Here is a 114,063-nt window from a genome sequence, read left to right as displayed (position 1 = left end):
TCAATCTCGTCATATTGCTGTTTGAGGACCGCTGCTTGATTGCCTGTTGTGTTGTTGATGATGTGGCCTGTAAAGTTGTCTGAACCTTCACCGGCCGTATCTCCACCAAGCACGTAAGGCAAGTTTGGCTTCGTATCCTCGTATATGGTAATAGCTCCGGCCGAATCGTCTACCCACTTGATTGATTCATCCAGCACCTTTGTATCATCGTGGTCATAATAAAAATAACCGCGTTTCAGCGGCTGTCGGTTTCGTAAGTATGCGATTCGTTCAGATACGATCTGTTTAGGGAATATCGTCTTGCCAAGTACGCCCCATTCTCCTAAACAGTAGACTTGATAGAAGTATGGGTCAGAGTGCTTAAACGCCTCTAGAACCGCTTTATCCTCGTCAGGCAGGAACGGGTTATCCAAGTACGTAGAATGCTTTGTGACCGCATTAGGCTTCTTCTGATCGAAGAATTCCTTCTTAAGCCAATGGTTTATGTCGATCGGGTTAAAGCTGATCATCATCTGTTTGTAATTCCTTGACTTACCACGCATCCGAATGTCGAGTTGCCGATAGTCTTCGGTGCTGATCTCGCTTGCTTCCTCGATCCAGACTGATGTAACGCCACTGATGGACTTTAGCTTTTCAACGTCATCCAATCCGGCGAACAGTATTTCATTCCCGTTTACACAGGTTATATGCAACTCCGATGTTGCTCCTTTAGGGATCGTGAATAGATCCTGGACACCCCAACGGTAGATTGTTTTCTTTATCTCAGCGAATACCGATTCACGCAACGTCTTAGCAACCTTACGGAGCACCAAGAAGCGATGACCAGTTTCGTTAAGCATCCGAGTGACGATCTTCTGAGTGATGAATACCGACTTACCCGATCCACCACCACCCATAAGTACCATGTACCGCGATTCATTCCAGTACAACGGGTAAAACTTTTGTGGTGTAAGGTTAGGCAGTTCGGTCAGATCCACATCAATCGTTGTCATCGACCGGTACCGGAGCTTGTGGCAATCCTACTTTGATAGCTATGCCACCAAGATGCTCGAGTTCTTGTTTGTCACGCCATTGCTTCGGCTTACGGTTCTTGAGCCAGAAGATGAGCGCTGTTGTATTTGGATGAGCGACCTTTCTTAGCTCGATTGGATCGCCTGTCATTTTGTTTAATTCTTCCTCGGTGTAATCATACCCAAGTGCCGCTTTAAGGAGAGCATTCTCGACCATTACGTCGATAACTTCCTTCCCGCGTTTTAAGGCCTCAGTTAACTCAGAGTGTTCCTTCTTGTACTTGTAAAACGAATCATGCGATATATCCAAGTTCTTATATATGTCCTCGTCAGTCAATCCATCCCTCGCCCATGCCTCAATTAGCAGTAGCTTGGGCTTAACATGCGTCTCGTATTTCCCTACTGCCATACTATCCCTCCTCTCATAACATATTTGCTATCAAACCAACAAGCATATTGCTTTAAGCAGAAGTTTGATCATCTGTTTATGATCGTCCAAGCTCTCTACACTGTTTCCGTTTAATAGCAACTCACCAGAATCACTAATGTTTAACTTATCAGTAGTTCCGTCCTCGTTCTTCCACTCAATGTAGTAATTTGGCGTCGGTAATTTAATTTCATACTGGTCCATTTGATCCCTCCTCTCACTTCGCTCCACGCATAAATCCGATTAAGACAACTCCTACTATCGCCCATACCGTAACAGTCAGCGCGATCATATCAGCTTACCTACGATCATGCCTGCCGTTATAGCGCCAATCATGAGTAGTATCTTTATGCGACGCTTTGCTTTGCGCTTCATGTGCATCACTCTATAAATCCAGTCATTTCCTTATATCCTTCAATGCCATGTTTCGTTACGCCTCTCATTGTTTCAAACGCCCTAGAAACAAAAGCGTGATCTTCTTCCGTCATTTGATCGTTCATGATCCGCTCTTGCAACTTTTCATTAACCGCAATACCACCATTTTCGATCATATCTTTCACTTGTTTAATGTCATACATCGCCAATCTCCTCCATCCATTCCTTTGTAACGATCATCTTCGTATATTCTAGCATTCCTAATGCTTCTGCATATGTCGGTTTCCCATCATGCTCATACTCGATTGATCCGTCTATCTGATTCATTGTGATTGTGATTCGCTTTTCCATTGGTTGCCTCCTAAGAACGACAAAAGGAGCCCATAAGGCCCCTCAGGTCACATAGAATATCTATTGCTGTGCTTACACCCTTATGGGTCAGCTTTAGATCAAAGTTGAATGCAACCCACCTGCTAGTGGACGGTTAGTGGTCGGGTTAGCTCCCATCGTTGAGAGGGGTTTTTCCCGTGCGTGTTATTAACCACTTTCATCGCAACCGGCATTCTTGCTAATTATACCAAGGAGGAAACGGCGTGAACAGCGGCTGCGCAAAAAGCTACCTGTTGCTCATTCGCCAGTTTCCTATAATACGATTATATACCGTCATACCTATCAAAAACCCATCAAGAAACACTCAATTCCTCGCATCTGTTGTGCATTTCGATGTATGGTACTTTCGCTTTCGTGAATCTTAGCGCATCCGTCAGCTTCGACAATGCCCTCTTATGCCGCCTCTCTACTGTTGCGATACTCAAGTTACGCTGGTTGGATATCTGCCGCAATGTAATATCGTGTACCCACTTCATCTTGATAACGATGCGTTCGTCGTCTGTGAGCACATCTAAAGCTCCCTCTAGATCCTCTACAATACGTTTATAGTTCTCATAATCGAGTAAGTCTCTATACGATGTCATGCCCATATCAGCGGCTTTCCCAACCATTGCGAAGAATCTCTCCGGCGCTCCCGATCCACCTTGCATTCCGCTGTAGTTCGCTATTCCTGCGCTTGGAACGGTTATATGACGCTCATAGCGAGATATTGCATATTTGTATGCCGGTAGCGATTTAAGCGCCTCTGTGATCTGTTCACGGTTCATTGTGCATCCTCCTCCGTTTTCTTCGTTTCCTTAGATCCTTGATAACCAATATTATGATTAGCGGTATGTCCCACACTTTCCATTTTAATCCGAACACTGGAACACCACCTTTTGTTTAATGACATTACTATATTTACATAAAAGGAACATCGCTTTTTAGGGCTAGTTCCTTTTGGTACGTTTATGTGGCTTTGCTATCCCATCAGTATTTCTTTAGCCTTAGAGTACCGTTTAGCCCTAGTCAAATCTTGTTGAGTAACTTCGCTCAATCTTGAAAGATCGGAATTATCCTCGATATCAAGTAGCTTAACGACTCTTGCGATTTCATTTTGTTTGGTTCTGGCTATGAACTCCATATACGTCTCGGATTCTCTTCTGGTTAAGTGGTCAATAGCCTCGACAATTTCATCACCGTAACCGAGTTGTCGTAAACCCTCTAGAGTGACTTCTGTATCTTCAACCACATCATGCAGCACTGCAACTATTCTGTTTACATCGCTGTCTGCCATTAACATTATCCTGAGAGGGTGAAGTATATATGGATGTCCACCCTTGTCATACTGCCCTTTGTGCATTGTTGTCGCCAATATTATTGCATCGTTCAACGTTGCCATTACGCTGCATTCACCGCCGACTGTTCAAGCTGTGCCAATCTCGATTCGATGTTGTTGAGTCGCTTTTCAAGTTCTGTCTCAACTGCTTTATCAGCCACTTCTCCGTTAGCGGAGTCGGTTGGTACTTCGGCATCCGATTGCGGGACGCTGGGAGGCAGTTCGTATGTTATCGCCGCTTCGGGAACCAAAACCCCACTGTCGCCAATGTCAACCGTAGGAGCTTCGACGTGAAACGTGTTGTTGTCGGTTTCGCCGCCTCCAAGTTTAGGTGGAGTGAGTTGCACCGTACCTCTGAATGTTTCTCCGCTTAACGCTAGTTCTGCTTGCGTCTTAATCGATTTATTCTTAGCCTGCTCCATCATCTGTTGCAATGTCGCATTAGGCTTTGTATGGCTTGGTATGATAATTGTGCTTTGTTTAGGCTTGTTGATCTCTTCCGTGAGTTTAGCGATCTGATCATCTTTCGCTTTTAACTGCTCAATCATCTGAACATTCTTTTCTTCTTCGGCAGCTAACGCATTTGCAAGTCTTATTCCTTCATCATCCAATCGTTCAATATGAGATTGAGCGCGTTCATAGTTCTCAGTTGCATATTGTTCCTTGCGGATCGATTCTCGCAGCCTTGTATCGATATCAATCAAGTTCGCGTTAAGTGCAGTAATCTCAGCATCCTTTGCCTCTAGCTGCTCATTTACCGATGTATGTAATGCTGTTAGGTTATCGTCTACTGCCATATCAACCATCTGCCGGAACATGGTCGCGAGTTCTTCATACTCGTTTATGCCGATCAATTTATGTCCCGTCTCTGCAGGTAACACCGCATCAAACACTTGATAAATCGTTTCTTTTATGCCGTTGTCGATTACTTGATTTCCGTCCATTTATATTCGCCTCCTGAGCAAAATAGTCTTACTCTATTTTATCATTTTTTAGCTGTAAATACCAGTGTTAAACCCTTATAAATCAAGGTTTTTACGTAATTTTACTTTTCTTTTGACGGGATCGTTTAGCAATTATAAAAGTCAAAATATTGCTAAGTAATTTAATATTCACTGAATTACTTCCACCATTTTTTTGGGTACACCCATACAAGAATTAACACAACCACTGCTATTCCAATAATTAAATATCCGTTCATATCCCCAACACCCTATCAACCATATCCCTCATAGCTCCAGCCCTTGGCTGCGTCTTACCTCTCAACCATCTTGTGATCGTGTGTTCATCCACACCGATATGATTAGCAAATTGACCTTGCGTCATGCCTCGTTTGCTCATATATTCCTTAATTCCTGAAATATAGTCCATGGCTTACCATCCTTCATACTTGATTTAATCAAAAAGTATATTCGGGATTATCTTTGAAGTAATCGTCTGAAGCTTTTTTGGCATCTTCAAAGTTATCAAATCTATCATATTCCTTGTTATACTTTCGGTTGATAATAAAGTTATATTTCCCAGTACTTTCGCAGAGGTATACTCCTCTTGTTCCACATGGCCCATTTGGTCCTGTATCAATTCTATTCCTTGCATTTCCCGAAGCAGTTACAATTCTTAAATTCTCGTTGGTATTATCAAAAGTATCGTGGTTTATATGATCTACAACCAATCCTTTGGGTGCATTTGTAAGAAGCCGATGCAAATAAGGATGTTCAATATCTTTATACTTAACAGATCCAATTCCATATATATGTTTTCCTTTTCCTGTTTTCACAAATTTTCCGGAGTAGTTATCAAGAATTTCTAACTTATTAGTACTTACAAGAAATTCAAGCACCCCTTTCTCAGTGTCAATGAATATTGTCGTTATACTTCCTTTTATTTCGTATCTGTTTCTAATGTCCATTACCTCCTTAAACACTTCTAAAATCGATTTTAAACCCATTCACAGTTAAAACCCTCTAGACTACCAATTCACTCTTACAACGTCTCTACTAGGCTCTCAGGAGGTCGTAGCACCCTTTCATGTTTGCGATGATCATTAAGTTTCTTTATCACAAACTCAGTAGAGATAACCGCGATCCCTTTTTTCTTGTTGTATTTCGCTTGTTCTAGCAATTCCTCTAAAGGAGTCATGCAATCACCATACCTTCTGATAGAATTTTGCGATCCCACTTCTCATATAATCCAGCTCTTTTTCCTTCCGACGTTTTTCCTTCTCCATCTTTCTCTTCCAAACTGTGAATTGATAGGCTGTCATGCACCGACCTCCTCCAACGTGATTATGATAAATGGGTGTTTGCTGTTCTCGCCCTTTGTAATCCGAAGCTCACGCACATATTCGAAATTGTCGTCTACTAGCACTCCAGCCTTTACTAATCCATCTTGAAGCATTTTAGCCGATGCAGCATAGTTGTCGGGATCTCGTCTTCTCTTGTCTGGGAAGTGAAACTCATACGTCATGTTTACACATTCGACGGGCCTTATACCTTGCTCTCTCACGATTATTGCTATGATATGCTCCCACTCTTTCTTTTCTGCTGCTATCTGCCTAAAGTGCATACGCCGTAGTTCATTTTGTGTTGGCGGGATATTGTTAATCTTGATTGTCTGCAATCTCTCACTCCCTCTCTGCGATAATAACAACGTCTCTAACATGCTTATCCAGCTTTTTCTTCATGTGCTCCGCTTCGATGAAGGGCATCCGGCGTTGACAAGTAAAGCTTCCTACTTTTAGTCGATAGGCTATCATTGTGATTCCTCCTTGATTAACAGATGATCGTAGTTGTACTTGTTCCCCACTACAACAAAAATATCAGGTTGGAAATTCGACCAAGCGCTTTTTGTTCCAGTTGCATGCCACCCAGTATGAGCCCACTCGATTACAAAGTTCACCCCATCTTTCTGCACGATGTCTCCCTCGTATATCTCCACTCCGTTAGAATCCTTTAGGCCGGTGTATTGCATGATTTCGCAGCGATCAGTTACATTCATTCCGTTCACATACATCTGCCCGTTTTCTCCTTCAAATCTCCATCCACGAGACCATGGACTAAAGAATCGCTTATCTTCTTTATGCCAATAACGAAACTTAATCTCTCTCATGATGCGTCGTCACCGCCCACGTAATAGCTTTTATACGATTGCTTCTGTCTCTTCTTCTCTTCTAGCGATATAACTGGCTTACCTGACCGTGTAGCCTTCATAATCGGGTTATGGCTAACTCTTTCACTTGGTCTGTTTGATTTCATTCGTATCATCTCCTCTATCTCATATTTCACCCTATTCGACCCTGTTCGGCCTACACTTCGTTAAGCGGATTCGGTCGCTTCGGTGGCGCTATTCGCAAGAGCTAAGATCCTAAACCCTACAGACCACGTTGCATCCTTTGCGAACACCGTTTCGACATCTTCGTTCATGTCTTTTTCGATAAAATCGCTCAACTCATTCCAAGCTTCAAAAAATTTGTGTGCTATGAAAGGAGTTCCTAAGACGAAATGGTATTTTTGGTACGTTAAAAATCGACCTTCCTTGTCAGTGATAAGAAGTTCCGCTGTATCACAATACCTGCGAAGGCTTACCAAGCTCTCTCTTTTGCCACTTTCATTCCTTCTCTGCCCATCCAGCACTAGATCATTACCTGAGTATCCCAATGGTGCTACGCTTGTTATCCGTCCTCCTGTGATTACCTCTACTCCGTTAACGAAATCTGTGATTGTTAACTGTTTCATCCCTATCACTCCTCATCTCATATTCCACCCTATTCGGCTGCCTTTTCCCGTTTTGAGTTGCGGTATTTGTTCATGATCTCGAAATGGAGCTCAACAACCTGTTCCGCATCTCTTAATGTGTCGTACTCCACTGCGATCTTTTCATCCACCCAAAGGAATGTTTCCCATGCTTTCGTTTCGAAGTCAGCATTTGCGTATGTCCTCCACGCACTCGATATCCTCGCTCTGTCATCAATACGAGTGTGAATCCCTGTGTTGATATCACTTTCTTTGTAGCTCATCCCTATCACTCCTCATCTCATATTCCACTTGCTCTGATTACCTGTTCCAACTCACCTGGATGCTCCTCTAAGCCAAATGCTTCTCTTCCTCGCTGCATCCATTCGTCAAAGTCTTTGTCGAATAATTCATAATCATCTGATTTTTTCATGCAGATACCTTCTTCCCGATCTTCTCAGCAAGGTATTTTTGTCCGTCTTCCGTTTCGTTAAGCCACGTCAGTAGCTTTTTAGTACTCCTGAGTGAAGTAGCTACGCCTAATCGTTTCATTCCCGTAACACTCACATCTATGCGGTGACTCCGATCACCATCAATGACCTTAACTTCCCAAAATCTAACTCCATACAGCGAAGATTGAAATAACACTTCAGCGACCATTAAGCTTCCTCCTCCGTCTTGTCATCCGATTCACGTTCATCTTCACAATGGCAATCATCTTCAAACACTCCGCATGCGTTGCAAAACTTTTTGATATTGAATTTTGTCACTATGCTTCCTCCCTCAACCTGTAATTCAATTCCCTGCCGCCCTCAATCACAACGCAAAAGTCGCGACACATTTCGTATATCCTCGATCCGATCGCCATATCGAAAGCGCACATTGCGTCAATGTCGAACTCGGACGATATGATTATTGGTAAGTTGTTCATATAGCGATAGTTGATAATGGCGAATGTCTGCTCAATTTGGAAGTCCGTCGGCTCTTTACGCCCCTTCCACATATCGTCGATGTACAGTATCGGAATCCGCTGAAGCAATCCCACTCGTTCCTCAAGCTCGTTAAGGTTGGCTTTAAGCTCGTTGAACCCTTCCACCCACGGGAAGTATATGAGACCTTCGCCGTTCCTTATCAAATGGTTACAGACCGCCATACAAAGGTGTGTCTTTCCGCTGCCTGGTATACCCAGCAACGCCATCCCGTTTTGGCGGTTGCTACGGATCTCTGCAAACTTCTTTGCATACGTTCCGGCTGACTTCCATGCGTTGTAAACCTGATCAGACATTCCCTCTTGCATGAAGTTTTTGAACAGCTTGGATTTGAATTCCTCCGTAATCTTACTTTGCTTCATAATGCGAGCTGCCTTATTCCTATCTTGGCAGTCCGAGCATATCCTCCAGCGTTCGCCATCCTCTGATTTAACGATATAGCCACCTTCATCATTGCAAATCCGACAAGTCGGTTGATGCGGACTTATGGGGGCTGTTGCCGATCCACCCTGTTCGGCCTTTAACAATCGATTCGCCTCCGCTCGCTTTCGGATAGCTTCCAAGTCGAATCCCTTGAGTGCCTGTCCTATGCTCTCCATTGTTGTTCCCCCCCACTGCGATAAATTTGTAATCCTTATATCTTTCCTCGTTTAAAAAGGTCTTTGGATGCTTAATGTATTGTTGCTCGGTTTTTTTCTTCTGGCATTCGGCTGAGTAATTCATAGCACATTGGATAATGAATGAAGACTGTTCACCTGCTTTAAGAACCTTTTGCCAAGTTTTAAAACAATCAGCCTTTTCGATTTTCCGAGGATACACATTCCAGAATTCATCGAATTCGGGTGTATATGTTTTCTTTGTTTTCTTTGTATCATCATTGTTACTACCTTGTTCTTGTGTGGTTGGATGCTGGTTAGCTGCTGGTTGGCTGCTGGTTGATTCTCCGTTGCTCTGCTGGTTACCAGTTCCTGACTCCCCTTGATCTGACTGGCTTTGTTGATGGTTGCTCTGCTGGTTGTACTTTTCGTAGTTTTTAACGCGATAAAGCGAAAACTTTGGAAACTTCTGAATCGGTTCTACCATTCCGTCAGAAACCAGCTTCTTGAATAAAGTCCTCAACCTTTGCTCGCTTATGCCTAACCTTTTGCTCCAGCTTATCCGGCCAAAGATGAATTGCCCTCGTTCTACCGTTACTAACTTGCCTTCTAGCATTGTCTTTTCAGGATCACTGGAGTACCTGGCTCGCAGAAGGATTTCAAACCACACCTTGAAATACTCTGCATCTTGGTATATCCAATGACTTTCAATTTCACGGTCTATACCAATGAACGCCAACTCCGTCACTCCCTCAGTTTATTGACTGTGACCCCGAATATTTTAAAAAGGTCCGTTCGGATAACAGTTGGATCATTTACGATTTCAGATCCTGTGTACCTCAAGATGATGTAACCTTCCTTTTGAAACTCTCGATCACGCTTTTTATCCCTAGCCGCTTGAGATTTTGTCTTCTCGTGAAACTCGTGACCATCGCACTCTATTGCTACTTTTTTATCTGGTCCAGTTACAACAACGTCTGCTTTATAAGGGCCAACAGGATATTGTGACATTATTTTGTATGTGATTTCTCCTGCGGTATCTCTAAATTTCAAAGCTTCTAGTGCAGCTATCCTTTCGATTGGCGACTCTATATTTCTCTCAATTGCATTTATCGTCTCGTATAAGTGATCTGTCACCCGAGTAATGAAAACTCGTCTCCAGTATTCGTAATCTTTAGTCACTCTTACACCACCATGCCTTCACGTTCTAATTTCTCAGCTATGGCCTTCTCAATCCATTCGTGTTTTGTCAGACCGGTATAAGCTGCACTAGCTTTAATCTCGCGGTTGATTTCTTCAACCAATCGAATTTGAAATGGAACAACTTTAGACATATCTATCAACCTCCTGTTTGTTATTTATATATCAAGTATATCACGTTACCGTTAGATTTGTAACGTTATCGATAGAATTAGTCTCATAACGTTTACTTTTCACTCGGTATGGTTATGATAAAAATGGGTGATGATTATGCCAATTAAAAGTAAATTACATATTCTAATGGGCGAACATAAGATTCGTAGCATTAATAAACTAGCAATTATGACTGAGGTGAGCGCTCCAGCGCTGCATCGTCTTTACGATGGATCGAACGTCCGTATCGACTATTCAACGCTGGAATCTCTATGCAAGCACTTCAACTGCTCTATTGGAGATATCATTGAATATGTGCCGGATGAGAAGGATTAGGCGTTCCTCTTAGGTGTATACTTCTTGCATGAGGTTACGCCGATCCCTTTCTTTGCTACGTAGTCATTAACAGTTGCTCCACAATCAGGGACAAACCATTCTCGTTTGCATGAATCGCATAAACTAATTAATTCCACCGTATGTCCTCCTCATATTTGAATCAGAATTTGTTATGCCTCACATACCACCATATTTGCGATACCATCGCTCAGCGTCCCAGTTTCTTATGCGTAGCTTGAGCGCTTTGATATGAGCGGTTACTTTGTCTCGTATAGTGAATTTGGCGTATCCCAGTTCGCCGGACTCGTTATGATGGCTCATGGTATATATCCTCCTGCTCTAGTGCGTAAGGGTCCAAGTACTTGCCGGTATACGTATAGGCCGCTTGCAATTTCATTTTCCGATGCTTGGCATCCGTCATAAGGCGAACAACTACCTCAGGCGACTCCATAACAGGGTAAGCCACCGCGCCGCACACTACATTTGTTTTACCTTTGTCTGTATAGACTGCTCTTATTTGATCTGCTTCAAGGTATACAGGGCCATCTGTGATAATGGCGGTCAGTTTAATCATTGGTATCCTCCTAGCGCTAATCTAGCTGTATCTTTTAACGTTTGTACGTGAACGAGTGCATTGCCTAATTTGAAGTCTCTAATTGCTTCTAGAGCATTTCGTAGGTCGTCACGTTCCTTCTCCACCTGATCAAGCTTGTTAAGTAGAAGCTGCACTCTTTTGATCCATACCCCACATTCATCAACCGAGAATGGTACAGGAATAATGCATCCGGGCTTAACTAACTCACGAATATCATCAATCTCAATCATTGGTATCCTCCTCACATAGGGCTAATAGGGTGGCTAGGCATGTAGCATGAGGGGCGCTACTTTCACCCATAGAACCAGCTGTCCCGAATTCAGCCACCCAAACATTAAGACCCATAGCTTCGAGTTTAAAATCCCATCCGCGCTGTTGCATCTCTTCTACCACTAGGCGCATACCTTCCCATGTGGTGGAGTATTGCGGCAATTCAAACCACACTCCTCGTTCGGAATTATCTTTAATCCAGTTATGGCCCCAACTTTCAAGCCACGTCCAATTCCCTGTTATATCTCCAAATAGTTTAATTCGAATGATCTTATCCAACTCTCTACCAGGCTGCATATTCTCAATCATTTGTTTGTTCCTCCTCGATCCATCTGACAACGCTACCTATCTTTTTAAGCTGTTCATTATCATAGGCATTAAGCCAAAACGATCCTTTGCCATCGGTCATTTCATAGTGTCCTTTAGAATTCTTTTTTACGAAAATACCTTTTCTACGCGGGTTATCAAGACTTGCATGTCCGTTTTCGATTACGTCACCGAATTTGAATTTATGCATCTGTATCCTCCTCAATCTCATGCCTGTGCTGTCGTATAGGATTATTCTGTAGGGCATTGGAGAGTGGAGAGGACTTGCCGCGCTCTCTTTCCAGCGTCTCCGTATACTTCAGGCGTTCTTGGATATGGGTAATCAGGATCATTAGGGTCAACCCAATCACATGAATAACGAATAGTCGGTGCATACCATTCCAATGCGGTCTTCATGGCGGCGTGTTCGGCGCGAAGTCTTTTTAATTCCTCGAATTGAGAATCTATAATATCGATGTATTCATCTTTTGTATGGGTTCCCCACGATTGCATGTATGGGATATTTTCAGATAGCAAAGAGTCTACTACTTCTTTGAATTGCGACGGCTGCATAGCATCGTACAATCCTACAGATAAGTACAATTCGTGATCCTTGATCAACGCCTCTTTGATCTCGGCTATCTTGTTATCCATTGGCATTGTCCTCCTTTTCTGTAGGGCATTGGAGGGACGATAAGACCTTTCGCGCATGGATTACTCCGCCAAGTAAAGTTAAATTTGATCTCCCATCATAAGCAATTTCCTCCAAGGCTTCCTTCATGGCGGTGTGTTCGGATAGGAGTCGCTCATTTTCTTTGGTCAGAGCTTCTTCAGCACATAACGGGCAAGTGTTTTCTCCTGTTTCGAGTCCGTTTGCATCCACATCAACATGGCAAGCGTCATAAGCGAAACCACAATCAGGACATTCCCACATGTTGTTGTTAGATTTTTTTGCTTTCTCAAGCTCGTCGAGTAGGTAGCTTATATAGGTTGGGGCGTTGCCTATGAGGTGGGCATCGGCTTCATGGTTGAAATTATTTAAGTTGTATGACCCAAATGTGGCTGCTATATTTTTTATAAATTTCCCTTCTGCATTATACGACTCAATAAGTACACCACCGTCACCATCCCATTTACCTTGTGTAGCCTTGCTCAACGCCTCTTTGATCTCGGCTATCTTGTTATTCATTGGCTTTTTCCTCCAAATGTCGTCTAAAGTCAGAGAGCCATGTGCGGCCCTCTGCTGTGGTATCGCATGCCGTGTGGCATTTATTGCAAAGGTGTGCGAGATCCGTCACCGTCGTGCATACCTCTATGCGCCATCTCCGTACCAAGTGTGCTGCTTCGGTTGCTAGGGCGTAGTGGCAACGTTCGCAGATGCCGTTAGATCGCTCTCTAAGATGTCTGCGTACTTTCGTGGATATTGAGCCGCGCTGTTTAGCTGTGGGCTTATTTCGACCGTATGAGGGCTTAGGACACGGGCTGAATGGTAGAGCCATGTATTAGCCTCCTATGCTGACTTCTTGTGTCCGTCCAAGAACTTAATCAAATCGTTGACCTTAATCGCTGGAAGATCATTCAGGCTAGTAAGTTCAAGACCGAGATAAGCATTAATTTCGCTCATTCCGTCAAATCCAGCATATTTCCGTTTCATTGCAAGGAGTTTAACTTGATTCTCGGATGCTAACTTCACACTCATATCTGTAGTAGTTTGAGATTGACCAGTAGGCTGTTGCGTTTGCTGTTTAGTAGTTTGGTTCGTTTGGTTGCTATGATTGTTCTGCGAGCCTTGTGGAGCTTGTGAAGACTTTTCTTCTTGCTGCGTATATTTGGTTCTGTCTTTTTCGAAGTAAACGTCTGCTGCAAAGCCGAGAGACTTACAAGCAACGCTGATAGCGTCTGTATATGCCATCTTGAAGCACTCGTCACTCGTATATAGTCCGCTTCTCTCTAGCGTTACAAATGAGCTTCCTCCCATGCCTGGGATTGGATAAGACCATTCACCGTCTACCTTCACGTACAGATTAATATCAACGAAGCACACAATTTCATCTCCACCACCATGTTCTAAGCGCTTTTCCGTGATCTCTGTACGCCATCCTATACCGCATGGACCGTAGACCTCAGTGAGCATCTTAATCCGCCACATTGGGTTGATGTCGCTCATGCCCTTGAGTCGTCCGCCCGTGATCGCCTTCAAAGCTTCAGGAGGTACGCTTCTAACCTGCTCGTACACCTTCATGTTTTCATTCATCTTCTGCCACCTCTTCGTATGTGGCTCTAACAAGCTTCACAACGTAATCTTCTGGATTCTTAGGCTTATAATGGCCGTTTATCCATGCATCAAAATGATCTTTATCGTTAAACCTTGCTGCTGATCGAATAGACTTTGCAGGCTCGTATCTATAGTTAACTGGTGTTCCATTCAAATGCTTCATAATGTAAAATTGGGCCGTTTCCATTGACGTTTCCCACCTTCGCTTTTAAAATGGGTACATAATCGTTTTTCTTTACCTGTCGGGCACTGTTAGCGCAGTGCCTTTTTCTTTTGTGCCGGCATCAGTCTATGTGAGTTAAGGAACAACACTCTCGCAATGTGCCGGCTATTTGGTCGGTTGCGCATCTGCTGCGCTAACCAACGATACTGTTCCGTTGTCACACTGTTCGTCACATCCGACGACTCCGCATATTCCGCACTCTTCGACATATTCCTCAACCTCGTTTCCGCAACATTCACAAGCATCATAGGTGTATGCCATACCCCACTGACTACCACCTAATGGGTAATCCATTCCTGCGCGCTTAATTATCGATCTATGACAGCATGGAGAAACTTTGTTCATGCAACTCTTTCCTTTCTTTGCTCGTATTTGAGCTTGTTCATCTCTCCAGCGTAGTAACAGTTGTCTTCGAATAGCGCTTTAGCTGTCTTGTTATCCAATGGTTCACCGTCTTGGAGGAGAAACCATATGTCGTCTAACTGCTTGTCCGATAGGGTTGGCTTGGTCATTTCTCTTCTCCTCTCAAATATCTCTGAATGGATGTAAAAATTCTTTTTCGTCGCTTTTGCCTTTATCATCTGGATGGCATAGTACATGCCGCCATCTGCTTCCAAACATGGGATCAACAGTACATACACGACCTACAACGGGCACAACGCCTAGCACGGTATGAAGCTCATCAGAGGTAGAATTTATAAATGATGCATACTGATAACCTGTCACGCTGCTTCATCCTCTCTCTTAACCAAGTCAATCACCGTATCAGGGTAAATGTCGTCGATGTACTCCACCATCGTGTCAGAGGCTTCTGTAAGCTGTGGGAGCTTGTACTTCAACCAGTTCATCACGCCTTCCATGTCCCATTTACCTTTAATGTTGCTGTTTAGTAGGACTTGGAGATGTTCGCGTATTTCTTGTGCCTCGCAAGGCTTGTCAGGGTGTGGGATGGATGTCATGCGTTAACCCCCTCAATTTTGATGTTGAGTGCTTCTAAGCATTCGTAAACTCCCAAGCGATACCCATAGTGCATATCTGTTTCATTTGCGTATTTTCTATACAGCGCTTTTACTTTTTCCTCCGGCGTTTCTTCAACCTCGTAGCCGTTGACAAGGGCTTTCATGATGTGGGTGTAGCCTTTTTCATGTTCTTCATCTAACCAATCAGTAGTGTTAGCAGTGATATAATTGATGATCACATTCATAGAAGGAGAATAAGTACCTTCTCTTTTGTACGCCTCACCAACGATGTAGAAATCAGTCAATCCAGCCATACGAACAATTCCAATTGCCTCTGCCACCTCACGCGGCAACTTCACTTTCTCACTCATTTCATCGCTCCTCTCAAATAAGAATCAAATCGCTTCTGCTGCTCCGTGTACCAGTACTCTGGGTGATTCGGATTGCGGACAATGGTGACGGGATGCGGTCGTTCAACGATCCTATGCAACATGCTTTTCATCCTCCTTCGTATGAATGGCTATGAGACTGTCTAGAAGGGCTAATAGGTCGTCTGCGTTGTCGTCGATGTATTCATGCAGTACATTGTCTTTGCGGCTTTCTGAGAGGGTGTATCGTTCGGATAAGAGGCGTTGTAGTAGGGTTTTCATGGCTATGCCTCCTCAAGCGGTTTGTAGTAAGATGAAACTTTATCCTTCATGACAACATGATTAGGTTCAAAATCTCCATCCAACACAAGATGATCGCTTCCAACACGGTTAATTGTGACTATAGAACCGTCATACACTTTTTTTAATCGTTGTCCTTGCTGGTACATCCCCGTTCCTCCTTCAGCTTCTTCTTCATTTCCTCTATCTGTGCTTCCAATTGCTCGATTAGCTTCTCGGTTAGCTTCATCTGCTCATTCACTAGCGGACCGTCATGCACGAAGTAATTGAGCGCAAGTTTCTTCTTGCCTTCCTCGCTCTGACAATGTTCTATTCGCATTAGGGTGAAGTTGTGGGATAAGTAGGCTACCTTCATGCGCCTTTCTTCCTGTGCTTATGTTTGTCTTTGTTGGCTTCTACCTCTTTTGCGTAACGTTCCAATACCTCGCGGGGGAAGATGGATAGGCTTATGATGACTTTTTCCATGGTTAGGGCCTCCTTATGCTATTTTTCCGTTTTCAGTAAGTAACTTATGGATGTATGCCATTCCTTTAGGTGTTACCAACGTTTGCGTTTTGTTCTCGATTCCGCTCGTTAAATGAGTTATGCTATATTGCCGAACATCGAAGTAACCGCGATCTAGGTATTCTTGATATGGCATGTTGTTGGTACGGAGAACTTTCATTTCCCTCAGGAAGTCGAATAGCTTGTTCCGGCCGTATCCGATCGTTTTCGAAACACGCTCCATCGTGAAATTGTTCTTTGCATTCATCGCGGTATCGTAAAGTGCAACTTTAGGTGCTTGGAGGTACAACTGCTCGTCACGTTCACGATTAAGCGCCATAAGAGCTTGCCGCTGACGTTCTTCATCAATCCACTTCTGAGCCCGATCAATCGGATCGTCGATCATATATGAAGGGCGGTCAATGCTGTATGAACCCGTTTTTCGTATGGATGGTATAACATCGCTTGTAATCCATTTGCGGAATGCCCTTGCCTCCGGTTTGCGGCTTTCTAGAATCACATCATATAGGCCATCTTCGCTGATAAGTGTCGTGTCCTGCATGCGTCCTAGGGTGTCAGGGATGGGGTGACTTGAAATCACGTCATCGGATAACCTTCTTTTTATGCCAGCCACTTGATCGATGTCCAAAACTTCGCAAACGTCTTTCAATATGAACCAAGGTTCGCCGTCCTTTTCGATGACGCGCAGTTCCTTTTCTCCAAAGTTGAACAGTTTCATTGATATTCCACCTTTCTGATTGGGATTTAGTGGTGTAAACTATCTATTAGCTAAGCAGTCTGTTTGTCCGGTCGCGTTTCGTGATCATTATGGGCAAAAAAAAGCTCATCGACTGTTACACCATAGAAATTAGATAGCTTCATTGCTAGTTCTTTCCGTGGGAATCTGTGACCAGTTTCAATCATGGCGTATGTGCTGTAAGGAATATCCAGTTCCTTAGCAACTTCTCGTAGGGAACGGGTTCCCCGCAGTTCTGCCATCTTCGTGTTCTTCATTGTCTCACTCCTTTCTTCACATATCGTGACCGCCTATTAACAATATACACTCACGATATGTGATCGTCAAGACTTATTTTCACAAATTGTGATCACAGATTCAATGTTCACGTAATGTGATATACTTTTAATTAGAAGGAGGTATTGTTACATGGCTTCTTTAGGTTCTAGAATTGCTTATTTAAGAAATAAAAAAGGAATATCTCAAGAGGAATTTTCGAAGGTATTAAAGATTGGTAAGAGTACTTTAGGTATGTATGAAACAGACAAGCGAGAACCTTCTCATGAAATGGCAGCTAAGATTGCAAAAGAATTTGATGTCACATTAGATTGGTTGTTGACTGGAAACGAAAAAGAGAGCGAATACACGCTCCCTGAAAGTGAATATGAACGTGTAATTAGAGAGGCAGAAGCACATTACGGGGTTAATCTGAGGGACAATACTGTTGTGAATGCGACTCTTCGGGAGTTGATTCTGGGGATCGCAAAATCAATGAAATCCGGCCAATAAGTTCGTTTGCATCAGAATCAATATTAGTAATACTTAATAACTTTGTAGCTATTTCCTGTAATTCCTGATCCATTCGCACAACCCCTTATCTTTTGTAACAGCCGCTTTATAGTAGATTAATGATAGCATATCGACTGAAAAATAGGAACGGCTGTTCGTATCTTTGTTCTCAAAACTGAAAAGGTGGCACGGATATGGAGCCTGTACCCGTCCGCTGCCGAATTCCCGAATTGCTTGACCGAATCGGTAAAGACCAGCAGTGGTTAGCTGATGTTACCGACAAGGGCCCGCAAAAGATATCCGATTATTGCAATTTGAGAACGGTTATGAACCTCCGCACTGCAAAGCTAATGGCTCATTACCTAAATTGCAAAATTGACAATATCTACGAATGGGAGTGGCAGCAGAAGTAGCTTAGCTACTTCATAAGACGGTTACACTTTTTCGTGTAAAACAGGTAAAAAATATCGACATTGGAAACGTTTACACCGACATTGTACGCCACATCACGTTAATAATCAATCGATTCCATGTCATATATTCATTGTAAACTCATAATTCTCATTTTGTCTGTCGAATTAAGTCGAAGGTAAATTACCGTTCGTGTTACGTCAACGGTCGATATTTAGTAATCATTTCCTTTAGAGTGATCAACTGCCTCCTAGAAACCTCATAAGTCGATCCATCAACGGATACTTCGTTCCCTTCTAGCGACTTTATTCGACAAACGTTTATAACGTTGTTCTTGTCGATCTGCAGAAAACCCATCGGATGCATGATATCTCCTATCTGCTCAATCGTTGATGGTACATAAAACTCCCCACTCTCAGCGGTAACAAGAATTTTGCGTGTCTTAACATTCTTGTGGATACAGAATATATTACCAACTTCTAGCATCAGCATATTATTGTCTTTATCAAACACCGGCATAGGCATAATAAGCCCTCCTTTTCTGCTCATTATTTCCATTTGTATGCCGATAAAATACATATAAATTACAGAGGATGGTGTTGGATGAAAGTTATCACTTTAGTAACATTAGCTGTTTTACTATCTTCCTGTAGTTCAAGCGTAGATAGTGACACAACAGGAAGCGCAAGTCCAATTGGAGATGGTTGCCCGTCAGGGTATCCAATCAAAGGAAATGCCACATCAAAAACGGGTGAATTAATCTACCATGTGCCTAGTGGCAATTATTATGATAGAACCGATCCTGAGGAATGCTTTTCTAATGAAACCGCTGCTGAGGATGCCGGTTATAGAAAGTCCAAACGATAAGGATGAGGTGTTATATATTGTATAAATTATATTTTCTATGCATCCTCAGTTTTATTTTAATGATTACAGGATGTTCAACGGAATCTCCTCCTCCAGAAGCTACCGAAGAACCAATAAAAATTGAACATAAATATTTTTCAATAGGGGAGCTTGTCGAAGGAATTGGTTTCAATTACATGATAAATAGTGTAAAGGTCAACAAAGACATACCTGCATTAGATGGTCATAATTGGGTTGTTATTGATGTCACGTTCGATGATACAACTGGACAAGAAGATGAATACACCGATTATGCGTCTATGTACGGAGATTTCGTTTTAATAGATGACGAACATAATATCTATGAACCGTACAATAGACAACAAAAGACAGAGTTTTACGGATCTACACGTGATTATGTATTATACTTGGTGCCACAGTCAAAAAGTGAGTTCATGCTTTTTGAGATAGGTTATTTTTTCGAAAGCTGGTCTAACTTTAATGACGAATCAAGAAATATAGTTAATATTAAATTTTAGATAATGGAGGGTAACATGAATAAATACTGGTCTGCAATAATTTGTGTTTTCCTAATATGTTCAACAGTACTAGTGTCGGTTTACTATATTGTAGATACCAACAAATATCAATTTGCTAACCATGGAGAAAATGATATCTTATTAAAATACAATAAAAAGACTGACGAAACGTGGTCTTATAGTTTATCTAAAGGTTGGATGAAGATTGAGTAGTAGAAAAACATAAGCCCCCTCTAGGGGCTTTTCTTATAAGGAGGAACATATGAACAGAGCAGCCATATATATTCGCGTATCGAGCCGTATGCAGGCCGATGAGGGCTTTTCGATGGAAGCCCAGCATGACATATTGATGGAGTTGGTGAACAAGAAAGGTTTGCAGCTCTACCGCGTATACTCCGATCCGGCAGTAAGCGGTAAGACTTTTAAGCGTCCAGGCGTTCAAGCGATGGTAGATGATATGAAGGCCGGTAGATTCGATACCGTTGTTATCCACAAATTAGACAGGTTATCCCGTAACCAAGGTGACTTATACAATTTCCTTCAGCTCATTAACAAACTTGACGTTCGATTAATAATCGCAGCTCAAGGTTCAGAGGAAATCGATACACGGTCCCCAATGGGCAAAGCATTCCTCATGTTCTCAGGGATATGGGCAGAGGTCTACCTCGACAACTTGCGTGAGGAGACGCTCAAGGGGCTCATTAAGAAGGCTCAGAAGGGCGGAAGGTATGGAAGCCGCCCCCTACTCGGCTACACGTTTAACGACGATATGGAGCTTGTTATAAAGGAAGATGAAGCTGAGTTGGTTCGTGAGGTATATAGGCTGTTCTTGGCTGGCTGGGGGAAAATGAAGATTGCCCGGCACATGAACGAAAAGTCGAAGGGAAAAGAAGGTGGCTTGTGGGATGCAGATAAGATCGATAAGGTCGTCACGAATCCACGGTATGCCGGATACAACCATTTCAAGCCCAAAACGTGGTCTGAGGATCGGCGCATCATAACCGAGGGAACACATCAGCCAATCGTATCTAAAGAAGATTTCGAAGCTGCTAAAAAGATTGTGAAGCGGCGCTTCAATTCCGAAATGAGTCGCAATTCTTATCTATACGCCTATAGCGGCATTATCAAATGTGGACTGTGCGGAGCGAATTTCAATGGAACAGCAACGACCGTCAACCGATCATATGGAATTGCGAAATATAAGAATTACGTTTGTCATAAGAATATTCATCACAAGCTATGTACGGCCCCTAAAATATCTGAAAAGAATCTCAACGAGTTGATCCTATCGCAAGTTATTTTTGAAGGTGGAGCGATCCAACCGAAAGTTTCTAAGAAGCGACCGAAAGTTGATATCCAGAAGGAAGTTGAAACGTCGAACCGGCGTAAAAAGAATTGGATGCTGGCGCTCGGTGACGGAAATTTAACATCGAAGGATTATGCAGCGTTAATTGAGGATGAAGAGGTGCGCATGGCGGGCGTGTTCGCTCTCATTGCACCGCTTGAGGTGGAAGAGAAAGAGTTCTCGCCTGAGGAGCTTCTACAACTTGTTACGGATCTTAAAAATAACTGGGAGCTTATATCGGAGGAAATGCAAAAAGAAATGGTTCAATCCATGTTCAAGAGTATTACGATTCACCATGATGGCCATCGATGGATAATCGATGAATTGAAGACGGTATAAACAAAAAAACACCCAAAAGTGGATGTTGTAGGTACTTTGGTGCTGGTGAAGGGAATTGAACCCCCGGCCTACGCATTACGAGTGCGTTGCTCTACCCCTGAGCTACACCAGCAAATCATCGATCGTCGTTCTCTCAAGAAAGACCTTTTTTAGAATAATAATTTTCGAGAAAAAAGTCAATACGTTTTGCGCTGGTTTTCGCTTCCTATATTGTGTCGATTTTTCGTCCAAGCATCCCCGTCCTTTCAGCATGACATGCCGCTATGCCGCATACTTATATGACAAATCCATTCGAATGGAGGTAGTATCTTGTCCGACAAAAAGAAGCAAGCGGCGGCAAGCCCTACACTCGTCTATCAAGCCGATTCGGTGCATTCCGCGACCGTTAACGACATTCGAGACAAGGTCATGCGCCTGTGCGGCAATCATATGAATAAATACGTTTGCGTCAAAATGTCCGATGGCCGCTGCTATGAAGGCGTCATTATGCACGTTGACCGAAGCTTCGTCTATTTGCAATGCACGATGCGCGACCCGCGATTGTTCAACAATCCGTATAATGCCGTCCTGCCGCTGATGCTCTTCGACCTGCTCGTGATTGCGCCCAGATAGCTAGACAAAACGCGCGTGCATCGGCAGCTTTTTCGACAACTGCGTGTCCTTTCTTGTCTCTTAAAGGTCTAAACCGACGATTGCCGTCATACAAATGACAAGGAAGGAATACGATTCGAGGCCTCCCGCTTCCATCTGCCGAAGCTGGGGGCTTTTCTTCCCCTCTAGTCCTATCGATGTTGTGCTATACTGGGAAAAAACCTCATCTCCGAAGGTGATTCCCATGCAATTTCTAGCCATGTTGTCGATGTTAGTGGACCATATCGGCATCGTCTGGTTTCCAGATGACGCCGGGTGGCGAATGATCGGCAGGCTTGCGCTGCCATTCTATGCTTACGCGCTTGTCCTCGGCTACTTCCGCACCCGTAGCGTGAACCTTTATTTGAAGCGAATCGGCCTTATCGCCATCATCTCACAGATTCCTTATATGCTGCTGTTCAAGCATACGGAGGTCAATACTGTAGGGACGTTATTCATCAGCCTGTTGCTGCTCATGCTTTTGGATCGCTGGAAAAGCAAGCCGGCTGTTCAGATAAGCGTTGCCGCTGCAGCCGTTCTGCTCGTCGAAGCGTTGCCGTTCAGCTATGGCGCTTATTGCGTCCTGCTGGTGCTTATATACCGCTACTCGTCTCCGTATTGGATGATCGGTTGGCATTTTGCGTTGAACGCGGTATTCGTATTTTATAAAGGCTGGTACATTCAATTGTTCAGTCTTGCTGCCACGCTGCTGCTCGTCTACTTGCCCGATTTCGTCCGAGCGGCCGATCGGATCAAGATTCCGCGTTGGGTCTGGCGTAGCTTTTATCCGCTTCACCTCGTGCTGCTTACCGTCGCCTGCTACTTGTTAACTTCCGAATGACGGTGCTTGGCCCTTCTAGCTCAGCAATCAGCCGCTCCAGCTCCTGCTCGCATTGCTCATCGGATAGATAACTTTCCTCTCCTGTCATGAGAAGCTTGCGTACGAAGCTGATGACTTGCTCGGGAAGTCCCAGCTCTTCCTCCCAGCCGCGATCCTCCAAATCCTCCGAGGCCTCGTAACCGGCGTACATCAAGAAGAGGAACAGATGGCCGAGTCCATACAGATCGCTCGTCGGGTGAGGCTCGCGCATGCGCCGCTTCACCGCCGCCCAGCTGTCCGATAACGCCTCCGAAGCCGCTGGCATCTCCTTAAGCTGCTCGCGCAGCTCCAGAGGAAGCTCCTCTCCGATCCGGCAGGCTAAGCCATAGTCGATCAAATACATGACCCCTTGCTTATGCAACACATTCGGTATGCGAACGTCTCGATGAACGAACCCCATCCGGTGCAGCTCCTTAAGCGGCTGCAACAGGTTCTGCAGCACATACAGCGCCTCGAGCACCGCGTAAGTGCGGCCATGCTCCTGCAACTCGTCCTCCATGCTGCTGCCGTCTATAAGTTCCATGATAAGGCCATCTTCATGGGCCATCCTCTCGTAGCCGTACCAACGCGGAATTTGAGGATGCAGCAGCTCCTGCAAAATAAAGCTTTCCCTCTCCAGCAGCCGCCTGCCCAACTCTCCCTTGCTCGGCTTGCTTCGCTTCAGCAATACGGATTGACCGCTCTGCAGATCATGGCAGGCGTATGCCTGGCCATAGCTGCCCATACCGAGAAACCGCTCGATCCGGTAGCGTCCTTGCCACTTCATCCCTTTCCGGAGCGGATAATCTTGCCAATGATTCAGCATCTCTGTCCATTTCCTTGCGATAAAATGAAGCATGGTGCCACCCTCCCAAAAAGTTTGCTTAGCAAACTTACTTCGTAAGCATATGCCAAGGTTTGCGAATGCAAACCTACTTCGAAAGCGTATGGTAAAGTTTGCTTAGCAAGCTTACTTCGTAAGCGTATACTAAAGTAAAGAACGCATGTATGCCTTAGTTTATGTATATATTGTATGCCCAGCTTACATCGCCTATTTTTTGTTGTCGAGCAGAAAACGGTCTCTCGCAGGAAACTTTGACGCAACCCCGCCGTACTACCTTACAAATGCAGGAACAGGAGGTCAGAGCGATGATTAGACATTTGCTAAAACGTTTGTTTTACTCCCTCATGGGCCGTAAAAACCATAGACGTAACCACTACAGCAGCAGTGACTATAGAAGAGGTCACAACCGTCCGCCGCATTATCCGCCACCGGGGCAACGAAATTACGGTCATGGCTATTACAAGAAAAAATATAGCAGCTTTTCCAGTTCATAAACCTGTTAGGAAAATGTGAGCAAAATAAACAAAATCCTTACGGTAGTTTCATAAGGCGCTAAGAATTGTACGTTAGAATAGGAAAAAATGATCGGAGGTGTTCGAGGTTATGATGCGAATCATTAACTTCAAAAAACGTTCTGTCCCCGTCTACTATCCTAACGAACAATCGGCATCGATAGAACTGCTCAACCATAAATTACATGAAATGGAACTGGATTTCGACTTCCGCAAAAAGTGGAGACGAATCAAATCCGTCGAAATGGTACGCGATGTCGCTATCTTCCAATATACGGACGGCACAAAACTTTATTTGGAAGTTTCCTAAATTTCTTAGTCAATAATTAATACACTTTATAATTAACTGCACTTCATATCATCATCTAACTCATAGATCGCCAAAGTCGTGAAAACCGCCAAATGCCAGGCGGTTTCTTTGCGTTATAAGAAGTGCGCCGGCAGTTTGTAAGCGTGTACATGCTCTTACGCAGCTTCACCGCACCCATGTTACTCCCCTTAAGCGCCTATACGCTCTTACAACGCTGCTTCGACGGTTGACGCCAGCTCGATGGAACGGGTAAGCAGCGTCACCCAACGCAAAGGGCTGTCCAAACAGACAATCAATCGTCTGCTTGGACAGCCCCAATCAAGCTACGCTTGGAATCGGTTAGTCTGAAGCTGCAAATCTTCGGCCATAGTCGCCTGCATTGCAAAGGCGGCCGCGATTTCTTACAATGAAGCCGGCGTTCCATTCGTTTTGATCATCGATAGATCGAGCTGGCCGGGATTCATTGGCTTGCCGAACAAGAAGCCTTGTACATAGTCGCAGCCCCAAGACTTGAGCAATTCGTATTGTTCTTTATACTCGACGCCCTCGGCTATAACCTCTAGGCCAAGCTTATGTACAAGATCGACTAGAGACTCGACGATCAACCTCTCCGCGCTTGGCAAATCGATTTCTCTAATAAAAGATTTATCGATTTTGAGACAATGAATAGGAAGCTGCTTGAGGTTGACGAGAGAGGAATAACCCGTTCCGAAATCGTCCAACGCGATACGCACGCCTGCGCACCGAAGCTTGCTTAAGGAGGACAGCACCTTTTCGGAATGTTTCAACGTCACGTTCTCCGTAATTTCCAGTTCAATAGAGCTGTAATCAATGTCGTGCTCATCCAAGATGTGAAGAACGGTCTGCGCGAAGGTCGGATCCTGAAGCTGTACAGGCGAAATATTAACGGAGATGATCAGGGGACCTAATCCGTAATTATTCATGCCGGCAAGCCTCTTGCATGCCTCGCGAAGCACCCATTCTCCGATTGGGACGATAAGTCCATTATGCTCGGCTATTGGGATGAACTCCGCCGGGCTAATGACGCCAAGCTCAGGATGCTTCCAACGAATGAGCGCTTCGAAACCTCTCATCTTGCCGTCGGATACCCGGAAGATCGGCTGATAGGCCAGATAAAATTGCCTCATGTACAAAGCCGGTCTTAGCGAAGCCTCGATATCGATTCTTCGATGCAATCGATAGGTATTGTCCAAGTTGTAAAATAGCGTCCGATTGCCGCCTTCGCTCTTCGACTGATGGAGTGCGGATTCCGCGCGGCATACAAGTTGCTCGCATGATTGCCCGTCCTCAGGAAATAGGGCAGCTCCAATGCTGGAGGTAAGATACAGCTCCGTTCCGTCCTCATCGATCGGGAGCTCGACCGCGTGCTTAATTGCTTCCACTGCGTGCAGGCATGAATCCGTTCCATGTTTGAGCTGCATCGATACCATGTACGTGTTGCCGCCGATTCTGCATACTGTTGCAGGCGAAGGTCCCGCTTGTTCCAGCCTTGACCCCACGATATTGAGCACTTCATCCCCGAATTCATGGCCTCTTGTTGCATTTAACCGATAGAACCGATCAAGGTCGACTAGGGCCACAATCAATCGATTATCGGCCGCACGCGCTAGATGGACAGCTGTTTCAAGTTGCGCGAATACTTCCTTACGCCCAGACAATCCGGTTAATGCCTCCATCCTATATCGCCGCCTTAACATTTTTTTCGTTAAGTCTATTCTGCCATACAACTATTAGGGAAATTTATGGGAAGGGTTTTAGTTTTGTTAGATATTTTAATAAACACATGGACAGGCCTAACGACTTATTCTAATAGGTCTTCCGTTCCTGTCGGAATGGTGTCCACGTCGACGCGGGTTAATTTGCTCAAAAAAAACCATCCGCTTCGTTGCGAAATGGTTTCTTTGTCATTTTAGAAAATGAAATGTTTCTTGGAAGATGATCCATTATTATCTGCCTATGGTCGAGTGATCTGCTGTGTATTTGTAGCCAAACCCCCACACGGTACGAATGAGACGCGGCTCCTTCGGGTTCTGCTCGATCTTCTTCCGAAGATTGACAATATGTACGTCTATAGCGCGATCGGTAACGAAGGAGTCGAAGCCGCGAATCGTGTTAATCAGTTCTTCCCTACTGAACACTTTGCCCGGATAAGCCAAAAACAGCTTCATCAGTTCATATTCGGAAAAAGTCGTCTCTACCAGTTGCCCTCGTACGAGCAGCAGCCTTCTCTCGAAATCCAATTGAATCGGATCCAGATCGTCTAAGGCCTCGTTCGTCGCGGCTGCCTGCAGTACGGCCTCGGATATCGTCGTCTGAGAGCGCCGGATTAATGCTTCCACCCTTGCCGTCATTTCGTGCATACTAAAGGGTTTGCACATGTAATCGTCCGCTCCTGCCTTAAGCGCTTGCACGCGCTCGGACACTTCGCTCTTCATCGAAAGAATCATAATGGGCACGTTGGACCTTTTTCGAATGACGGCGCACACCTCCATTCCATCCAGGTCGGGCAGCATGAGGTCCAACAGCACAAGATCGGGACCGAACTCCGCTGCGAGCTTAATGCCGTCATCCGCACGATACGCCTGTGCGACGGAATAACCTTCTTCCGACAAATACATAGACAGCATATCGCTCATCATGACATCATCTTCAATAACTAGAACTTTATACATGTCGTCACCCTTTTTCAGGATTGAAGATTTCTGTCGATTTTATAATGTATCTCTACTATACAATACCGCTTTTATCTGAACAATAAGTTGTTAGAAAATTGTTAGGATTTATTGTCGAACAGAGCCGGGACATCCTTAAGCCCTTCCAGAAGCGTCGTAAGCTCCTTATTTAATTTATGAATGGAAGCATGCAAAATAACCGTATCCGGTTCGCTTTCCTTCAAGATCCGGTCGACCTCGGCTGCGGAAGCCGACAGCTCCGCAGCGGACAAATAGCCTGCCGCTCCCTTCAGCGTATGAACCATCCGCTTCGCCATGGACAGCTCCTCCTGCAGCACCGTTAACCGCAATTGATCGCAAAATGACAAGTAATCGCGGCGGAACTGCTCCAGCATATGAATAAAGATCGGCAGCTTGCCATTCACCCGTGCCAGAGCCCCCGGCACATCCATCCCTTCGATCTGCGGCAGTACCAGTTCGGCCTTCTCCTGCCCCTGCTTGCCGCTCTCGGCCTCAATCGCGCCATCCTCCCATAAGGCAGGCGACAGCAGCTTGTCCTTGCCGCCTTGCGCCAGCCAATACGTGATGACGTTCTGCAGCCGCTCGGCATCGATCGGCTTCGTGACGACGCCGTTCATTCCCATCTTCAAGTACCGCTCATGATCTTGCGTGAGCGCATTGGCCGTTACCGCAATGATCGGAAGCTTGTCGAACCTCGGCTGCTCGCGTATAATCCGGACCGCCTCGGACCCGTCCATAACCGGCATATGAATATCGATCAGAACCAGGTCCCAATGCTCTTCCTCCAGCTTGTTCAGCGCCTCCTGCCCATTCTCGGCAAGTCCGGCCTCATAGCCGCTCGCTTTCAATATTTCGAGAGCGACGAGCTGATTGATCTTATTGTCCTCGGCCAGCAATATTCTTGCTTTGCCCACTCTTGCCGCAGAACTTGCAGCCGCGACTTCCTTGCCGCTTGCCATAAGTCGCAAATCGGCGTCCGCCTTCTCTTCCAGTCCGCTAAGCGCACGCTGCAAGCTTATTCGCGTTAACGGCTTAATGAGCAACGTAACCGGACGCTGCGAATCAGGCAATTGCAGCATTTCGTCCCGACCGTACGAGGTCGTCATCGCAATCGTTCTTACGCCCCTCGCCTCCGCTACCCGGTGGAACTCCAGCCATGTCTCTACCCCGTACATGTCCGGCATCTCCATATCGAGTATAATGAGCTTCGGAAGCGTGCCTGCCCCAGTCCTCATGAGCCGCTCCTTCGCATTTTTCCAGGAATCGAAGGAAACGGGCGCCATTCCGAAAGCCTCCATCATGCCGCTCCAATGAGACCGCATCTCCGCATCGTCCTCGACAATCCATACCGGCTGCTCGGCCATATCGGCGTCGAGCTGCCAAGCGTGCTGCGCATAGGAATGAATGATCGGGAACGATAAGGTGAAGTTGAAGCGGCTACCCACGGCCGGTACGCTCTCCACCTTCAGCTTGCCCCCCATCAGCTCGACGAAGCTCTTCGAAATTACGAGCCCAAGCCCCGTGCCTCCGAACTTGCGCGTCGTAGAACCGTCCGCTTGCGTGAAAGGCTTGAACAGCTTATCGAGCTGCTCCTTCGTCATCCCGATACCCGTATCCGAGATATCGAATCGAATCCGCGCCGTTTCCCCATTTGATTCCATCTGCTCAACCTGAAGCTTCACGCGACCTTTGCTCGTAAACTTAATGGCGTTAATACATAGATTAAGCAGCACTTGCTCCAGTCTCATCGCATCGCCGATCACCGTCTGAGGCATGCGCTCCGAGGATTCAATAATGAATTCGAACTGTTCCTTGCCGCCCATGAATACGCTAAGCTGATCCGTCAGGCGGCTAAGCAGCTCATCCGGCTGGAACGGCAGCCGTTCGACCTCGATTTTGCCGGCTTCGATTTTGGAGAAGTCCAAAATATCGTTAATAATACGCAGCAGCGTCTCGGACGAGGTCTGCATCTTGTCCATATAATCCTTCTGGGACGAGGACAAGCCCGTCTTCCTCATCAGATGGGTAAGGCCGACAATACCGTTAAGCGGCGTACGGATTTCATGGCTCATGAGCGCCAAGAATCGGCTCTTCGACTGATTCGCCTCTTCCGCCTCTTCCCGTGCGCGTATTAATTCGTCTTGCACATGTATTTGCTCCGAGATATCGCGGGCGATACAGGAGAAGAACTTCTCCCCCGTCCACATATCCTGATGCGCGACAACGACCATCGATACATGGAGCAGCTCGCCGTCCTTCCTGAGCAATTGCGCGCCGCTTTCCCAGAAGCCTCTCTTCTCGGCAAACTTAGCTCCGCGCACGAGTTCCCCATACATGCCCGGCTGTACATGCTGTTCGACCAATTCCGAATGGCCATGCTCGTTTTCAATGCCCAGCATTTCCTTCCCGGCGCCATTCAAGTAGATGACTTTGCCTTCCATATCGACCGATGCGATTAGGTCCTTCGCCGATTCGACGATTTCCAGTAAACGATTGCGGGATTTCTCCACCTGTTTCCGCTCCGTAATGTTGGATACCATGCCTACGACGCCGGAGAATCGTCCATTGCGGTCACGCAAGCCGTTCGAGCTATGAACCGTCGGGATACGCGTGCCATCCTTATGAATGAAGGTCCACTCTCTTTCGTAGGAGAACTTCTCGTTGCGCAGCTCCTTGAATACTTCCAGTCCCGGCTGCACCTCGCGTCCCAATCGCTCCGTCAGCCTCTCCGCTTCCCTGTCGATCTCTTCCATATCCATGAACAGAAGCGGCGTAGCCCATCCGGACAGCTCCTCCGTCGTGTACCCGAGCATCTCCTCGGCCTTCTTGTTGAGATACGAAACGCGGTATTGATCGTCAAGCACGATGAACGCATACTGATTCTGGTTAATAATCGCCTCTAGCCGGTCGAACATTTCCTGCAAGTGCTCCATCATGCCGTTAACCGAATGAGCCAGCTGGCCGATTTCGTCGTTCGGCGTCGTGGCCAAGTGATTGGATTCGAAATCGCCGCTCGCCGCTTGCTCCGTTACGGCAAGAATACGCTCCAGCCGCTTGATAATGCCCTCGAAGTACAAGTAGAACGTAAGCGCGATAATCGCTTCCGATATCGCGATCGTAATAAAGATCCGCCAGAAGATCGGATTCAACATCGCTTCCAGCTTGGATATCGGCTCCTTGAGGGCAAGCCGCCATGGCGTCCCGTCAACCTTGGTGTAGAACAAAGCGTGCCGCCCCGATTGCTCGCTTATTTTCACATAGCCTTGATCAATCGTGGTGAGCTTCTCTGCAAAGGGCTTCAGACTCATGCCGTCATCATATAAGGAAACATTCTCCATGACACCGGAGACAGAGTTAAATATCATGCTTCCATTGTCGGTATACAGGTAGAGAACGGATTGGTCGATGTTCTTCTCCAGAAACTTATCGATTGCCGAGAACAAAATGGAAGCATAGACGACACCCTGTACTTCGTTCTGCGGGCCATAGACCGGTACGACAATTAAAAATTGCTTCAGACTGGAGAAGGAAGGCGTATACGGGTCGGTTATGACCACTTGACCTCTAATGGCATCTTGAAAGAAAGGCTCCTTGTCAATATCGCGACGCTCGCCATCGGTACGCAGCACGTTGCCGTCCTTATCCGCATAGCCCATTGCGTAATAGACGAATCCGCTTCGAATGAGCTCGCGCTGAAAATAAGTCAGCCTTGTGTCGTCCTTGCCGAACCTAACGGCGTCGGTGCGGCTCATGACAAGCACTTCCGCCTTGCGTATCGCCATCCAAGAAGACAAGTCGTTCGCTTGGATGCTCTGCTGGCTGCTTGCCTGCTCGATGGCCGATTCAGTCATCGATTCCTTCACGGCAGAGTAGTTGCCGATCCCCGCAACCAGCAGCGGAAATAAGGAAATCAGAATGATTAAGATTAGCCCTTTAGTCCGCAAAGACATTTTTTTCAAGTGTTGTTCTCCTCTCAGCCCGTCCGCTTTTGTATAATGCCAACAATAATTGAAACTATTATACCTTCAATTAGGATGTTTAACGAGATAAAGAGTTATAGCATTCATCCAAAAACACGGCAGGCTGAAAGTCGTATGCTCGCAAAAAAACCGGAAAACTGCCCATCGGACAGACTTCCCGGTTTCTATGTTTCCTTTATTATTCAGCAGCCAGTATGGTCTCGATACGAGCCAGCTCCGCCTCGCTGAAATCAAGTCTATTAAGCGCTGCCGCACAATCGTCAATCTGATCGGTACGGCTTGCCCCGATCAAGGCTGTCGTTACTCTTCCGCCTCTAAGCACCCATGCAAGCGACATCTGGGCCAAAGTCTGGCCGCGCTCTCCGGCAAGCTCATGAAGCAGCTTCACCTTCTGCAGCTTGCTGTCCGTAATTTGATCGCTCTTCAGGAAGACGCTTGGTCCGGCAGCCCGCGAATCGGACGGCACGCCGTTCAGATAACGGTTCGTCAATAGACCGCCGGCAAGCGGCGAGAACACGATCGAGCCAATCCCTTCTTGGTCCAGCACATCCTGAAGTCCGTTCTCGATCCAGCGGTTGAACATGGAGTAGGACGGCTGATGAATCAGACAAGGCGTGCCCAGCTCCTTTAAAATTTCCGCTGCCCGGGCAGTCTGTTCCGCGCTGTAGTTCGAGATGCCGACATACAGCGCTTTGCCTTGGCGTACCGCATGATCGAGCGCACCCATCGTCTCTTCGAGCGGCGTTTCCGGGTCTGGACGGTGGGAGTAGAAAATGTCCACGTAATCCAGCTTCATCCGCTTAAGACTTTGGTCGAGACTCGACAGCATGTATTTGCGCGAGCCCCAATCGCCGTAAGGGCCTTCCCACATATGATAGCCGGCCTTCGTCGATATGATAAGTTCGTCGCGATGCGCAGCCAAGTCATGCTTCAAGATTTGACCGAAAGTTTCCTCCGCCGAGCCTGGAGGAGGTCCGTAATTGTTAGCCAAGTCGAAATGCGTAATGCCGAGGTCGAACGCGCGGCGAACCATGGCTCGTCCGTTCTCGTAACGGTCGCCTCCGCCGAAGTTATGCCATAGGCCTAGCGATATTGCCGGGAGCTTAAGGCCGCTCCGCCCAACGCGGTTATATTTCATGCTCTCATAACGGTTATTAGCCGGTTCATACGCCATTCTTGTCATTCCTCCACCCTATTATTGGTTAACATCAATGCTTCTCTAGCATAGCTTTCCCGTCCAAGCCGGTCAAATGATCGTGCACGGCCTAAGAGTTCGCCGATCTTCCATTATGCAGGCCTCTATCATTCTTCTTGCGTTCCAGCTTCAGAGAAGGCGTGTTGCGAAGCGTTTCTTTGAAAAATTCCGGCTGCTCGGCCGCGAGTCTGATCCAAGCGTCCACGCATTTCGGGTCAAAATGCTTGCCGCGCTCCGCTTGAATAATATCCATTGCCGCCTCATGCGACATCGCCTTCCGGTACGACCTGGAGGACGTGAGCGCATCATATACGTCCGCCACGGCCGTCACGCGAGCCAACAATGGAATCTGTTCGCCAGCCAATTGATCCGGATAACCGCTGCCGTCCCACTTCTCGTGATGCGATCTAATAATGCCAAGCTCCTCCGGCATGAAACCGAGACGCCTGCATAAGTCATAGCCGGACACAGGGTGCTGCTCGATTACGAGCCTCTCCTCCGGCGTCAGCTTGCCCGGCTTGTTCAATATTCGGTCGGAAATGCGAAGCTTGCCTATGTCATGGACAAGCCCGCCTTGCGCGATAGCGCGCAGCTCAATCGACGAGAGTCCCAGCTCTTCCGCAAGCTTAAGCGCATAAAGGGCGACGCGGTAATTATGCCCCGCCGTATAGGAATCCTTCGCCTCCGTCGTCATAATAAGCTCCTTGACGCTGGGCGACATATGCGTATTGATCCAATCTCTCGGATTCGCCCGGAAGAGCAGCTTCACCGAGGTTGTAACCGACTTGGAGCTCATATATTGCCTCACGATACCGCCAACCATGACGATGACGGAAGCTAGCAGCATGAAGTGATAGAGCCACCAGCTCGCTCTCCAGGCTTCTCCGGTCACGATAATGAATTGCGCGATAATCATCCACCCCGCGCTATATACAATCGCAAGCTGCAACGGAAAGCGTGAGGACAAGTAGATTTGCAGATAGCGGTACATGGTCCACAGATTCGATCCAACGATAAATGCGCTAACGACCCATTTGGTCGGATTTTCCTTCAAGTGCGCCGCTTGAAGAAGATCGGGATAATGCCATATGGCGAAGCAGATCATACCTAAGGCAACGACCCATACAGGGAGCAGCCAGCGCTGCCACTTCGCAATCCACCTCATAATAAACAAATCAGCGGACAGGGAGGATAGCCACAGCCAGATGGCGGCGATTAAAACGCTGAGCTGAGCGGCGTTGCCCGCAATGCTGGAATGATGCATAAGAAAGCCTGGAGTAGACATGCCATGCAGAACGAATAACGCGGCAAGCGAGACGTAGGATAGGGAAACGAAGCTTATTTTGATGTTTCTCTGCCGTATGGCGACGATGCCGACCGCAACCGCAAGTACGAGCGCGAATAAAGATATGACGCTAACCATATAAAAATGCTCATTCGGCGCTTGAATGAATTTGTCGAATGTCGTGGACCTCAGCAATATATAACCAAGCCACGGAACGAGCATCGACAAAAAGAGACCTACGAATACTCCCGCATTTTTGCGCAAGCCGATACCTCCTACTCATCATTCGTCGTATATTATGTTGAACAACCGCGAGGCCCTGGCATGTAACCGCGCTCACTTAAGGCATGAATCGATTTTTACCGCCATACAATGGATGAATTTGTCTGGATATGACTATCATACCATCCCTCTCGTTTCCTATAAACAACGAAGTTTAACCCGCCTCCCGGTTCAAATCCGACAGCCAACGATCAAGCTCCCCGCGCGGCATCGGCTTCTTGAAATAGTAGCCCTGCATGATCGTACATCCGGCCGCGCGCAAGAAGTCGAGCTGCCGCTCCGTTTCGACGCCTTCCGCAACCAGCTCCAGATTCAATTGGTTTGCGAGCGTAATAAAGGTGTTGATGATCGCCCGCTTGGACGGCGAGTCGCTCTCTTGCATATAATGCTTATCGATCTTAAGCGTATGGAACGGAATCTGGTCGATCGCTCCCAGAAACGAATAACCGGATCCGAAGTTGTCCATCGATATCGTCACGCCCATCTCCTGCAGGGGCAATAGCTGACGAATGACCTCCGGGGCATCCTTCATGACGATCGACTCCGTGATTTCCAGTTCAAGCATATCCGGGGGCAGCGAAGCGTGCTGCAAAGCAGCCATAATCATGTCCATTAAGTTCATGCTCTCGAATACATTGATAGACAGATTGACCGATACGCCAAGCTTGCCGCCCGCAGGCTTATTCCAGTCGGCACAATCGGAACAAGCCTGCTCCAGCACCCAGCGCGTCATCCCGACAATAAGGCCTGTCTCCTCTGCGATCGGGATGAACTCATTCGGCGCAACAAGGCCGTACTTCGGGTGATTCCATCGCAGCAGAGCTTCGAAGCCGACCGGGCAATTGCGTTCAGCGTTCCACTTCGGCTGGTAATGCAGGGTGAACTGCCCGGAAGCGAGTGCGATTCGCAGCCCCTTCTCGATCTCCATTCTGCGAATCAGCTTCTGCTCCAACTCGCTATTGAAGGAGCAGAATTGATTTTTGCCCAGCCGCTTCGCATGGTACATCGCCGAATCCGCTGCCTTAAGCAGGCCAGAACGGTCCGTGCCATGCTGCGGGGCATAGCTGATACCGATGCTGCCCGTAATGTAGAGCTCATTGCCGCCCAGTATGTATACTTTTCTAATATCCTCCAATATCTGCTGAGCCATCGTCTCAACCGCCTGCCTGCTCATCTCGCCCGCCAGCAGCAGAAATTCGTCCCCCCCGAGCCTGAATACATACCTGTCCTCTCCGAGAAACTGCTGCAGGCGCGCGGCCACCTCTTTGATCAGCAAATCTCCGATGTCATGCCCGAGCGTGTCGTTAATCAGCTTGAACTGATCTAGATCAAGGAAAAGCAAAGCGCTGTGGGCCGAGCCGCCCAGCTTCGATTCAAAATGATGATTCATCGAGTGGCGATTCTGCAAACCCGTCAGAGGATCGCTGAATGCCATCTTCTCAAGCAATGTCCGATCGAAGTAGAGCGCGATCCACGTCACCATCATAATCATGAGCATGACAAGCGTAATGGAGATGAGCAATACGAGATCGGCCCCCTCTCTCGGAAGCTTCATTAACAGTTCATCATCGCCGCACCAGAATTCAGCCGCACTCATGCCTGTATAGTGCATGCCGCAAACCGCCAGACCCATCAGTGCGGATGCCCCCCACTTCGGCCAGCCCCGGTTGCCGCTGCGGCGAAACTTTGTGAATATGTATAGCGCCGCATAGGAGGCGATTACAGCAAGCAAAGCCGAGGCCGCCCATATGAGCGGCTTATAGGTAATCGCGGTGGCCGGGACGCGCATAGACGACATGCCGATATAATGCATCGAGACGATGCCCGCGCCCATAATGAAGCTGCCAAGCGCGAGCCTCGGCTTCGTCGCTTGCTTAGTCATCGTTAAATAAAAAGCGGCAAACGAACCAATAATGCTGGCAAAAAAGGAAATACTAGTCTCGCGGACGTCATAATGTATGGGAAGCTCCAGATGGAACGCGATCATGCCGACGAAATGCATCGCCCACACGCCGCTGCCCATGACGAAAGACGCGGCAACCAGCCAGCCCAATTGTGATTTGCCCGATGTGTTCGATATTTTATGCGTCAGATTAAGCGCGGAAAAAGCTACGAATAGAGCAATTAAAAATGACAATAATACAACCCAGCCTTCATAATACCCTTGCAAAATGAACAAGTGATCCCCCCATATCGCCATTAATCGACAAATATCTACATTACCTACTATACAATTAATACGAAACGACGATTGTTGCAAGCAATATTTTTATTTTAGATTAAGGTATTTTGCGAAGTGATTTGTTATAGTAGGTTAATGACAGGAAGATCGAAGGGAGTTTATCTAATGAATAACAATGAATCGCAGTCCAAAAAAGACGAAGAAAAAGCAACGGCTGCGAAGGAAGAGCAATTGACGCAACAGAACGAACAGCAGGACGAGCTGTTCGAGCAAGCCGAAGGTCAGGATGATATCGACCTGGAGAAAGCGGCCGAAGAAGCCTACGAGGCCGATGCGGAGCAACAAGCCGCAGCTGCCGCCGAAGCGCTGCCGTTGAACGCGGCAGGCCCGGTATCGGACGCACCTAAGGCTGGCGGCGGCAAAGGATGGATGATCGTATCGGCCGTATTGGCTGTTGCGCTCGTCATTGTTCTTATTAAGCCTCCATTCGGAAGCACGGGCGGCGCTGTCGCATCCGTTAACGGACAAGACATCCCGCAAAGCAAACTGTACGATGCGCTTGTTGATGCCGGAGGTCCTTCCACGCTGAACAACCTGATTACGGAAGAGCTTATTCAGCAAGAAGCGGACGCAGCCGGCGTTAAAGTAACCGACGACGAGGTGACAGCCGAGATCGATAAGATCAAAGCGAGCTTCGAGACGCCGGAACAATTCACTTCCACGCTTAGCCAATACGGCATGACGGAAGAAAGCTTGACTAGAGATACGAAGTTCCAATTGACGGTATCGAAGATTCTAGAGCCGAAGACAGACGTTACGGATGAGGAAATCTCCCAATACTTCGAAGCTAACAAAGATACGTTCACCGAAACGCCGACGACTGTTCGCGCTTCGCATATCTTGGTAGCTACGCAAGAGGAAGCGGATGCTATTCTAGCCCAATTGAAGGGCGGCGCGGACTTCGCTGCGATTGCAAAGGAGAAATCGACCGATACGGCTTCCGCAGCTAACGGCGGCGACCTCGACTTCTTCAAGAAGGCCGATATGGACCCTGCTTTCGGCGAAGCAGCCTTCACGCTGAAAGTCGGCGAGCTGAGCGGCGTTGTACAATCGAGCTTCGGCTTCCATATTATTAAGAAAACCGACGAGAAGCTGGGCACTTACCCTACGCTCGACGAGAAGAAAGAAGAAATTCGCAAGACGCTTGTCGCTCAAGAAGCGGGCGGACTGTCCGAGGCATGGCTGACTGAAATTCGCGAGAAAGCGAAAATCACGAATACGATGCCGACGCCGACGCCTGCTCCGGCGGCAGATACGGGCGCCGTTCAATAATAGCGATGCAATGAAAGAAGCTGCAGAACCGCGCCGGGCGCGAGGTTCTGCAGCTTCTTTGTTTTCATTTTATCGTGATCACTCGTATATTACCGCTTTAACTTCCTCGCTGTCGATATTCGTTTTATCGAACCAGACGAAGCCGCTGTCGATCTTCGCTGCCACCGTCTCGCCCTTGGAAGCCGCTACGGCCGCTTTGACCGTTTCATAGCCGATGCCGACCGGATTTTGGGAGATTGCCCCTGCCATCAGGCCGCTCTTGATCGCATCGATTTGCGCTTTGCCGGAATCATAGCCGATTACAGTGATTTTGCCTTCGGCCTTCATTTCCGTTACGGCATTGATGATTCCGATCGCCGAACCTTCGTTAGCCCCGAAGAAGCCTTTCAGGTTCGGATGCGCTTGCATCATGGCTTTGGCAAGGTCCGTCGATTTCAGATGGTCTCCGCCGCCGTACTGGATATCGACGATCTTGATGTTCGGATATTGCTCCTTCATCCGATTCACGAATCCGTCGCGGCGATCGATGCCCGTGCGGCTCGTTTGGTCGTGAACGATAACCGCCACTTCCCCTTCGCCTCCGATCAACTCGGACATCTTGTCTGCAGCCATACCCGCCGCGGCTAAGTTGTCGGTCGTAACGAGACTTGTAGGAATGTCGCTGTCCACGCCGGAGTCGAAGGCGATGACCGGAATACCGGCATCCTTGGCTTTCTGCAGCAGCGGAATCGATGCCTGGCTGTCGAGCGCGGCGAAACCTATGGCGCTCGGTTTTTTATCCAGCGCAACCTGCAGCATTTCCAGCTGCTTGTCGACCTGAGACTCCGTCTCCGGACCCTCGAACGTAATGTCGACGTTCAGCTCGGCTGCCGCTTTCTCCGCGCCGCTCTTAACCGCTTGCCAGAATTGATGCTGGAATCCTTTGGACACGAGCGGAATATACATTTTCTCCGCAGGAGCATCCGTAACGCCGTTACTCGTCTCTTCTGTTGGCTTATTCGTCACAGCCGGCTCATTGCCGCCATTCACGTTGTTGCCCCCGTTGCCGTTAGAACCGCACGCGCTAATAACCATGACAACCGCAAGCAACAATATAGATAAACCTTTTCTCATCGTTCACTACCCCTTTTTTAGAATGATTGATTTTTTGTTGCCTGTTGTTATGCTTTGCGTCGGCGCAAATTGTCCGCATATACGGCGAGCAGGATAACGAAGCCGACAACAACCGTCTGCCACTCTGGCGGTACGGACAGAATACGCAGTCCGTTGGTCAGCACGCTCATAATTAATGCTCCTATTACCGTGCCGATGATGGTACCCTTGCCCCCGCTAAGCGAAGTGCCGCCGATAACGACCGCCGCGATCGCCTCGAGCTCGTAGCCCATGCCTAGCGACGGTTGAGCCGAATTGAGGCGCGAAGCCATCAGAATGCCGGCTACGCCCGTGAACAGACCGGTAATCGAATAAATGGCGATTTTCCAGTTGCGAACGTTGACCCCGGATAGACGAGTCGCTTCTTCGTTGCTGCCGATCGCGAAGTTATAGCGGCCGACAATGGTTCGGGAGAGCAAGACGCTTCCGATAATCGCCGCTAGGAAGAAGACAAGCACGGCATTCGGAATATCGAAGCCGGGAATAATATCTCCCAGCAGTGAACCCTGCGAAAGCTTCATAAACACCGGCGTTTCCGTGAAATAAATCGGCTTCGTGCCCGAGATGACAAGCGCAAGTCCCTTGGCAATCATCATCATCGCCAACGTCGCAATGAAAGGCGGTATCCCGAGCCGCGCGATGGCTAGCCCCGACATGAACCCGCATACCGCGCCGGTAAGCAATCCGCCGACGATGCCGACCCACACCGGCAGCCCCCACATCGCAATGAATACCCCCGTCATGACCGAACAGAGCGTCATCACCGTTCCTACCGAAAGGTCTATGCCCCCCGTGACGATAACGAACGTCGAGCCGAGCGCGAGCACGCCGATGACCGCGGTCGACAGAAGAATGCCGACGAGGTTGGAGAATTGAAAAAAATTGCTGGATGCAATGGAGAAAAAAATAATCAACAGTATTAAGCTGCCGAAGGCGAGCAACTGCTGCAGCCCCGATTGAACGGCGAACTTCGATTTGACGCCAGCTATTTCCGTAATTCTCATTGTCCGATGACCTCCTTGTGCCTGCCCTTAGCTGAATCGATCTGTCGCATATGTCATAATCCTTTCTTGCGAGGCATGGTGATCGTTCATAAGCTCTCCCGTAATTCGTCCTTCGCACATGACGAGAATGCGATGGCTAAGCCGCAAAATCTCCGGCAGCTCCGAGCTGATCATAATAATCGATTTGCCTTCCGCCGCCAGATTCTCGAGCAGCTTATAAATTTCGTTTTTGGCCCCAATGTCAATGCCCCTCGTCGGCTCGTCGAAGATCAAGATGTCGCAATCTCTCGTCAGCCATTTGCCTATAATGATCTTCTGCTGGTTGCCCCCGGACAGAAACTTAAGCTTCTGGTTTATGCCCGGCGTCTTGACCCGCAGATCTTCGACGATTTGATCCGATACGCGCGCCAACCGCTTGTCGTTCATGAAGCCGAGAAAGCTTCTGAAGCGTCCAAGCGCCGCAAGCGCGACGTTCGTCTTTACATCCATATCGAGCAAGCATCCATAATGCTTCCGGTCCTCGGACAAATAGCCTATTCCGTTCTTTACCGCCTGATGGGGACCCGTCACGCGAACCTTCCGGCCATGGACGTATATCTCGCCGGCGTCGATCGGATCGGCACCGAATATTGCCCGCGCCGTCTCCGTTCTGCCTGCGCCGACCAGTCCCGCCACGCCGAGAATTTCCCCTTTGCCTAACGAGAAGCTTATATCGTGCAGCACGTTCTTCCGCGTCAGGCCGCGAACTTCCAGCACCTTCTCCATTTGCTCCGATGTCTGCCTATCGGGCCTGGTCGGCTGGTAGATGTCCCGTCCCACCATCATTGCGATGATCCGGTCGATGCTGATATCCTTCGTTGCAACCGTATCGATGTAAGCGCCGTCCCGCATGACCGTAATCCGGTCGGTAATCCTCTTCAACTCCGCCATCCGGTGAGAGATGTACACAATGCCGACGCCTTTCTCCTTCAACTGCGCGATCATGCGGAACAGCTCGTCGATTTCGGAATCGCTTAGAGCCGCGGTCGGCTCATCCATAATCAATACTTGCGAATCGTACGAAATCGCTTTAATGATCTCCACCAATTGCTGCTTGGCTACCGTAAGCTCCGACACCGGTGTCGTTGGATCGATGTCCAGCTTCATCTGCTTGAGCAGTATAGCCGTTTGCTTGTTCATTTCCTTGTCGTCCAGCAAGAACCGCAGCTTCTTTCGGGGCTCCTTGCCGATAAATATGTTTTGGGCTACCGTCAAATCTTGTGCCAGATTGAGTTCCTGGTGAATCATCCCGATGCCGAGCTTCTGGGCTGCCCTCGTGTCGGTAATCTGCACCTCCCGGTCCTTATAAACGATGCTCCCCTCATCCTTGCGATAGACGCCGGTCAACACCTTCATCATCGTCGACTTGCCAGCTCCATTCTCGCCGACAAGCGCATGCACTTCGCCGGCCCTCAGATCGAAACGACAGCCCTTCAAGGCGTGAACGCCGGCAAAATGCTTCTCAATGCCTTCCATGCGAACGAGCGTCTGATCCATCCATCCCCCTCCTTCAACCTCTTGATTCTTGCTGTTGCCTCTATTTTTGCATAAGCTGACTGCCTGCTAACATGTGATTTCTTCCTGTAAGAGTCGAATATTTTTGGGTATTGGCAACAAAAAAAGCAGAGTTCCCGCGACTCTGCTAGTTGGTGACGAAGGGGAACAATAGCTTCTGGTTTTCCTCTTCGTACATATTCTGTTTCGTAATGACCAAGGATCCGGTGTCGATGGTCCTTGGAACCGTGTTCCTTTTCACCGCGTCTATGGCCGTCTTAATACTCAAATACCCCATCTGGAAAGGTCGTTGAATAACGGTGGCCTTCATGACTCCCTCATCCAACAGCATGATCTCGTTAACCGAGCTGTCAAAGCCGATCAGCGTAACCTTATCCTTCAAGCCGAGCTCCTGGATTGCCCGGCCAGCGCCGACCGTCGTCGGCTCGTTCAATCCGATGATACCGACGACATCCTGCTGCGTCCGTAAGATTTTCTTCGCCATCAAGTATGCATTCCTCTCAGATCCCTCAACGTAATACGTATCGAGAAGATCAATATTGGGAATGCCGTCCAGAATCGAACGGGCACCCTTCTCCCGGTCGATTTGCGAAGCGGCATTTTTGACATAGCTAATAATCGCGACTTTGGCCGGACCTTCGACGTGGCTTTGCAGCACTTCGCCCGCCTTCATGCCCGCATTGACGTTGTCCGTGGCCACGCTGCTATGCGCTGCATCGGAATTGATTCCCGAGTCCACGATGATGAGCTTGATCCCGCTATTCCTGACCTTCTCGGCGATGGGGACAAGCCGGTCATAATCATTGGCAGCCAGTACAATGGCGTCGGGCTTCTCTTGAATCGCCTGCTCCACCAAGGCGATCTGCTCATCCACGTCCGTCTCCGTCCTGGACCCGGTGACTCGCACGTTCGCCTCGAATTCCTGCGCAGCCTCCTGGACCCCGTCCATCAGCACCTCCCAGAATTCAACCGAAGCGTCCGTCGATTTGATAATGACCGTAATATCGACAGGGTCTCGCTGCGTTAGTCCATTCCCCCAATATGCAACGCTTGCCGCGGCAATCAGCAGCAGCAGGACAATCGCCAGCGTCCGCCTGTACTTCCAGATCATCTTATGCCGCCTCCTATAACGGGGGGATGCTTAGGCAACCGAATGGTTACGGTTGTTCCTTCTCCCGGTTTGCTTTTGTATTCAAGTCCATATTGCGGGCCGAAATAAAGCTTGAGCCGCCCGTGGACATTGCCCACGCCAACGCCTTTGCCCGCTTCGCCCTCGTACTGTTGGGACAACAGCTTGGAGAGCTTCTCCTCATCCATTCCGTTTCCGTTGTCCTCGACGATCAGCAATACATCCGCGGCCGTCTCCTCGGAAGATATCGTGATGAGGCCGGGACCGCGCTTCATTTTGATTCCGTGATAAATCGCGTTTTCGACAATCGGCTGCAGAATCAGCTTGATCGTCTTGTACCGGCCGACAGTATCGCTTGTCTCGATGCGATAATCCAGCTTGTTCTTGTAACGCATCTTCTGGATCTTCAAGTAATTCGTAATATGCTCCAGCTCCGTCTCGATCGTGACAAGCTCTTCTCCCTTGCTGATGGATGCACGGAAGAGCTTGGCAAGCGCCGAGGTCATTAGAACGACCTCCTGGGATTTCTTGCTCTCGGCCATCCAAATGATGGAGTCGAGCGTGTTGTACAGAAAATGCGGATTAATCTGCGCTTGCAGCGCATTGATCTCGCTTCGTCTCTTCAATTCCTGATCCCTGACGACCTGGGACATCAATTCCTTAATTCTGCCGACCATCATATTGAACGCACGGGCCAGCCTGCCGATTTCGATGGTGGTCGGAACGGGCACTTGAATGTCGAAATTGCCTTTTTCCACTTCTTTCATATAACCTTGCAGCTGCTTGATCGGCTGGCTTACCCGCTGCGATACGAATAAGGAAATGACGATAGCGATGACGATGCAGACGAGCCCCAGCACGATGATCGATAGCCGCATCTCGTTCTGGTTGCCGACCAGCTCGCTCACGTAGGATACGCCGACGATTTTCCAGCCGAACTCGGACTCTTGTACCGTGTACATTCTACGGTTTCCGTCATCGTCGCCCATGAAAGTGCCGTTCTTGATTCGAAGCACCTCATCGATGTTCTCCGTCTTCAGCTTGCTATAGATGAGTTGCTGCTGCGGGTGGTATACAATTCGGCCCTCGGAGTCGACGATAAACAAATACCCCCGCTGGCCCAGCCGAATATCCTGCAGCATGTCGTTCATGACGCTGAAGTTCAAGTCGATCAGGAAGATGCCGAACTTCGTCCCGCTCTCTCTGCTTGTCAACTCCATGCTCAGCGATACGACCCATGGATATCTGTTCTTGAACACCGGCTGCACGTGCGAGGGCGAAATGACGTATTCGCCTCCCGCTTCCCGCGCGACGCGATACCAGTCGAGGCTCGGAATATCGATGAAGGGGTTCAGTGCCAGCTCCTTGTTGCCCGACACAAATTCCCCACTGTAGCCGAAAAGGCTCACCGAAGAAATATCGGCGCGCGAAACCGCCATCGATTCGAGGAAATCGGCAACGGCCTGCTTGAGCGCCCTCTCTTTAGCCGGATCGCCATCTTCATGCCGCGCCATATATTGCTGCACGTACGGATTGCCGTCCACCAGATCCGAGATATACATCATGCCGTTCACGTACGATCTTATATTGTTGTTCACTTGCTTCACCAGTTCCGTCGTATAGGTCTTCGCGTTCGACTGCACGGCGTCCTTGGACAGGAAATAAGAGACGACGCTCATAATAACGATCGTCATCAGGATAAGCAGAACGAACGCCAACACCATATTCGTCTGCATGCTTCGAAAGCGCAAAAAGGATACCAGCTTCATCCTTCGCCTCCCGCCGTCATTCTGCCGCGGAATTCCGTCGGCGTATCCCCCGTATGCTTCTTGAACGCGCTGCTGAAATATTGCGGGTCGCTATAGCCTACAGCGTAAGCGATTTCATAACTTCTCATGTTGGTCAACTTCAGAAGCTCCTTCGCCTTCTCCATCCGCTCGTGGATGACATATTCCACGAACGTCTTGCCCATATGCGTCTTGAAGAGGGTGCTGAAATAGCTCGCGCTCATGGAAACATGCCTGCACACCGTCTTTAACGACAGCTCCGGATCCATATAATGCCGCCTGACATAAGCCTTCGCCTTGTCGATCTGCAGCATGCTATGATCTTCCCGCATGCTGCGGATGGCGGTTACGGACCTGCCGCACAGCTCCTTCATCCAGCTCTCGATGTCGTTCAACGAAGCAAGCTGTCCCATCTCCGCAATCGGGTTTCCCGCTGCGCCGAACACTGCATCGGTATCGGTTCCCATTTCGTACAGCGTATGCATGAGAGTAAGCACGAAACGTTGCAAATAAATGTAACAGACATCAAGCGCAAAAAACTGGTTTCGGAACGTCGAGAACAGTCTGCCGATCCACTCGTCCATATCCTGCGGCGTGCCCGTCTTCAGCTTCGTAATGAGCTCGTTCTCCCATACGACGGCGGACAGCATAGCCGGCTTCTCGCGCCGTTCCATATCAGTGATGCGGATGATTTCGTTCGTGCCGATGACGAAGCGATAGACAAGCGCAGACAAGGCGGATCGATGAGCAATCGCCATGTTGTCCTCCCGCTTGCACGCATGCCCGATTCCGATCGACGCCTGAAGCGGCAGGTAAGCGGTAATGGCGGCGTGAATGCGTTCCGCCGCCATGCCCGCTGCCTCGCCCAGCACCTCCGGATCGGAACCGGACAATAGGACGAGCACGCGGTTTTCCCTGTCGCGAAATACCTCTGCCCCGGTATATTTCTCCATTACTTCCTTCGTAATATTGTAGATGGCGAATCGGAACAGCTCGTCGTCGGACGGCGTTGGCGGCAGCTTCAATTCAAGCTCGTCGACGTCGATAGCCAGCTCGACCGCGAAGTCCCCGCCCCAAGCGATCCCGAAATAATCGCTGCTCTCGCGTCGCTGCTTCTCCGTCATCGATGAAGCGACCAGACGCTCGAGAAACCGCTCCTTCAGCAGCGGCATGCTTTCGTTCAACTGATGCTTCAGTCGCTCATAATCTTTCTTATGCTTATTCTCCATATCCATCTGCCCGGCGATCCTTAGCAAAATCTCTTCCATCTCGACAGCGGTAACCGGCTTCATGATATAGTCCGCAACTTTCATCTTTAACGCTTGCTGGGCGTACTCGAATTCATCGTAACCCGTCAGAATGATGACTTTCACGTCCGGGTAACGCACGGAAAGCTCGCGCGTCAGTTCAATGCCGTTCATGAACGGCATGCCGATATCCGTCATGACGATATCCGGCTTCTCCCTGTCGATGAATTCCAACGCTTCAACGCCGTCTTCGCAAGTTCCCATGCAGACTAGCCCCATCGCTTCCCAATTCATGCCCTCCTGGATCGCTTCGCGAACCAGCGCCTCGTCATCCACAATCAACAGCTTATACATGGAGCCGTCACCTCAATGTCTATTCCTCTTATATCGCTCATTATAATGCCGACACCGGAATATGCCCATTTGTAATTATCGCTTTTTAGTCGAATTATTTCCTGAAGCCGCTATCCGTATTGCGTCTATGAGCATACGGACTCAACCTGCATAGAATACAACAATCGAAAAATATAAGCATGCGAAATACCCTCCCTTGTCTCGCATGCCGTCCCGGGAGGCCGTAAGGTGAGAATATTGCAATGGGTGAAACTGGGGACCACCATTCGCGTTTACTTCGGCAAGACGTCGGTGGAAGGCAAATATCAAGGCATCCGGGACGATACCGCAATCATCGTAACGGACAAAAACGCCATATTTTATGTACGATTGGGTTCGATTACAGCCGTTAAGGTCTGAACGGCAAACAACCGCGCCGTCGCTCGGAGGTGCGACGGGCGGGTTGCCGTTTGTTGATGCAGGGATCGATTGTTACTGTTACGGGATAGTGACGAAGGCAATTTGACGAAGAGGGATAAATTGGAGAGCACCCGTTGCTGATGTCAAAAGAACATTCCCGTTCTCGATGCCGGCAAATCTACCAGTCAAGGGAGGGGGGCCGCCTTCTGTCCCGACTGTAATCATCTGACCCAAGCTTATGTTGCGAAGAATCCCTAGGATCGAAGCCATTTTCGAGTCCGAGCCAGAGGAGCCAGCGCCGGCAACGGAGTATCCATTTGGTCTGCAGTATGACATAATCTTTCACCTGCCCTTCTCTTGAAGCTAATAACATACTATTCTCGTAAGCAGGAATGGCTTAGATGAATGAATTAGTAGAAACATCCATTCTTAAACCCTTATAAAACGTGTGAAAGGTATAAGGACGAATAACGGGGAAAGCTTTCTGTCCGCAAAGGCGCAGCAAGAACCTGCTCTTGCCGTATGGTGTACAAGATCGCTGCTATGGTATGATTTCTCTATGGATTTTTCACAATAAGCATCTACATATGGAGGTTATGTTAGTGAGCAACTATGGAGTACGTAACTACGTGGACACTTATTCGGTCTATGAGCTGACGGAGAAAAGCACGGAATCGCGCATCATCGTATGTCCGGAGCGAGGCGGCATCGTGATCGGCTGCCAATTGCACGGTCAGGAATTGTTTTATTTGGACAAAGCAACGTTCGAGCATCCGACCGCTAATATTAGAGGCGGCAATCCGATCTTGTTCCCGATCTGCGGACAGCTGGAGAACCTGTCCTACGAGTGGGACGGACAAACCTATAACATGGCCAATCACGGCGTAGCGCGTACGTCGGCATGGGAGGTTGTCGGTACGAGCGAGGAAGGCGAGGCTTCGATTACGATCCGGCTGCGCAGCAATGAACAGACGCTCCTCTCGTTCCCGTTCGATTTCGAGCTGCTGTTCACCTATGCGCTTAAGGACGGCAAGCTGCACACGCGCCAGCAATATCGCAATCTAAGCAAAGATAAGACGATGCCGTTCTATGCCGGCTTCCACCCTTACTTCGCAATCGATCAAGGCAAGAGCATCGTCTATGAGACAGACGCGTCGACATATCTCGATTACAACGACAACGTCGTTAAGCCGTTCGAAGGCGAATTCGATTTGGAAGGATTGGTCGAGTCCGTGACGCTGCTCGACGCCAAGCAACGCGAGATCGCCTTCCCTGTCGCCGGCGGCGTTCGCGTTCGGATGACTTACGACGATATATTCAAATACGTCGTTCTGTGGTCTTCGAACGGCAAGCCGTTCATCTGCGTCGAGCCGTGGATGGCGATGACGGGCGAGCTGAATCGCCAAGAGGAGCTTGTGATGCTGGAGGCGGGCCGGGAGCTTCGGGCCAATCTGACGATCGCTTGCGAATCCTAACGGATTGAAAGAAAAAAAGGCAAACCGTACCCTCTCGAAGCATGCTTCGAAGAGGCGTGGTTTGCCTTTTTTCATGGGTATAATCATGCTGCAACGCGCCTTAGTACCCCTCGCCCTTGCCCCCGGTAACGATGGCAATGCTGGAGCTGGCGCCGATCCTTGTCGCTCCTGCCGCAAACATTTGCAATGCAGTCTCCAAGTCTCTGACGCCGCCCGAAGCCTTCACGCCCATATCAGGGCCGACCGTCCGGCGCATAAGCGCTATGTCTTCGGCCGTCGCGCCGCCCTTGCCGAAGCCCGTCGACGTCTTCACGAAGTCGGCGCCCGCTTGCTTGCACAGCTCGCATGCCGTTACCTTCTCTACGTCCGTTAACAGACCTGTTTCCAGAATAACCTTCAGCTTCGCCTTGCCCTTGCATGCCGCAACGACACCTTCCACGTCGCTCTTCACGCCATCGTTGTCTCCCGATTTCAATAGACCGATATTAAGGACCATGTCCACTTCGGTCGCTCCGTCTTCAATCGCTTGCTTCGCTTCGAAAGCTTTGGACGCCGTGCTTGTCGCCCCAAGCGGAAAGCCGACTACCGTCGTAATCCCAACGCCCGATCCGGCCAGCTCGCTTGCCGCGAGCGACACCCAACCTGCGTTCACGCATACGGTTGCGAACTGATATTCCTTGGCTTCCATACATAGCTGAATCACTTCCGTCTTAGTCGCGTCCGCCTTCAGCAGCGTATGGTCTATCATTGACGCTACTTGCTCCGATGTATAATTCGTTTGATCACTCATCATTCATTCCTCCGATTTAGGCTAGCCTGTCCATATTGGGGGCGATTCGATACGTATGCTACTTATCATAATACGAACGTTTCAACGAAACAACAATGCAGCTTGCCAGCCTCGTGCCATGGTTTACTTTTACTCGCGCGGTGCGCTATGATAATGATGCTGTCAAAGCATTCCAACCTGGATGAGGAGGCATTACCGCCCTATGGACAATATGTTAGTCAAAATAAAAGAAGCCGCTGCCTACATACAAAGCCAGCTGCAAGCACCGCCGCGGATCGGGATGATTCTCGGCTCAGGCCTCGGCGTTATGGCCGATGAAGTAAAGGAAGCAACCGTAATTCCTTATGGCCAAATTCCGCATTTCCCGGTCTCTACGGTAGAGGGCCATTCCGGCGAGCTTGTCATCGGAGAACTGGAAGGCAAGACCGTTCTCGTCATGAAAGGCCGTTTCCATTATTACGAAGGCTATTCCATGAAAGAGGTCGTCTTCCCGGTCTACGTCATGAAGCAGCTCGGCATCGAAACGCTGCTCGTCACGAATGCGGCTGGCGGCATGAACCGCTCCTTCGCCGCCGGCGATCTGATGTTAATAACCGACCACATTAATAATACAGGCAGCAATCCTTTAATGGGTGCAAATATCGGCGAGCTTGGTCCGCGTTTTCCCGATATGTCGCAAGCCTACAACCGCGAGCTTCGCTCCATCGTCGCCGCTCAAGCAGCCGAGCTCGATATTCCGTTGCAGCAAGGCGTGTATGTGAGCATTTCCGGACCTACCTATTGCACGCCGGCCGAGCTCGCTATGATGGCATCATGGGGTGCCGACGCGGTGGGCATGTCGACTGCGCCCGAGGTAATCGCAGCCAACTACTGCGGCATTCGCGCGGTAGGCATTACGTGCATTACCGACATGGCGATCAGCGACGAGCTCGAGCCGCTTACCCATGAGCAGGTTGTCCGCGTTGCCGAACAAGCACGTCCGCGCTTCGTTTCTTTGGTTAAAGCATCCGTTCGCGCATTCCAAGTATAAGCTTTACTTTGCAACAGCGCCTTTGCTGCTCATAAGAGCGGCTGAGGCGTTGTTTTCGTTTGCACGCATCGGCTTTAGGTCGGAGAAATAGAGCAAATGTTTTTCGCTATTCCGTCCTAAAACACCTAATCAAAGCGAATAGGGCAAATGTGTAATTCGAATTTTCAGATATTTATAAAAGGAATTGGTTGAAAAATGGAGAATATTATTTGTGGGCTTTAACCCAAAAATATACAAATGGAGGATTGAGCAAATCATGCGTAAAAGGTTCAAATGGATGACGTCCGCTCTGCTTTCCGGTGCTTTGCTGCTTGGACTCATAAGCAGCGCTGCCGCAGAGGAGACGGCGGGGCAGACAGGGAAGCACATCACGCTGCTGCACACGAACGATATGCACGCGCGCGCGGTCGAGGCGACGAGCGGCGAGATGGGCTTTGCCAAGGTGGCCGGCATATTCGATTATTACAAGAGCAAAAATCCGAATACATTAGCCATTGATGCCGGTGACGCGATTCACGGCACGACTTTCGCCACGCTTGTGAACGGAGAAAGCGTCGTTGCCGCGATGAACAAGATGGGCTACGACCTTATGGTGCCTGGCAACCACGAGTTCAACTATGGTTCGGCGAGATTGATCGAGCTGGCCGGCAAGCTCTCCTTCCCTATGCTGAGCGCCAACATCAAAGGATTAGGCGCGAAGCGAATATTCGAGCCGTATATCATTAAGGAAATCGATGGCGTGAAGATCGGCGTTTTCGGCCTGACGACGTCGGAGACGGTGTACAAAACTCATCCAAAAAACGTGGCGGGACTTTACTTCGCCGACTCCGCTTCGGAAGCGCAAGCGATTGTCGACGAGCTGAAGGACAAGACCGATGTCATTATTGCCGTCGGCCATCTCGGACAGGACAAGTCGAGCTTTGATACAAGCTCGCGGGTCGTGAAGGAAGTCGCGGGCATCGACATTTTCGTCGACGGACATAGCCATACGGTGCTTGAAGACGGCCTCGTATCCGACAATGGCACATTGATCGTAAGCGCAGGCGAATATACGAAATACGTCGGCGTCGTCGACCTCTGGGTAGAGAATGGCGCCGTTGTCAAGAAGCAGGCAACGCTCATTAATCAGGCCGAAGCAGCGGACATCCCCCCGAACGCCGCAGTCGCCGAGATTGTCGCAGCTACGCTGAAGAGCCAAGAAACGATATTGGCCGAACAAGTCGGCGAATCGGCCGTCCTGCTCGAAGGCACAAGAGAGAAAGTACGCGCAAGCGAGACGAACCTCGGCAACCTGCTTGCCGACGCGCTGATCGACATCTCGGGAGCAGATGTTGCTCTTACAAACGGCGGCGGCATTCGCGCCTCCATCGATGCAGGCCCGATTACGAAAGGCGAAGTCATTACCGTGCTTCCGTTCGGAAATCAGATCGTAACGCTGGATGTGACTGGCGCCGACATTAAAGCCGCCCTTGAGAATGGCGTCTCCGATTATCCGAATGCGAAGGGCGCATTCCCTCAAGTGTCCGGCATCGCCTTCAAAATAGACAAGGACGCTGTTAAAGGAGAACGCGTGCATTCGGTCACAATCGGCGGCAAACCGCTCGATGATGCAGCGGTTTACACGCTTGCCACGAATGACTTCTTGGCCGCAGGCGGAGACGAATATACGATGTTCGGCAAATATCCGCAAGCAGGCATGTACGGCGCGCTCGACGAGGCGCTCATCGCTTATATTCAGAAGCTTGGCAAAGCGAATCCGACGATTGAGGGTCGTATTACGGAAGGCGCTAAACCCGCCGCTCCTTCCCCCGAGCCGGAACCGAAGCCTGAACCGAAACCGGAACCTGAACCGAAACCTGAACCGGAACCAAAACCGGAACCAAAGCCAGAGCCGAATCCGGAACCAAAGCCGGAGCCGAAACCGGAGCCAGCCGTCAAGGCGTATACGGTCAAGACAGGCGATACGCTATGGGCAATCGCGAAGAAATACGGCACGACTTGGCAAGTGTTGCGCGATCTGAATAAGCTGGTCAACGCAGACCTTATCTTCCCTGGACAAATAATTATTTTACCTTCTTAATGTAGCTAATTGTTAAATAAACGGGCTGTTCCAAAAGCGGGCAATAACCGCTTAGGGAACAGCCCGTTATTAGTTCACCGAGAACAGCATGAAGGTGTAGTCCTGCCCTATTTTTTTATTAATCGAAAATCATCATAATGGAAACCTGGCGCTACGACGCATGATACAAGCACAGGCTCGTCTCCGAGCGGCCGTGCCATCTGCCATTCGTTGGCCGGCACAAGCGCCTGCGGTTGATGTCCGGCAGCGATGTCCGGTCCGACGATAATTTCCTTCCTCGTATGAGGATCGGCCTCCGTCCCGCCGAGCGTGAGCAGCAACGGACTTCCCGAATGCCAGAACCATACTTCGTCGGAATAAACCGTGTGCCAATCCGAGAATTCCTCGGGGTGCAGCAAGAAATAGATCGACGATGCGGCAAAACGCGGCCCGGAATACGGAGCGCCCAACACCTGCTGCGGAATTTCAAAATCGGCCTTCCAAATTTCCTTGTACCATCCACCCTCTACATGCGGCTTAAGGTCAAGCGCGTGCACAAGAGGCGACAGTTCCTTCACCTTTGCTCCCATCCCTATCATCCTTCTCTCTGTTTTCTCTATTCTATTCACACAAAATCATTCATCCATTCTACCATATTAGCAACGTCCTATCGCTGATTATTTGAAATCGGCTATGCTTATCGACATTTATAAGATATACTTATAAATATAGACGAAGGAGGCGAGCAGATGAGAATGAGAATAAACACGCGGCATAAGCAAGAGCGGTTGTTTCGCAATCGGTTCATTAATCTGCTTATTATTTTGCCTCTGTTGCTCACAGCTCTATTCGCTTACCAAGCAGGCAACAACTTCGAGCTAACCGCCGGCTCCAGCCGGTTCAATCCCGTTGCCCGCGCAACTACCTGCTATGCCCGCGACGGGCGCTCCGCAAGCAAACTGCTTCAGCCTGTTCGCCGCAAGCCGGCGGCATATAAGGCTTCACTCGCCGTCTTATACGGACGCCCTGCTTATCTATCCCCGCTAAGCCAAACCATTCTGCAGCAGTTGAAGCGACTATTGCTAAAGCCCATTAAATATACGTCGGTGTTCATTGGTTAGATCTCGTTTTTTTGGTACAAGATACAAAAAAACGAGGAGGAAATCCTATGAATATCAGAGAATCTGATTTGCCTGGAATCGGACGCAAATATCAGATTATGACCCGCGGAGGCGATAAGCTCGTCATTATTATTCACGACGACGGACGCCGCGAAATGTACCATTTCGACTATGAGGATCCGGATGACAGCATCTCCATGGTGACGCTTGAGGACGAAGAGGCGCGTCAAATAGCGGCTATTATCGGCGGTATGACTTACAAGCCCAAGGCGCTCGAGACGATAGAGGTAGCGCTGGACGACCTGACGATCGAATGGTACAAAATCGAGCCGAATGCGGCTTGCATCGGCATATCAATCGGCGAAACGGATATTCGCCAGACGACAGGCGCGACTATCATTGCAGCCGTCGAGAAAGAAGCCAAGCATATTAATCCAGGCCCCGACTATATTTTCAAAGCGGACTCGACCCTTATTGTGGCCGGTGAACGGCAAAACCTTAAGCAGCTTAAGCTTATGCTCCAAAACGGGAGTCGATAATTATGGACCATTTGGTGCTGGAGATCGGTCTTGCCGTTATACTCATCGCCTTGGTCGGGCTATTGGCTGCCAAAATCCGTTTTTCCGTCATTCCTTTTTATATTCTAATCGGTATGGCCGTAGGGCCTCATGCGCCGCACTTCGGCGTGCTGGACTTTAGATTCATTCATAGCGCTGAACTCATTGAATTTATGGGACGCCTTGGCGTGCTGTTCCTGTTATTTTATCTGGGCCTCGAGTTTTCGGTCGGCCGATTGATGAAATCGGGCAAAGCGATTGCGGTAGGCGGCACGATTTATATTTTGATCAACTTCTCACTTGGCTTATTTTTCGGATGGGTCAACGATTTCCCTGTTGAAGAGACGATGGTCATTGCCGGCATTACGACGATCTCTTCCAGCGCGATCGTAGCGAAGGTGATCGTCGACTTGAAGCGGACGGCCAACCCGGAGACGGAGATGATACTCGGGATTATTATGTTCGAGGATATTTTCCTCGCGGTGTATATATCCGTGTTGTCTGGTCTTGTCCTTAGCGACTCCTCGTCGCTTGGTGGCGTGCTCCTCTCGGCCTCCTATGCGCTCGGCTTCATGCTGTTGTTCCTCATTATCGGCAGGAAGGCTGCCCCGCTGCTCAACAAGCTGTTCAATATACGCTCCAACGAGTTGTTCCTGCTGCTCGTCTTCGGCTTCTTGTTCCTCGTGGCAGGTTTCTCCGAGACGATTCACGTCGCCGAAGCGATCGGTGCATTGCTCGTTGGCCTCGTGCTGGCGGAGACGACGCATATGAAGCGTATCGAGCATATGATTCTGCCGTTTCGCGATTTCTTCGGGGCGTTGTTCTTCTTCAGCTTCGGCCTAACGATCGATCCGCTCGCGCTCGGCGGCGCGGTATGGCTATCGCTAGGAGCTGTCGGCATTACGCTTCTCGGCAACTTCGCAGCAGGCATGTTGGCGGGCAAGAGCGCCGGACTGTCGGCCAAAGCTTCGTCCAACATCGGACTTACGATTGTTTCCCGCGGCGAGTTCTCGATCATTATGGCTAATCTTGGCAAGGCCGGCGGTTTAATGGAGCTGCTGCAGCCGTTCGCTGCATTGTACGTGCTGATCCTTGCCATATTAGGCCCGCTGTTGACGAAGGAATCGAAGCTCATCTACAGAGGGCTGAACGCTATGTTCCGCTGGGATAAGCGGAAGCTCGTGAAAAAAACCGATCCGCCTGCTCCGCAGGGCGACAACGGTTAAATGGGAAAGCAACACGGCAGAATGACTGCTGTGTTGCTTTTTTTTTTGCTATGGCAAACGACCAAATGAAGAGTATCGCTATGTAAGCTTGTAGCTCGAAGATAACAGAGCGTTTTCCACAAGCGTTGAACCCTCATGCGCCTCCCTGTAAGAGCGTATTTCATCTTCCAGAGGGAGTCTGGGCTTGCGACCGCGTCTGTAAGTGTACATGGGCTCTCACGGAGTGGATATGCCAGTTCGAACTCGCTTGCCGCTTCCTGTAAGAGCGTATTTAATCTTACAGCGGGAGTCCGGGCTTGTTACCGCGTCTGAAAGTGCACATATGCTCTAATGGAGCGGATACGGCAGTTCTATCCCGCTTACGTGTCCGTGTAAGAGCGAATGCAAAACACGAATCGAAAACAGGCAGTTCCAGTGAGGTCGTTGACCCGTCGGAGCTGCCTGTTTTCGTCTACCTGGCGCCTACGCCGTTGCCGAACTGAGCTTTGTGCAGGCGGCTGTAGATGCCGCCCGCTTCCACTAGCTCATCGTGACGGCCTTGCTCCGAAATGCCGTCCTCGGTCACGACGACGATGCGGTCGGCGTTCTTGATCGTCGCCAACCGGTGAGCGATGACGAGCGTCGTACGGCCGACGGACAGCTCGGCCAGCGATTGCTGAATCGCCGCTTCCGTCTCGGTGTCGAGCGCCGAAGTCGCCTCGTCGAGAATAAGAATCGGCGGGTTCTTCAGGAACATCCGCGCAATGGCGAGACGCTGCTTCTGGCCCCCGGACAGCTTCACGCCGCGCTCCCCGACAACCGTATCGAGCCCGTCCTTCTGCGACAGAATGAACGCCTCCAGCTTCGCGCGCCGCGCCGCTTCCCAGATCAGTTCATCCGATGCGCCGAGCTTGCCGTAAGCGATGTTCTCGCGTATCGTGCCCGCGAACAGGAACACATCCTGCTGCACGATGCCGATCTGCTTGCGCAGCGATTCCAGCTTAATGTCTTGAATGTCGTAGCCATCGACGGAAATGCTGCCTCCATCGATCTCATAGAACCGCGGCAGCAAGCTGCAAAGCGTCGTCTTCCCTGCGCCGGAAGGGCCTACGAACGCAACCGTCTCACCGGCGCGGATCGTAAGATCGATATGCTCCAGCACTTTAGCGACGCCCTCGTAACCGAACGATACGCCCCGGTATACGATATTCCCCTGCAGCCGATCGACCTCTACCGCATGAGGCTTATCCGCAATGTCTGGAGCGGTCTCCATCAGCTCCGTGTATCGCTTGAAGCCGGCGATGCCTTTCGGGTAACTCTCGATGACCGCGTTGATCTTCTCGATCGGCTTGAAGAAGATGTTGGTCAGCAGCACGAATGCTACGAAGTCCCCGTAGTTCAAGTTGCCCTGCAAGACGTACCACGTTCCCGCGATCAACACGAATACGGAAACGAGCCGCATAAGCATATACGTGATGGACGCGTTCATCCCGATGATTTTGTACGAGATGAGCTTCGCCTCGCGGAAACGCAGATTGTTAACCTTGAACAATTGCTTCTCATGCTTCTCGTTCGAGAAGGCCTGCACCACGCGAATGCCGCCAACCGTATCTTCGACCCGCGCATTGAAGTCGGCCATGTCCGAGAACAGCCGATTTGCAGCCTTCGTCATCTTGCCGTTGAACAGCAGCACGAGCCAAATAATGATCGGAACGACGATGAATGTAATCACGGCAAGCTGCGGATTAATGAAGAGCATGATGCCGAAAGCGCCGATTAGCGTCATTACGGCAATGAACATATCCTCCGGACCATGATGCGCAACCTCGCCAATCTCGAACAGATCGTTCGTCATCCGGGAAATCAGATGTCCCGTCTTCGTATTGTCGAAGAAACGGAAGCTGAGCTTCTGGATGTGGTCGAACAGCTGCTTCCTCATATCCGTCTCGATATTGATGCCGAGCATATGCCCCCAGTAGGTGACCACGAAGCTTAATATCGTATTAATGGCATAAACAACGAGCAGTACCGCGCAAGCGGTTACGATCAGACCCCAGTTTTCGTCCGGCAAAAGCGTGTTAATGACGTAGCTGACCGCGAGCGGGAAGATCAGCTCGAGCACCGCCAGCAGCACGGCACAGAAGAAGTCGAGGAAGAAGAGCTTCTTGTACGGCTTGTAATAGGCAAAAAATTTACGAAGCATCTGGGACTCCTTTTCTGTCGAATAAGCAAAATCGCTTACGTAATTGATAATGATTTTCAATTAAAATGATATAAAATGATACCCCCACTGTCAATATTTGTTTCCTGACACTCGCTTATTCGGCAACTATTCATGTCGAACTTGAAAATAACGAGCCAACTCCCACTGCCCGTGAGCCTAACTTCACGGCGTATGAGATCTGGCTCACTAATCTGGAAAATCTGCACCAATCATCGCAAAATAATGAATTCTGCCTCATTAAATAACGAGTTGCTCCACTCGCTGGCGCACACTACACAGGGAACAGTTGAACCTGCGCCTGCTTGCCGCTGACTTGAATGCCCGTCTGCTTCTTGCCCGCCGAAGACAAGTCGGCCACGAGCCGCTCCAGAAGCGCCTTCGCCTGCGGACCTTCTTTGCCTTGAATGCGGACGACAAGCTGTACGGCATTGCCCGATTGCAGCAGCTTCTCGGCTTGCCGCAGCTTCGTATCGTAGTCATGCTCCTCGATATGCGGCGTAAGTCGAAGCTCCTTTACCTTGGCAGGCTGCTCCTTTACGCGCTCGGCTCGGGATTCCTTGCTCTGCAACTGCTTCGCCTGTCCTCTGCCGACGAGCTTGCATGGCGGCGGACTGCTCATGAGCGACACGCAGACGAGATCGGCTTTCAGCTCGCGAGCCAGCGCCAGAGCTTCATCCTTCGTCATAACGCCGAGACTCTCGCCGTTCAGCCCTGTTAGCAGCACTTCGGAAGCTCTTATTTTTTCATTCATTACTAATCCGGAAGCCATATTATGCCCTTCTCCTCTTCGCCTTGATTATCGTCGGTTAACGTCTATTATACGCCGGGAGCCGCCGGTTTTCTAATGCCAGGTACAGCCGAAGCCGCTTTGTCGGCCTCCTCCTTCTGCTCGGCCAAACGCAAATATTTGCGCCCGCGCCAACGGAACAGCGACACGATGCCGCGAACGTACTCGTCGAGAATCATGCAGGCATAGATGCCGATCAAACCCCAGCCGAGCTCGATGCCGACCCAATAAGCGAGCGCCGTTGCGAGCAGCCACATCGAGAATATGGAGGACCACATCGTAAATCGCGTATCACCCACCGCATTCAACGAATTGCCCAGTGCCATATTCAGCATTTTGCCCGGTTGCAGAAGAAGATTCATTCCAAGCAACGATACGCCGATCGCGATAATGTCCTTATTCGGCGTGAATAGGCCAAGCAAGCGGCTGCCGAACAAGTAAATGACGAGGGCGTTCACGGTGACGACAACGAGGCCGATCCATAAGGCCCGGTAAGCCGTACCGTAGGCCTCCTTGATCTTCCCCGCCCCGAATAAATGAGCAATCTGGATTTGCACCGCAAGCGCAATCGAGTAGCCGAGCATGAAGCAGAACGATTCGAGCGTGTTCATATACGTCCTCGCAGCCAGCTCGCCGGCGCCAAGCAGCGCGATGAAAGAGTAGATCAGCAACTGCGTGAATACCCAGCAGGACGTATTAACGCCAAGCGGCCATCCGATGCGCAATATTTCCTTAAACAGCTTGCCGTTGAACGTCTTGAAATCTTTAATGGCAATGCGATGTTCGAACGTAAACAGAAACATAATGAAAAGTACAATCGCGGCCAGCAGTCGGCAGACGACCGTTGAAATGGCGACGCCAAGCAAACCCCATTTCGGAAAGCCCAGCGCACCGAAAATAAATCCGTAGTTCAGAATCACATGGACAACGTTCATCCCAATGGCAATGTACATAGGTCCCTTCGTATTGCCGGTGTTGCGAATCGCCGTACTAAGCGCGGACATGAGCGCCACAAGCACCATGCCTCCGCCTACGATCGATATATACGTCTGAGCAAGCGGCAACAACGTATCGGGCAGCTTCAGCAGCGCAGCGATCTCGGTTGGCCAAACGTATAGGATCACGCTGAGCACCAGTCCAATGACCGCGCTGACGGATACCGACATAATGCCGATCGTTCTCGCATCGTGAACCTGGCGCGCGCCCAGCTTCTGGGCGATCAAGATACCGGCTCCACTAGCCACCGTCACGAGCAGCGTCGTTACCGCTTGAAACAATTGATTGGAGAAGCCCACAACGGCCACCGCGTCATCCGATATCCGGCTGACCATGAGCGTATCCGCCGCTCCGAGCAAAAACTGCAAAAACAATTCGATAAAAATAGGCCAAGCCAGCACCCATAATGATATTTTCTGTCCGCGATCCGCCATCCTATAATCCCCCTGCGCGAGCCGCCCTTCCGCGGTCTCATCCTCGTCTGTCTCAACCGTCGTCTTTTCAAATTATAGATGCTATACTGAGCTTGATGTATCAGTTTTACAACCGAAACTTTAAAAATTCAAACCTCGATGCTTATCGATAAAAGGAGGATTGTCCCCTTATGCCGCTTATTCGTATGACCATTCCTCCGCTCCCTCATTACATAACAGGCGGTCTGGCCGTTGCTCCCGGGGGACGCAAACATCCAAGCAGACGCAACATCGGCGTGTTTGATCTGCTTATCGTTACGGACGGTTGCCTCTATATGGGGGAAGAGGATCGTCATTACGATGTCGAACCCGGACATGCGCTCATTCTGCGGCCTGATGCCCACCATTACTCGACGAACGCGAACAAGGGGCAGACGACGTATTACTGGATTCATTTTCAAACGACGGGGGACTGGAGCGTGGCCGAACATGCGCTTGAGAGACCAACGGAAGACAGTCCGGCGATGTCGGTGCATACAACCAATATTTATACTACGAAAACCTTCGTCAAGCAGCTGCCGCAATTCACGAAACTGCTTCAGCCTACGAAAATGGCGAACTCGCTGCAGCGGCTTGTCCAGCTTAATACGAACGATCATATTCCAAGCGTCCGTTGGAAGCAGCAGCTTATTTTCCAAGAAGTCATCGAGCACTTGTCGGCGTCGATCGAAATAAGCGGCCCGTCTCCCCAGGCGCTCTGCGCGGAGAAAGCCGCTTCTTACCTTCGGGCTCACTACCGTTCGGACATTACGGCGCAGCAGCTCGGCGAGAGCATCAACTTCCACCCGGTCTATATCGCACGCTGCATGCAGAAGGAATTCGGCTGCGCGCCCTTCGACTATTTGCTGCGATTCCGAATCGAGCAAGCGAAGCTGCTGCTGCTGCAGACCGACCTTGCCGTGGCGCGCATAGCAGAGGAGGTCGGCTTTAACCACGCCGCCTACTTCACCTCCTGCTTCGCCAAATACGAGGGCATCTCCCCTCGCAAATACCGCCAGCAGTTCTCGCACGGTTAAGCGGGAGCAGCAGCAAGGCTAACAAAAAAGCCGTCCCCTTTATCGGAGGACGGCTTTCATATGATTTGTTACATGCTTGCCGATGTCTTGCCTTTCGCGGACAGCGGTGTCTGCTTCGGCTTCCGCGAACTGGTGAGCAGCCTGCCGAGCCTGATCGAAGGCAGCTCCACGTAGTAATAGCTGGCTGCTGCAGCTCCGAATGAAACGACGAAAGCGATCATCGCGATAAACGCCGTATCCAACGTCCCGTTCAGCCTATGCAATAACGTCAGTAAAATAATCATATGGTATAGGTAGAGGCTGTATGAGATTTTGCCAAGGAAAAGCAGCGGTTTTTGATGAAGCAGCTTCAATGCGCGGGCCGATGACATGGCCGCCACAATGAATACGGATGCGCCTATGGCGATCAGCCAATCACCTCGCAGCTCCGTAATATGTTTGGCGAACGATTTGCCGTAAATAACCCATTTGTACGAATAGCTGAATAACGCCGCAATCATTAGGACTGCAATCAGCCAGCCGTTAAAGCGGCTATATAGCTGCTTCAGATTTTCTCTATATTGGGCCAGTAGCGCCCCAACGACGAAGAAGGAAGCGTAGTGCAGCGAGATGACATAGTTGGTTGTATAGCGCGTCTCAATGACGCCGAGCAAATAGCTGCTAAGCAGCGAGAGCCCGATCGCAAGCGGCACGCCGGCCTTCCAGCCCCATTTTGCCACTAATATCATTGCAAATGGGAATAGCAGCGAGATGCGCATCTCATGGACAAGCGTCCATATGATCGGATTGTATTTGGTCGTATTGTAGTTCGTAATGAACCGCAAATGATCGCCGATCGACGCAAAGTCCGGCGACCTCGTCCATAGGCTATTGAAGTAAGGCGTCAAATCCGTCAGCTTATGCATAAACACAGCTTCCCGGAACAGTATCGCGATAAGTAACGCAGCCACGAACGGCAGATAGATTCGGCAAATCCGCTTAACGACATATTTGACGTACGATTGCTGTTTGTTGCTATAGAATGGCAGCGACAGTACGAAGCCGCTAAGCAGGAAGAACATAATAACGGCTTCATGGCCGCCCCAGAACGCATGCAGCGGTGAATATTTCAACACATTTAGCGGATACTCAAGAAAGCCCATGCTTGATGTATTCTGAGCCATAGGCATGAACACCAGGAAGAAATGTCCGATCATAACGGCCAATGCGGCCAACCCTCTAAGCGAATCCAATTGGTCATACCTTTGCTGCAAGTCACTGCACCTCAATTTCCAGTTGAACTTATTATCGACTTAGACGATTATATCGGATTGATGCAGGTTTGTCCGCATTTTTTTGTTTCCTACCCTCACTCAATTTGGAAATCGCCGCTAATGAGCGCGATCTTCTCCTGCTTCGGAGCATCTTCCAACGATACTTCTTTTACCAGTCGGTAAGTACCAGCCGGGAGCTCCCTCGTTAACGGAATGACCCCTTCGAAGGATCCGCCGGTACTTACCATATAACCGATCGAATTAAACATCATCATTTTATATCCAGCCCTATGCCAGACGCCGTCAACGGACTTCTCCAATGTAAAATCATCCCCGAACCGCAATTCATGCTTGGTAGAGTTCGTAATGAAGTAGTGTATTTCTTCTGCGGGCTTTAGAACCTTTTTCGTTAGCGTGAAGGTAAGCTTCTTGTCCTTTTGGAACTCATGCACCTCGCTTTCGGACGGCTCAAATATAATCAGCTTGTTATAAGCGGGGTTATCCGGGTCGAGCGCGGCCTCGATTTCCTCCGGACTAAGGGTAGGCGCCGGAGAGACGGTCGGTGATTCAGTTGGCACAGGCCGCTCCCCGCCCGTATTATTCGTGCAAGCGGTTAGAAGACTACAGAGAGCGATCATTGCGATACAACCTCGTATAAAATAAAGCTTTCGACGCAGCATGTCCATAGATGGTTATCCCCTTCTTTTCTTTAACTACATAAACGAGCCTCTTCATAAATTTGTTTCGGGCATGCTCAAAAAGACCCGAGCACCTCGGCAAGCTTGATTCGCCTGCCGGGATGCCCGAGTCTCGTTTGTATCTAGTATGATGCTATTGTCGTTTAGTCAATAAATCCAATCAGCTTAAGCGTACGTTGCAGCATCGTCACCGCTTCCGCGCGAGTAGCCTTCGCAGCAGGAGCAAACATATCGTCAGTCTTGCCTTCCACGATGCCCGCAGCGAGCGCTTCGGCTACTGCCGTCTTCGCCCAAGCCGCTACCGTCCCTGCATCCTTGATGGCAGACAACGAATTTGTTGCGTTTGCTTTCGCCGCAATCGTTGCCGCTGCGTCCGCATCCGCGAAACGAACGGCTTTTAGCAGAATCGAAGCAATCTCTTGTCTCGTTATCGTCTGATCCGGACGGAAGGTACCATCTTCATAGCCGCCGATTAGACCCGCTTGTATAGCGGTTTCGATCGCAGGCGCATACCATTTGCTCGCCGAGACATCGGAGAATTGGCCGCCGGCAGCGACTTCGTTCAAACCAAGGGAACGAACGATGATAGCCGTGAACTCGGCACGCGTAATATTTTGATTCGGGTCAAAACGGTTCTCGTCCACACCGCTCACAATGAGCTTCGATGCGAGCGATTCAATCGCCGATTTCGCCCAGTGGGAGGATACGTCGTCGAACGTTCTGCTTCCGTTAATGACCGTGTATGCGCTATTGCCGTTGCGTTTCATGTTAACCGTCGTATCCCCGCCAACCGCCACGAATGTTGACGGCACGAATGCGAGTCGGCCTGTCGCTTCATCGAAGCGGACGGCTGTTGCCGTATTTCCGTTAACCGAAGTACCCTTTAATGTAATCGTACGGTCATTATACGTTTCTCCGAACGATGCGATCGTATACTTGGTGCCGTCAGCACCTTCCGCTACCAATGTGAACTCCAGTGCACCCGCGAGCAAATCAACATTTTGGCTTGCAGCCGCCTGTTCGATCTGCTCGCTCGTACCGCCATTCGCAGGATTGATGGATACACGAAGCCTAATCGCTTCGGCTCCTAGCTGCTTGCTGATCTCGTTCCAGTCGATCGCCGAGAGCGGAAGCTCGTAGCTGACGTTATCGCCCTCAATGACGATCGTTAAGTCCGGATTCGAAGCTGCCGCTGCTTTCACGCTAGCTGGCAACACGACCGAGATACCGTTATTGCCAGGTGCACCCGCATCGAACGCAAGTTCATTCGTGCCCGCAGGAAGCTCCTTCAGCTTATTTGCGAATTGCTCTGCCGTAACGTTCAATTCGCCTGGCTTAGCCTCTGGCGTTGGGGTTGGTGTCGGCTCCGGCGTCGCGCTTGGGCTAGGCTCCGGCGTTGCCTCCGGTACGGTTGGCGTACTCGGCTGCTTCGGCGCTGTAATCTCGTACACCGCAACGGTACCGGACACCTCATGCGCCGCCAGCAGCAGCGCCTTGCCCGTCGGGCTCTTCGCGGCAGGCACGAATTTCAAGCCTTCCGGCGCGATATCGCCTGCTTCATTCGCTTCGATATTGCCATCCACACGGGATGTAATATAAGTCACGAAAGTCGGTTTCTTCGGATTCGTAATGTCGTAAACCATCACGCCGCTGATCCGCTCAAGGCCGATGAACGCATATGTTTTGCCTTCGACTTTGCCGACTTCTACATATTCAGGTTCAGGGCCTTTCGCCGCGCTTCGTACGTCCTTATCGTTGCTCTCTTCGTTATCTGCGTTAAAGTAAGGCAAATCCTTCGTTAATTGCTCGAACTGATCGCCGCTATCGAATACGAGCTCACCTGTCGAGGCGTCCCATACGGAGAACGAACGAGCGCCGTAACTATAGAGCCTGTCGTAGACACCGTTATTCAGGCCGTCCACGTTCGATACGTTCAACCTACCCAGCAGATTGTCCGCGCCGAAAGCGTTGTTTGTCCTAAACGCATCCAATTCCGCTTGCGTGAAGCCTTCATAATAGGCTTTATTAAGCTGGATGCTGTCTTTGATCGACTTGATTCTCTTCTTCTCGCTGAAAGCGTCATAATCCCGGTCGTCGCCTTCGTTAGCTGTCAAAATGTACGACTTGCCGCCATAGCCCGTAATCGCCATCCCGTCCGGCAAATACATGCCTAGTACAGGCTGCGGCTTAATATCGATAATGCTGTCTCTATCCGACGCATCGAAGCCGTTGCCCGGCAAAGAATGATCTTTGAAACCTAAAGCGTGGACGCTCGTCACTTGCTTCGACGTCAGATCGACCTCTGCCATTGCGTTGTTTTCTTGCAACGATACGTATGCTTTCTTGCTGTCAGCCGACACTACGATATATTCGGGCTCCAAGTCTTGCGCTGCACTGGATCCTGGTCCGAAGATCCGCACGTCCTCGGGAATCGTAACATTGCCGAAGCCTGCCGTCGCTACGTTCTCATCCGTCAATGAAGCGACTTCGCCTGTCACGTCGATAATGGACACCGAGCCTTCAGGGTCAGGCGTATAGTTCGTGTCCGGCTCACCTTCGTTGGCGACCAACAATTGCTTGCCGTCCGGCGAGAACGTCAGCATATCGGGCAGCGAGCCTACCGTAACCGAGGTAATCGGAGTGCCGTCCATATCCATGAACACGACTTTGCCCGGGTCGGTCCTCGGGCTTGCAGGCACGGATGCCGCAATATAATCACCCGATGGATGAACGGCCACACTTGTTATTCCATCCGGAGTAAAGCCTCCAATGTTGAAACTATCAACCGTTACGCGGCCGACTCGTTCAATCGTCTCTTCCTGACCGAGCTTGGAGAGATCGATAATATCGATCGCTTTCTCGGCCGAGTTGGTCGAGTATGCGCGTTTGCCTTCCGGGTCGTATACGACGATTTCCGTACCCGCATTCAGGTAGCCGGCTCCGCTGTCATAACCCGCGATTTTCTCCATCGAGAACGTTGATACGGCCGCTTCCGCCTTATTCAGGTTAACGGGGCCGATTACAGTGAACGCCATAAGTCCTGCAGCCGCAAGCTGCAGTGCTTTGCGGATACTTTTGCTATTAGTATTGCGTACGAAGCTCACAATAGTTCCTCCTACGATCTCGCGATCCCATTGTACCTATCCGATTTTTCGCTTGGCGTTCCTTCATGACTATATGATTCGATCCGAGCGTATCCTAGGTCAAAGTTAATCGTACAAGTCGACTATTAAGCCTATGTAAGCAAGATATAGAGTTATTGTAAATACTTCCAGACCCCGGTTATATTATGGCGCGAATGACGGATTCAATGTCCATCCATTAGCAGCATATACAAAAAAACGATCCGGAGGGACATAGCCGCCCTCCGAATCGCTTTGTTTCTTCCTATATAATATTACAGCAGTTCCTTGCGCAGCTCCGCTCCGGACTTCGGCGACAAATAAGCGAACGGAACATCGAATACCGTCTTTGCCCCTGCTTGACCTTCGGAGGCAAGCTTGTACACCGCCCGCGCATAAGCAACGAGCACGCTAGCCGTAAATTCCGGATTGCTGTCCAGCTTCAAGCCGAACTCGATAATTTGCGTACTGTTCTCGCCCGTCTTGCCGCTGCGAAGCACCATGCCGCCGTGGGGCATCGTCGAATGCTCCGCCTTCATCGTCGCTTCGTCGATAAAGCGAACCGTCGTATTATAGTCGGCAAAATAGTTCGGCATCGTACGAATCTCCTCGGCAATCGCCGCTTGATCCGCGCCTTCATCCGCTACGATATAACACTCGCGCAAATGCTTCTCGCGTGTAGCGAGCTCCGGATTTTCGCCGCTGCGTACCCGGCCCACCGCTTCCTCGCTCGGAATCGTGTACTGCACGCCATGCTTGACGCCCTTTACGCGGCGAATCGCATCGGAATGGCCTTGGCTGACGCCTTTGCCCCAGAACGTATACTCCTTGCCCTCCGGCAGAATCGATTCGGCCAGCAGGCGGTTCAGCGAGAACAAACCTGGATCCCAGCCGGTCGAGATCACACTGACTTTGCCGCTCGCGCTGGCGATCGAATCGACCTGTTCGAAGTACTCCGGAATGCGCGCATGCGTATCGAAACTGTCGACCGTATGGAACAGACGGGCGAATTGCGGCCCTTGCTCCGGAAGATCGGTAGCCGATCCGCCGCACAGAATCATAACGTCGAATTCGCCTGCCAGCTTCTCCGCCTCATCGATATAGTACGCTTTTGCCTCGGAAGGAATCGTTGCCGGGTCGCGTCGCGTAAAAATACCGTCAAGTCGCATGTCCGGGTTTTGTTTAATAGCCATCTCTACGCCGCGACCCAAGTTGCCGTAGCCTACAATCCCAATTCGGATCTGTTGTTTCATGATGCCTTCACCTCTTCATTATATAAGTGCTATCGTTAGATCCAGCCGCGCGCTTCCATCGCCGCTGCAATCCGCTTAATCGAAATCATGTAAGCCGCCGTACGCAAGTCGGTCTTGTGCTCCGCAGCCAAATCGCGAACCGCGACGTAAGACTGGATCATATTCGTCTCCAGTTTCTCCAGCACCTCGGCTTCGCTCCAGTAGTAATGCATCAAGTTTTGAACCCATTCGAAATAAGATACCGTTACGCCGCCCGCATTCGCAAGCACGTCGGGAATGACCGTAATGCCTTTGGCAGCCAGGACGCGATCCGCTTCCGGTGTCGTTGGGCCGTTAGCCGCTTCGGCTATGATCTTCGCCTGAATGCGGTCGGCATTCACTGCCGTAATGACGTTCTCGAGCGCAGCAGGAACGAGAATATCGACATCCAGCTCCAGCAGCTGTTCATTCGAAATCGAATATTGCTTGCCGTAATCGGCAATGGAAGCCGTATCCTTCAGTTGCCCGATCAGCTCCACGTCAAGCCCGGCCGCGTTGTAGATACCGCCCTTGGAATCGCTGACCGCCACGATCTTGCAGCCTGCCTCGCTAAGCAAGCGGGCGGCAATGCGTCCGGCGTTGCCGAAGCCTTGAATAGCTGCAGTCGCGCCTTCCACCGGAAGACCTTTGTCCTTAAGGGCCGCCAAGATTGTGTATACGCAGCCTTGCGCCGTTGCCTCGTTGCGCCCTTTGGACCCGCCGACGATTAGCGGCTTGCCTGTAATGACGCCCGGAGAAAATTTTCCGCTAAGACGGCTGTATGTATCCATCATCCAACCCATAATTTGCGGCGTCGTGTACACGTCTGGCGCAGGAATATCTTTGTCCGGGCCAACGAAATCGGCGATGGCTTCCATGAACGCGCGGCTTACGCGCTCCAGCTCGCCCTTGCTCATCGTGCGCGGATCGCAAATAACGCCGCCTTTGCCGCCGCCGTACGGCAGGCCGACTACGCCGCATTTGAAGCTCATCCACATCGACAGCGCCTTCACCTCGTCAAGCGTAACTTCCGGGTGGAACCGGATGCCGCCCTTCGTCGGTCCGATCGCATCGTTATGCTGGGAGCGATAACCTTCGAATACGCGAATCGAGCCATCGTCCATACGAACCGGGAAGCTTACCGACAGTACTCTTTTTGGATGCTTCAGGATGTTGGTGACATGCTCGGGGAGCTGCAATAGCGCAGCAGCCGCATCGACTTGCTGTTGTGCGATTTTGTACGGATTTAACGTTTCTTCAGCTATACTTACGGTCATTGTGTCTCCGTCCTTTTCTTACCACATCGGAATGTTTAAGTGCTATACAGCGATAAAGCGTAAAGAAAATCATTTCAGATTGGCGATAAAAACTTCCGCTTAAACGCGGTCGCTCATCCTCGAAGTACTCCGATAGGAGTTTTTCTCAATGTTCGGCTTTAGCGCGGCACTCTATTAGAGCTGCACTGAACGCTGATTTTTTCATTTTACCTGTTTCAATCTCTTTTTGAAACTATTTTTTAGCGTAATAATGCAAATATTTTACGCATTAGTCCATTGTCAACTTCATTTTCATTGAGTGTTAGTTTGAGTGACACCTGACATGAGAAGCTAAAATCGGCATGCTATCGGTGTTTTTTTCGCCTATATTTATTAAAATCTTTAAATATTAATTTCAATTTCACGAAAAACGTTCGGAAAACCGATTTTTCTTTTAATGTGTCATTTGATGTCACATTCATAGTTCGACTACTTACTTTTTTAGCTATATTGGATTTCTGCACTAACTTCGTTCGTTAAAAGCGAGGTTATAAAGCTATGATGGATTTTTGCACTAACTTTGTTCTCAAAAGGCGACTTCTAGGCGTCAGAGGAGAAAGTTAATGCCATTATCCAATATAGCTCGTAGAAGTGATCAAATCGTAGATAGTTGCTGCGAAAATCCAACATAGCTTCTAAATGCGCCGTTTCAGGAGAGCCTCCTAAAAAAAGAAAAACTGCTTCGAAAAAGGTCAACGACCTAATTCGAAGCAGTCTGAATGGAGTCTATTGGGTTACCTGCCTCTATGCCTTCTTGCGTTCTATGCTTATCCAGACAAGTCCGGCGGCCATAAGCGCCGCGCCGCCCAATTGCAGCATGGCAATCCGCTCGTCGAACAGGATATAACCCGCCGCAACGGCGGCCGCAGGAACGGCATATCGGAAGAAGTTCGAGCGGGTCGCGCCGACCTTGAACATGCAGGCGTTCCATACGACAAAGGCGAGCACGGTGCAGATGAGCACGTTATAGGCGATGGACAGCCATTGCACCGTCCCTAAGCTTTGCCAATCGGTCTGCCCCCACGAGCCGATCGTAAGGGGCAGCATGAAGATCGCGCCGAACAAAATCGTCCAGGTGCTCACGCGCAGAGCTGAATACTGCTTCATAAGCGAAACGGAGCTTAAGTTGAACAACGCGCCGATGATGCTGACACCGAACGCCATCGCGTTGCCTAACATATTGTCGGAGGAAAGCGCGAAGCCTTCATCGCCTCCGAGAATGACGAAGCACACGCCGATCATCGCGATGACGCCGCCAACGACAAGCCGCGACGTAATCGTCTCGCGGGTGAAGAGCGGCGCGAACAAGGCGACGAAGATCGGCCAAGGCGCTACATTAAGCAGCGATGCATTCGCTAATGTCGTATATTTGATCGAATACATGACCGTAATCTCAAGCAGCGTAATGCCGAGCAGGCCAATGAGCATCAGCTTCGGAACGAGACGCCAAGGAACGCCGATGCTGCCCTCCGTCAGCTTCAGGATGAGGAAGAAAAACGGAATGGCAACGCCAAACCGCAGAAACGAAAATATGATCGGATGGAACGACTCCATCGCCAGCCGCGAGATGCCGAAATTCGCTCCCCAGATTACGGCAACTAGCACAAGGCCGGTATAGCTCAGCCACTTCTTATTCATGATGTATGTATCCCCATTTTTTCTTATTTGCCGTGCATTTTGAACTCCACGAACAGTTCATTGTAGCTTTCGCATTCCCCTTTACCAATATCACTGAAACACTTGTGATTATACAGTATTACAGCAAAACGGCAATAGCAATGATAAAGTCGATTTCTGTCACATATTTGAATTTTTAGGGAATAACTTACACTTTATTGAGTTATCCTAGATTGGATTAGAATCAGGCGCGTCTATCGACCGAACCTAAATATACGATGGAAGGATTAAAAACGATGGCTGCAAATACAACCGCTGTTCAAGAAAAAGAAGTGACGGAACACAATATCCACCTCACAGCTTCGGAAACGGGTTTTCTTTGGATACATGGCAAAAAAGCTTTAACTCATCCGTTTAAGTAAATAATAAGATGAGCTTGAACTCAAATAAACTTGAAAAAGTATTATGGAGCGTAGCTTTCCCGGGTTTTGGGCAACTTCTAAACGGTAAATTTTTTAAGGGCATACTGTTGATTGGCATGGAGTTACTAATCAATGTTCAATCCAACTTAAACAAAGTGATCATATCCAGCTTTCGCGGCGACATTTCAGAAGCTATTGCACAAACGGATTACCAATGGTTAATGTTTTATCCCTGCATCTATATGTTCGCCATTTGGGATGCGTACAGGGACGCAGGAGGCGGCAATACGCCTTATGCCGTAGTTCCAATCGTATTTGGCGCGTATTTCGGAACGTTGGGCGTTATATTCTCGAGCGACATTTTCGGAGCTGTTTGGCTAGGTCTCTGCGGAATGTTTGCCGGGTTAAGTTTGGGATTGTTAATTAAAAAGATTTTAATTGCAAAGAGAAGCGCATAAACCAAAAAGAGGCAAGCCCCCTTTGTCCATGAACCTTCGTTCACGACAATCAGGACTTGCCTCATTTCCATTTCATTCCTTATGCTATCGTTGCCGTTGCCGTTTCGCTGCCATCTTCGCCTTTGGTCTTGCGATGGCTGAACGTGAAATAACCGTAAGAGAGAAGCGCGAACAGCAAGGCGATGCCTGCAAGAATCAGACTGTCGCTCCATAACGAGCTGTAATCGCCGCTCGATATGATATCTCTAAAGCCCGCGACCGAATAGGTCATCGGCAGCCAAGGCGATATCGCCTGCAGCCAATCCGGCACAAGCTCGATCGGGAACGTGCCCGCGGAGCTTGTCAATTGGAAGATCAACAGGATGATCGCAATGAACCGGCCCGGATTGTTCATCGAAGATGCGAGGAACTGAATAATCATCATATAGGTGATGCTCGTCAGAACGGAGTAACCGATAAACAATGCTGCATTCGTTACTTGAAGATCCAGCAGATAGAGCAGCGCCGCATCGGCGATAAGCGCTTGAATCGTGCCGATCGCCACTACCGTCAACGCTTTGCTCAGGAACCAGCTCCAGCCGTTCACCGGACGGATCATCGGATCGCGTACCGAATAAACGATCGTAAGCATCATCGCGCCGACATATAGGCCAAGCGATAGGAAGTAAGGCGCCAGGCCCGTACCGTAATTGTCTACCTCGCTGACCTTCTCCACATCAAGCTGGATCGGATCGGCGAACATGTCGACCATCGGATCGGTCAGATCGAGATCCGCCGTCTTATCCGACGCTTCGCTTAGCTTGCCCGATAGCTCCTGCGTGCCGTTCTCCAGCTTGAGGAGCCCGGTCGTCATATTCTTCGCGCCGTCTTCCAGCTTCGCAGAGCCGTCAACGAATGGTCCAACATTCGATTGCAGCGTGCTTAATCCGTTCGCAAGCGTGCCAATACCGCCGTCCAGCTTCGCCGCTCCTGCCGCAAGCTCTTTGCTGCCATCGGCCGCTGCTGACAGCTTGTCGCCGAACTGCTTCATACCGCCGTTGAATTGCTCTGCTCCCGCAACCAATTGCCCGCCGCCAGCACCAAGCTCTTCGGCTCCCTTCGAGGCTGCCGTGGCTTTCTCCCCGAGTTGGTCCAAGCCGGCTGTCAGCTTCATAAGTCCATCGTTAAGCTGATCTGCACCCGCACTTAATTGTTTCTGTCCTTCAGCGGATTTCGACAGTCCGGCCGCCAGCTCCCTGCTGGAGGCCAGCAGCGCGCTGAAGCTCTCGTCCTTCGCAAGCTCCGGATCGGCTTGCGCAAGCTGCGCCAGATCGTTCGCGAGCTTCGCCGCGCCGTCTGCCAGCTGCGCTTCGCCGGCGGCTGAATCGCTCAGCCCTCCTGCGATTTGCCCTGCGGCCCGCTTCGCGTCCTGGCCGCCATCCGCAAGCGTGCCGCTCGCATCCGCCAGCTGCGCTAAGCCGCCGGCAAGCTCGCTCGCTCCCGCGCCTAGCTTCGACGCGCCCGCGCCAAGCGACTCTCCGCCGTCAGCTAGCTGCTGCCGAGCAGCAGCCAATTGCGCAAGCCCGTCGGTAAGGCCCGCCGTGCCTGCGTGAAGCGCAGCGGCGCCTTCTTCCAGCGCGGAGCTGCCGTCCGCCAGCTTCGCCACGCCTTCTTGCAGCGCGACGCTGCCGCTGACCAGCTTGCTTAAATTTTGCTGAATGAGCTGCGCGCCATCCTTCGCTTTCGACGTGCCGTCGGCGATCTCCATCGCTCCGCCCGCCGCCTTGCCGATCCCGTCGGCCAGCTGCTCCATTTGCTCGAACACCGTTCTCGTATACGCCGACGTTATTTCCTTATTCAGCTCCGCCTTCATCGTGTCGACAGCCTTGCTGCCGATTTGCGAGGCTAGAAAGTTGAAGCTTTCGTTCGACAGATACGTGATCTGTGCCGGAACAGGCCGCTCGGAATTAAGCGATGCCGTCTTCTCCGAGAAGTCGGCCGGAATCTCAATCGCCATATAGTAGTCGTGAGCTTCCATGCCTTTAAGCGCGTCTTCTTTGCTTATGAAATGCCATTCGAACTTTTCGTTTTCCTTTAATTGTTCCGTAAAATCATCGCCGATATGCAGCGTCTCATCGTTAAACGTGTAACCTTTATCGGCATTAACGACTGCCACCGGCATTTTGTCCAGATGGCCGTACGGATCCCAGAAGGCGCTAATGAACATCGCCGAATACATGACCGGAATAACCATAACCCCTACGATCGAAATGAGCAGCATCTTGTTTTTGCCGATGCCGGACAACTCCTTGCCGAACTGCTTTAATCCTGACCACTTCATGTTCTCCACTCTCCCGATTACGATATGACCGTTTTTGTCATTTGGTCATTTTCTATTGAAAAAAAGGCATCCCGGTTATTCAGGAGCCAGAGCCAAACCTTCTTGCAAATAAAACCGCAATCGATCGGATACCTCGCTCTTATCGAGCGGCTTATACGCCTTATTCCAATCGACCGTTAACGCCATATATAATTTCAGCATGACGAATGCCGTCATCTCCGGATCGCACCGTTTAATCTCGCCTTTGTCTATCGCCAGCTGCACCTGCTGCTTCATGTAACCAACCACGGCCTGTTCAATCTGCCTGAGCCCCTCAATCGCCATCGGCGTTCCGATCTCGCGAACCTCATGGGACAGCTTCAGCGCCAGCTCGTGCTCTTCGCGGAATTCAAGCAGCTGCTCCAGCGCTGCGTACAAATTATCGAAAAACCGTTTGCTCGGATCGATAACCGTCTCGGCGACGAGCCTCATATCATGAAGCAGCTTCCTCATAATTTCTTGGAACAGCTCTTCCTTATTGGCGAAAAAAGTATAAATCGTCCCCTTGCCGACATTCGCGATCTTGGCGACCTGGTCCATTGTTGTCGCTTTGTAGCCAAATAGCGAGAACGACCTGCCCGCCGCTTCTAAGATAAGTTGCCTGCGATCAACAGCCATGCGTCCACCTCCATTCCACTTATGACCGATTGACCAAAAAACATTTTTAGTCATTTTTACTGAAGTCATCATAACACGACGGCTTTCCAAACGCAATACACCGAAATGCCGATTATTGATACGCCTCCTCGCAGAGATGACTTTTAACATGAATTAACGTTATACTAGGGGGACAAGTCCTGCATACTACTACATACGCAAAGGAGTGTTACCGACAATGTCCTATAAAGAAATTACGACCATTGAAGAATGGAACAGCGCATTCGAAGGCTCGGATTCCCGTCCCGTCGTTGTATTCAAGCACAGCACAACCTGCCCGGTAAGCGCGAACGCGTTCAGCGAGTTTAATCAATATTTGAACGACAAGCCCAGCGAGGACGTAGACTACTTGCTCGTTAAAGTAATCGAGTCCCGCCCGGTATCGAACCAGATCGCCGAGGATACGTCGGTGAAGCATGAATCGCCGCAAATCTTGTACATCGACAAGAAGGCTAAAGTATGGACGGCTTCCCACTGGTCCGTGACGAAAGCCCATATTACGGCCGTTCTCGACTAAGCTGACACTTGCCTCCATCGTAACTATTAGAGAAAACCCGAATTTTCCTGCTTAAATGCGGAAAACCGGGTTTTTTTACATTTTTACCTTTGAGATCTATTCAATAACCGTTGTCTTCTCCATTGCGGCAAAGAAAGCATAAGCGGCGCCGCCAAAAATGAATATCATGTTTTCCGACAATTATTATATAATGTCTGGGTACATTATTTTTCTTTAGAGAGGATTGGTACCGATGTTTGGCAAAATAGCAGCGGATGTGCTTGGCCTGAGCGACGTAGGCTCCGTTATTCATCCCGATAATTACGACAAGGTAGATTCCGATGATTACGTTTTGCACGAAGATAACGAGAAAATTTATTTCCTTATCAAATCGAAGGCCGACGAATATTGCTTTACGAATCTGGCGCTAATCCACCTCGACGGCACGAGCGCAATGAGCAAGAAGCGCACGCTTCGGCGTTACCCGTACGCAACGAACCCGATTGCGAACGTAGCGCTGGAGACAGCCGGAACGGTAGATCTCGACGTGGAAATTAAGTTCACGATCGGTCCTGTCGCACTTAATATCGACGTGCACAAGAAGCATATCGAGGAGCTTAAGGATCTGTACAAAGCACTTATGAAAATATCCGAGATTACGCATGAGAATAACTTGACGCTTGAATTCGCCAGAAACAGCCTGAACATGGCGTCCACGACGATCCAATCGGTACACAAGGGGGACTTCAACGTCGTATCCCAGTTCGATGCGATCAACAAAGCAGCCTTCTCTTGGATGGTCGATACGCATAAGCAATATAAAGTGAAAGATTACGGTTCGATCTTCGAGCGTTATATCAATCAATAGTTCTATGAAATATGGAAATAAGCCGGCGCAACATGCGCCGGCTTATTTTTTACTTACCAAAAGGAAGCATCGTGTCATATTAACTAACATATTCATTGCATAAACCTCACCTTCGCGTTTATATTTAAGTCATACACTGCTTTCATAACTTTATCTTAAAAGAGGTGAACGGAAATGACGAGAGAACTCATATTAACCGTCGATGACGAAGTAAGAATCGGCGAGCTCGTTGGCATGTACTTAACGAAGGACGGATTCCGCCACTTAAGCGCGACAAGCGGACGGCAGGCTATCGAGCTTGCCGAGACCGAGCAGCCTTCGCTGATCGTTCTTGACGTACTGCTCCCCGATATGGAGGGCTATGAGCTATGCGCGCGGCTAAGACAGAAAACCGATGTGCCTATCGTCTTCCTCACCTGCAAAGATACCGAAATCGACAAGGTAGTCGGACTAAGCGTCGGCGCCGACGACTATGTGAGCAAGCCGTTCAGCCCTATCGAGCTGGTGGCCCGCATTAAGGCCCAGCTCCGAAGGAACCGAATCGTTCGGGGCAGATCCTCCCCCGCCGTCACAAATTCCATCTCCTCCGAGCATGTACAGCTCCGTATCGATGCCCATGAAGTGTATGTAGACGGCGTTAAGGTCGAGCTGTCCGCCAAGGAGTTCCAACTCCTCGCCTATCTGATGCAAAATGCGAGACAGGTCCTTCCGACCGAACGTTTGTTAAGCCATATTTGGGGCTATGAGAACAGCCTCGACACGAAGACGCTGCAGGTTCATATCGGCCATCTTCGCAAAAAGATCGAGCGCAATCCCGCAGCGCCGGAGCGCATCGTCACCATTCGCGGAATCGGGTACAAATTCGATGAGCCCATTAAAGAAATATAAACCCGTCCTTCGGCCGCGCACCTTCGCCTTTCAGATGCTTGCGGCCATGTTGACCGTCTCTCTCGTCCCTCTTCTGCTGCTAACCATATTTGCGGGCAAGACCGTAACGTCGCAGTTGAATCACTTCAATTCGATGAATACGGCCTTGACCGAAAAAAACTACATAAGCATGTACGAAGCCAATATCGACGGGCAAGTCCGTGCCATCGACACCGAGCTGCGGCTCGTAGAGGATGCCGTATTGCTCTCGAAGTCGCTTGCCGAGTCTATCTTCTCGGTGAAGCATAACGCCGACAGCGAAGTTCCGATCGAATTCGCGTACGATACGGTCAAACAGCGATTCACAGAGAAAAATTCCAGCGGAGAAGGCGTCATATCGGTTCGCTCGAACAACCCGGATAACTATCCGTCGCCCGAACAAGCTCTCGATCTTGCCAAGGCGAAAGCTTTATTCCCGCTATTCAAGTCCGAAACTTCGCGCAAGCCCAATATCGTGTCCATCTACTATATCCATCCGCACGACGGCTCGTTCTTCTACCCCGAGTACACCGGTACGGCGAAGCGAGACCCTAACATACCGATATACGCCCTGACTTCCTATCGGTTCTATTCGGATGCGCTTAACGTGCGCCCAAACATTAACCGTGTCGCCTGGACAAAGCCTTACTTCGACATCACGCCGCGAGGCTGGATGTTTACCGCCACGACGCCTGTTTACGACGAGAACCGTGTATTGCGCGGCGTAGTTGCCGCGGATGTCACGATCGAACGTTTCGTAGACAACGTGCTCGATACGAGATTCGGCGACGAGAACGGCTACGCGCTCCTGCTGGATCGGGATCATGAACTAATCGCCGCCCAGCAGCACGGCATGGAGGAAATACAGGGGCTGCAGCTTGCGACGCTGTTCAGCAACGAAACAGTGGACAGCTATCGCAGCCTTAAGATTAACGGCGAGCAGAAGCTTGTATTCAGCCGCTCGATACCGACAACGAACTGGATTCTCGGCTATATCATTCCCGAGCATAAGCTGCTGGAGCCGATTCATAACGCTACGGAGAAGCTCTCCGCACAGACACGCGATGAGCTGGTCCTGCAGCTCTCTCTGCTCGGTATCGTCGCTTTCTGCTTATGCGTCACGCTTGCCTTCTACTTGCGCTCGAAAGTATCGCGACCGGTCAATCTGCTTACGGGCGCTTTCGCCGAGATGGGCGAGGGCCAATTCTCTACCGCTTTAAACGATACAAGGACGCTTGAATTCAACCAGCTGCTGCGTTCGTTCAATCGGATGTCTTCCAAAATCCGAGAGCTCATGGAGCAGCAGAACGAGCATAATGTCCAGCTTGAGCATAAGGTCGAGCAGCGGACGGAGGAACTAAGAGAGATCAACACCGAGCTGGAGATGCGGGTTAACGAGCTTATGCGAATCGAGCATTGGCGCAAGGAGCTGCTCATGAATATCTCGCATGACTTGAAGACGCCGATCACGCTTATTCGCGGCTATATCGACGCAATCACCGACGGCACGATTCCGCCGGCCGATACAGGCATCTACCTCAAGCGAATCTATGAGGATATTCAAACGATCAACCAGTTCGTTCGGAATCTGAACGAACTGAGTTTATTGGAGACGCGGCAGCTGAGCGCCGAGTTCAATCGCTTAGACGCCGTTGAATTCTTCGATACGGCAGCAACGAAATGGGATGTCTACACGCGGCTGGCGAAGCGGCCATTCTCTGTTGCCCGGCCGCAGCCGTCTATGCCGTTAATAGTCAACGGCGATAAGCATCTTATCGGCAGAGTCATCGATAACCTGATCGACAATGCGCTGAAGTATTCCGACGCGGACTGCCCGATCGTTTTCGCGCTGGAGCATACGGGCGAAGCCGTTATCTTTCGCGTCATCGACGCCGGAGCAGGCATTCCGGAGGACGCGCTGCCTTTCATCTTCAACTCCTTCTACCGCGTCGACAAGTCGCGGAACAGCAGCATTCCCGGCAGCGGCCTGGGGCTATCGATCGCCAAGGAAATCGCAGACATCCACGGTGGCGAGCTTACCGTCATGACGAACGAAGCGCATGGCAGCGGCTGCATCTTCTCGCTATCGCTTCCGCTGCAGCAACCAGCAGTGCCGGCCCTCACCTCCACCACCCATTCAACTTAACGCTATAAGTTCCCAGATGATCTTACAGATCAAAGTAACAAGTCACTCCTTAGCCGTTAGAGCTCATACGCTCTTACAACCTCCCCCGCCGTCGCTCACCCGTCCAGCCTAGCACTGTAAGATCATATATGATCTTACAGACCGCAGTAACCAGTTACTCCTTAGCCGTAAGAGCTCATATGCACTTACAGCCCCCCACCCTCGCATGCAGCCCGAACAAAGCAAACAGTCCGTTCACTCGCCTTCTCGCGAGTGAACGGACTGTTCTTTAGCAGATGCTTATTGCTTCGGATCTACGACCGGCAGGTCAAGCGTCGGCGTTTCGTTGAAGAAGTTCCAAGGCTTGATCATCGCCGTTACCCACTCCGTAGGCATGATCGGGAATTCTTCCGCGCGCATGACATGCGTCGTACCCGTGGTCAGCCATACGACCGAGTCTACGCTCTCGATATCGCGGTTTTGCTGCGTCCAGAGGCCAAGACCGGTGTCCGTGTTATGCGTCGTGTATTTGCCTTCCGAGTACAGCTCATCTTTCTTGTAAGGCGTTACAAAAATATGATTATTGATGAATTCCGCGCGTTTCAATACATAGTCCGTTTTCGTGAAGAGCGGCTCTTCCATGAACGGATGCGTGCCGCCCGCGAACGGAATGACTTGATAGCCTGTCGTATTTCCAAGGCTGTTCTTTTTCGATTCGCTCGAGACCAACACGATTTTGTCCGGATCGAATTTTTGAATCGCTTCTTGCTCGGTTTTGTACGTTTTCTCTACCGTAATCATTTCGCTGCGGGCAAATTCCGGATTGGCCACCGTAATCGCCTTAGGCAAAATTTCGCCAACGGAGTTCGTTTCGCCGTCCACGTCCATGTCCAGACGATAGCTGAAAATGTGCTGATGCGTCGGCGCTACGATATTCGGATCGACGAGCATGCCGTTGCGCGTATCCTTTGTAGCCGTTGGATCGGACATCGTTTTCGTATCCACCGCTTTCACTTGAGCAAGACCCGTTGCGCCGGCCATCAGCTTGATCGAACCGTTTTGCAGGAATACCCAGTCCAAAATGTAATCGTAGTTGCCGATCGTCGCAATCGCGCGAAGCACAAGCTCACGACGCTCTCTCGCGTCGCCGTTATGCGACCATTCCGCATCGGCGTAACGTTCGAACAGAGCAAACGCACCCTTGATCACATTGGCTTTCCCTTCTTTATCGTTAAGCGCGGCATCAAACAACGTCGCGTTCTTCGGCACATCCGAGCCCATATTGAGCGTGCGAACCGACAAACCCACACCGTATTCGCCGGCGTCCATGAAGATTTTGTAGAGCCAAGCCGGATCCGGATCTCCGTACGGAACCATCATGCCGCCAAGACCGCCCTCGTACATCACTTTGCGCTTGTTGCCGTTCTCCGTGTACGTAACCGTCGATACGATCGGACCTACGCGCGGATCCAAACGGAAGTGGAACTTCCAGTTCTGCCAATCGACCATCGTGCCTTTAACCGAGAAGCTTGCGCCTTCTGGCTGGGTAATGATAAGCGGCTTGATTTCATCGGTACGCTTTGTTTTGATAACCTTCGAATAGTCGTTCAGATCCGTCGGAACGGGAGGCGCTCCCGTTTCATAGATTTTAAGCACTTTCTTCGCATTCAGGTCAACGAGGAAGGAAAGTCCGTCCATTGGGTGAGCCATTCGATTCACCATGCCCTCTATTTTCGGGCGAGGTACGGAGATAGCTAGACGCGAGCCCGGTGGCGTCAGCTGAGGGCCATAATCGCCAAGCGGCCCATCGGCAAACGATACTTGCGTCAGGTCGGTAATACCGCGTTTGGCGAGCGCGGCGACCGCTTTTTCGTCCGCTTCGACGATAGCCTCCGATTGTCCCCATTCCGTGTAAAGCGGCCATCCGGTTTTGACTTCCTTCCAGTATGTGATTTTATCGGTATCCAGATCGACCGTGCCCTCATAAGGCTTATCGCCTTTGATAAGGGTGAACGTCGCTTGTCTTGGAAGCTTCGTGATCGGATTCGCATCCCAAGCCCATACCTTCGCTTTGTCGGGCTCTTCGAGCTTAATTTCGGAGAAGTACATGTCTTTGCTGCCGTACTGGGAATCGCGGATAATTTGCGCCGCTTTCTCGATTTCCTGCGGGGTAAGCGGGTTAAGCGGGTGGTAAACCATCTTATTGATTTCCGCCGCGCTAAGTCGATCGATGCCAAGCAACCCCGGCAAAAAGCTGACCGATGCAAAAGCGACAGATAAAGCGATAACCGATGCAATCATCTTTTTCTTTTTCATAGTTTCCCTCCGTTATGAACGATATTCTCGTGCGGTTATGATTGCCAGCCTGCATGCCCCTCCCCTATCTCGCGCCATCGCATCCCTCGTTTCCGTTGATCTATGTCATTTATCCTAACATGCAAAGGTAATAATTCACGGAGGCCAAGGTAAAGGTTGCATAAGATCTTCCTCTCCTTTCGGTAAAATCTTGTGCCGCTATGGGCTCGACTGGAACATACAAAAAAACCTCTACCCCCGCATTCACGAGGATAGAGGCTCTAACTTTAACGACGCGCTATACTTTAATGACAAAAGGAACAACGAACGTCTTGCCGTTACGCTGGAACTGTCCCCAAACTTTGTATAAGCCGCCGGGAAAGGCCGCTCCGAATACAGCCTGCGGGCCTGACGATGCCCAGTTAAGCGGATGAATATGGATGAACTGCTCCGTCGTCTGATCGATCGCGACAACATGGCCGACCGCGCCCAGGTAAAGCTCCAGATCCGTTATCGGCTCGCCCGTCTTCTCATCCGTAAACGTGTACGTCATGCTCATCTGCGTTTGCGGAGCAAGCTCATCCGAGAATGCAAGCGTCACCTTCATGCCGTCTACGCTCGCTGTAAGCTTATCGCTTGGCTCAAAGGCCGCCCTTCCAAGCTCCACCCCGCCAACCTGAACCGTCCCGGTTCTCGTAAGCTCGTTCATACCGGTCGGAACGAAGTCGACGTATAACTTAAACTTGCCGCTAGCCGGGAAAGCGATCGGCAGTTCGAACACTCCGCCGCCTTTATGTTCGGGATGCACATGCTGAAAATACTGCAAGTCTTCGCTCACAATGATGAGGTGCAGCAGCTTTTCATTCGTGATATCGAAAGCTTCGATCGGTTTATCGCCGCTACCGGTTATCGTTAATGCGAGCATAGCCGGCACTCCCGCTTGCGGATCGCCCTCCGGCCACTTCAACCGAATCGCGATTCCTTTCTCGGCGGCCGACTCGGCACCCGCCCCGGCGTGGCGATGCGCCAAGGACAACGCGTACGGATCAAGTAACGGATCCGATAAATCGCCCGTCGCTCCCGCATCTTTCGTCCCTTGCAACAGAAATATCGCCGCAAGAACGAGTACGAACCCCATCGACAATAACGTCCACTTGTGCTTGACCAATCTGCCACCCCCTGCCTCATCGATGCGCTATGAAGCTATTGTATAGAAACAGAGTAAAAGTAACGCCCTAGCAAAGTAAAAAACAAGTAAAGCTTTGTTAAAATTCAGCCAAGCTGCAATACATCCTTTTCCAGACCTTCAAGATGCGGTAGAATAGAGCTAGACGTAGAACGTCCTGCTGCCATTTTTGGCGAGGGCGTTCTTTTTTTATTTTTCTGGCCTGGGAGGCGTGTGGAATGGATCAGTTCGAGCTGGCGCATAAGGCGCTTATCGAGGAACATTTAGAGAGAAGGAAAGGCGAGCGCAAAGGACGTTTGTTGAGAGGACATAGCTTCGGCGAACGACTGCTGCTTCAGAACGTATGGTGGCCGCTATTCGGAAGCTTCGAGCATTGTCACCCCGAGTACGAGATCTATGATTGGAATCGCAAATCGCAGTTTCTCGACCTGGCTTACATTACGCCATTCGGAAGATTCGGGATCGAGTGCGACGGATTCCAAAGCCATGTGAAGGATATGGATAGGGAAAGGTTCAACTATTCGTTGAATCGAGACACTTTTCTCACAGGATTAGGTTGGAAAATGATACACTTCTCCTTCGACGACATCGAGCGCCGTCCGGAGTTATGCCGCATGCTGCTTCAGCATGTAATTGGACCCTATATGCTGCGCAAGGGTAATGAAAGCTTTGGCTCGGTCACGGAGAAGGAGCTGCTCCAATTCGCATGGCGACTAGGGCGGCCGATCCGCCCCAAGGATGTTTGCGACCTCTTAAACGTTGATTTCCGCACTGCGCGCAGGCTACTACTCACTCTTGCCGAGAAAGGCTGGCTGCGCAATGTTTCGCAAGGCAAGACAGCCCGTTATTACGAACTAGCCGGGAATGCACTTCACATGTTGCGGTAGGGTAGCGTTGTAGCCCATCAGCATTCGCCGACGTCGTATAATAGTTATCCAAGCTGAGCTAGTATGTCTCAGTGACCGCCACACCTTCCCCGGCCTCAGCTATGTTGGATTTTCGCAGTAACTTTGGGCTGAATTAGCGGGCGCGGGGAGCTATGTTGGACTTTCGCAGTAACTTCGAGAGCGTGACCGCCTTTTGGGCACAAAACAAAGGGCTATGTTGCAAATATCCAACATAGCCCCCGACATCGCGTTAAACCGCCAATAGTTACTGCAAACATCCATTATAGCCGTCTCTTACGCGCCGAATCCGCTCCGGACCGACGACATACTAACTGGCGACTTATACTTACCCACACACCTCGCCGCACCGGAGTAAGGTTCAACATTATGAGCTATGTTGGATTTTCGCAGTAACTTCGAGCTGAATTAGCGGGCTCGGGGAGCTATGTTGGACTTTCGCAGTAACTTCGAGAGCGTGACCGCCATTCGGGCACAAAGCAAAGAGATATGTTGCAAATATCCAACATAGCTCTCAGGTCGGAGCGATACCACCAATAGTTACTGCGAATATCCAATATAGCCGTCCGATGCGACGCTTCTACGACGCGACGTGTCGTACATATCAGCCCCATCCGACGATTAAACTACAATCCACTTTAAGCGTATGCGTTCAATGCAGCCTGCACGGCGAGGCCGGCTTCCAGCTCGTGGCCGTGGTGCAGCAGCGCCGCTTCGAGCGCGCCGAGAGTCAGCAGCACGTTGCGTTTGCTGCAGCTGTAGCCCATCGTGCCGATGCGCCAAATTTTGCCCTTCAGCACGCCGAAGGAGCTTGCAATCTCGATGCCGAAATCCTGCAGCAGCAGATTTCTGACCGACTCGCCGTCTATGCCTTCCGGGATCTCGACGCAAGTGACGACCGGCATTTTGCAGCTTGGGTCGCCGTACAGATGGAGACCCATCGCCTGAACACCGGCGACTAGGGCTGCCTCATGCGCCTTATGCCGCGCATAACGCTGCTCCAGCCCCTCCTCCAGCACAAGACGCAACCCTTCACGCAACGCGTACAGCATCGAAGTCGCTTCCGTGTGATGGTTCAGCCTAGCAGAGCTCCAATAATCCTGGAGCATGCTTAAGTCGAAATAATTGCTCTGCACGGGGCGCAGCAGCGATTCTTCTTCGCTGCCTGTCAGCAGGCCGCGCTCGATCTTCTTGCGCTTCGCGATCTTCGCAGCCGCGCGGCTATTGTACGTGATCGGCGACATGCCCGCCGGTACGGACAAACATTTCTGCGTGCCGCCAATAACGGCGTCAAGCAGCAGACGATCCGTCTCGAGCGCCACGCCGCCTATCGTGGCTACCGCATCGACGATAAGCAGAGCGTCCAGGTCTCGGCACACTTGTCCGATGCCCTCAAGCGATTGCATCCGTCCGGTCGACGTCTCGCCGTGAACGATCGCCACAAGCTTAGGCCGATGCGTCCGAATCGCCGCGACTAGCTCCTCCTTGTCGAAGACGAAGCCCCACTCCTTCTCGATCGTCACCACTTCGGCGCCGCAGCGCTGCGCGATCTCCGTGAGCAGATGGCCAAATCGGCCGTAGATCGGCACAAGCACCTTATCTCCCGGCTCGATCAAGCTAACGAGCACCGCTTCAATACCGGAACGCGACGTGCCGTCCACCGGAAACGCCCATTCGTTCTCGGTAACGAACAGCTTGCGCAGCATCTCCATCGTTTCATTCATAATAGAAGTGAACTCCGGGTCGAATTGACCCAATATAGGAAACGACATTGCCCGCAGCACGCGCGGGTCCACCTCAACCGGTCCCGGCGTCATAATCGTACGCGGCGATGGCGACAAATCCTTGTAAACCTTCATATCCGTTCCTCCTTATACCCCAATCTGTACAACAATTCCGCCAGTATCAGCACTCCGACAGCGAGCTCGCTTGGCGCGGTATACTCCAGCGGCGAATGCGAAATGCCGCCGCGGCTCGGAACGAACAGCATTCCAGCCTTGCATATATGCTCGAACATCACGGCGTCATGCCCCGCTCCGCTAACCATCCGCATCGAAGCGATGCCGAGCTCCTCGGTTATTTCATCCATATGCTGCTTCATACCGGCATCCATCGGAACCGGCTTCTCGCAAAACCATTCCATGCCGCTAAACCCAAGTTCCCGTTCCTCCGCGAGCCGCTTGAATGTATTCATCACCCATTCGCAGAAGCTGCCGAGCGCCTCCTCGTCCCCATGCCTGGCATCCACCGTGAACATCACCTTGCCCGGCACGACATTCGGTACATTGGGCTGCACATGAAGCTGTCCCACCGTCGCCACAAGCGGCGCACCCTGCTTCATCGCTTCGCGGCGCAGCTCCTGGATCATAGCGCTGGCGCCTTCAAGCGCATCTCTGCGCATATGCATCGGCGTCGTGCCCGCATGGTTCGGTTCGCCAGTAACCTCGAACTTCATTCGTCTTTGGCCGGCTATCGCATCCACAATGCCAATAGCCGCCTTCTCCGTCTCCAGCACCGCGCCCTGCTCGATATGAACCTCGATGAACGCGCCGATGTCTTGGCGGCGGCTGCTTCGGCCGGAGCCTTCCCCGAATCCGCATTCCCGCATGGCATCCGTGAAAGATACCTCATCCATATCCCGCAACCGAGCAATCTGCTCGAAGTCTCTTTTCCCCGCAATGCTGCCCGAGCCCCAATAAGCGATCGGAAAACGGCTGCCTTCCTCTTCGCAAAGCGAAACAACCTCAATCGTCCGCTTCGGCTTGCCGAATTGCTGCTGCAAATAATTTACCGCGAGCAAGCCTGCAGCAATGCCATAAGCTCCGTCATATTTACCGCCTTGAACAACCGTATCAATATGGGACCCTGTTATTATAGAAGGCGCATGCCGATCCTCGCCTTGTAATTTTCCAAATAAGTTGCCGACCTCGTCAAACTCGGTTTCCAGACCATGACTTGCCATTTTGACAGCTAACGCCTGCTGAGTATTCAGCCATCCTTCGGTGTAAAGCAGCCGCGTTATGCCGCCGTTTTCATCCGGGCTGAATGCAGCCAACCAATTCAATATGTGCATGATATGCGTCTCGAAATAAGTCAACAGCCGCTCCTTATCCTGCGGATGAGAAAGTACACTCAGCCCCATAGCTGCTCCCCCTCTCTTGTTAACAAAAAAAACTATCGGACCCACCTGCCGGGCTTTCGCGCGCTCAAACCCCGCTTCTCATCGTACACAAGCTGCCCGCCTAGATAAGTCGCCGCTATTTTGCAATGAAGGGTTTCGCCTATATAAGGACTGTGCTTATGCCGGTGATACAAATGATTGGTTTCTAAAGTATAAGGTTTGTTTAGATCAATGAGAACAATGTCCGCATCAGCTCCGACACGGATTTCGCCTTTGCCCTTATGCAGCCCGAAACGCTTCGCCGGCGCAGAAGAGAGCAGACGGCTCAGCAGAGTGAGCGGGATTCCGCGCTTCACATGGCCCTCGCCTATAATAAGCTCCATCGAGCTTTGCGCTCCTGCTATGCCGCCCCAAGCGTCGAAGAAATCATCCGCTTCCTTCATGGAAGCCGGACAAGGCGAGTGGTCCGAGGAAATCATATCCACATGCCCCGCCGCAATCTCCTGCCACAGCTTCTCTCGCTCCGCTTCATCGCGCAGCGGCGGAGAGCACTTGGCAACCGCGCCCTTCCTATCCAAATCCGCCGCCGTGAGGGTCAAATAATGCGGGCAAGTCTCTACCGTTACATCCAGACCGCGTTCACGCGCCCCCACGATCGCTTTCACGCCGGCCTCGCTGCTAATGTGAACGAAATGGAGCGCACAGCCCGTTTGCTCCGCATAGAACAATGCACGGTTAATCGCTTCGAGCTCTGCAATAATCGGCCTGGAAGCCGCATAATCCGCAGGCGACGACCGTCCTTCCGCCCGCATAGCCAGGCCAAGCTTCGATACGATCGGCTCGCTCTCCGCATGCAGCGCAAGCACTTTGTTCAAGCTTGCTATGATCTTCATTCCTTCGAGCAACGTATAGTCGTCCACCTCTCGGAAAGCATCCTCGCTCGGATCGCCAGGCGATGACATAAACGCTTTAAATCCAACCACGCCCGCTTCGTGCAGCGGCTTAAGCTCATGCAGCTTGCCCGGTACCAGTCCGCCCCAAAGCGCATAATCGACTTGCGACCTTCCTTGAGCAGCATCCAGCTTTTGCTGCATGGCAGAGACCGTAACCGTCGGCGGAATGCCGTTCAGCGGCATATCCACATAGGTTGTGCAACCGCCGGCCGCAAGCGCGGCGGAGCCGCTCTCGAAACCTTCCCATTCGCCGAGCCCCGGTTCGTTCAAGTGCACATGAACGTCAATCATTCCCGCCATGACGGTAAGCCCTGCTGCGTCGACGGTTGTCTCCGCGATATTCTCATCCAGTTGCTCGCCAAGCTGCACGATCCGTCCCTCCAGGATGCCGATATCGAGAACTCGCACCTCATCCTTCAATACGACGGTACCGTTTTTTATGATTAGATCCAGCTTTCCCTGATCGTTCATACGATTCGACCGCCTCTCGCAATGAAATTGTTCGCCTGTTTTATCTTTTTGCATCCATACTTAATGAAGTTTATGAAGCAGCCTCATTAAATAGTGAAGCTGCATTCACTATTTTTCGCGTCTCTCCGGCGGCTCCCGCAAAATAGTGAGTCTAGTTCGTCAGAAGTCCGATAACCTTCCAATATAGCGAGATCCTCCTCACTAAATAATGAGGTTACCTCACAACCACCAACAGTCGGCGATGTACCCAGACACCTTCGCATACAGCTTTCCAAATACAATCGGGCCGCGGACTATGAAGTCAGCGGCCCGATTCATGTAAGTCCATTAATGCCTGAGTTACTTCAGCTCTACCGAGATCAGGCTGGAGTCAACTTCCTTCAGCAAGCTTAGGTCGTGGTAAGATGCAGGCGTCGGAATCGTTTCGATATTGCCTACGCCTTTCAGGTACTCGCCGACAGCCTTACCGTTGCTTCCGTTCACGTAGGAGTCGCCAACTTCCATCGAGTATACGTTGCGGCTCATAATTTGCGTCAGCTCTTCCTCGCTAAGGTGCAGCTCGGGAGCCAATACTTTAATGGCTTCCTCACGGTTGTCGTTGATGTAATCCGTCGCTTTCTTCAAGCTGCGCAGTATGGCCTTCAACGTGTTCGGATTTTCCTCAATGAAATCGTCGGATACTTGGATCGTCGTATGCACGCTCATCCAGTTCACGTCGCCTTGTTTATCCGGCAGCTCGCTCTTCGTTCCGCTGAAGAGAAACTTGCCGCCGCCTTGAATCGCCTTCGTAATGAACGGCTCCCAAGCAGCCATCGCGTCGATGTCGCCCTTCTCCAAAGCAACGACCGCGTCGCTCGGCGCAATGTTCACGTATTTGATCTTGCTTGCATCCACCCCAAGCTCTGCCGCCATGTTATTGATCGCGATCATAACGTCGGCTCCGCTCGGAATTCCGATCGTTTTGCCTTCAAGGTCCTTCGCGCTATTCAGTACAAGCTTGCTCGAACCGACAACCGCTTGCGTGCCTGCTATTTGCGCCAGCGGGGAGATGATTTTGACCGGAACGTCTTTCGATTTAAGGATGATATCCATAAAATTCGTTTGAATGCTGACAGGCGCGCTGCCTCCGGCAACCATCGGCGCGATGTCCGGTCCGCTCTCGATCAGTTGGCTCGTTATGTTCAAGCCCTCTTCTTTGAAATAGCCGAGCTTATCGGCAATAATTTGCTGCGAGGAAATTTGCGCGTCACGAACGCCGACCAGGGTCAAATCAACCGTCTCCAGCTTTGCAGAAGCTTCCGTATCGGCAGGCGAATTCGTAGAAGTCCCTTCCGGTGAGTTGTTATTGCCGCCGCATGCAGCAAGCACGAATGTTAGCGACGTCAATACGATTGCAGATTTAAACCATTTTCCCGATTTTTTCATAGGTATTCCCTCCACTATTGTTTGTTTTCTTGTCGTTTCTTCAATTGCCATGACTGACCGGTCCAGCGGGAAGCACTACTTCTCTATTGCGTCGCGGAGTCCGCCTTTACGCCAAGCCGTGATCCTCCTCTCGACCAATTTCAGTAAGTAGGACAACAAGCTGTATTCTAAGCCGATAAGTATGATGGCTATGAACATATTGGTTGTATTGAGATAGTTTCTAGCGTCTACGATAATATAGCCAAGTCCGTCCTTTGCGCCCATCATCTCGGAGACGATGAGAGCGGAGAACGACAAACCGAGGCTTACTTGCGCGCCGACGAGAAAATTCGGAATAGCGGAAGGCAGCATCACTCTCGTGAAAATTTGCCGCTCCGTCGCACCCAAGCTGAGCGCCGACCGAATTAATGTGGAAGGGACGGATTTGAAGCCGTCGAGCGTATACACCAGCACCGGAATAAAAGTCGTCCATGCGATTAGGAGCACCTTCGGAAACTCGCCAATGCCGAACCAAATAATAAACAACGGGAGCAAGGCTAGCGCCGGAATCGGTCCGACCAGATTAAGAATCGGCGAGAACCAACGCTCAACCGCTTTGAACTTGCTCATCACGACGCCGAGCGCAACCGCCGCAGCGCTTCCGATCACAAACCCTAGCAGAATTCGAACCGTACTCGAAAGGATACTGTCCGTAATGATGCCCGTCTTCGCCAGCTCCCAGCCTTCCGACAGCAGCACGGTCGGAGCCGGAAGAAAGTTCGGGTTAAAAAACTTGACGGTTTCATTCACTCTGGAAAACAGCTCCCACAGTACAAAGAACAGCAATGACGGGAGTATGTTGTATTTCTGAAAAAACGAACCGAACGCCCCGGGTCTTTTCCCGCGCGCTTGCTTGCCGATAACTGCCGCCTCAGCTCCCGCGAGCGGGCCGGCACCCTTCACTGTCGACGATTTAGCTCCATTCATTACGAACCCACCTTTGCTGAAACCTGCTCCAAATGCTCTTCATCCATCAGAACGCGTTCGATTCGGCTCATCATTTCACCGAATCCATCCGAATGCGACGACCGCGGGTGCTTAATGCCAACTTCAAAAATTTCCGCAATCTCGCCGTGCTTCATGACAACAACGCGATCCGCCAAATAAACAGCCTCGCTAATGCTATGCGTTACGAACAAAATAGTCGGCTTCAACTGGCTGCAAATCTTCTGCAGCTCGACGCGCATCGTCTCTCTCGTCAGTACGTCAAGAGCGCCGAACGGCTCATCCATGAGCAAAATATCCGGGCGGCTTGCGAGAGCCCTCGCAATGCCGACGCGCTGCTTCATCCCGCCCGACAGCTCCGCGGGATAATGCGAAGCATATGGCTCCAGTCCGACCAGCCTCAAAAACTGTTTGGCCGTCTCCTTCGCCTGCGCTTTGGGCATCTTCTGCACCTCGGGACCGAACGAGATATTGTCAAGCACCGTCATCCAGGGGAACAAGGCGTGATCCTGAAACACCATGCCCCGCGATTTCGACGGCCCTTTGACCGCTTCGCCGTCAACCGTAATCCCCCCCTCATCAGGCAGCAAGTAACCTGCAATCATATTCAACAACGTCGATTTGCCGCAACCGCTATGGCCTAATATGCATATAAACTCGTGAGAGTGAACGGTGAGATCTACATTTTTCAAAATCGTTCTGCTGCCATAGCTCTTCCCAACCTGGCGCACTTCCAATTTCATTACCCCAACCCCAATTCATTTAATTGTTAACTTAGCTTACATGTATCGGTGATGTATAGCTACATCTTAATCGCATTCCATCCAAAAGTCATTGTTCACATTAACCAATAATCACAGATATCCCTTGAACATTATGAACAATTGCATATTTACAACAAGAAGCACAAGTGATACATTGATGTCATAAAACATAACATTTGTGCAAGGGTGGTGCCGTCATGCTGCTCAAAGACTTGCTGTCGCTTCCTATATATGCCAACGCCGCGGTCGTCGCAGGCCGCGAAGGCATGAGCAATACCGTTCAATCCATCACCATCATGGATGCTCCCGACATCATTCATTATTTGAAGCCGCAGGAGCTGCTTCTTACAACCGGCTACGCGATGAAGGATCATCCCGAGGCGTTGCTGTCGCTCGTTACGAGCATGGCCGGCGTTGGCTGTGCCGGTCTTGCCATCAAGACCAAACGTTTCTTCAGCGAAGTGCCGCCGGAAGTCGTTAAGCGCGCCGACGAGCTGCAATTTCCGATCATCGAGCTGTCGTTGGAACAATCGCTTGGCGACATATGGAGCCACTCGCTCAGCCATATTCTAGAGAAACGAACCGACGAGCTGAATTATGCTCTGACGACGCATAGGCAATTTTCGCAAATGATTATGCAGGGCAAGACGACGCAGGACATCATCGAGGAGCTGTCCCTGCTTATCAGCTCGCCCGTTCTGCTCATCGATGCGCATGCCGAACTCCTCTGTCACTCCAGCGGCCTGACAGAACTGCAATGCCGCGATTTTCTGCCAAGCCTGCAAGAGCGTATCGCCCCCAATCGCGACTCCGCAGTTGCAGCAGCTTCCGTGATTCAACCGATCATGACTTTCCAGCTCGAAGGCTACGTAGTTGCGCTCATTGACCAGAGCCATGCGCACTACAGCTTGTCCAAGCATGCAATGGAACAAGCGGCCAACGTGATCGGTCTGGAGCTTATGAAGCGGCAAGCAGTGAAGGAGAGATCTCGCCGGTACAAAAACGAATTTTTCTCCGACTTCGTGGATGGCCTTATCTCCTCGGAGCAGGAGCTCACCCATCGCATCAAATATTACAACCTGATGAATCACCCCTCCTACGTCAGCGTCGTCATGAAACGGGATACATCCTACGATACCGCGGGCGTCTCGAACGCTATCGAAGCGGACGGCAGGTTTTTATCGGAGCGCGATCGCCACTACAATGTGCTGAAAACCGAGTTTTCCAAACTTGATCAACGGTTCGTGTTATTCACGAAAAACGATTATTTCTGCGCGTTGATCGCGCTGCAACGAGGCATCGATGTAAAGGAAGGCAAGGGCAGCAAGTTTATGGAGCAAATGCGGCAAATCGTCGATACCCTTCACCGGGTACACGGCATCCCGATTTCCATAGGGATCGGCAACCCCGTCCCCCAGCTCCCGGACATTCCGTTATCTTACAAGGAAGCCGTGGAAGCGTTGCAGACCGGCTATGACGCCCGCAAGCGACAGTTTGTCCAACCCTATCGCGCGAAAAACTTCAACAACCTCCTGCGGATGATTCCGAAGGAGGAGCTGAAGGAATATTACGAGGATACGTTCAAGGATTTGCTCCAAATCGATGGCAAGGAACGGAGCGATCTCCTTAAGACGCTAAGCACGTTCTATGAGACGCATTGCCAGCTGGCCGAAACAGCCAAGCAGCTATTCGTCCATCGCAACACCGTCACCTATCGTCTCGATAAATGCGAAAGGCTCACCGGCCGGGACTTGCGCGACCCGGTCGAGAGCCTTCGATTCCGCACCGCTTTCTCGATGGAATCCATCGTCCATTCCGATTAGAGGCGCTTGCCGCACTTATGCTTACTTACACGCCGCGCTTAGCTTTACCGCAATTCAGCGCGTATCTGCGGCCGTATGCTTTAGCGTACTTGATGATTCTGCGCAGCATCGTCTGATCCGGCAGCAGCGTGAAAGGACAAGGATCGGGCGATGTATTCACTTCCAATATCCATGGCTTCAAACGCTTATCGAGCGCGAGATCAAGCCCGATCACGTTCAGCCCCGGATAAGCGGCACGCATCTGCTTCGCCGTAACGAGTCCGATATAGTCCATATGCCGCAGCAAGCGGTTGCGGTAACCCGCATCGGAATATTTCTTCAGCAGAAGCGCAGTTGGGTAGATCGAACCGCCCTGACTGCCGTTCGTGACGATTTTGCGCGGATGCGCCACCCTTCCGAGCGTGCCCGTTGCTTCCCAGCCGCCATGCGGCGACTTCTGCACCATTAAACGGATATCGAACGGCCTGCCTTTATGCTTAAGCAGATTAATTCCTTTTTGCACCACATAAACTTTGCCTTTCGTCTCCCTGACAAGCGCGCTATAGAGCGCGTCATAACTGCCAAACGACGACTTCCGCAGCCCGTTCTGATAGGAATATCCGCCTCTATTCAGCTCCACGCGCATAACGCCGATACCCATTTGGCCATCCACGGGTTTCGCGTATACCATCCCGTAATTTCGCAGCATGCCATATAAGGTTTTCTTGCTGAACAGCTTCGTCTTCGGCACATGCCGGCTTAGCTCTCTGTTGCGGAGCAGCACCTTCGTCTTCACCCATTTATCCTTGTACGACCGGCTCACCTTCACAACAGGCTCAGCCTTCTTCCGCTTTGGAGGCGCGACCTTTTTGCTATAGGAAGCCTGCTTATATTTCCGCGGCACGACCTTCCGTTTCACCGGTGCCGGTGCTTTCCGCACATATTTTTTCTTAACAGGCTCGACATATTTGCTTCCGCCCGAACGACTGTACTTGTTAGGCTTATAGGACTTGAACCTGCGCGCTGTTGGACCCCACTTCTTCTTCGTTACTTTGTAGGATTTCTTCTTCTTTGGTCTCGAATACAATCTCCGGTATCTATAGTTGCTCTTTATAGACACCTCGGCCTTTGGGCCATCCTCCACCTTGTCGGCTTTGTTAGCCGTTACCGCCTTGTTCAAATTCACGTCCACGTAATCCCTCCGTTGTTTTCAGTCTCTTGTTAACATATTAATCTAGTCAAAAAATAGCCCTAGGCCGCTATCGTCATAAACCGAACCGAGCCGTCTTCGCCAACATATGCTTTAGTAATTCAGCTTTGAATCTATGCGATAGGAGGCTCATACCTATGACTCTAGCAATGCCAGTTCAGCGGCAAGTTAAGCTGATAGGCAAGCTTCATCCCTGGTACGCCGAATGGCTCGCGCAGCTGGGGCTTCATTCCCATGTGCAAAACATTGCGGAGCTGCCTTTTGTGACGGCCGAGGTGCTTGAACGAGGGTATTACGCAGTGCCAAGCAGAACCGAACCCGGCTTATCCGTCTACAGGACGTCGGGGACATCCTCCGGCAAGCGCAAGGCCATCTATTATTCGGAGCCGGATGACGAGCGCTATATCGATGCCAAAATGGCTTCTTTCCGCGAGTGGCTCGGCAGCGATCTGAAGAGCGTTCGCAGAGCGCTTGCCGACATGGGGACCGGGCACGCGGCCAGCACGGCCGTTACCATATTCGAGAAGATGGGGTTCGAAGCCGATGCCTTATCCTTCTCCTCTCCGATCGAAGAGCATATCGCTCGCCTTGACAGCTTCAAGCCCGACTTGCTCTACACGATGCCCTCCATCTTAGATGGCATTGCCGCAGCAGCTGCAACGCCGTCCGCGTTCGGCATCAAAAAAATAATCGTCGTCGGCGAGATTGCCACCTTGGAATGGCAAGCGAATATGGCTGAACGCTTCGGCATCCGGCGGGGCGATATTTTGGACACCTACGGCTCCATCGAGATCGGGGCCATCGCCGCTTATTCGCATGCGCTCGGCAAATACGTCTTATCCGACGGCCTGTTCGGGGAAGCCGTACCGGCCGAACAAATCGATCCGGGCTTTGCTCCGCTTCAGGACAACGAAGGCGTGCTCGTGCTGACCTCTTTCGTCCGCTCTATGTTTCCCGCTATTCGATTCGTCACTTACGACGTTGTGAGAGATTTTGAGACGATTATGGTAGACGGCGTACCGAAGCAAACGTTCCGCTGCATCTCGAAACGGATCGGCGCGGAGCTGAAGCATGGCGAGAAAATCAGCCTTTATGACATCGAAGAGGTCGTGAACCGCTTCGTGCATGATGCGGAGCTGCGGGTGCGCATTAGCGGCAATAAGCTTGCCGTTCATATTAAGAGCAAGTCGCTGGATGAAGCAATGATGGAAATGATCCGGCAAGCGATCGAGGTTAAGATTCCTGAGATTGGCGAAATGATTCAAAACCGTATTTTGAGCGGGATTGTCGTGACGAAAGCGGCAGATGACGAGCAATTGGAACGGGGAGCGGTGAAGGCGAAAAAGATCTATTTTTGAAAGGTGGGCCATCGTGGTGAACGATAGTATATTGGCCATTATCGGGCAAACGCCGCTTGTGCGGCTGTCCAGACTATTCGAAGAACGCCGGGGCATACGGGTATACGCCAAGCTGGAGCTGATGAATCCGAACGGAAGCTCCAAGGACCGGCCCGCTGCGCGCATTATCGATCAAGCGATCAAGGACGGACGAATCGGCCCGGGGTCGGTCGTCGTCGAATCAAGCTCAGGCAATATGGCGATCAGCCTTGCTGCAATCTGTTCTTACCATGGCATGAAGTTTATATGCGTAATCGATCCGAAGACGTCCGAGCAGAACATCAAGATCATGAAGGCATATGGCGCGGAGATTGAATTCGTGGCTGAACCGGACGAAGCGACCGGTGAATTTTTGCCGGCACGGCTGCAGCGGGTACAGGAGCTTCTCCAGCGCTTACCGGGCAGCTATTGGCCGAACCAATACGCGAATGACAACAATTACGGCGCTCATTACGAGGGCACGATGCGCGAGATCGTCGACGAGCTTGGGACAGTCGACTATGTCGTCGGCGGCGTCAGCACATGCGGCACGATGCTCGGATGCTCCTTGTATGCGCGCGAGCACTCGCCCGGCACGAAGCTCGTTGCCGTCGATGCCGAAGGCAGCGTCATATTCGGCGGCGCCAAAGGACCTCGCGTGTTTCCCGGCCTCGGGGCAGGCATCGTCCCTCCCTTCGGGCAGTCGAAATTTATGGACATTTCTATGAATATACCGGAACGCGAAATGGTAGCCTGCTGCAGGAAGCTCGTTCAGAAGGAATCGATTCTTGCCGGACCCTCCTCCGGCGCCGTCATTGCGGCGATGTCACGCCTCTATGATCAGATTCCGAGCGGCTCCGTCTGCGCTGTCATCCTCCATGACCGCGGAGAGCGATACATGGATACCGTCTACTCCGACGCATGGGTCGAGCAGAAATTCGGCACTGCCATTCCACCGTTGAAAGGATAATGCTCGTGTTATATTTGAACGATAGTCATCTACGCATGGTCGGCTTGCAATGGAATGAACTTGTAAATAGCGTGGAGCATGCCGTCACCGTCATGGATCAAGGCGATTACGCCCAACCCCTGAAGCCTTATTTGCGCTACAAAGATCCGGCCAACCGCATTATCGCGATGCCTGCCTATATCGGCGGCGACGTGCAAGCCGCCGGCTTGAAATGGATCGCCAGCTTTCCCGGCAACATTCACCTCGGACTGCCTCGCGCGCATAGCGTGACCGTCCTGAACAATGCGGCAAGCGGCGTGCCGTACGCTATCATCAACGCACCGCTTGCGAGCGCCGCGCGCACCGCCGCCGTAAGCGGCCTCGTTCTTCGCCATTATTTGAAAGCCCATCCGGGGCGCCGCATGCGGGTAGGCATCATCGGATGGGGCCCGATCGGCCAGCTGCACTTCGATATGTGCGCCGAGCTGTACGGCGATCTCATCGACTCGGCCCTCGTCTACGACATTCGCGAGCCGAAGCTCGACAATATCCACTCCGCCCTGCGCGGCAAGACGCTTGCTGCGTCCACTTGGCAGCAGCTCTACGCCGAATCCGACGTCGTTATCACATGCACCGTCAGCAGCAATCGCTACATCGATGCGCCTCCCGCTCCGGGGACGCTGCTGCTGGACGTGTCGCTGCGCGACTTCAAGGCGGAAGCCATCGGCGGAGTGAAGGCCGTCATTGTCGACGATTGGAACGAGGTATGCCGCGAGAATACCGATATCGAGCTGCTGCACAAAGAGTGCGGCCTCGCGAAAGAACAGACGCGTTCGCTCGCCGACGTCGTGTGCCGCGAGGCGCTCGCAGCTTGGGGGCATGACGAGCCGGTGTTATTTTGCCCGATGGGAATGGCTTCGTTCGATCTGACCGTAGCCGACTATATGGTGCGGCGTGCGGAAGCGCTTGGGATCGGCGTAGGGTTGGAGTAGAGGTTTGAACTGGGGGTACTGGAGAGGTAGTTGGAGTAACTGGAGTGGCTGGCGCATTCGTTCGTTAATACCGACTCAGAAAAGCAGCATGACTTGGGCTGCAACAACCGACTAATCAGCAGCACTCCGCAAATTTAACTGGAATAACTACCTCTAATTTTGCGAAAAGTAGCCGATATGTTGGAATAACTGGAATTCCTCCCGCTAATCCTGCCCATATCCGTGCTTCTTGGTTTAGTCCGTATTATTAACGGGAGTTTTTCCGGTTATTGATGCATCGGCGCACGAACGCCACAATTTAGCGGGACAAAACACCTTTATGTTATTTAATAGCCCGAAGAATAGCCTGCATCCATGACGATGCAGGCTGTTTGCATGAAATTGTATTAGGCGAGCTCTAGCTCCAGCCCCAGAAAAAGCCGTCGCGCTCCCATGCCGCCTTGCCGCGATGAAGCTTGCGGAACGCCTTCTTCACCTCTTTGTCGATCGACTCGTTGCCGTTCTCATTCACGTAAATAAATGACTCGCCAAAATGGCTCTTAATATATTCAACCGCGGCCTCTTGATGCAAGATTCCCGCCGATTTCACTTCATTCAACATCCATTCCGCCACATCGTCTGCCGTATGCGCCATAATCATAACTCCTCCATAACATCGAATAAACGTTGTAACTATAACATAATCGGCTGCCGTTCACAAAAAAGCTTGGCACGTCGTATTTTGGAGAAGCGCAGTCAATCGTTGAAGCAATATAAAAAATGGAGCGTGAACGCAAGTTGTTCACACCCCATTTTCGGATAACATTTATGCGCTTTGCCAGGTTGACAGTCGGCAGCCGTCTGCTCTATATTTGGTTTAATACAATTTAATTGGATGATCAGCAATGAAAAGGGGCATTTTATAATAAAAATAGAATGCCTATACCTTTGGAGGTACACATGAATATCGACGATACGATAAAGCTCGATAACCAAATCTGCTTCGCCATATATGCCTGCTCGCGGGAGATGACCAAGCTATACCGCCCTATTCTGGATAAGCTCGGATTAACCTATACGCAATACGTCACGATGCTCGCGCTATGGGAGCAGGACCATATCTCGGTCAGCGCGCTTGGACATAAGCTATACCTCGATTCGGGAACGCTTACGCCGCTTCTGAAGAAGCTCGAGGCCGCCGGTCTTCTGACACGCACCCGCGACCGCGACGACGAGCGCAGCGTTCTCGTTACGCTTACAGAGGCAGGCCAAGCTTTGAAGATCAAAGCTTACGATGTCCCTCCACAACTCTACTGCCAGCTGGGCAGTACGCCTGAAGATGCAGAATCGCTCCTGCGGCAGGTCAATGAGCTGCTAGGGAGAATTCAACAAATTACCGGCAAATCCTAATCCAATCCAAACTACACACTACTCTCTATCTATAACCGATTTGCCGCAAAGGAGACTCGCTGCCATGCCTCAATCCACCTATCGACGATTTGGCAATACTTCATTGAAGTTATCTCCTCTTGGACTCGGATGCTGGCAATTCAGCAATGGAGGGGGCTTGATCGGCAAGTTCTGGCCCACGCTAGAGCCGAGCATAATCAATGACATCGTACGAACCTGCATTGAAGGCGGTATAAACTGGTTCGATACCGCCGAAATATATGGCAACGGACAGTCCGAGCAGCAGCTTGCCCGCGCATTGCGTGAAACGTTGCCTGCGGAAGCCCATGTTCACGTTGCTACGAAATGGTGGCCTATCCTTCGCACAGCCAGCAGCATTGGACGAACGATTAACGATCGATCGGAAGCGCTTGAAGGACGGAAGATCGATTTGTACCAAGTCCATCAGCCGTTCTCGTTCTCTACCGTCGGCAGCGAGATGCGGGAGATGATTAAGCTTGCGGAAGCGGGAAAGATCGAGTATATAGGCGTCAGCAACTTCTGCGCCAAGCAGATGATCGAAGCGGACCGCGTTCTGCGCGAGCATGGCATGCGTCTGGCCTCCAATCAAGTGAAGTATAGCTTGCTCGACCGAAGCATTGAGAAGAATGGCATCCTGGACACCGCCAAGGAGCTGAATGCCGCCATTATCGCTTACTCGCCGCTTGCGCAAGGCATTCTAAGCGGCAAATTCCATGACGATCCGCTGCTTGTCAAAACGATCAAAGGGCCTCGCAAGTTTGGCACCGCCTTCCGCCGGGAAGGTATGAAACGATCGAAGCCGCTTATCGATACGATGCGCCAGATCGCTTCCCATTATGACGCTACCGTCACGCAGGTCGCGCTCAATTGGCTCATTCATGCCCATGGCAATACCGTATTCGCGATCCCCGGCGCTTCCAAAGCGCAGCATGCCGAGCAGAACGTCAAGACGCTCCGCTTCAAGCTGACGGTTGACGAGATTAACGAAATTAGCGAGGTGTCGAAATTCGTTATTCGGTAACCGAAAGAGGAGCAGCGCCTCATTCAGCGCTCCCCGCCTTCATTCCAATCTACGTATGAAGCCACCATACGCCTGCGCATTCCGGAACATAAGCCCTGCCGCTCAACGCACCGGCACGTTCCATATCCTCCCCGAAAAAGAAATCCGTCAAATGCTCCGCCTGCTCCGGGCTATCGAACTGATAATCCAGACGGATCCACTTATGCGAGAAGCCGAACTTTTCCGTTAATGCCGAATAATAGCTTAGCAGAAAATCGGGCGGATTCGGCTGTTCGAACCCCGTTCCCATCGTCTCGAAAATAATAATCGTCCCGCCCGGGCGCAGCACCCGTCCCAGCTCGCGCATGACCTTCTCGATATCTCGCTCCCAACTCGGATTGTTGCTGGATCCCAAATAACATATGCACCATCCGGCCACAATCAGATCGGCGCTTTTCTCTTCGAGCGGCAGCTCTCTCATATCGGCGGCGATTGTCCGCCAGTTGGTATGTCCGGCAGCGGCAAGCTTATTTGCCGCGATCCCCAGCATCGCTTGCGAGGCGTCTGTCGCCACGATGGACCGCGCATCGCCCGCGAGCACGGTCGTCAGTCTGCCCGTCCCTGCCCCCACATCGACAATATCGAGCCCCGCATATGGCCTAATCTCGTTGATGAGCATCTGCAAGGCAGGCTGTTTCGTAATCAAAGCATCGTAAATCTCCGCTTCATTCTTATAAATCGCTTCATGATCCGGCATAATGGCAATCATCCTTCCTGTATTGATATAACACTGCGAATCCATCGTAAAGCTTTCCCTTACGAGAAGGTCAACCCTCAAATGCATGCACACTCGCAATCAAATCATTCGATATGCTATTATACAAAGTGGATCATATACAAGGGGGATGCGTACATGCTGTTGAATAAAAGATTATTTGCAGGACTGCTCGTCATACTCGCCGTATTGCTTGTCGTCGCGACAGGCTGCGGGGCCAGCAAGGAAAATACCGGAGGCGACACGCAAGGCTCGGGCAACAATGAAAATGCTGCCGCAACGGAGCCGCCGCAGGAAGACGGCCCCGAGCTGCTCGGATCGGACAAGCATCCCGTCGTTACGATTGAGATGAGCAACGATAAAGCGATTAAGGTCGAGCTCTATCCGGAGGTTGCTCCGAATACAGTCAACAACTTCATCTCGCTTGTACAAAGCGGGTTCTATGACGGCGTTATTTTCCACCGCGTTATTCCGGGCTTCATGATTCAAGGCGGCGATCCCGACGGCGTAGGCAGCGGCGGTCCGGGTTACAGCATTGCCGGAGAGTTCTCGTCGAACGGCTTCGAGAACAAACTGAAGCATGCGCGCGGCGTTATTTCCATGGCGCGGACGAATGATCCGAATTCGGCAGGTTCGCAGTTCTTCATCATGGCCGAGGATAATACTTCACTCGACAATCAGTACGCTGCATTCGGCAAAGTTACGGAAGGGCTCGAAGTGGTCGACGAAATCGTTGCCCAAGAGCGCGACGCCAGCGACAAGCCGCTTGAACCGCTTTCCATGAAGAAGGTTACGGTGGACACGAAAGGCATGACGTTCGAAGCTCCGAAAAAAGTAGAATAACGCTTCTATCGCGGGCAGAAGAAGAGACGGCCTCATTATCCCGTTATCGGGCGATGAGGCCGTTTTTTTGCTATGCTACCCCTTCACGCTTCCTATAACCATCCCTTTAACAAAATATCGCTGTAGAAACGGATAGGTTAGTAATACCGGCAGTGCTCCAGTTATAAACGATGACGGCCAGAATATAAGTTGGCAGCAACGAAAGGCAGAAGAGCGCGAACAGCCTCGTTAATACTGTTTTTTTCCACATCCCGTTCATGAATAATGGTCACAGCCTCTCCCGAAACCTAAAAAATACTCTCCGGAAGGACATTCCAGAGAGCAATCGGTCCTATAGGTTGTTTAGATGATCGTAAACTTGTAATGGCCTGATCCTACATTTTGAATCCAATACGTTTGCCCCTGTTTTTCAATTCGATTATTACTGCTGCCGCCTGTATTTATTTTCCCGGAGCCGATCGCAGGAATTCCAACGTCAGCAGTTGTACCTACAGGAATTTGAACTTCCAGGTGCATCCCATCCTCATTTCGATCATACGCAACGCGAACAGCGCCATACGGACTTGCTATACTTCCTTGTGCTTTCCCGATGGTATGTGTCAGCGCAGGCTCGATCTTCATATTTCGATAACCCGGCGCTTCCATTCTTATTCCTAATACATAACTGGTCAGCCACTCTTTCACATGCCCCATCATGGCATGGTTTCTCGATCTCGCCATACCATGCCATAGTTCCTCGTAATTCCAATACTCCGGAAGAGTAGTCAAACCGTTATCTACAAAAAACTTATAGTTCGGCTGCGTATCGTTCATAACCATTCGATAGACCACATCGTTGTGGCCATACTTTCCTAATACGGAAAACACTTGTTTCAATCCGACTTCCCCTGACGATAAATGATAATCGCGTTGACGAACGGCCTCGACAAGCTTCCCGATCGAGCTTTCTTTGTTTTCCTCTAATACAATGCCGCTAAACAGCACACAGCCGTAACTTGACTGACTGTCATTCCCATACACCTTGCGCTCCGGTTGATAGCACTCCCTATGATTATGAAACCTGCCCCTTACATCCGATGCTTGAGATAAGAAACGCTCCGCATTCTCTGAATCGCGAAGTAGATTTGAAATTTGAGCCATCGTGCTCAGCAAATAATAATAAGCGCAATTCTCGACCAGCACTTTCGGCGTGCTTTCATTTAGTTGCCCCCAGTCTCCCATCTGCGCATAATTATTTAACAGGCCATTGACCGTTTGAGACTCCAGGTAGGCTATATATCGTTTCATCGCAGGATATGCTTTTACTAATATAGATTCATCTCCGTAGATCTGATAATACTCCCACGGCGTCAGAATGCATGCGCCGCTCCAGTTCGGATCTCTATGCAAGCCGACGATGCGATGATATTCCGGAGCAATGGCAGGGATATAACCGATCTGCTCGGTATCGCCGTTCCGAATATCGGTTTCGTCGGTTTGCGAATCGATCATATCCTGCACGATTTTCGGAATCCATGAACGAATGTCATATCCCGCAGCCATGGAGCGGAACATCAAGTGAGTCGTTTCAAGCCATCCGATCTTTTCGATTTGCGGGCAGTCCGTGAAGGAGAAGAACATATTGCTTTCAATCGACCGCTCCGTCATCTCGTTAATTTGATTAATTACGGGATTAGATGTTTCAAAGGTGCCTGTTTTTTCATTCGAAACTCTCAGAACGCAACAATTAAAATTAGTAATGGATGCTTCCCGTCCGAATCCCGCAACCTCTACGTACCGGAATCCCTGGTAACAAAATGAGGGATGCCAGCTTTCGTCTCCGGTACCTCTAACGGTATAGCTGTTCTTGATACTGCAATGGTATCGTTCACTCCAGCTTTGCGTGCAAGAGGACTGATCTACAGCCGTTCCCGCATCATTCAAGATTTCTGCCGGAAACATCTGAATTACTGTTCCTCTGTCCGTCTCCTTCATCCCGTGCAGCACGATCTCCGGAAAGCCCGCTACATTGCGTCCCATATCCACTAGCAAATGACCATTATTCAGCCTCGTTACGGATGCGGCCGGGAACTTTTCCGTTATTCGGGCGGGGTGAAACTCTCTTGCTTTTAATTTGCCGAGCGGCGGACTCATCAAAGCAGCATTCTGCCATCGGGTACGATCTGATCCCGGCATATCCCAGCCGCTGATTTCAGCAGTCGCGTCATAATCTTCCCCGCCATACCAATTGTTGAAGGTTATGGGACTGTCCGTTATTTTCCAACTGCCATCCGTTGCTGCCACGACTTCTATGGAGCCGTCTTCATAGGTCATTTCGATCTGGGCGATCGCTTTTTTCTCTCCGTAAATCCCTTGCCGCAAGTATCCGCTATCGTTTTTTTGATACCGATGTTCAGGCGCCTCGGTGTGATCATCCAACAACATAACAGGATTAACCTTGAAATTAACGTATTGTCCGTTTCCGATGACGATTCCGATTGCATTGGTACCGTTCTTTAATCGATTTGTAATATCATAGGTTACATAGTACACCGTCTTAGAAAAGTCGCTTTCGCCTGGATTAAAAAAATGATCGTCCAATCGGGATCCGTTTATGCTTGCCTGGAATAACCCTAATCCGCTAATATAAGCACGAGCCTTGACGATCCGCTTGCAATCCGGTACTTCGAAATCCGTTGCCGCTTGCGGAGCGGAAGACTTGTTGCCCATTGTATGATCCCCCTGCCCAATCCAGCTTGCGGTCCATTCATGATCCTCCAGCAGCCCCATTTCCCATGAGGCCGGTTCGCTCCATTCCGACTCTGTATGATGGTTATCCCACACTTTTACTTTCCAGAAAACCTCCTGTCTGGATAAGAGCGAGCTTCCATTATATCGGATCGCGTAGTTTCTCTCGTTCAGAACCTTTCCTGAATCCCACAAGTCGCCTATGTCGTTGCTTAAATAGTCTATTGAGGAAGCAACAACAATACGATAGGCGCCCTGATTCCGATTCTGCTCGCCTGACTCAAGGGTATAGCTTAACAGCGGGTTCTTGGTCTCGATTCCCAGTGGATTTTCCAAATACTGAACAAGTAAATTCGTAATGATCATACCGATATAACCTCCTGCTTTTGAGTTGCTATAACCGCTCCTATGCTATAATTATAGCTATCCCCATCCTGACAACATCCGCTAATAAGGACATAACATCCACGGATTAATGCCATAACTGTGTCGAGGTGAGAGTCAAATCATGAACGCGGTCATCCATCGATTTAAAGGCGAATATTTTTATAAAAATCATCTTCAGATTCATGTCAGCCGTTTTACGGAAGATTTTGAAGTTCCGTTTCATTCCCATGACTTTATTGAATTTAATCTCGTGGCAGAAGGAAAAGGATTCCATTATATCTCAAATCAAGTTAATCCCGTGCGCAAAGGCCAATTATTTATTATTCCGGTCGGAACCCCGCATGTCTTCCGTCCGGCTTCTACCGATACCGAGCATCAACATTTGATTGTTTACAACTGTAGTTTCGAACCAACCGTACTCGATGAGTTGAAGAGCATTCTTGTTGATTCGTCCCTTCTTCGCTTTATTGAGGAGCTTAAGGATACTGGCTTCGGTCTTGACTCTTATGACGAGGATGGCACCATTGAGAAGATTTTGTCTTCCATGCACAGAGAATACTCTTTATTGCGATCGGGTTCCGAGACTTTCATATCTACGCTGCTAATTCAGTTAATCATTGCCGTATATCGACTCCAAACCAATGTTAAACAAGGTACCATAAGCGAGAATCTTCAATTTGAAGTTGTTATCCAATACGTGGAGCAGCACCTCCATGAAGAACTGACTTTGTCGCTATTAGCCAGCAACTCCAAATGGAGCGTGCGGCACTTGCAACGGCTGTTCGTTAGATACACGGGACAAACTTTCGGGAAATACGTTCAGAACATGAGAATACGGAAAAGCTGCGAGCAACTGCACCATTCTCAACTTAAAATCAGTACCATTGCCGAGAATGTTGGCTACCGGCATCTCGAATCATTTAATTCCGCATTCAAGAAAATCATGGGGGAGACACCGAGTCAATTTCGTACGCGGATTTTCATATAAAACCTACCGATTCCAGCACATAGGAATGACCTGCAGAAAAAAGGTATAGTCCTCACCATTTTGGTGAGTAACTGTATCTTTTTTCTCATCAGCGTGGCTTTATCAGCGGCTTCTAGCTTGTTAAATGGTCTCAAGTCGAATATAATAATTTTATTAATTAGTTAATGTTAATATAAACTATATCTTTGTTTTAAGGGGGATCCACATTTTGAAGAAAAGAACAGCTCTAATCGCATCGGTATGCGTCCTCGCACTAATGAGCGCTTGCAGCGACAACGGCGGCGGCAACCGTATCGGTAACAACAATACGAACAGCCCAGCCCCATCGATCACGCCCGGGGCGGACACAGCCGCCAATAATTTGAAAGCGGTTACGGAAGCGGAACCGACCTTCAAGAACGCATCCGTGCATGATCCGTCGATTATTAAGGTCGGCGATACGTTCTATGTGTTCGGCTCGCATCTGGCGGTGGCCAAGTCGACCGACCTGATGAACTGGGAGCAGCTTAACTCGAGCGTTTATGACGAGAATCCGATTATTCCGAACGTAACGAAGGAAATGAGCGAAGGGCTCGAATGGGCCGAGACGGATACGTTCTGGGCAGGCGATGTTATTCAGCTTGCGGACGGCAAGTTCTATATGTATTACAGCATGTGCAAGGGCGATTCTCCTCGCTCCGCGCTCGGCATTGCCGTAGCGGACAAGGTCGAAGGGCCCTATACCGACAAAGGCTTGATTCTCAAATCCGGCATGTGGAATGATCTCGGCGCAGACGGCACGGTATACGATGCAACGGTGCATCCGAACGTCGTCGATCCGAACGTGTTCTTCGACAAGGACGGCATCCTATGGATGGTGTACGGCTCGTATTCCGGGGGCATCTTCATTATGAAGCTCGATCCAGCGACGGGTCTCCCCCTCGAAGGACAAGGCTACGGCAAGAAGCTGCTGGGCAATAACCATAGCAGGATTGAAGCGCCATACATTCAGTACGTAGAAGAAACCGGCTACTACTACCTCTATTTGTCCTATGGAGGGCTTGATTCCACGGGCGGTTACAATATCCGCGTTGCCCGCTCCGAGAACCCCGACGGCCCATACGTCGATTCGGAAGGCAAAGCGATGATCGATGCCTACGGTGCGTTCGGCACCTTTTTCGACGATCTATCCATTGCGCCTTACGGCGCTAAGCTGATGGGCAACTTCCAGTTCGATAACGTGGACGGCGAGATTGCGAATATCGGAACGGGATACGTGTCTCCGGGCCATAATTCCGTCTATTATGATGCCGAATTAAACAAAAACTTCATTATATTCCACACTCGCTTCCCGTCCCGCGGAGAAGGCCATGAGGTTCGCGTTCATCAACTGCTGATGAATACCGAGGGCTGGCCGGTCGCAGTGCCGCATCGTTATGCGGGCGAGACGGCCGAGAAGGTTACGGCCGAGAAGGTTATCGGGGCGTACAAGTTCGTGAATCACGGCAAAGATATTACCGCCGATGTGAAGGCCGCTGCGCTGATCGAACTGCAAAAGGATGGCAAGATTACGGGCAGCGTCAGCGGCTCTTGGAAGAGCACCGGCGACTATACGATCGAACTTACGATCGACGGCACCGTATACAACGGCGTTTTCCTCCGTCAATGGGATGAAGGGACTCTGTCCTATGTCATGACATTCAGCGCCTTGTCTGCAGAAGGTGTCGCGGTATGGGGCAGTCACGTCTCTAAAGAGTAACACCGCCTTCAACGATGTCGTCTGCTGCCAAGGCCGGTTCTTACCCATCGTCTCCTGCCTACACGCATGCATGTTCCGCGATTCTAATCATATGGTTGAATAGAAGCATGTATTAGGAAGGGGACGGTGCAGCAATGTATTCCTTTGGCCCGCCGAATGTCGTGGACATAACAAATCCATTCATTAAGTCCTTGCAGGGCAAATATTTCATGGGCGAGACGGACCAGCTTCAGCCGACGGATTCCAACCGCGTCTGGGCTGCGCTCGTCAATCCCTCTCACTCGGGCGTTAACCTGTACTTCGATATGTACGTGATCAGTAATTTATCGCATGACCCTCTCGTCTCGCAAATATGCTTCTGCAACGGCTTGCCCGCACGCGGAATGATGTCGCATGAAGTATCGGCAACGAATCTAACGTTTCACCCGAGGCCGACACCATGCGTTCAGGTGCAATTCGGCAGCGAGCTGGATCCGACGACGCTTGCCGCCGTTCCTGTCTCCACCCGCGTTATACCGGGCTATTCCAGCCTCCCGAGCGAGAAGGCCGGCCGCTGGATCTTCGGCCCTGGCCAGTCGCTGTTGTTCACGCTCACCGGGCCGATGCATCGCTCCGCCCCCGCCGTTCTATCGTTCGGCTGGTGGGAGGAGCCGGTAGGAAGGTACTGACTCATAAGAATGTAATGTGTACTACTCTCAGCCGAATAACGCAACCTTTTTGCGCTATTCTTCGACTGGCGCATCCGCTCACCTCACACTAATTATTCCCGCTCCTGCTCTATTGCCAAACTTGGTGCGTAGTCCTATAATTAAATTATTCAATTTAATTCCGATAAGGAAAGTTGGTATAGCATGAAAGAGATACCTATTCCGTACGTGCGAAGCAATCAGGCAGGTATTGTCCTTTTCTTAGTGGCATTCTTCATTACGCAAGCAACATGGATTGTTGCGGCATTGTTCATCATTCAGGTGATCGGCCTCCTATTCGGGGCAAAAGCGAATTTGTTCATTCGGATCGCTCGTCCGTTTCTAATGCAGCTTGCAGCGAAATCCCGGACGGAAGCAGCAGAACTTCAACGATTCAACAATTCGCTGGCAGTCGGCTTCCTCACGTTATCGCTGATTAGCCTCCTATTCGGCTGGACAGTGGCAGCCAACATCTTTGCAGCCATGATGGGCGCTGCCGCGTTCGCCGCGCTGCTCGGATATTGCATCGGATGCACGATGTACTTCCAATACAAGCAGTTCCGCGCACGCAGATTGCAACGCGGATAAGACAATAAGCGCTACCCGCTCACTTATCAGCGGAATAGCGCTTTTTCTCTCCTTACAGCTTAACAACCATCCGCTTGCGCGAATCACCCGCGAGCATTCGCTTCGTATACGCCGCAACCTCCTCCAGCCCGATAACTTCGCTCATGACATCCAGCTTATCCAGCTTGTAACGTCCGGCCAGCAGCTCCCAAACCCGGAGCCGCTTCTCCATCCGCGCCATAACCGAATCGATGCCGATCAAGCGCACGCCGCGCAATATAAACGGATAGACCGAAGTCGCAAGGTCGATCCCGCCCGTCATGCCGCTAGCCGCTACTGCTCCGCCATAGTTCAAGCTCGCAATAATCGTTGCCAGCGTTTTGCCGCCGACGCAATCGACTGCACCTGCCCATAGCTGCTTGCCGAGCGGCGCGGACGTCTGGGGAACGATCTCATCCCTTGATACAACTCGCTTGGCGCCAAGTCCAAGCAAATACCCGCTCATATCCGACTTGCCCGAGCTTGCCGTTACCTCATATCCTAGCTTGGAAGCAATAGCTATCGCCATACTGCCAACACCGCCTGACGCTCCTGTTACGAGCAAAGGTCCTTTGTCCGGGCTTAGCCCGTCCCGCTCCAGCTCGAACAACGATAACGCTGCGGTGAAGCCTGCCGTTCCGAGTGCCATTGTATTCTTCATCGATAAGCCTGCAGGTAGCTTGACCGCCCATTGCGAAGGAACTCGCGCATATTCGCTATACCCTCCATAATGAGAGACGCCAAGGCCGTAGCCCGTAACGAGCACTTCATCTCCTTCGCGATACAATCCGGAGTCGCAGGTCACAACGACGCCAGCGAGATCGATTCCCGGAACGAATGGGTAACTTCGAACAATATTGCCTCCTGCCTTGCAAGCTAAAGCATCCTTATAATTGACGCTGGAGTAGGCTACCTTAATAAGCAGATCGCCCCCCGGCAGATCATTCAGCCCCAGCATCTTCACCTGCGCAATAACTTCCTCGTCCTGCTTCTCTAACACAAGAGCACGGTAAGAATCCATATCCATCGCCATTCCTCCAGCCAGCCTATTTGCGTATCTATGCCCAAACAAACTCATATATGCATTTCCATGCTCAAACCATGTTAGTCCGAATCGTTTCATTTCGTCAAAGTAATTCAGGTGGAGGTAGTTGTCGCTTTGCAGGTCTAGACCCTTACACTAAAGAACATAACGTTGCTTTGAATTTGATTCGATAGCATCTTTTGAAATAATCGCTATTCCTTCATAATATTGTTATGAAGAAGATATGGATATGCGGTATATCATGTTTGCTCGTCGTTATGATCTCAGTTTTCTTGTACAATGTGAATCAATTTAATCGGGAGCAAAAGAAAATAGGAGAAGAATATGTTTTATTTTCAGAAACTTCGGAGGATAGTACTACAGCCAGACTGGAGTTTCACGGGGTTCCTTTTAAGATTAATCAAGATGGTCAAGTAATGATTCAAAGAAAGTATGGAGATCAGGCTGTAGCTTGTTGTACATAAAATTTATCTATAATATACGTAGAGACTGACTGAAATCAATGACGACCTTTCCCGGTTTCAGGAAAAGGTCGTCATTTTTTATTAATTCATAAAATCAGTTGACTTACCTGTAAAATACGTGCGTACTCCATTTAGAATACATTGTAGACTTCCGCTATAAGAGACTTTATTTATAGCTTACCGATGAATCAGAATTAATACCAAGCCGTACAGCGTAATTACGTCCAATCCTGTTAATCTATTCCGTCGGATGGACGTCGAAAGAGGTTATGCATAGGTTAAGCCGGACGCCGCGGATGCCGCTTATAGCTGAATCTCGAACAGTCTTGCCGTTCGAGAGGCAGGTAATGTGACGGTGAGCGAGCTGTCCGCCGCGTTCCACGTCCAGTCCGTTCCTGCCGCGGGCGCTGCCGGGTAGGCGCAGCGAATCGCCGGCTCGGCGGCGTTGCCCGGAGATGCCGGCAGCGGCAGCGTCACCTCAGCCGACTCGCCGGCAACGCGCCAGACGGCAACATACAAGCGGTCGTCTCGGCGCAGCCCGAGGCTGACCCATTCGTCGCCGTCGCTTGGCAAGCCGAGCGGCCAGAACGGCAGCGCTTCGCGAATGTCGCCGCGAATCGTCTTGTAATAATCGAGCGCTTCCTTCACCAGCTCGCGACGGCGAGGGCTAAGCTCGGCCAGATGGCCGCTCTGGTGGACGCGCAGCAGCAGCGCGTTGACCATGTTGAAGACGACCTCTTCGTCATCGCCCTCGCGCAGCGGATACGACCAGATCGCCGATTGCTCCGGCGTAAGCGCGGCCGGCGACCCCGCGGCAATCGCCGCATAGTTGACGTAGTCCTCCTGATCGCTCGTCGACTGAATGCTGTGGCGGCTCAGCATTGCGTAGTCCATCCGCATGCCGCCGCTTGAACAGTTCTCGATGACCAGTTCGGGGTAACGGGCGAATATGCTATCCAACCACTGCAGGTAAGCACGATTATGCTGCAGCAAACCGTCGCCCATGCTGTCCGCGTCCGTCTCCGTGCCGATGCCTGCATTAATGTTATAGTCCATCTTAATGTAGCCGGCCCCGTAGTCCTCCACCAAGCGGCGAATGACTTCATCCGCATGCGCGATGACCGCGGGGTTGCGGTAGTCGAGCTGGTATCGGCTGCGGTCCTTCACCCGCTTGCCATGCCGCATGAAGAACCAGCTATCGTCGGTCTCCGCCAGCTTCGGCGAATGGATGCCCATAACCTCCAGCTCCAGCCATAAGCCGGGAATAAGCCCTTTGCTGCGGATATAGTCGAGCACGTATTTGATGCCTTCGGGGAAACGTTCCTCGGAAGGCATCCACTCGCCGACACCGTCCCACCATTCGCCCGGCGCGTACCATCCCGCGTCGATGCAGAAATATTCGCAGCCGACATCCGCAGCTGCATCGATGAGCGGCAGCAGCTTCTCCGTCGTCGGTGAACCCCACAAACAGTTCATATAATCGTTGAAAATAACCCGAAGCAACTTATTATCGTCATTCTGCCTCCGAATAGCTCGGCGATATTGCGTCAATTGCGCAATCGCCTGCTCGAAGCCGCCTTGTACCGCGCCGACGGCAACCGGCACGGACTTGAACGACTCGCCCGGCTCGAGCTTCAGCCACCAGTGGTTGTCATGCTCCGTCGGACCGCTCAAATAAAGGTACATGTGATCGTTCTGATCGGACATCTCCGCATGCCACGAGCCGTTATGCTCGATCTGCCAGAACAGGCTGCCGCCAGTCTCCTTGTTCTCCAATACGCCCATCGGAAGATTCTCGGCAGCGGACCATGAGCCCGTATTACTGAAGGCGAGCCGCTTCGAACCGCGATCGGCGAGATGGGACAAGCCGATCTCCGGCAGCTTGTACGTCCGCCATTGCAGCTCGCTTTGCCAGCCGCTGTGCGCGACGGTCAGGCGCATCTTGTCGTTCCGATCCTGTATGCCTTCCTTATCCACGCCCGTCAAAGCGAACGAGGACACATACTCCACTTCCACCTGCTCCGAGCCTGCATTATCCAACTCTACCCAACAACGAACCGTCTGAATGCCATCATAGAATTGATAATGCTGCACCGCCCGCAGTCCCGTCTCGGGATCAACGAGCGTAACCGCGATCAGCCTGCCCAGCTCGTTCCGCGAGTCCTCATGTCCGCGGTACACCATGCGCAGCCCCGGATAGGAAGCGCGATGCGAGCGGCCATGATATTCGGCCCGATCCTCGCCGGTTAGCTGCAGCTCCAGCATGCGGAAGCCCGGCAGCTGGTTATCCTTGACCGCACCCGATTCCAGCGGCGCAGCGCCAAAGTGCACCAGCCTCACATCCCCGCTCTCCGTCACGTCGAACATGAGATATAACCCGTTTTCCTCAATCAAATATCTACCCGCCATCGTCCATTCATCCTCCCTTGATTACTAGTTGCCTCACCTTATACACTTTGCTTATCAATCGTAACTCTTTGCCTCCGCCCAACGCCTCCCCTACGGCTATGTTGGATTTCGCTCCAACGGTCAGATATCGTTACGGCGCCTCCCGTGTACAAAGAAAGCCCAGCACTGCGAAAGTGCCGGGCTCTATCCTCGAAACAGACTCCTATTCAGTTAGCTCTTATTGAGCAGAACCGAATTGTACCCATGCCTTCTGGATTTCGTCGATTGCCGCGTCTTTCGACTTGCTGCCGCCGATATAGGCTTGCATCAGCTCGCCGAATTTTTGGTGGAACGTATCCAGCGAGTAGTTGACTGTCAGGTCGCCGGATTTTTCCGTTTTCAGGATTTCTTCCATTTGCTTAGGCATATCCAGATCAGGCAATGGAGCGTCCTTGATCGGAGGAATGACTTTCGCTACGTTCGAGAACCATTGCTTGCCGTAGTCGGAAGTGTACAGCCAGTTGAAGAATTCGATCGTTTCTTTAGCTACTTTGGAATCCTTGTTGATGCGAAGCGCTTGATCGGCGCCTGTAATCAGTTGGTTCTGTTCTGCCTTCTCGCTAACCGGGTAACCTACGATGCCGATCTCGATATCCGGCGTGATTTTCTTGATCGCCTCTTCGTCCCATGCGCCTTTGCCTGTCATGAATGCCGCTTTGCCCGTCGCAAAATCGCTCACTTCGGCGTTGCTGTCACGCTCAAGCGGCTTCGTCGTGCCATGCTCAACCGTCAGGTCGATGAAGTTAAAGAAGTTGTTGTACAATACAGGGTGATCTTTGATCGTCGTCTCGCCGGCGATGAACTTGGCAACCAATTCCTTCGGCGTCGTGCCTGCATCTTCGGCAGCCGCGTTCACGAAGTTTTGGAAGATATGCTTCCACACCCACCACTCTTTGTAAGCGTTAGCGAATGGCGTAATGCCTTTCGCTTCAAGCTTCGCAATGGCGTCTTCCATTTGCGCCGTCGTTTTCGGCACTTCGGTGATGCCTGCGTCAGCAAGCAGCTTCTTGTTGTAGATCATCATCATCAGGTTGCCTTTAACAGGCAAACCGAGGATTTTACCGTCGGTGGAGCTCATGTTGATTTTTACGGCATCCGTCATTGCAGCCGCAAGCGGCTCGTTCGTCAGATCGGCGCTGTATTCGGCGAACGTATCGATGTCGCCGCCAGCCGTTGTCTGGAATACGTCCGGCGTGCTGCCGGCCGCAATCTTCGACTTCAATACCGTGTTATAGTCGGCTTGCATAATTTCAAGGTTGATCGTCACATTCGGCTTCACTTTTTTGTACTCTGCGATGTAAGCGTTGAATGCATCCGTGTATTCCGGCGATGCCGTGAACATGTTAATCGTTACGGCCTTGTCCGCACCGGCTTCTTCGCCGTTTCCAGCGTTCGTGCCGTTGTTTGTTTCATTGTTGCCGCCGCATGCGGCTAATATCCCGACAATCAGCACGAGACTGACCGACAGCGCGAGAAATCTTTTCAACATGGTGTTGCCCCCATTTCCCTCATTTGTTGTTGTCTTCGTAGCCTATTGTAAAGAAATCACAGTAGGATAAGAATGTACATAAGTGAATAGTTAAGGGTAAAAAAGTGTAGTTTGCCGTCGGTTCACTTTTTGCCACCTGCTTATATTCTCTTATGCGTCCTGATGAGCTGTACGATATTCCGAGGGCGATACGTTGTAATAGTTGCGGAACGCCTTGCTGAAATAGTTTTTGTCCTTATAGCCCAGCATCTCGGAAATATCTTGGATTTTCAAAGCCGGATCGCCTAGCAGCTCCTTCGCCTTGTCCATCCGCACCTTCTGGACGTATTCATGGATGCCATAGCTGAACTGTCCCTTGAACAGCTTCATTAAGTATTCCCGACTTAAAAAATATTTCTCCGCGAACATCGAAATTTTAATATCCTCGAAGTAATGGTCGTCGATATAAGCTTTAATGTCCGCGACCTCGAACGGCCGATTGGCGCTCTGCGCCTTGCGAATCAACTCGCTGTAATAATCGAGAACGCCGTAAAGCAGCGCCTCGTACGTCTCGAAAGAATCATAGTCGGCCGACAGTCCCATCGACCTGAGCGGATGATCCTCGCCGATCGGAAGCTGCTCCTCCTTGACGCCAAGCTCCAACGCCATGTCGTTGAGCAAAATGATATATTCGGCCATGACGCGGTCGGACTCCCCTATCGTGAAACGCTCGGCAGACCTCCATCGCTTCGTCAATTCTCCAAGTATCGATCTGGCATGCTGTATATTGCCCGTCTCCAGCGCGCCGCGAATAATCGTCATTCGGCCCGTAATCGAGACCGACGAACCGTCCCGTTCCCGTTCTTTCTCGCGCTCTTGTCCGCCGCCTTCTTTCCCTGTGGCGCCTGTCGCCATGACCGTCGTTCCTTTCAGACGGAGCAGATCGACGCCGTACATTGCCGCCCTCGCCCCGTCATAGGAAGAGGCAATGTCAAGCGCGTAGCCGCATGCCGCTCCAACGCCGATAACAACCGTTATGCCGAACAGCTCCTGCAGGGCGGAAGCCGCCCTCTTCATTTGATGGAGCGAATGGTAAGCGATATCCTCGCGATAGCCGCCTTTCATCGTCAGTACGGCAATAAGTTCGCGTTCCTGCTTCGGATTGGCGAAGCTGAACGACTGGAAGCGATCGCCCGCAATCTCGTTAAGCACGTTGGAGACGGCGAAGTGCAGCAGATCGGTATCGTTATGGAAGCGGCCGCTCCTTATGCGCTCCAAGTTCAGAACGCGAAGCACAACCGCCGCGAACCGATTACCGGGTTCGTCCGCGCCAATCAGCGGCAGAAAAGCCTCGTTCGATTGGCTCTTGAAGCTTCGTTCGATAATGGAGAGATATACTTTCTCCTTCAGCTTCGGAAGCGACATATTAAGCGTAATGTTGCGATTGATGAACTCGCTCTCGCGCTTGCGCTTCGCATCCAGCAAGTCGATCGCCTTGCGCAGCGCTTGGTTCAGATCTTGCCGGTTAATCGGCTTCAGCAGATAGTCCACGACCTTCGAGTGAATCGCCTGCCTCGTGTACTCGAAGTCGTTATAACCGCTAATGACGATGGTAAGCAGATCCGGATAATCGCGCTCCACCACTTGCAGAAACTCCATCCCGGTCATCTCGGGCATCTTCATA

The 114,063-nt window shown here is 50.5% G+C and carries 118 protein-coding genes and 1 tRNA gene (2 of these 119 cut by a window edge); 35 read left to right on the top strand and 84 right to left on the bottom strand.

All coding sequences use genetic code 11. The features are described from left to right. The 22 genes from J2T14_RS22305 to J2T14_RS22205 form a co-directional block, all read right to left on the bottom strand. On the bottom strand, positions 1-992 hold the 5' portion of the coding sequence (locus J2T14_RS22305) for a PBSX family phage terminase large subunit (RefSeq protein WP_307474321.1). 517 nt of this gene lie to the left of the window's left edge; only the first 992 of its 1,509 coding nucleotides appear in the window; it begins with the start codon at positions 990-992; its stop codon lies beyond the left edge, outside the window. Then, entirely contained in the window at positions 979-1,419 is a 441-nt protein-coding gene (locus tag J2T14_RS22300; RefSeq protein ID WP_307474319.1) for a helix-turn-helix domain-containing protein, read from the bottom strand. Before J2T14_RS22300 ends, J2T14_RS22305 begins: the two co-directional genes overlap by 14 nt. 30 nt (positions 1,420-1,449) lie before the next feature. Then, positions 1,450-1,641 (bottom strand): hypothetical protein, encoded by a 192-nt coding sequence (locus tag J2T14_RS22295; protein WP_307474317.1) that lies wholly within the window; start codon positions 1,639-1,641, stop codon positions 1,450-1,452. A 176-nt stretch (positions 1,642-1,817) separates the two neighbouring features. Further along, on the bottom strand, positions 1,818-2,015 hold the full coding sequence (locus tag J2T14_RS22290; RefSeq protein ID WP_307474314.1) for a hypothetical protein: 198 nt from the start codon (positions 2,013-2,015) through the stop codon (positions 1,818-1,820). Next, positions 2,008-2,163, bottom strand: a complete 156-nt coding sequence (locus J2T14_RS22285; RefSeq protein ID WP_307474312.1) for a hypothetical protein — start codon at positions 2,161-2,163, stop codon at positions 2,008-2,010. Before J2T14_RS22285 ends, J2T14_RS22290 begins: the two co-directional genes overlap by 8 nt. Positions 2,164-2,495: 332 nt before the next feature. Next, on the bottom strand, positions 2,496-2,969 hold the full coding sequence (locus J2T14_RS22280) for a sigma factor-like helix-turn-helix DNA-binding protein (protein WP_307474310.1): 474 nt from the start codon (positions 2,967-2,969) through the stop codon (positions 2,496-2,498). A gap of 194 nt (positions 2,970-3,163) precedes the next feature. Next, positions 3,164-3,583 (bottom strand): HD domain-containing protein, encoded by a 420-nt coding sequence (locus J2T14_RS22275; RefSeq protein WP_307474308.1) that lies wholly within the window; start codon positions 3,581-3,583, stop codon positions 3,164-3,166. Then, the gene (locus J2T14_RS22270; RefSeq protein ID WP_307474306.1) at positions 3,583-4,464 is read right to left on the bottom strand and encodes a hypothetical protein; all 882 of its coding nucleotides are present in this window, start codon (positions 4,462-4,464) and stop codon (positions 3,583-3,585) included. Before J2T14_RS22270 ends, J2T14_RS22275 begins: the two co-directional genes overlap by 1 nt. Positions 4,465-4,717: 253 nt before the next feature. Then, entirely contained in the window at positions 4,718-4,861 is a 144-nt protein-coding gene (locus J2T14_RS30945; RefSeq protein ID WP_373458190.1) for a helix-turn-helix domain-containing protein, read from the bottom strand. Positions 4,862-4,919: 58 nt separating this feature from the next. Then, a complete protein-coding gene (locus tag J2T14_RS22265; protein ID WP_307474303.1) occupies positions 4,920-5,468 on the bottom strand; it encodes an HNH endonuclease in 549 nt (182 codons plus the stop codon). 311 nt (positions 5,469-5,779) lie between these two features. Continuing rightward, positions 5,780-6,139 carry a RusA family crossover junction endodeoxyribonuclease gene (locus J2T14_RS22260; RefSeq protein WP_307474300.1) on the bottom strand — a complete coding sequence of 120 codons (360 nt, stop codon included), beginning with the start codon at positions 6,137-6,139 and terminating at the stop codon, positions 5,780-5,782. 4 nt (positions 6,140-6,143) lie between these two features. Further along, a complete protein-coding gene (locus tag J2T14_RS22255; RefSeq protein ID WP_307474298.1) occupies positions 6,144-6,275 on the bottom strand; it encodes a hypothetical protein in 132 nt (43 codons plus the stop codon). Next, on the bottom strand, positions 6,272-6,628 hold the full coding sequence (locus tag J2T14_RS22250) for a YopX family protein (protein ID WP_307474296.1): 357 nt from the start codon (positions 6,626-6,628) through the stop codon (positions 6,272-6,274). Before J2T14_RS22250 ends, J2T14_RS22255 begins: the two co-directional genes overlap by 4 nt. Beyond that, entirely contained in the window at positions 6,625-6,774 is a 150-nt protein-coding gene (locus J2T14_RS22245) for a hypothetical protein (RefSeq protein ID WP_307474293.1), read from the bottom strand. The genes J2T14_RS22250 and J2T14_RS22245 overlap by 4 nt, the downstream gene beginning before the upstream one ends. 60 nt (positions 6,775-6,834) lie before the next feature. Continuing rightward, on the bottom strand, positions 6,835-7,254 hold the full coding sequence (locus J2T14_RS22240) for a hypothetical protein (RefSeq protein WP_307474291.1): 420 nt from the start codon (positions 7,252-7,254) through the stop codon (positions 6,835-6,837). A gap of 29 nt (positions 7,255-7,283) precedes the next feature. Further along, positions 7,284-7,535, bottom strand: a complete 252-nt coding sequence (locus J2T14_RS22235; protein WP_307474289.1) for a hypothetical protein — start codon at positions 7,533-7,535, stop codon at positions 7,284-7,286. A gap of 17 nt (positions 7,536-7,552) precedes the next feature. Next, positions 7,553-7,684: a hypothetical protein gene (locus J2T14_RS22230; RefSeq protein WP_307474287.1), complete on the bottom strand. Its 132-nt coding sequence runs from the start codon at positions 7,682-7,684 to the stop codon at positions 7,553-7,555. Continuing rightward, complete coding sequence (locus J2T14_RS22225) at positions 7,681-7,911, bottom strand: hypothetical protein (protein ID WP_307474285.1); 231 nt, start codon at positions 7,909-7,911, stop codon at positions 7,681-7,683. Before J2T14_RS22225 ends, J2T14_RS22230 begins: the two co-directional genes overlap by 4 nt. Positions 7,912-8,020: 109 nt before the next feature. Beyond that, the gene (locus tag J2T14_RS22220; protein ID WP_307474283.1) at positions 8,021-8,767 is read right to left on the bottom strand and encodes an ATP-binding protein; all 747 of its coding nucleotides are present in this window, start codon (positions 8,765-8,767) and stop codon (positions 8,021-8,023) included. Further along, positions 8,691-9,575 carry a hypothetical protein gene (locus J2T14_RS22215; RefSeq protein WP_307474281.1) on the bottom strand — a complete coding sequence of 295 codons (885 nt, stop codon included), beginning with the start codon at positions 9,573-9,575 and terminating at the stop codon, positions 8,691-8,693. Before J2T14_RS22215 ends, J2T14_RS22220 begins: the two co-directional genes overlap by 77 nt. A gap of 5 nt (positions 9,576-9,580) precedes the next feature. Further along, positions 9,581-10,018, bottom strand: coding sequence for an endonuclease domain-containing protein (locus J2T14_RS22210; protein WP_307474279.1), 438 nt, complete (start codon positions 10,016-10,018; stop codon positions 9,581-9,583). 2 nt (positions 10,019-10,020) lie between these two features. Continuing rightward, positions 10,021-10,170 carry a hypothetical protein gene (locus J2T14_RS22205; RefSeq protein WP_307474277.1) on the bottom strand — a complete coding sequence of 50 codons (150 nt, stop codon included), beginning with the start codon at positions 10,168-10,170 and terminating at the stop codon, positions 10,021-10,023. Between the two features lie 130 nt (positions 10,171-10,300). Here J2T14_RS22205 and J2T14_RS30940 point away from each other — a divergent pair, with 130 nt between their 5' ends. Then, a complete protein-coding gene (locus tag J2T14_RS30940; RefSeq protein ID WP_373458184.1) occupies positions 10,301-10,525 on the top strand; it encodes a helix-turn-helix domain-containing protein in 225 nt (74 codons plus the stop codon). Between the two features lie 177 nt (positions 10,526-10,702). Here the strand turns inward: J2T14_RS30940 and J2T14_RS22200 are convergent, their stop codons facing one another. The 18 genes from J2T14_RS22200 to J2T14_RS22115 form a co-directional block, all read right to left on the bottom strand. After that, positions 10,703-10,846 (bottom strand): hypothetical protein, encoded by a 144-nt coding sequence (locus J2T14_RS22200; protein ID WP_307474275.1) that lies wholly within the window; start codon positions 10,844-10,846, stop codon positions 10,703-10,705. Next, complete coding sequence (locus J2T14_RS22195) at positions 10,833-11,099, bottom strand: hypothetical protein (RefSeq protein ID WP_307474273.1); 267 nt, start codon at positions 11,097-11,099, stop codon at positions 10,833-10,835. The genes J2T14_RS22200 and J2T14_RS22195 overlap by 14 nt, the downstream gene beginning before the upstream one ends. After that, entirely contained in the window at positions 11,096-11,350 is a 255-nt protein-coding gene (locus J2T14_RS22190; protein ID WP_307474271.1) for a hypothetical protein, read from the bottom strand. Before J2T14_RS22190 ends, J2T14_RS22195 begins: the two co-directional genes overlap by 4 nt. Next, entirely contained in the window at positions 11,343-11,699 is a 357-nt protein-coding gene (locus tag J2T14_RS22185) for a hypothetical protein (RefSeq protein ID WP_307474269.1), read from the bottom strand. The genes J2T14_RS22190 and J2T14_RS22185 overlap by 8 nt, the downstream gene beginning before the upstream one ends. Continuing rightward, positions 11,692-11,907 carry a hypothetical protein gene (locus J2T14_RS22180; RefSeq protein ID WP_307474267.1) on the bottom strand — a complete coding sequence of 72 codons (216 nt, stop codon included), beginning with the start codon at positions 11,905-11,907 and terminating at the stop codon, positions 11,692-11,694. Before J2T14_RS22180 ends, J2T14_RS22185 begins: the two co-directional genes overlap by 8 nt. Before the next feature lie 41 nt (positions 11,908-11,948). Next, positions 11,949-12,350 carry a hypothetical protein gene (locus J2T14_RS22175; RefSeq protein WP_307474265.1) on the bottom strand — a complete coding sequence of 134 codons (402 nt, stop codon included), beginning with the start codon at positions 12,348-12,350 and terminating at the stop codon, positions 11,949-11,951. Further along, a complete protein-coding gene (locus tag J2T14_RS22170; protein WP_307474263.1) occupies positions 12,343-12,885 on the bottom strand; it encodes a hypothetical protein in 543 nt (180 codons plus the stop codon). The genes J2T14_RS22175 and J2T14_RS22170 overlap by 8 nt, the downstream gene beginning before the upstream one ends. A 321-nt stretch (positions 12,886-13,206) precedes the next feature. Continuing rightward, the gene (locus tag J2T14_RS22165; protein WP_307474261.1) at positions 13,207-13,950 is read right to left on the bottom strand and encodes a hypothetical protein; all 744 of its coding nucleotides are present in this window, start codon (positions 13,948-13,950) and stop codon (positions 13,207-13,209) included. Beyond that, entirely contained in the window at positions 13,943-14,158 is a 216-nt protein-coding gene (locus tag J2T14_RS22160) for a hypothetical protein (RefSeq protein ID WP_307474258.1), read from the bottom strand. Before J2T14_RS22160 ends, J2T14_RS22165 begins: the two co-directional genes overlap by 8 nt. Positions 14,159-14,535: 377 nt before the next feature. Next, entirely contained in the window at positions 14,536-14,793 is a 258-nt protein-coding gene (locus J2T14_RS22155) for a hypothetical protein (protein WP_307474256.1), read from the bottom strand. Between the two features lie 123 nt (positions 14,794-14,916). Then, complete coding sequence (locus tag J2T14_RS22150) at positions 14,917-15,153, bottom strand: hypothetical protein (protein ID WP_307474254.1); 237 nt, start codon at positions 15,151-15,153, stop codon at positions 14,917-14,919. Next, positions 15,150-15,524, bottom strand: coding sequence for a hypothetical protein (locus J2T14_RS22145; protein WP_307474252.1), 375 nt, complete (start codon positions 15,522-15,524; stop codon positions 15,150-15,152). The genes J2T14_RS22150 and J2T14_RS22145 overlap by 4 nt, the downstream gene beginning before the upstream one ends. After that, entirely contained in the window at positions 15,521-15,646 is a 126-nt protein-coding gene (locus J2T14_RS22140; RefSeq protein ID WP_307474249.1) for a hypothetical protein, read from the bottom strand. Before J2T14_RS22140 ends, J2T14_RS22145 begins: the two co-directional genes overlap by 4 nt. Beyond that, positions 15,636-15,803: a hypothetical protein gene (locus J2T14_RS22135; protein WP_307474248.1), complete on the bottom strand. Its 168-nt coding sequence runs from the start codon at positions 15,801-15,803 to the stop codon at positions 15,636-15,638. Before J2T14_RS22135 ends, J2T14_RS22140 begins: the two co-directional genes overlap by 11 nt. Positions 15,804-15,805: 2 nt before the next feature. After that, a complete protein-coding gene (locus tag J2T14_RS22130) occupies positions 15,806-15,970 on the bottom strand; it encodes a hypothetical protein (protein ID WP_307474246.1) in 165 nt (54 codons plus the stop codon). Then, the gene (locus J2T14_RS22125; protein WP_307474244.1) at positions 15,946-16,176 is read right to left on the bottom strand and encodes a hypothetical protein; all 231 of its coding nucleotides are present in this window, start codon (positions 16,174-16,176) and stop codon (positions 15,946-15,948) included. The genes J2T14_RS22130 and J2T14_RS22125 overlap by 25 nt, the downstream gene beginning before the upstream one ends. A gap of 123 nt (positions 16,177-16,299) precedes the next feature. Then, entirely contained in the window at positions 16,300-17,043 is a 744-nt protein-coding gene (locus J2T14_RS22120) for a phage antirepressor KilAC domain-containing protein (protein ID WP_307474242.1), read from the bottom strand. A gap of 50 nt (positions 17,044-17,093) precedes the next feature. Next, entirely contained in the window at positions 17,094-17,318 is a 225-nt protein-coding gene (locus tag J2T14_RS22115) for a helix-turn-helix transcriptional regulator (RefSeq protein ID WP_307474241.1), read from the bottom strand. A gap of 151 nt (positions 17,319-17,469) precedes the next feature. Between J2T14_RS22115 and J2T14_RS22110 the strand changes: the two genes are divergently transcribed. Further along, positions 17,470-17,829 carry a helix-turn-helix domain-containing protein gene (locus tag J2T14_RS22110; protein ID WP_307474238.1) on the top strand — a complete coding sequence of 120 codons (360 nt, stop codon included), beginning with the start codon at positions 17,470-17,472 and terminating at the stop codon, positions 17,827-17,829. Between the two features lie 606 nt (positions 17,830-18,435). Here J2T14_RS22110 and J2T14_RS22105 read toward each other — a convergent pair. Next, positions 18,436-18,765, bottom strand: coding sequence for a LytTR family transcriptional regulator DNA-binding domain-containing protein (locus tag J2T14_RS22105; protein ID WP_307474236.1), 330 nt, complete (start codon positions 18,763-18,765; stop codon positions 18,436-18,438). Between the two features lie 78 nt (positions 18,766-18,843). Between J2T14_RS22105 and J2T14_RS22100 the strand changes: the two genes are divergently transcribed. The 3 genes from J2T14_RS22100 (at position 18,844) to J2T14_RS22090 (ending at position 21,309) form a co-directional block, all read left to right on the top strand. After that, positions 18,844-19,107, top strand: coding sequence for a sunset domain-containing protein (locus J2T14_RS22100; RefSeq protein WP_307474233.1), 264 nt, complete (start codon positions 18,844-18,846; stop codon positions 19,105-19,107). A gap of 17 nt (positions 19,108-19,124) precedes the next feature. Continuing rightward, the gene (locus J2T14_RS22095) at positions 19,125-19,625 is read left to right on the top strand and encodes a hypothetical protein (protein WP_307474231.1); all 501 of its coding nucleotides are present in this window, start codon (positions 19,125-19,127) and stop codon (positions 19,623-19,625) included. Between the two features lie 262 nt (positions 19,626-19,887). After that, the gene (locus J2T14_RS22090) at positions 19,888-21,309 is read left to right on the top strand and encodes a recombinase family protein (protein WP_307474230.1); all 1,422 of its coding nucleotides are present in this window, start codon (positions 19,888-19,890) and stop codon (positions 21,307-21,309) included. 37 nt (positions 21,310-21,346) lie between these two features. Here the strand turns inward: J2T14_RS22090 and J2T14_RS22085 are convergent. Then, positions 21,347-21,421, bottom strand: a tRNA-Thr gene (locus tag J2T14_RS22085). Positions 21,422-21,618: 197 nt separating this feature from the next. Here J2T14_RS22085 and J2T14_RS22080 point away from each other — a divergent pair. Next, positions 21,619-21,921: a hypothetical protein gene (locus J2T14_RS22080; RefSeq protein WP_307474227.1), complete on the top strand. Its 303-nt coding sequence runs from the start codon at positions 21,619-21,621 to the stop codon at positions 21,919-21,921. A gap of 223 nt (positions 21,922-22,144) precedes the next feature. Continuing rightward, positions 22,145-22,780, top strand: a complete 636-nt coding sequence (locus J2T14_RS22075; RefSeq protein ID WP_307474225.1) for a TraX family protein — start codon at positions 22,145-22,147, stop codon at positions 22,778-22,780. Here the strand turns inward: J2T14_RS22075 and J2T14_RS22070 are convergent. Continuing rightward, positions 22,746-23,657: a serine/threonine protein kinase gene (locus J2T14_RS22070; RefSeq protein WP_307206062.1), complete on the bottom strand. Its 912-nt coding sequence runs from the start codon at positions 23,655-23,657 to the stop codon at positions 22,746-22,748. The two genes, J2T14_RS22075 and J2T14_RS22070, sit on opposite strands and share 35 nt — an antisense overlap. Before the next feature lie 588 nt (positions 23,658-24,245). On the opposite strand from J2T14_RS22070, the gene J2T14_RS22065 reads away from it, so the two are divergent. After that, positions 24,246-24,464, top strand: coding sequence for a hypothetical protein (locus J2T14_RS22065; RefSeq protein ID WP_307206064.1), 219 nt, complete (start codon positions 24,246-24,248; stop codon positions 24,462-24,464). A 401-nt stretch (positions 24,465-24,865) separates the two neighbouring features. Here the strand turns inward: J2T14_RS22065 and J2T14_RS22060 are convergent, their stop codons facing one another. The 6 genes from J2T14_RS22060 to J2T14_RS22035 form a co-directional block, all read right to left on the bottom strand. Beyond that, a complete protein-coding gene (locus J2T14_RS22060; RefSeq protein ID WP_307474223.1) occupies positions 24,866-26,161 on the bottom strand; it encodes a putative bifunctional diguanylate cyclase/phosphodiesterase in 1,296 nt (431 codons plus the stop codon). 270 nt (positions 26,162-26,431) lie between these two features. After that, the gene (locus J2T14_RS22055) at positions 26,432-27,157 is read right to left on the bottom strand and encodes a response regulator transcription factor (protein ID WP_307206066.1); all 726 of its coding nucleotides are present in this window, start codon (positions 27,155-27,157) and stop codon (positions 26,432-26,434) included. Positions 27,158-27,258: 101 nt separating this feature from the next. Next, a complete protein-coding gene (locus J2T14_RS22050) occupies positions 27,259-31,128 on the bottom strand; it encodes a response regulator (protein ID WP_307474818.1) in 3,870 nt (1,289 codons plus the stop codon). 208 nt (positions 31,129-31,336) lie between these two features. Next, on the bottom strand, positions 31,337-32,332 hold the full coding sequence (gene mgrA, locus J2T14_RS22045) for an L-glyceraldehyde 3-phosphate reductase (RefSeq protein WP_307206187.1): 996 nt from the start codon (positions 32,330-32,332) through the stop codon (positions 31,337-31,339). A 91-nt stretch (positions 32,333-32,423) separates the two neighbouring features. Further along, positions 32,424-33,902, bottom strand: coding sequence for an HD-GYP domain-containing protein (locus tag J2T14_RS22040; RefSeq protein WP_307474221.1), 1,479 nt, complete (start codon positions 33,900-33,902; stop codon positions 32,424-32,426). Positions 33,903-34,074: 172 nt separating this feature from the next. Beyond that, complete coding sequence (locus J2T14_RS22035) at positions 34,075-36,099, bottom strand: putative bifunctional diguanylate cyclase/phosphodiesterase (RefSeq protein WP_307474219.1); 2,025 nt, start codon at positions 36,097-36,099, stop codon at positions 34,075-34,077. A 168-nt stretch (positions 36,100-36,267) separates the two neighbouring features. On the opposite strand from J2T14_RS22035, the gene J2T14_RS22030 reads away from it, so the two are divergent. Beyond that, positions 36,268-37,434 carry a peptidylprolyl isomerase gene (locus J2T14_RS22030; RefSeq protein ID WP_307474217.1) on the top strand — a complete coding sequence of 389 codons (1,167 nt, stop codon included), beginning with the start codon at positions 36,268-36,270 and terminating at the stop codon, positions 37,432-37,434. A gap of 78 nt (positions 37,435-37,512) precedes the next feature. On the opposite strand, the gene J2T14_RS22025 is transcribed toward J2T14_RS22030, so the two are convergent. The 6 genes from J2T14_RS22025 to J2T14_RS22000 form a co-directional block, all read right to left on the bottom strand. After that, positions 37,513-38,547 carry an ABC transporter substrate-binding protein gene (locus J2T14_RS22025; RefSeq protein WP_307474215.1) on the bottom strand — a complete coding sequence of 345 codons (1,035 nt, stop codon included), beginning with the start codon at positions 38,545-38,547 and terminating at the stop codon, positions 37,513-37,515. 47 nt (positions 38,548-38,594) lie between these two features. Next, positions 38,595-39,590 (bottom strand): ABC transporter permease, encoded by a 996-nt coding sequence (locus J2T14_RS22020; RefSeq protein ID WP_307474213.1) that lies wholly within the window; start codon positions 39,588-39,590, stop codon positions 38,595-38,597. A gap of 27 nt (positions 39,591-39,617) precedes the next feature. Then, positions 39,618-41,126 (bottom strand): sugar ABC transporter ATP-binding protein, encoded by a 1,509-nt coding sequence (locus J2T14_RS22015; RefSeq protein WP_307474211.1) that lies wholly within the window; start codon positions 41,124-41,126, stop codon positions 39,618-39,620. A gap of 145 nt (positions 41,127-41,271) precedes the next feature. Further along, positions 41,272-42,255 carry a substrate-binding domain-containing protein gene (locus tag J2T14_RS22010; RefSeq protein ID WP_307474209.1) on the bottom strand — a complete coding sequence of 328 codons (984 nt, stop codon included), beginning with the start codon at positions 42,253-42,255 and terminating at the stop codon, positions 41,272-41,274. Continuing rightward, a complete protein-coding gene (locus J2T14_RS22005; protein WP_307474207.1) occupies positions 42,252-44,042 on the bottom strand; it encodes a cache domain-containing sensor histidine kinase in 1,791 nt (596 codons plus the stop codon). The genes J2T14_RS22010 and J2T14_RS22005 overlap by 4 nt, the downstream gene beginning before the upstream one ends. Next, positions 44,039-45,661, bottom strand: a complete 1,623-nt coding sequence (locus J2T14_RS22000) for a response regulator (protein WP_307474205.1) — start codon at positions 45,659-45,661, stop codon at positions 44,039-44,041. Before J2T14_RS22000 ends, J2T14_RS22005 begins: the two co-directional genes overlap by 4 nt. A 228-nt stretch (positions 45,662-45,889) precedes the next feature. Between J2T14_RS22000 and J2T14_RS21995 the strand changes: the two genes are divergently transcribed. Together J2T14_RS21995 and J2T14_RS21990 are read left to right on the top strand one after the other, a co-directional pair. Further along, the gene (locus tag J2T14_RS21995; protein WP_307206071.1) at positions 45,890-46,060 is read left to right on the top strand and encodes a hypothetical protein; all 171 of its coding nucleotides are present in this window, start codon (positions 45,890-45,892) and stop codon (positions 46,058-46,060) included. Positions 46,061-46,662: 602 nt separating this feature from the next. Further along, positions 46,663-47,535, top strand: coding sequence for an aldose epimerase family protein (locus tag J2T14_RS21990; RefSeq protein ID WP_373458183.1), 873 nt, complete (start codon positions 46,663-46,665; stop codon positions 47,533-47,535). Between the two features lie 100 nt (positions 47,536-47,635). Here the strand turns inward: J2T14_RS21990 and deoC are convergent, their stop codons facing one another. Then, on the bottom strand, positions 47,636-48,325 hold the full coding sequence (gene deoC / locus J2T14_RS21985) for a deoxyribose-phosphate aldolase (protein WP_307474816.1): 690 nt from the start codon (positions 48,323-48,325) through the stop codon (positions 47,636-47,638). Between the two features lie 202 nt (positions 48,326-48,527). On the opposite strand from deoC, the gene J2T14_RS21980 reads away from it, so the two are divergent. Further along, the gene (locus J2T14_RS21980) at positions 48,528-49,355 is read left to right on the top strand and encodes a purine-nucleoside phosphorylase (RefSeq protein WP_307206074.1); all 828 of its coding nucleotides are present in this window, start codon (positions 48,528-48,530) and stop codon (positions 49,353-49,355) included. A 256-nt stretch (positions 49,356-49,611) separates the two neighbouring features. Continuing rightward, positions 49,612-51,435 carry a 5'-nucleotidase C-terminal domain-containing protein gene (locus J2T14_RS21975; protein WP_307474200.1) on the top strand — a complete coding sequence of 608 codons (1,824 nt, stop codon included), beginning with the start codon at positions 49,612-49,614 and terminating at the stop codon, positions 51,433-51,435. A gap of 107 nt (positions 51,436-51,542) precedes the next feature. Here the strand turns inward: J2T14_RS21975 and J2T14_RS21970 are convergent, their stop codons facing one another. Beyond that, a complete protein-coding gene (locus J2T14_RS21970) occupies positions 51,543-52,004 on the bottom strand; it encodes a cupin domain-containing protein (RefSeq protein ID WP_307474198.1) in 462 nt (153 codons plus the stop codon). Between the two features lie 159 nt (positions 52,005-52,163). On the opposite strand from J2T14_RS21970, the gene J2T14_RS21965 reads away from it, so the two are divergent. Genes J2T14_RS21965 through J2T14_RS21955 form a run of 3 tightly spaced genes read left to right on the top strand, consistent with a single transcriptional unit; the run spans position 52,164 to position 54,318 of the window. Beyond that, positions 52,164-52,535, top strand: coding sequence for a hypothetical protein (locus J2T14_RS21965; RefSeq protein ID WP_307206077.1), 372 nt, complete (start codon positions 52,164-52,166; stop codon positions 52,533-52,535). Between the two features lie 47 nt (positions 52,536-52,582). Then, complete coding sequence (locus J2T14_RS21960; RefSeq protein ID WP_307474196.1) at positions 52,583-53,074, top strand: cation:proton antiporter regulatory subunit; 492 nt, start codon at positions 52,583-52,585, stop codon at positions 53,072-53,074. 2 nt (positions 53,075-53,076) lie between these two features. Further along, on the top strand, positions 53,077-54,318 hold the full coding sequence (locus tag J2T14_RS21955; protein WP_307474195.1) for a cation:proton antiporter: 1,242 nt from the start codon (positions 53,077-53,079) through the stop codon (positions 54,316-54,318). Between the two features lie 451 nt (positions 54,319-54,769). Here J2T14_RS21955 and J2T14_RS21950 read toward each other — a convergent pair whose 3' ends face one another. The 3 genes from J2T14_RS21950 to J2T14_RS21940 form a co-directional block, all read right to left on the bottom strand. Then, a complete protein-coding gene (locus J2T14_RS21950) occupies positions 54,770-56,500 on the bottom strand; it encodes an ABC transporter ATP-binding protein (protein ID WP_307474193.1) in 1,731 nt (576 codons plus the stop codon). Between the two features lie 292 nt (positions 56,501-56,792). Next, positions 56,793-57,290, bottom strand: coding sequence for a translation initiation factor IF-3 (infC, locus tag J2T14_RS21945; RefSeq protein ID WP_307474191.1), 498 nt, complete (start codon positions 57,288-57,290; stop codon positions 56,793-56,795). 47 nt (positions 57,291-57,337) lie between these two features. Then, a complete protein-coding gene (locus tag J2T14_RS21940) occupies positions 57,338-58,738 on the bottom strand; it encodes an MATE family efflux transporter (RefSeq protein WP_307474188.1) in 1,401 nt (466 codons plus the stop codon). A 170-nt stretch (positions 58,739-58,908) separates the two neighbouring features. Here J2T14_RS21940 and J2T14_RS21935 point away from each other — a divergent pair, with 170 nt between their 5' ends. Continuing rightward, on the top strand, positions 58,909-59,793 hold the full coding sequence (locus J2T14_RS21935) for an AraC family transcriptional regulator (RefSeq protein WP_307474185.1): 885 nt from the start codon (positions 58,909-58,911) through the stop codon (positions 59,791-59,793). Between the two features lie 68 nt (positions 59,794-59,861). Here the strand turns inward: J2T14_RS21935 and J2T14_RS21930 are convergent, their stop codons facing one another. The 6 genes from J2T14_RS21930 to J2T14_RS21905 form a co-directional block, all read right to left on the bottom strand. Then, a complete protein-coding gene (locus J2T14_RS21930; protein WP_307474183.1) occupies positions 59,862-61,046 on the bottom strand; it encodes an acyltransferase family protein in 1,185 nt (394 codons plus the stop codon). A 95-nt stretch (positions 61,047-61,141) separates the two neighbouring features. Continuing rightward, complete coding sequence (locus J2T14_RS21925; protein ID WP_307474181.1) at positions 61,142-61,624, bottom strand: immunoglobulin-like domain-containing protein; 483 nt, start codon at positions 61,622-61,624, stop codon at positions 61,142-61,144. A gap of 263 nt (positions 61,625-61,887) precedes the next feature. Continuing rightward, positions 61,888-64,848 (bottom strand): choice-of-anchor I family protein, encoded by a 2,961-nt coding sequence (locus tag J2T14_RS21920; RefSeq protein WP_307474179.1) that lies wholly within the window; start codon positions 64,846-64,848, stop codon positions 61,888-61,890. 293 nt (positions 64,849-65,141) lie between these two features. Continuing rightward, positions 65,142-66,119: a diaminopimelate dehydrogenase gene (locus J2T14_RS21915; RefSeq protein ID WP_307474177.1), complete on the bottom strand. Its 978-nt coding sequence runs from the start codon at positions 66,117-66,119 to the stop codon at positions 65,142-65,144. A gap of 35 nt (positions 66,120-66,154) precedes the next feature. Beyond that, positions 66,155-67,414: a Glu/Leu/Phe/Val family dehydrogenase gene (locus J2T14_RS21910; protein WP_307474175.1), complete on the bottom strand. Its 1,260-nt coding sequence runs from the start codon at positions 67,412-67,414 to the stop codon at positions 66,155-66,157. Between the two features lie 783 nt (positions 67,415-68,197). Then, positions 68,198-69,091, bottom strand: a complete 894-nt coding sequence (locus J2T14_RS21905) for a DMT family transporter (protein ID WP_307474173.1) — start codon at positions 69,089-69,091, stop codon at positions 68,198-68,200. A 275-nt stretch (positions 69,092-69,366) separates the two neighbouring features. Between J2T14_RS21905 and J2T14_RS21900 the strand changes: the two genes are divergently transcribed. Both J2T14_RS21900 and J2T14_RS21895 read left to right on the top strand, forming a co-directional pair. Further along, positions 69,367-69,492 (top strand): hypothetical protein, encoded by a 126-nt coding sequence (locus J2T14_RS21900; RefSeq protein WP_307206088.1) that lies wholly within the window; start codon positions 69,367-69,369, stop codon positions 69,490-69,492. A gap of 8 nt (positions 69,493-69,500) precedes the next feature. Next, positions 69,501-69,950: a hypothetical protein gene (locus J2T14_RS21895; RefSeq protein WP_307206089.1), complete on the top strand. Its 450-nt coding sequence runs from the start codon at positions 69,501-69,503 to the stop codon at positions 69,948-69,950. Positions 69,951-70,029: 79 nt separating this feature from the next. Here the strand turns inward: J2T14_RS21895 and J2T14_RS21890 are convergent, their stop codons facing one another. Beyond that, on the bottom strand, positions 70,030-72,270 hold the full coding sequence (locus J2T14_RS21890; RefSeq protein ID WP_307474168.1) for a YhgE/Pip domain-containing protein: 2,241 nt from the start codon (positions 72,268-72,270) through the stop codon (positions 70,030-70,032). A gap of 75 nt (positions 72,271-72,345) precedes the next feature. Further along, positions 72,346-72,927 (bottom strand): TetR/AcrR family transcriptional regulator, encoded by a 582-nt coding sequence (locus J2T14_RS21885; protein WP_307474166.1) that lies wholly within the window; start codon positions 72,925-72,927, stop codon positions 72,346-72,348. A 217-nt stretch (positions 72,928-73,144) separates the two neighbouring features. Here J2T14_RS21885 and ytxJ point away from each other — a divergent pair, with 217 nt between their 5' ends. The 4 genes from ytxJ (at position 73,145) to J2T14_RS21865 (ending at position 77,382) form a co-directional block, all read left to right on the top strand. Continuing rightward, positions 73,145-73,483 carry a bacillithiol system redox-active protein YtxJ gene (gene ytxJ, locus J2T14_RS21880; RefSeq protein WP_307474165.1) on the top strand — a complete coding sequence of 113 codons (339 nt, stop codon included), beginning with the start codon at positions 73,145-73,147 and terminating at the stop codon, positions 73,481-73,483. Positions 73,484-73,715: 232 nt separating this feature from the next. Next, positions 73,716-74,330, top strand: coding sequence for a PH domain-containing protein (locus tag J2T14_RS21875; protein WP_307206092.1), 615 nt, complete (start codon positions 73,716-73,718; stop codon positions 74,328-74,330). Between the two features lie 174 nt (positions 74,331-74,504). Beyond that, entirely contained in the window at positions 74,505-75,218 is a 714-nt protein-coding gene (locus J2T14_RS21870; protein WP_307474163.1) for a response regulator transcription factor, read from the top strand. Further along, a complete protein-coding gene (locus J2T14_RS21865; RefSeq protein ID WP_307474161.1) occupies positions 75,196-77,382 on the top strand; it encodes a sensor histidine kinase in 2,187 nt (728 codons plus the stop codon). Before J2T14_RS21870 ends, J2T14_RS21865 begins: the two co-directional genes overlap by 23 nt. Before the next feature lie 279 nt (positions 77,383-77,661). Here J2T14_RS21865 and J2T14_RS21860 read toward each other — a convergent pair whose 3' ends face one another. After that, positions 77,662-79,677, bottom strand: coding sequence for a copper amine oxidase (locus J2T14_RS21860; RefSeq protein ID WP_307474159.1), 2,016 nt, complete (start codon positions 79,675-79,677; stop codon positions 77,662-77,664). Between the two features lie 277 nt (positions 79,678-79,954). After that, a complete protein-coding gene (locus J2T14_RS21855) occupies positions 79,955-80,824 on the bottom strand; it encodes a hypothetical protein (RefSeq protein ID WP_307474157.1) in 870 nt (289 codons plus the stop codon). Between the two features lie 236 nt (positions 80,825-81,060). On the opposite strand from J2T14_RS21855, the gene J2T14_RS21850 reads away from it, so the two are divergent. Beyond that, a complete protein-coding gene (locus J2T14_RS21850; protein ID WP_307474155.1) occupies positions 81,061-81,729 on the top strand; it encodes a hypothetical protein in 669 nt (222 codons plus the stop codon). A 656-nt stretch (positions 81,730-82,385) separates the two neighbouring features. On the opposite strand, the gene J2T14_RS21845 is transcribed toward J2T14_RS21850, so the two are convergent. From J2T14_RS21845 to J2T14_RS21820, 6 genes are all read right to left on the bottom strand, one after another. After that, positions 82,386-83,606 carry a pyridoxal-phosphate-dependent aminotransferase family protein gene (locus J2T14_RS21845; protein ID WP_307474154.1) on the bottom strand — a complete coding sequence of 407 codons (1,221 nt, stop codon included), beginning with the start codon at positions 83,604-83,606 and terminating at the stop codon, positions 82,386-82,388. After that, the gene (gene allC / locus J2T14_RS21840) at positions 83,603-84,889 is read right to left on the bottom strand and encodes an allantoate deiminase (RefSeq protein WP_307474152.1); all 1,287 of its coding nucleotides are present in this window, start codon (positions 84,887-84,889) and stop codon (positions 83,603-83,605) included. The genes J2T14_RS21845 and allC overlap by 4 nt, the downstream gene beginning before the upstream one ends. Positions 84,890-84,921: 32 nt before the next feature. Beyond that, positions 84,922-86,292, bottom strand: coding sequence for an allantoinase (locus tag J2T14_RS21835; RefSeq protein ID WP_307474150.1), 1,371 nt, complete (start codon positions 86,290-86,292; stop codon positions 84,922-84,924). 339 nt (positions 86,293-86,631) lie between these two features. After that, the gene (locus J2T14_RS21830; protein ID WP_307474148.1) at positions 86,632-87,717 is read right to left on the bottom strand and encodes an ABC transporter substrate-binding protein; all 1,086 of its coding nucleotides are present in this window, start codon (positions 87,715-87,717) and stop codon (positions 86,632-86,634) included. Between the two features lie 75 nt (positions 87,718-87,792). After that, on the bottom strand, positions 87,793-88,683 hold the full coding sequence (locus tag J2T14_RS21825; protein ID WP_307474147.1) for an ABC transporter permease: 891 nt from the start codon (positions 88,681-88,683) through the stop codon (positions 87,793-87,795). After that, complete coding sequence (locus tag J2T14_RS21820) at positions 88,683-89,444, bottom strand: ABC transporter ATP-binding protein (protein WP_307206103.1); 762 nt, start codon at positions 89,442-89,444, stop codon at positions 88,683-88,685. The genes J2T14_RS21825 and J2T14_RS21820 overlap by 1 nt, the downstream gene beginning before the upstream one ends. Before the next feature lie 218 nt (positions 89,445-89,662). Here J2T14_RS21820 and J2T14_RS21815 point away from each other — a divergent pair, with 218 nt between their 5' ends. Then, a complete protein-coding gene (locus J2T14_RS21815) occupies positions 89,663-91,288 on the top strand; it encodes a PucR family transcriptional regulator (protein WP_307474145.1) in 1,626 nt (541 codons plus the stop codon). Between the two features lie 25 nt (positions 91,289-91,313). Here J2T14_RS21815 and J2T14_RS21810 read toward each other — a convergent pair whose 3' ends face one another. After that, entirely contained in the window at positions 91,314-92,459 is a 1,146-nt protein-coding gene (locus J2T14_RS21810) for a YheC/YheD family protein (protein WP_307474143.1), read from the bottom strand. A gap of 155 nt (positions 92,460-92,614) precedes the next feature. Here J2T14_RS21810 and J2T14_RS21805 point away from each other — a divergent pair, with 155 nt between their 5' ends. The 3 genes from J2T14_RS21805 to J2T14_RS21795 are packed head-to-tail and all read left to right on the top strand — an operon-like array spanning position 92,615 to position 95,794. Next, entirely contained in the window at positions 92,615-93,835 is a 1,221-nt protein-coding gene (locus J2T14_RS21805) for a hypothetical protein (protein WP_307474141.1), read from the top strand. Positions 93,836-93,851: 16 nt separating this feature from the next. Continuing rightward, positions 93,852-94,823 (top strand): 2,3-diaminopropionate biosynthesis protein SbnA, encoded by a 972-nt coding sequence (gene sbnA / locus J2T14_RS21800; protein ID WP_307474139.1) that lies wholly within the window; start codon positions 93,852-93,854, stop codon positions 94,821-94,823. After that, positions 94,823-95,794 carry a 2,3-diaminopropionate biosynthesis protein SbnB gene (locus J2T14_RS21795; RefSeq protein ID WP_307474138.1) on the top strand — a complete coding sequence of 324 codons (972 nt, stop codon included), beginning with the start codon at positions 94,823-94,825 and terminating at the stop codon, positions 95,792-95,794. The genes sbnA and J2T14_RS21795 overlap by 1 nt, the downstream gene beginning before the upstream one ends. Positions 95,795-96,191: 397 nt before the next feature. On the opposite strand, the gene J2T14_RS21790 is transcribed toward J2T14_RS21795, so the two are convergent. Continuing rightward, complete coding sequence (locus J2T14_RS21790; protein ID WP_307206109.1) at positions 96,192-96,428, bottom strand: DUF6953 family protein; 237 nt, start codon at positions 96,426-96,428, stop codon at positions 96,192-96,194. A gap of 305 nt (positions 96,429-96,733) precedes the next feature. On the opposite strand from J2T14_RS21790, the gene J2T14_RS21785 reads away from it, so the two are divergent. Together J2T14_RS21785 and J2T14_RS21780 are read left to right on the top strand one after the other, a co-directional pair. Continuing rightward, positions 96,734-97,183, top strand: coding sequence for a MarR family winged helix-turn-helix transcriptional regulator (locus tag J2T14_RS21785; protein WP_307206110.1), 450 nt, complete (start codon positions 96,734-96,736; stop codon positions 97,181-97,183). Between the two features lie 64 nt (positions 97,184-97,247). After that, on the top strand, positions 97,248-98,225 hold the full coding sequence (locus tag J2T14_RS21780) for an aldo/keto reductase (protein ID WP_307474136.1): 978 nt from the start codon (positions 97,248-97,250) through the stop codon (positions 98,223-98,225). A 49-nt stretch (positions 98,226-98,274) separates the two neighbouring features. Here the strand turns inward: J2T14_RS21780 and J2T14_RS21775 are convergent, their stop codons facing one another. After that, positions 98,275-98,961 carry a class I SAM-dependent methyltransferase gene (locus J2T14_RS21775; RefSeq protein ID WP_307474134.1) on the bottom strand — a complete coding sequence of 229 codons (687 nt, stop codon included), beginning with the start codon at positions 98,959-98,961 and terminating at the stop codon, positions 98,275-98,277. 156 nt (positions 98,962-99,117) lie between these two features. On the opposite strand from J2T14_RS21775, the gene J2T14_RS21770 reads away from it, so the two are divergent. After that, positions 99,118-99,822 carry a peptidylprolyl isomerase gene (locus J2T14_RS21770; protein WP_307474132.1) on the top strand — a complete coding sequence of 235 codons (705 nt, stop codon included), beginning with the start codon at positions 99,118-99,120 and terminating at the stop codon, positions 99,820-99,822. A 342-nt stretch (positions 99,823-100,164) separates the two neighbouring features. Here J2T14_RS21770 and J2T14_RS21765 read toward each other — a convergent pair whose 3' ends face one another. Further along, complete coding sequence (locus tag J2T14_RS21765) at positions 100,165-102,915, bottom strand: family 78 glycoside hydrolase catalytic domain (RefSeq protein WP_307474130.1); 2,751 nt, start codon at positions 102,913-102,915, stop codon at positions 100,165-100,167. A gap of 142 nt (positions 102,916-103,057) precedes the next feature. Between J2T14_RS21765 and J2T14_RS21760 the strand changes: the two genes are divergently transcribed. The 4 genes from J2T14_RS21760 to J2T14_RS21745 all read left to right on the top strand — a co-directional run bounded on the left by J2T14_RS21760 (position 103,058) and on the right by J2T14_RS21745 (position 106,936). Continuing rightward, positions 103,058-103,924 carry a helix-turn-helix domain-containing protein gene (locus J2T14_RS21760; protein ID WP_307474128.1) on the top strand — a complete coding sequence of 289 codons (867 nt, stop codon included), beginning with the start codon at positions 103,058-103,060 and terminating at the stop codon, positions 103,922-103,924. Positions 103,925-104,180: 256 nt separating this feature from the next. Then, a complete protein-coding gene (locus tag J2T14_RS21755; protein WP_307474814.1) occupies positions 104,181-105,662 on the top strand; it encodes a glycoside hydrolase family 43 protein in 1,482 nt (493 codons plus the stop codon). Positions 105,663-105,796: 134 nt separating this feature from the next. Next, positions 105,797-106,330, top strand: a complete 534-nt coding sequence (locus tag J2T14_RS21750; protein ID WP_307474126.1) for a DUF6143 family protein — start codon at positions 105,797-105,799, stop codon at positions 106,328-106,330. A 183-nt stretch (positions 106,331-106,513) separates the two neighbouring features. Then, complete coding sequence (locus tag J2T14_RS21745) at positions 106,514-106,936, top strand: DUF4395 domain-containing protein (RefSeq protein ID WP_307474124.1); 423 nt, start codon at positions 106,514-106,516, stop codon at positions 106,934-106,936. Between the two features lie 52 nt (positions 106,937-106,988). Here J2T14_RS21745 and J2T14_RS21740 read toward each other — a convergent pair whose 3' ends face one another. The 4 genes from J2T14_RS21740 to J2T14_RS21725 form a co-directional block, all read right to left on the bottom strand. After that, a complete protein-coding gene (locus tag J2T14_RS21740; protein ID WP_373458189.1) occupies positions 106,989-107,975 on the bottom strand; it encodes an oxidoreductase in 987 nt (328 codons plus the stop codon). A gap of 791 nt (positions 107,976-108,766) precedes the next feature. Next, positions 108,767-110,872, bottom strand: coding sequence for a glycoside hydrolase family 36 protein (locus tag J2T14_RS21735; protein WP_307474119.1), 2,106 nt, complete (start codon positions 110,870-110,872; stop codon positions 108,767-108,769). 217 nt (positions 110,873-111,089) lie between these two features. Beyond that, positions 111,090-112,400: an ABC transporter substrate-binding protein gene (locus J2T14_RS21730; protein WP_307474117.1), complete on the bottom strand. Its 1,311-nt coding sequence runs from the start codon at positions 112,398-112,400 to the stop codon at positions 111,090-111,092. A gap of 150 nt (positions 112,401-112,550) precedes the next feature. Further along, positions 112,551-114,063 carry the 3' portion of a response regulator transcription factor gene (locus tag J2T14_RS21725; RefSeq protein WP_307474114.1) on the bottom strand. It continues 164 nt past the right edge of the window, so only the last 1,513 of its 1,677 coding nucleotides appear in the window; the start codon falls outside the window, past its right edge — the gene reads right to left on this strand; it ends in the stop codon at positions 112,551-112,553.

It is taken from the genome of Paenibacillus harenae (assembly GCF_030812415.1).
In the GTDB taxonomy this organism is placed as follows: domain Bacteria; phylum Bacillota; class Bacilli; order Paenibacillales; family Paenibacillaceae; genus Pristimantibacillus; species Pristimantibacillus harenae_A.
This window is presented reverse-complemented; position numbering and strand designations above follow the sequence as displayed.

What these genes read in the sequence shown, in the direction of transcription:
- J2T14_RS22300 (WP_307474319.1), bottom strand. Translation starts at nt 1,419, where the DNA reads ATGGCAGTAGGGAAATACGAGACGCATGTTAAGCCCAAGCTACTGCTA.
- J2T14_RS22295 (WP_307474317.1), bottom strand. Translation starts at nt 1,641, where the DNA reads ATGGACCAGTATGAAATTAAATTACCGACGCCAAATTACTACATTGAG.
- J2T14_RS22290 (WP_307474314.1), bottom strand. Translation starts at nt 2,015, where the DNA reads ATGTATGACATTAAACAAGTGAAAGATATGATCGAAAATGGTGGTATT.
- J2T14_RS22285 (WP_307474312.1), bottom strand. Translation starts at nt 2,163, where the DNA reads ATGGAAAAGCGAATCACAATCACAATGAATCAGATAGACGGATCAATC.
- J2T14_RS22280 (WP_307474310.1), bottom strand. Translation starts at nt 2,969, where the DNA reads ATGAACCGTGAACAGATCACAGAGGCGCTTAAATCGCTACCGGCATAC.
- J2T14_RS22275 (WP_307474308.1), bottom strand. Translation starts at nt 3,583, where the DNA reads ATGGCAACGTTGAACGATGCAATAATATTGGCGACAACAATGCACAAA.
- J2T14_RS22270 (WP_307474306.1), bottom strand. Translation starts at nt 4,464, where the DNA reads ATGGACGGAAATCAAGTAATCGACAACGGCATAAAAGAAACGATTTAT.
- J2T14_RS30945 (WP_373458190.1), bottom strand. Translation starts at nt 4,861, where the DNA reads ATGAGCAAACGAGGCATGACGCAAGGTCAATTTGCTAATCATATCGGT.
- J2T14_RS22265 (WP_307474303.1), bottom strand. Translation starts at nt 5,468, where the DNA reads ATGGGTTTAAAATCGATTTTAGAAGTGTTTAAGGAGGTAATGGACATT.
- J2T14_RS22255 (WP_307474298.1), bottom strand. Translation starts at nt 6,275, where the DNA reads ATGATAGCCTATCGACTAAAAGTAGGAAGCTTTACTTGTCAACGCCGG.
- J2T14_RS22250 (WP_307474296.1), bottom strand. Translation starts at nt 6,628, where the DNA reads ATGAGAGAGATTAAGTTTCGTTATTGGCATAAAGAAGATAAGCGATTC.
- J2T14_RS22245 (WP_307474293.1), bottom strand. Translation starts at nt 6,774, where the DNA reads ATGAAATCAAACAGACCAAGTGAAAGAGTTAGCCATAACCCGATTATG.
- J2T14_RS22240 (WP_307474291.1), bottom strand. Translation starts at nt 7,254, where the DNA reads ATGAAACAGTTAACAATCACAGATTTCGTTAACGGAGTAGAGGTAATC.
- J2T14_RS22235 (WP_307474289.1), bottom strand. Translation starts at nt 7,535, where the DNA reads ATGAGCTACAAAGAAAGTGATATCAACACAGGGATTCACACTCGTATT.
- J2T14_RS22230 (WP_307474287.1), bottom strand. Translation starts at nt 7,684, where the DNA reads ATGAAAAAATCAGATGATTATGAATTATTCGACAAAGACTTTGACGAA.
- J2T14_RS22225 (WP_307474285.1), bottom strand. Translation starts at nt 7,911, where the DNA reads ATGGTCGCTGAAGTGTTATTTCAATCTTCGCTGTATGGAGTTAGATTT.
- J2T14_RS22205 (WP_307474277.1), bottom strand. Translation starts at nt 10,170, where the DNA reads ATGTCTAAAGTTGTTCCATTTCAAATTCGATTGGTTGAAGAAATCAAC.
- J2T14_RS30940 (WP_373458184.1), top strand. Translation starts at nt 10,301, where the DNA reads ATGATTATGCCAATTAAAAGTAAATTACATATTCTAATGGGCGAACAT.
- J2T14_RS22200 (WP_307474275.1), bottom strand. Translation starts at nt 10,846, where the DNA reads ATGAGCCATCATAACGAGTCCGGCGAACTGGGATACGCCAAATTCACT.
- J2T14_RS22195 (WP_307474273.1), bottom strand. Translation starts at nt 11,099, where the DNA reads ATGATTAAACTGACCGCCATTATCACAGATGGCCCTGTATACCTTGAA.
- J2T14_RS22190 (WP_307474271.1), bottom strand. Translation starts at nt 11,350, where the DNA reads ATGATTGAGATTGATGATATTCGTGAGTTAGTTAAGCCCGGATGCATT.
- J2T14_RS22185 (WP_307474269.1), bottom strand. Translation starts at nt 11,699, where the DNA reads ATGATTGAGAATATGCAGCCTGGTAGAGAGTTGGATAAGATCATTCGA.
- J2T14_RS22180 (WP_307474267.1), bottom strand. Translation starts at nt 11,907, where the DNA reads ATGCATAAATTCAAATTCGGTGACGTAATCGAAAACGGACATGCAAGT.
- J2T14_RS22175 (WP_307474265.1), bottom strand. Translation starts at nt 12,350, where the DNA reads ATGGATAACAAGATAGCCGAGATCAAAGAGGCGTTGATCAAGGATCAC.
- J2T14_RS22170 (WP_307474263.1), bottom strand. Translation starts at nt 12,885, where the DNA reads ATGAATAACAAGATAGCCGAGATCAAAGAGGCGTTGAGCAAGGCTACA.
- J2T14_RS22165 (WP_307474261.1), bottom strand. Translation starts at nt 13,950, where the DNA reads ATGAATGAAAACATGAAGGTGTACGAGCAGGTTAGAAGCGTACCTCCT.
- J2T14_RS22160 (WP_307474258.1), bottom strand. Translation starts at nt 14,158, where the DNA reads ATGGAAACGGCCCAATTTTACATTATGAAGCATTTGAATGGAACACCA.
- J2T14_RS22155 (WP_307474256.1), bottom strand. Translation starts at nt 14,793, where the DNA reads ATGTACTATGCCATCCAGATGATAAAGGCAAAAGCGACGAAAAAGAAT.
- J2T14_RS22150 (WP_307474254.1), bottom strand. Translation starts at nt 15,153, where the DNA reads ATGACATCCATCCCACACCCTGACAAGCCTTGCGAGGCACAAGAAATA.
- J2T14_RS22145 (WP_307474252.1), bottom strand. Translation starts at nt 15,524, where the DNA reads ATGAGTGAGAAAGTGAAGTTGCCGCGTGAGGTGGCAGAGGCAATTGGA.
- J2T14_RS22140 (WP_307474249.1), bottom strand. Translation starts at nt 15,646, where the DNA reads ATGTTGCATAGGATCGTTGAACGACCGCATCCCGTCACCATTGTCCGC.
- J2T14_RS22135 (WP_307474248.1), bottom strand. Translation starts at nt 15,803, where the DNA reads ATGAAAACCCTACTACAACGCCTCTTATCCGAACGATACACCCTCTCA.
- J2T14_RS22130 (WP_307474246.1), bottom strand. Translation starts at nt 15,970, where the DNA reads ATGTACCAGCAAGGACAACGATTAAAAAAAGTGTATGACGGTTCTATA.
- J2T14_RS22125 (WP_307474244.1), bottom strand. Translation starts at nt 16,176, where the DNA reads ATGAAGGTAGCCTACTTATCCCACAACTTCACCCTAATGCGAATAGAA.
- J2T14_RS22120 (WP_307474242.1), bottom strand. Translation starts at nt 17,043, where the DNA reads ATGAAACTGTTCAACTTTGGAGAAAAGGAACTGCGCGTCATCGAAAAG.
- J2T14_RS22115 (WP_307474241.1), bottom strand. Translation starts at nt 17,318, where the DNA reads ATGAAGAACACGAAGATGGCAGAACTGCGGGGAACCCGTTCCCTACGA.
- J2T14_RS22110 (WP_307474238.1), top strand. Translation starts at nt 17,470, where the DNA reads ATGGCTTCTTTAGGTTCTAGAATTGCTTATTTAAGAAATAAAAAAGGA.
- J2T14_RS22105 (WP_307474236.1), bottom strand. Translation starts at nt 18,765, where the DNA reads ATGCCTATGCCGGTGTTTGATAAAGACAATAATATGCTGATGCTAGAA.
- J2T14_RS22100 (WP_307474233.1), top strand. Translation starts at nt 18,844, where the DNA reads ATGAAAGTTATCACTTTAGTAACATTAGCTGTTTTACTATCTTCCTGT.
- J2T14_RS22090 (WP_307474230.1), top strand. Translation starts at nt 19,888, where the DNA reads ATGAACAGAGCAGCCATATATATTCGCGTATCGAGCCGTATGCAGGCC.
- J2T14_RS22075 (WP_307474225.1), top strand. Translation starts at nt 22,145, where the DNA reads ATGCAATTTCTAGCCATGTTGTCGATGTTAGTGGACCATATCGGCATC.
- J2T14_RS22070 (WP_307206062.1), bottom strand. Translation starts at nt 23,657, where the DNA reads ATGCTTCATTTTATCGCAAGGAAATGGACAGAGATGCTGAATCATTGG.
- J2T14_RS22065 (WP_307206064.1), top strand. Translation starts at nt 24,246, where the DNA reads ATGATGCGAATCATTAACTTCAAAAAACGTTCTGTCCCCGTCTACTAT.
- J2T14_RS22060 (WP_307474223.1), bottom strand. Translation starts at nt 26,161, where the DNA reads ATGGAGGCATTAACCGGATTGTCTGGGCGTAAGGAAGTATTCGCGCAA.
- J2T14_RS22055 (WP_307206066.1), bottom strand. Translation starts at nt 27,157, where the DNA reads ATGTATAAAGTTCTAGTTATTGAAGATGATGTCATGATGAGCGATATG.
- J2T14_RS22050 (WP_307474818.1), bottom strand. Translation starts at nt 31,128, where the DNA reads ATGTCTTTGCGGACTAAAGGGCTAATCTTAATCATTCTGATTTCCTTA.
- mgrA (WP_307206187.1), bottom strand. Translation starts at nt 32,332, where the DNA reads ATGGCGTATGAACCGGCTAATAACCGTTATGAGAGCATGAAATATAAC.
- J2T14_RS22030 (WP_307474217.1), top strand. Translation starts at nt 36,268, where the DNA reads ATGAATAACAATGAATCGCAGTCCAAAAAAGACGAAGAAAAAGCAACG.
- J2T14_RS22025 (WP_307474215.1), bottom strand. Translation starts at nt 38,547, where the DNA reads ATGAGAAAAGGTTTATCTATATTGTTGCTTGCGGTTGTCATGGTTATT.
- J2T14_RS22020 (WP_307474213.1), bottom strand. Translation starts at nt 39,590, where the DNA reads ATGAGAATTACGGAAATAGCTGGCGTCAAATCGAAGTTCGCCGTTCAA.
- J2T14_RS22015 (WP_307474211.1), bottom strand. Translation starts at nt 41,126, where the DNA reads ATGGATCAGACGCTCGTTCGCATGGAAGGCATTGAGAAGCATTTTGCC.
- J2T14_RS22010 (WP_307474209.1), bottom strand. Translation starts at nt 42,255, where the DNA reads ATGATCTGGAAGTACAGGCGGACGCTGGCGATTGTCCTGCTGCTGCTG.
- J2T14_RS22005 (WP_307474207.1), bottom strand. Translation starts at nt 44,042, where the DNA reads ATGAAGCTGGTATCCTTTTTGCGCTTTCGAAGCATGCAGACGAATATG.
- J2T14_RS22000 (WP_307474205.1), bottom strand. Translation starts at nt 45,661, where the DNA reads ATGTATAAGCTGTTGATTGTGGATGACGAGGCGCTGGTTCGCGAAGCG.
- deoC (WP_307474816.1), bottom strand. Translation starts at nt 48,325, where the DNA reads ATGAGTGATCAAACGAATTATACATCGGAGCAAGTAGCGTCAATGATA.
- J2T14_RS21980 (WP_307206074.1), top strand. Translation starts at nt 48,528, where the DNA reads ATGGACAATATGTTAGTCAAAATAAAAGAAGCCGCTGCCTACATACAA.
- J2T14_RS21975 (WP_307474200.1), top strand. Translation starts at nt 49,612, where the DNA reads ATGCGTAAAAGGTTCAAATGGATGACGTCCGCTCTGCTTTCCGGTGCT.
- J2T14_RS21970 (WP_307474198.1), bottom strand. Translation starts at nt 52,004, where the DNA reads ATGGGAGCAAAGGTGAAGGAACTGTCGCCTCTTGTGCACGCGCTTGAC.
- J2T14_RS21965 (WP_307206077.1), top strand. Translation starts at nt 52,164, where the DNA reads ATGAGAATGAGAATAAACACGCGGCATAAGCAAGAGCGGTTGTTTCGC.
- J2T14_RS21960 (WP_307474196.1), top strand. Translation starts at nt 52,583, where the DNA reads ATGAATATCAGAGAATCTGATTTGCCTGGAATCGGACGCAAATATCAG.
- J2T14_RS21955 (WP_307474195.1), top strand. Translation starts at nt 53,077, where the DNA reads ATGGACCATTTGGTGCTGGAGATCGGTCTTGCCGTTATACTCATCGCC.
- J2T14_RS21950 (WP_307474193.1), bottom strand. Translation starts at nt 56,500, where the DNA reads ATGCTTCGTAAATTTTTTGCCTATTACAAGCCGTACAAGAAGCTCTTC.
- infC (WP_307474191.1), bottom strand. Translation starts at nt 57,290, where the DNA reads ATGGCTTCCGGATTAGTAATGAATGAAAAAATAAGAGCTTCCGAAGTG.
- J2T14_RS21940 (WP_307474188.1), bottom strand. Translation starts at nt 58,738, where the DNA reads ATGGCGGATCGCGGACAGAAAATATCATTATGGGTGCTGGCTTGGCCT.
- J2T14_RS21935 (WP_307474185.1), top strand. Translation starts at nt 58,909, where the DNA reads ATGCCGCTTATTCGTATGACCATTCCTCCGCTCCCTCATTACATAACA.
- J2T14_RS21915 (WP_307474177.1), bottom strand. Translation starts at nt 66,119, where the DNA reads ATGAAACAACAGATCCGAATTGGGATTGTAGGCTACGGCAACTTGGGT.
- J2T14_RS21910 (WP_307474175.1), bottom strand. Translation starts at nt 67,414, where the DNA reads ATGACCGTAAGTATAGCTGAAGAAACGTTAAATCCGTACAAAATCGCA.
- J2T14_RS21905 (WP_307474173.1), bottom strand. Translation starts at nt 69,091, where the DNA reads ATGAATAAGAAGTGGCTGAGCTATACCGGCCTTGTGCTAGTTGCCGTA.
- J2T14_RS21900 (WP_307206088.1), top strand. Translation starts at nt 69,367, where the DNA reads ATGGCTGCAAATACAACCGCTGTTCAAGAAAAAGAAGTGACGGAACAC.
- J2T14_RS21895 (WP_307206089.1), top strand. Translation starts at nt 69,501, where the DNA reads ATGAGCTTGAACTCAAATAAACTTGAAAAAGTATTATGGAGCGTAGCT.
- J2T14_RS21890 (WP_307474168.1), bottom strand. Translation starts at nt 72,270, where the DNA reads ATGAAGTGGTCAGGATTAAAGCAGTTCGGCAAGGAGTTGTCCGGCATC.
- J2T14_RS21885 (WP_307474166.1), bottom strand. Translation starts at nt 72,927, where the DNA reads ATGGCTGTTGATCGCAGGCAACTTATCTTAGAAGCGGCGGGCAGGTCG.
- ytxJ (WP_307474165.1), top strand. Translation starts at nt 73,145, where the DNA reads ATGTCCTATAAAGAAATTACGACCATTGAAGAATGGAACAGCGCATTC.
- J2T14_RS21875 (WP_307206092.1), top strand. Translation starts at nt 73,716, where the DNA reads ATGTTTGGCAAAATAGCAGCGGATGTGCTTGGCCTGAGCGACGTAGGC.
- J2T14_RS21870 (WP_307474163.1), top strand. Translation starts at nt 74,505, where the DNA reads ATGACGAGAGAACTCATATTAACCGTCGATGACGAAGTAAGAATCGGC.
- J2T14_RS21865 (WP_307474161.1), top strand. Translation starts at nt 75,196, where the DNA reads ATGAGCCCATTAAAGAAATATAAACCCGTCCTTCGGCCGCGCACCTTC.
- J2T14_RS21860 (WP_307474159.1), bottom strand. Translation starts at nt 79,677, where the DNA reads ATGAAAAAGAAAAAGATGATTGCATCGGTTATCGCTTTATCTGTCGCT.
- J2T14_RS21850 (WP_307474155.1), top strand. Translation starts at nt 81,061, where the DNA reads ATGGATCAGTTCGAGCTGGCGCATAAGGCGCTTATCGAGGAACATTTA.
- J2T14_RS21845 (WP_307474154.1), bottom strand. Translation starts at nt 83,606, where the DNA reads ATGAAGGTTTACAAGGATTTGTCGCCATCGCCGCGTACGATTATGACG.
- allC (WP_307474152.1), bottom strand. Translation starts at nt 84,889, where the DNA reads ATGGGGCTGAGTGTACTTTCTCATCCGCAGGATAAGGAGCGGCTGTTG.
- J2T14_RS21835 (WP_307474150.1), bottom strand. Translation starts at nt 86,292, where the DNA reads ATGAACGATCAGGGAAAGCTGGATCTAATCATAAAAAACGGTACCGTC.
- J2T14_RS21830 (WP_307474148.1), bottom strand. Translation starts at nt 87,717, where the DNA reads ATGAAAAAATCGGGAAAATGGTTTAAATCTGCAATCGTATTGACGTCG.
- J2T14_RS21825 (WP_307474147.1), bottom strand. Translation starts at nt 88,683, where the DNA reads ATGAATGGAGCTAAATCGTCGACAGTGAAGGGTGCCGGCCCGCTCGCG.
- J2T14_RS21820 (WP_307206103.1), bottom strand. Translation starts at nt 89,444, where the DNA reads ATGAAATTGGAAGTGCGCCAGGTTGGGAAGAGCTATGGCAGCAGAACG.
- J2T14_RS21815 (WP_307474145.1), top strand. Translation starts at nt 89,663, where the DNA reads ATGCTGCTCAAAGACTTGCTGTCGCTTCCTATATATGCCAACGCCGCG.
- J2T14_RS21805 (WP_307474141.1), top strand. Translation starts at nt 92,615, where the DNA reads ATGACTCTAGCAATGCCAGTTCAGCGGCAAGTTAAGCTGATAGGCAAG.
- J2T14_RS21795 (WP_307474138.1), top strand. Translation starts at nt 94,823, where the DNA reads ATGCTCGTGTTATATTTGAACGATAGTCATCTACGCATGGTCGGCTTG.
- J2T14_RS21790 (WP_307206109.1), bottom strand. Translation starts at nt 96,428, where the DNA reads ATGGCGCATACGGCAGACGATGTGGCGGAATGGATGTTGAATGAAGTG.
- J2T14_RS21785 (WP_307206110.1), top strand. Translation starts at nt 96,734, where the DNA reads ATGAATATCGACGATACGATAAAGCTCGATAACCAAATCTGCTTCGCC.
- J2T14_RS21780 (WP_307474136.1), top strand. Translation starts at nt 97,248, where the DNA reads ATGCCTCAATCCACCTATCGACGATTTGGCAATACTTCATTGAAGTTA.
- J2T14_RS21775 (WP_307474134.1), bottom strand. Translation starts at nt 98,961, where the DNA reads ATGCCGGATCATGAAGCGATTTATAAGAATGAAGCGGAGATTTACGAT.
- J2T14_RS21770 (WP_307474132.1), top strand. Translation starts at nt 99,118, where the DNA reads ATGCTGTTGAATAAAAGATTATTTGCAGGACTGCTCGTCATACTCGCC.
- J2T14_RS21765 (WP_307474130.1), bottom strand. Translation starts at nt 102,915, where the DNA reads ATGATCATTACGAATTTACTTGTTCAGTATTTGGAAAATCCACTGGGA.
- J2T14_RS21760 (WP_307474128.1), top strand. Translation starts at nt 103,058, where the DNA reads ATGAACGCGGTCATCCATCGATTTAAAGGCGAATATTTTTATAAAAAT.
- J2T14_RS21755 (WP_307474814.1), top strand. Translation starts at nt 104,181, where the DNA reads ATGAGCGCTTGCAGCGACAACGGCGGCGGCAACCGTATCGGTAACAAC.
- J2T14_RS21750 (WP_307474126.1), top strand. Translation starts at nt 105,797, where the DNA reads ATGTATTCCTTTGGCCCGCCGAATGTCGTGGACATAACAAATCCATTC.
- J2T14_RS21745 (WP_307474124.1), top strand. Translation starts at nt 106,514, where the DNA reads ATGAAAGAGATACCTATTCCGTACGTGCGAAGCAATCAGGCAGGTATT.
- J2T14_RS21740 (WP_373458189.1), bottom strand. Translation starts at nt 107,975, where the DNA reads ATGGATTCTTACCGTGCTCTTGTGTTAGAGAAGCAGGACGAGGAAGTT.
- J2T14_RS21735 (WP_307474119.1), bottom strand. Translation starts at nt 110,872, where the DNA reads ATGGCGGGTAGATATTTGATTGAGGAAAACGGGTTATATCTCATGTTC.
- J2T14_RS21730 (WP_307474117.1), bottom strand. Translation starts at nt 112,400, where the DNA reads ATGTTGAAAAGATTTCTCGCGCTGTCGGTCAGTCTCGTGCTGATTGTC.